90 protein-coding genes, 1 tRNA gene and 3 pseudogenes (1 of these 94 cut by a window edge) are annotated in these 83,442 nt (G+C 67.7%); 58 read left to right on the top strand and 36 right to left on the bottom strand.

The window, feature by feature from the left end; all coding sequences use genetic code 11:
- Window positions 1–94: 94 nt before the first annotated feature.
- Window positions 95–271 (top strand): annotated as a pseudogene (locus tag ACFPOB_RS25365) (DUF736 domain-containing protein); the annotation flags it as partial.
- Between the two features lie 42 nt (window positions 272–313).
- On the opposite strand, the gene ACFPOB_RS25360 reads toward ACFPOB_RS25365, so the two are convergent.
- Complete coding sequence (locus ACFPOB_RS25360; protein ID WP_377801118.1) at window positions 314–559, bottom strand: helix-turn-helix domain-containing protein; 246 nt, start codon at window positions 557–559, stop codon at window positions 314–316.
- A 168-nt stretch (window positions 560–727) separates the two neighbouring features.
- Here ACFPOB_RS25360 and ACFPOB_RS25355 point away from each other — a divergent pair, with 168 nt between their 5' ends.
- The 24 genes from ACFPOB_RS25355 to ACFPOB_RS25240 all read left to right on the top strand — a co-directional run bounded on the left by ACFPOB_RS25355 (window position 728) and on the right by ACFPOB_RS25240 (window position 20,365).
- Window positions 728–1,024, top strand: a complete 297-nt coding sequence (locus ACFPOB_RS25355) for a DNA -binding domain-containing protein (RefSeq protein ID WP_377801116.1) — start codon at window positions 728–730, stop codon at window positions 1,022–1,024.
- An 85-nt stretch (window positions 1,025–1,109) separates the two neighbouring features.
- Complete coding sequence (locus ACFPOB_RS25350) at window positions 1,110–1,478, top strand: transcriptional regulator domain-containing protein (protein WP_377801115.1); 369 nt, start codon at window positions 1,110–1,112, stop codon at window positions 1,476–1,478.
- A complete protein-coding gene (locus tag ACFPOB_RS25345) occupies window positions 1,411–1,917 on the top strand; it encodes a DUF2285 domain-containing protein (protein WP_377801126.1) in 507 nt (168 codons plus the stop codon). Before ACFPOB_RS25350 ends, ACFPOB_RS25345 begins: the two co-directional genes overlap by 68 nt.
- 129 nt (window positions 1,918–2,046) lie before the next feature.
- Window positions 2,047–2,331 (top strand): helix-turn-helix transcriptional regulator, encoded by a 285-nt coding sequence (locus ACFPOB_RS25340; protein WP_377801114.1) that lies wholly within the window; start codon window positions 2,047–2,049, stop codon window positions 2,329–2,331.
- Window positions 2,332–2,346: 15 nt separating this feature from the next.
- Window positions 2,347–3,444 (top strand): replication initiator protein A, encoded by a 1,098-nt coding sequence (locus ACFPOB_RS25335; RefSeq protein WP_377801113.1) that lies wholly within the window; start codon window positions 2,347–2,349, stop codon window positions 3,442–3,444.
- The gene (gene parA, locus ACFPOB_RS25330) at window positions 3,441–4,079 is read left to right on the top strand and encodes a ParA family partition ATPase (RefSeq protein WP_377801112.1); all 639 of its coding nucleotides are present in this window, start codon (window positions 3,441–3,443) and stop codon (window positions 4,077–4,079) included. The genes ACFPOB_RS25335 and parA overlap by 4 nt, the downstream gene beginning before the upstream one ends.
- On the top strand, window positions 4,076–4,318 hold the full coding sequence (locus tag ACFPOB_RS25325; protein WP_377801111.1) for a ribbon-helix-helix protein: 243 nt from the start codon (window positions 4,076–4,078) through the stop codon (window positions 4,316–4,318). The genes parA and ACFPOB_RS25325 overlap by 4 nt, the downstream gene beginning before the upstream one ends.
- Window positions 4,315–4,779, top strand: coding sequence for a DUF2840 domain-containing protein (locus ACFPOB_RS25320; RefSeq protein WP_377801110.1), 465 nt, complete (start codon window positions 4,315–4,317; stop codon window positions 4,777–4,779). Before ACFPOB_RS25325 ends, ACFPOB_RS25320 begins: the two co-directional genes overlap by 4 nt.
- Complete coding sequence (locus ACFPOB_RS25315; RefSeq protein WP_465248453.1) at window positions 4,776–5,282, top strand: S26 family signal peptidase; 507 nt, start codon at window positions 4,776–4,778, stop codon at window positions 5,280–5,282. Before ACFPOB_RS25320 ends, ACFPOB_RS25315 begins: the two co-directional genes overlap by 4 nt.
- Entirely contained in the window at window positions 5,282–6,139 is an 858-nt protein-coding gene (locus ACFPOB_RS25310) for a lytic transglycosylase domain-containing protein (protein WP_377801109.1), read from the top strand. Before ACFPOB_RS25315 ends, ACFPOB_RS25310 begins: the two co-directional genes overlap by 1 nt.
- A gap of 246 nt (window positions 6,140–6,385) precedes the next feature.
- Window positions 6,386–8,140 (top strand): relaxase/mobilization nuclease domain-containing protein, encoded by a 1,755-nt coding sequence (locus ACFPOB_RS25305; protein WP_377801108.1) that lies wholly within the window; start codon window positions 6,386–6,388, stop codon window positions 8,138–8,140.
- A gap of 108 nt (window positions 8,141–8,248) precedes the next feature.
- Window positions 8,249–10,255 (top strand): conjugal transfer protein TraG, encoded by a 2,007-nt coding sequence (locus ACFPOB_RS25300; RefSeq protein ID WP_377801107.1) that lies wholly within the window; start codon window positions 8,249–8,251, stop codon window positions 10,253–10,255.
- Window positions 10,252–10,692 carry a CopG family transcriptional regulator gene (locus ACFPOB_RS25295; protein WP_377801106.1) on the top strand — a complete coding sequence of 147 codons (441 nt, stop codon included), beginning with the start codon at window positions 10,252–10,254 and terminating at the stop codon, window positions 10,690–10,692. Before ACFPOB_RS25300 ends, ACFPOB_RS25295 begins: the two co-directional genes overlap by 4 nt.
- A 180-nt stretch (window positions 10,693–10,872) precedes the next feature.
- Window positions 10,873–11,793 carry a P-type conjugative transfer ATPase TrbB gene (gene trbB / locus ACFPOB_RS25290; RefSeq protein ID WP_377801105.1) on the top strand — a complete coding sequence of 307 codons (921 nt, stop codon included), beginning with the start codon at window positions 10,873–10,875 and terminating at the stop codon, window positions 11,791–11,793.
- A gap of 8 nt (window positions 11,794–11,801) precedes the next feature.
- On the top strand, window positions 11,802–12,107 hold the full coding sequence (locus tag ACFPOB_RS25285) for a TrbC/VirB2 family type IV secretion system protein (RefSeq protein WP_465248454.1): 306 nt from the start codon (window positions 11,802–11,804) through the stop codon (window positions 12,105–12,107).
- Entirely contained in the window at window positions 12,107–12,379 is a 273-nt protein-coding gene (locus ACFPOB_RS25280) for a VirB3 family type IV secretion system protein (RefSeq protein ID WP_377801103.1), read from the top strand. The genes ACFPOB_RS25285 and ACFPOB_RS25280 overlap by 1 nt, the downstream gene beginning before the upstream one ends.
- Before the next feature lie 10 nt (window positions 12,380–12,389).
- Window positions 12,390–14,831, top strand: a complete 2,442-nt coding sequence (gene trbE, locus ACFPOB_RS25275) for a conjugal transfer protein TrbE (RefSeq protein ID WP_377801102.1) — start codon at window positions 12,390–12,392, stop codon at window positions 14,829–14,831.
- Complete coding sequence (gene trbJ, locus ACFPOB_RS25270; RefSeq protein ID WP_377801101.1) at window positions 14,828–15,571, top strand: P-type conjugative transfer protein TrbJ; 744 nt, start codon at window positions 14,828–14,830, stop codon at window positions 15,569–15,571. The genes trbE and trbJ overlap by 4 nt, the downstream gene beginning before the upstream one ends.
- An 11-nt stretch (window positions 15,572–15,582) precedes the next feature.
- On the top strand, window positions 15,583–15,906 hold the full coding sequence (gene trbK-alt, locus ACFPOB_RS25265; RefSeq protein ID WP_377801100.1) for a putative entry exclusion protein TrbK-alt: 324 nt from the start codon (window positions 15,583–15,585) through the stop codon (window positions 15,904–15,906).
- Window positions 15,903–17,198, top strand: coding sequence for a P-type conjugative transfer protein TrbL (trbL, locus tag ACFPOB_RS25260; RefSeq protein ID WP_377801099.1), 1,296 nt, complete (start codon window positions 15,903–15,905; stop codon window positions 17,196–17,198). The genes trbK-alt and trbL overlap by 4 nt, the downstream gene beginning before the upstream one ends.
- A complete protein-coding gene (trbF, locus tag ACFPOB_RS25255; protein WP_377801098.1) occupies window positions 17,199–17,882 on the top strand; it encodes a conjugal transfer protein TrbF in 684 nt (227 codons plus the stop codon).
- Complete coding sequence (gene trbG / locus ACFPOB_RS25250; protein WP_377801096.1) at window positions 17,882–18,886, top strand: P-type conjugative transfer protein TrbG; 1,005 nt, start codon at window positions 17,882–17,884, stop codon at window positions 18,884–18,886. Before trbF ends, trbG begins: the two co-directional genes overlap by 1 nt.
- A complete protein-coding gene (locus ACFPOB_RS25245) occupies window positions 18,883–20,136 on the top strand; it encodes a TraB/TrbI/VirB10 family type IV secretion system protein (RefSeq protein WP_377801095.1) in 1,254 nt (417 codons plus the stop codon). The genes trbG and ACFPOB_RS25245 overlap by 4 nt, the downstream gene beginning before the upstream one ends.
- Before the next feature lie 10 nt (window positions 20,137–20,146).
- A complete protein-coding gene (locus tag ACFPOB_RS25240) occupies window positions 20,147–20,365 on the top strand; it encodes a DUF2274 domain-containing protein (protein WP_377801094.1) in 219 nt (72 codons plus the stop codon).
- On the opposite strand, the gene ACFPOB_RS25235 is transcribed toward ACFPOB_RS25240, so the two are convergent.
- From ACFPOB_RS25235 to ACFPOB_RS25190, 10 genes are all read right to left on the bottom strand, one after another.
- Window positions 20,316–21,233 carry a LysR family transcriptional regulator gene (locus tag ACFPOB_RS25235; RefSeq protein WP_377801093.1) on the bottom strand — a complete coding sequence of 306 codons (918 nt, stop codon included), beginning with the start codon at window positions 21,231–21,233 and terminating at the stop codon, window positions 20,316–20,318. The two genes, ACFPOB_RS25240 and ACFPOB_RS25235, sit on opposite strands and share 50 nt — an antisense overlap.
- A 134-nt stretch (window positions 21,234–21,367) precedes the next feature.
- Window positions 21,368–21,997 (bottom strand): sensor histidine kinase, encoded by a 630-nt coding sequence (locus tag ACFPOB_RS25230; RefSeq protein WP_377801092.1) that lies wholly within the window; start codon window positions 21,995–21,997, stop codon window positions 21,368–21,370.
- A gap of 334 nt (window positions 21,998–22,331) precedes the next feature.
- Window positions 22,332–23,225 (bottom strand): AraC family transcriptional regulator, encoded by an 894-nt coding sequence (locus ACFPOB_RS25225; RefSeq protein ID WP_377801091.1) that lies wholly within the window; start codon window positions 23,223–23,225, stop codon window positions 22,332–22,334.
- On the bottom strand, window positions 23,222–24,082 hold the full coding sequence (locus ACFPOB_RS25220) for an AraC family transcriptional regulator (RefSeq protein ID WP_377801090.1): 861 nt from the start codon (window positions 24,080–24,082) through the stop codon (window positions 23,222–23,224). Before ACFPOB_RS25220 ends, ACFPOB_RS25225 begins: the two co-directional genes overlap by 4 nt.
- 26 nt (window positions 24,083–24,108) lie before the next feature.
- Window positions 24,109–25,008, bottom strand: coding sequence for a helix-turn-helix domain-containing protein (locus ACFPOB_RS25215; protein WP_377801089.1), 900 nt, complete (start codon window positions 25,006–25,008; stop codon window positions 24,109–24,111).
- Window positions 25,005–25,265 (bottom strand): helix-turn-helix transcriptional regulator, encoded by a 261-nt coding sequence (locus ACFPOB_RS25210; protein WP_377801124.1) that lies wholly within the window; start codon window positions 25,263–25,265, stop codon window positions 25,005–25,007. Before ACFPOB_RS25210 ends, ACFPOB_RS25215 begins: the two co-directional genes overlap by 4 nt.
- 33 nt (window positions 25,266–25,298) lie before the next feature.
- A complete protein-coding gene (locus ACFPOB_RS25205; RefSeq protein ID WP_377801088.1) occupies window positions 25,299–25,904 on the bottom strand; it encodes a hypothetical protein in 606 nt (201 codons plus the stop codon).
- Window positions 25,901–26,803 carry a helix-turn-helix domain-containing protein gene (locus tag ACFPOB_RS25200; protein WP_377801087.1) on the bottom strand — a complete coding sequence of 301 codons (903 nt, stop codon included), beginning with the start codon at window positions 26,801–26,803 and terminating at the stop codon, window positions 25,901–25,903. Before ACFPOB_RS25200 ends, ACFPOB_RS25205 begins: the two co-directional genes overlap by 4 nt.
- A complete protein-coding gene (locus tag ACFPOB_RS25195) occupies window positions 26,800–27,021 on the bottom strand; it encodes a helix-turn-helix domain-containing protein (protein WP_377801123.1) in 222 nt (73 codons plus the stop codon). The genes ACFPOB_RS25200 and ACFPOB_RS25195 overlap by 4 nt, the downstream gene beginning before the upstream one ends.
- A gap of 2 nt (window positions 27,022–27,023) precedes the next feature.
- Window positions 27,024–27,407, bottom strand: a complete 384-nt coding sequence (locus ACFPOB_RS25190; protein WP_377801128.1) for a hypothetical protein — start codon at window positions 27,405–27,407, stop codon at window positions 27,024–27,026.
- Here ACFPOB_RS25190 and ACFPOB_RS25185 point away from each other — a divergent pair.
- From ACFPOB_RS25185 to ACFPOB_RS25120, 14 genes are all read left to right on the top strand, one after another.
- Window positions 27,400–27,606, top strand: coding sequence for a hypothetical protein (locus tag ACFPOB_RS25185; RefSeq protein ID WP_377801086.1), 207 nt, complete (start codon window positions 27,400–27,402; stop codon window positions 27,604–27,606). The genes ACFPOB_RS25190 and ACFPOB_RS25185 overlap by 8 nt on opposite strands.
- A gap of 108 nt (window positions 27,607–27,714) precedes the next feature.
- Window positions 27,715–28,725, top strand: a complete 1,011-nt coding sequence (locus tag ACFPOB_RS25180) for an alpha/beta hydrolase (RefSeq protein WP_377801085.1) — start codon at window positions 27,715–27,717, stop codon at window positions 28,723–28,725.
- Window positions 28,725–29,210 carry a DNA starvation/stationary phase protection protein Dps gene (gene dps / locus ACFPOB_RS25175; protein WP_377801084.1) on the top strand — a complete coding sequence of 162 codons (486 nt, stop codon included), beginning with the start codon at window positions 28,725–28,727 and terminating at the stop codon, window positions 29,208–29,210. Before ACFPOB_RS25180 ends, dps begins: the two co-directional genes overlap by 1 nt.
- A complete protein-coding gene (locus tag ACFPOB_RS25170) occupies window positions 29,207–29,368 on the top strand; it encodes a hypothetical protein (RefSeq protein ID WP_377801083.1) in 162 nt (53 codons plus the stop codon). Before dps ends, ACFPOB_RS25170 begins: the two co-directional genes overlap by 4 nt.
- 8 nt (window positions 29,369–29,376) lie before the next feature.
- Window positions 29,377–30,054: an isochorismatase family protein gene (locus ACFPOB_RS25165; protein WP_377801122.1), complete on the top strand. Its 678-nt coding sequence runs from the start codon at window positions 29,377–29,379 to the stop codon at window positions 30,052–30,054.
- A 150-nt stretch (window positions 30,055–30,204) separates the two neighbouring features.
- On the top strand, window positions 30,205–30,468 hold the full coding sequence (locus ACFPOB_RS25160; protein WP_377801082.1) for a XapX domain-containing protein: 264 nt from the start codon (window positions 30,205–30,207) through the stop codon (window positions 30,466–30,468).
- Between the two features lie 71 nt (window positions 30,469–30,539).
- Window positions 30,540–32,441: an amidohydrolase gene (locus ACFPOB_RS25155; protein WP_377801081.1), complete on the top strand. Its 1,902-nt coding sequence runs from the start codon at window positions 30,540–30,542 to the stop codon at window positions 32,439–32,441.
- Window position 32,442: 1 nt separating this feature from the next.
- A complete protein-coding gene (locus ACFPOB_RS25150; protein WP_377801080.1) occupies window positions 32,443–32,898 on the top strand; it encodes a DoxX family protein in 456 nt (151 codons plus the stop codon).
- Window positions 32,895–33,068: a hypothetical protein gene (locus tag ACFPOB_RS25145; RefSeq protein ID WP_377801079.1), complete on the top strand. Its 174-nt coding sequence runs from the start codon at window positions 32,895–32,897 to the stop codon at window positions 33,066–33,068. The genes ACFPOB_RS25150 and ACFPOB_RS25145 overlap by 4 nt, the downstream gene beginning before the upstream one ends.
- Before the next feature lies 1 nt (window position 33,069).
- On the top strand, window positions 33,070–34,467 hold the full coding sequence (locus tag ACFPOB_RS25140) for a cytochrome ubiquinol oxidase subunit I (protein ID WP_377801078.1): 1,398 nt from the start codon (window positions 33,070–33,072) through the stop codon (window positions 34,465–34,467).
- Window positions 34,468–34,472: 5 nt separating this feature from the next.
- On the top strand, window positions 34,473–35,465 hold the full coding sequence (gene cydB / locus ACFPOB_RS25135) for a cytochrome d ubiquinol oxidase subunit II (protein WP_377801077.1): 993 nt from the start codon (window positions 34,473–34,475) through the stop codon (window positions 35,463–35,465).
- Window positions 35,466–35,571: 106 nt separating this feature from the next.
- Window positions 35,572–36,555 (top strand): SLAC1 anion channel family protein, encoded by a 984-nt coding sequence (locus ACFPOB_RS25130; RefSeq protein WP_377801075.1) that lies wholly within the window; start codon window positions 35,572–35,574, stop codon window positions 36,553–36,555.
- A complete protein-coding gene (locus ACFPOB_RS25125; protein WP_377801074.1) occupies window positions 36,552–37,934 on the top strand; it encodes an alginate export family protein in 1,383 nt (460 codons plus the stop codon). The genes ACFPOB_RS25130 and ACFPOB_RS25125 overlap by 4 nt, the downstream gene beginning before the upstream one ends.
- Complete coding sequence (locus ACFPOB_RS25120) at window positions 37,903–39,543, top strand: MFS transporter (RefSeq protein WP_377801073.1); 1,641 nt, start codon at window positions 37,903–37,905, stop codon at window positions 39,541–39,543. The genes ACFPOB_RS25125 and ACFPOB_RS25120 overlap by 32 nt, the downstream gene beginning before the upstream one ends.
- Window positions 39,544–39,614: 71 nt before the next feature.
- Here ACFPOB_RS25120 and ACFPOB_RS25115 read toward each other — a convergent pair whose 3' ends face one another.
- Entirely contained in the window at window positions 39,615–40,094 is a 480-nt protein-coding gene (locus tag ACFPOB_RS25115; RefSeq protein ID WP_377801072.1) for an Lrp/AsnC family transcriptional regulator, read from the bottom strand.
- A gap of 86 nt (window positions 40,095–40,180) precedes the next feature.
- On the opposite strand from ACFPOB_RS25115, the gene ACFPOB_RS25110 reads away from it, so the two are divergent.
- From ACFPOB_RS25110 to ACFPOB_RS25095, 4 genes and pseudogenes are all read left to right on the top strand, one after another.
- Window positions 40,181–41,134, top strand: a complete 954-nt coding sequence (locus ACFPOB_RS25110; RefSeq protein WP_377801071.1) for a threonine ammonia-lyase — start codon at window positions 40,181–40,183, stop codon at window positions 41,132–41,134.
- Window positions 41,122–41,670, top strand: coding sequence for a GNAT family N-acetyltransferase (locus tag ACFPOB_RS25105; RefSeq protein ID WP_377801070.1), 549 nt, complete (start codon window positions 41,122–41,124; stop codon window positions 41,668–41,670). The genes ACFPOB_RS25110 and ACFPOB_RS25105 overlap by 13 nt, the downstream gene beginning before the upstream one ends.
- Before the next feature lie 757 nt (window positions 41,671–42,427).
- On the top strand, window positions 42,428–42,658 hold the full coding sequence (locus tag ACFPOB_RS25100) for a helix-turn-helix transcriptional regulator (RefSeq protein ID WP_377801069.1): 231 nt from the start codon (window positions 42,428–42,430) through the stop codon (window positions 42,656–42,658).
- Between the two features lie 96 nt (window positions 42,659–42,754).
- Window positions 42,755–42,928, top strand: a pseudogene (locus ACFPOB_RS25095) (JAB domain-containing protein); the annotation flags it as partial.
- A 121-nt stretch (window positions 42,929–43,049) separates the two neighbouring features.
- Here ACFPOB_RS25095 and ACFPOB_RS25090 read toward each other — a convergent pair.
- Together ACFPOB_RS25090 and ACFPOB_RS25085 are read right to left on the bottom strand one after the other, a co-directional pair.
- A complete protein-coding gene (locus ACFPOB_RS25090) occupies window positions 43,050–44,057 on the bottom strand; it encodes a hypothetical protein (RefSeq protein WP_377801068.1) in 1,008 nt (335 codons plus the stop codon).
- Window positions 44,050–45,066 carry a Rossmann-fold NAD(P)-binding domain-containing protein gene (locus ACFPOB_RS25085; RefSeq protein WP_377801067.1) on the bottom strand — a complete coding sequence of 339 codons (1,017 nt, stop codon included), beginning with the start codon at window positions 45,064–45,066 and terminating at the stop codon, window positions 44,050–44,052. Before ACFPOB_RS25085 ends, ACFPOB_RS25090 begins: the two co-directional genes overlap by 8 nt.
- 125 nt (window positions 45,067–45,191) lie before the next feature.
- Here ACFPOB_RS25085 and ACFPOB_RS25080 point away from each other — a divergent pair, with 125 nt between their 5' ends.
- The 4 genes from ACFPOB_RS25080 to ACFPOB_RS25065 all read left to right on the top strand — a co-directional run bounded on the left by ACFPOB_RS25080 (window position 45,192) and on the right by ACFPOB_RS25065 (window position 49,196).
- Window positions 45,192–45,812, top strand: a complete 621-nt coding sequence (locus ACFPOB_RS25080; RefSeq protein ID WP_377801066.1) for a TetR/AcrR family transcriptional regulator — start codon at window positions 45,192–45,194, stop codon at window positions 45,810–45,812.
- A 107-nt stretch (window positions 45,813–45,919) separates the two neighbouring features.
- Window positions 45,920–47,335, top strand: coding sequence for a circularly permuted type 2 ATP-grasp protein (locus tag ACFPOB_RS25075; protein ID WP_377801065.1), 1,416 nt, complete (start codon window positions 45,920–45,922; stop codon window positions 47,333–47,335).
- A gap of 52 nt (window positions 47,336–47,387) precedes the next feature.
- The gene (locus tag ACFPOB_RS25070) at window positions 47,388–48,329 is read left to right on the top strand and encodes an alpha-E domain-containing protein (RefSeq protein WP_377801064.1); all 942 of its coding nucleotides are present in this window, start codon (window positions 47,388–47,390) and stop codon (window positions 48,327–48,329) included.
- Between the two features lie 39 nt (window positions 48,330–48,368).
- The gene (locus tag ACFPOB_RS25065; protein ID WP_377801063.1) at window positions 48,369–49,196 is read left to right on the top strand and encodes a transglutaminase family protein; all 828 of its coding nucleotides are present in this window, start codon (window positions 48,369–48,371) and stop codon (window positions 49,194–49,196) included.
- A gap of 105 nt (window positions 49,197–49,301) precedes the next feature.
- Here the strand turns inward: ACFPOB_RS25065 and ACFPOB_RS25060 are convergent, their stop codons facing one another.
- From ACFPOB_RS25060 to lysM, 6 genes are all read right to left on the bottom strand, one after another.
- On the bottom strand, window positions 49,302–50,255 hold the full coding sequence (locus ACFPOB_RS25060; RefSeq protein WP_377801062.1) for a YiiG family protein: 954 nt from the start codon (window positions 50,253–50,255) through the stop codon (window positions 49,302–49,304).
- Between the two features lie 245 nt (window positions 50,256–50,500).
- Window positions 50,501–50,815, bottom strand: a complete 315-nt coding sequence (locus ACFPOB_RS25055; protein ID WP_377801061.1) for a rhodanese-like domain-containing protein — start codon at window positions 50,813–50,815, stop codon at window positions 50,501–50,503.
- 22 nt (window positions 50,816–50,837) lie between these two features.
- Window positions 50,838–52,157 (bottom strand): TRAP transporter large permease, encoded by a 1,320-nt coding sequence (locus ACFPOB_RS25050; protein ID WP_377801060.1) that lies wholly within the window; start codon window positions 52,155–52,157, stop codon window positions 50,838–50,840.
- Entirely contained in the window at window positions 52,154–52,657 is a 504-nt protein-coding gene (locus tag ACFPOB_RS25045; RefSeq protein WP_377801059.1) for a TRAP transporter small permease, read from the bottom strand. The genes ACFPOB_RS25050 and ACFPOB_RS25045 overlap by 4 nt, the downstream gene beginning before the upstream one ends.
- A 7-nt stretch (window positions 52,658–52,664) precedes the next feature.
- Window positions 52,665–53,717 (bottom strand): TRAP transporter substrate-binding protein, encoded by a 1,053-nt coding sequence (locus ACFPOB_RS25040; protein ID WP_377801058.1) that lies wholly within the window; start codon window positions 53,715–53,717, stop codon window positions 52,665–52,667.
- A gap of 225 nt (window positions 53,718–53,942) precedes the next feature.
- Complete coding sequence (lysM, locus tag ACFPOB_RS25035; protein ID WP_377801057.1) at window positions 53,943–54,386, bottom strand: peptidoglycan-binding protein LysM; 444 nt, start codon at window positions 54,384–54,386, stop codon at window positions 53,943–53,945.
- Between the two features lie 256 nt (window positions 54,387–54,642).
- On the opposite strand from lysM, the gene ACFPOB_RS25030 reads away from it, so the two are divergent.
- A complete protein-coding gene (locus ACFPOB_RS25030) occupies window positions 54,643–55,077 on the top strand; it encodes a GlcG/HbpS family heme-binding protein (RefSeq protein WP_377801056.1) in 435 nt (144 codons plus the stop codon).
- A gap of 126 nt (window positions 55,078–55,203) precedes the next feature.
- Window positions 55,204–56,274: an NAD(P)/FAD-dependent oxidoreductase gene (locus ACFPOB_RS25025; protein ID WP_377801055.1), complete on the top strand. Its 1,071-nt coding sequence runs from the start codon at window positions 55,204–55,206 to the stop codon at window positions 56,272–56,274.
- Between the two features lie 125 nt (window positions 56,275–56,399).
- Here the strand turns inward: ACFPOB_RS25025 and ACFPOB_RS25020 are convergent, their stop codons facing one another.
- Window positions 56,400–58,865 (bottom strand): hypothetical protein, encoded by a 2,466-nt coding sequence (locus tag ACFPOB_RS25020; protein ID WP_377801121.1) that lies wholly within the window; start codon window positions 58,863–58,865, stop codon window positions 56,400–56,402.
- A 335-nt stretch (window positions 58,866–59,200) separates the two neighbouring features.
- Window positions 59,201–60,433 (bottom strand): urate hydroxylase PuuD, encoded by a 1,233-nt coding sequence (locus ACFPOB_RS25015; protein WP_377801120.1) that lies wholly within the window; start codon window positions 60,431–60,433, stop codon window positions 59,201–59,203.
- 341 nt (window positions 60,434–60,774) lie between these two features.
- Here ACFPOB_RS25015 and uraH point away from each other — a divergent pair, with 341 nt between their 5' ends.
- Together uraH and puuE are read left to right on the top strand one after the other, a co-directional pair.
- Window positions 60,775–61,128, top strand: a complete 354-nt coding sequence (uraH, locus tag ACFPOB_RS25010; RefSeq protein ID WP_377801054.1) for a hydroxyisourate hydrolase — start codon at window positions 60,775–60,777, stop codon at window positions 61,126–61,128.
- A 72-nt stretch (window positions 61,129–61,200) separates the two neighbouring features.
- Window positions 61,201–62,622: an allantoinase PuuE gene (puuE, locus tag ACFPOB_RS25005; protein WP_377801053.1), complete on the top strand. Its 1,422-nt coding sequence runs from the start codon at window positions 61,201–61,203 to the stop codon at window positions 62,620–62,622.
- Here puuE and ACFPOB_RS25000 read toward each other — a convergent pair.
- The 4 genes from ACFPOB_RS25000 to ACFPOB_RS24985 are packed head-to-tail and all read right to left on the bottom strand — an operon-like array spanning window position 62,619 to window position 66,588.
- Window positions 62,619–63,017: a VOC family protein gene (locus tag ACFPOB_RS25000; RefSeq protein WP_377801052.1), complete on the bottom strand. Its 399-nt coding sequence runs from the start codon at window positions 63,015–63,017 to the stop codon at window positions 62,619–62,621. The genes puuE and ACFPOB_RS25000 overlap by 4 nt on opposite strands.
- A 56-nt stretch (window positions 63,018–63,073) precedes the next feature.
- A complete protein-coding gene (locus tag ACFPOB_RS24995) occupies window positions 63,074–63,841 on the bottom strand; it encodes an SDR family NAD(P)-dependent oxidoreductase (protein ID WP_377801051.1) in 768 nt (255 codons plus the stop codon).
- Window positions 63,842–63,886: 45 nt separating this feature from the next.
- Window positions 63,887–65,335, bottom strand: coding sequence for a UdgX family uracil-DNA binding protein (locus tag ACFPOB_RS24990; RefSeq protein ID WP_377801050.1), 1,449 nt, complete (start codon window positions 65,333–65,335; stop codon window positions 63,887–63,889).
- On the bottom strand, window positions 65,335–66,588 hold the full coding sequence (locus ACFPOB_RS24985) for a putative DNA modification/repair radical SAM protein (RefSeq protein ID WP_377801049.1): 1,254 nt from the start codon (window positions 66,586–66,588) through the stop codon (window positions 65,335–65,337). Before ACFPOB_RS24985 ends, ACFPOB_RS24990 begins: the two co-directional genes overlap by 1 nt.
- Before the next feature lie 148 nt (window positions 66,589–66,736).
- Here ACFPOB_RS24985 and ACFPOB_RS24980 point away from each other — a divergent pair, with 148 nt between their 5' ends.
- Complete coding sequence (locus tag ACFPOB_RS24980) at window positions 66,737–66,919, top strand: hypothetical protein (RefSeq protein WP_377801048.1); 183 nt, start codon at window positions 66,737–66,739, stop codon at window positions 66,917–66,919.
- 10 nt (window positions 66,920–66,929) lie between these two features.
- On the opposite strand, the gene ACFPOB_RS24975 is transcribed toward ACFPOB_RS24980, so the two are convergent.
- Complete coding sequence (locus ACFPOB_RS24975) at window positions 66,930–68,375, bottom strand: SNF2-related protein (RefSeq protein WP_377801047.1); 1,446 nt, start codon at window positions 68,373–68,375, stop codon at window positions 66,930–66,932.
- The gene (locus tag ACFPOB_RS24970) at window positions 68,372–69,328 is read right to left on the bottom strand and encodes a LysR family transcriptional regulator (protein ID WP_377801046.1); all 957 of its coding nucleotides are present in this window, start codon (window positions 69,326–69,328) and stop codon (window positions 68,372–68,374) included. Before ACFPOB_RS24970 ends, ACFPOB_RS24975 begins: the two co-directional genes overlap by 4 nt.
- A gap of 153 nt (window positions 69,329–69,481) precedes the next feature.
- Here ACFPOB_RS24970 and ACFPOB_RS24965 point away from each other — a divergent pair, with 153 nt between their 5' ends.
- From ACFPOB_RS24965 to ACFPOB_RS24950, 4 genes are all read left to right on the top strand, one after another.
- Window positions 69,482–71,008, top strand: a complete 1,527-nt coding sequence (locus ACFPOB_RS24965; protein ID WP_377801045.1) for an ABC transporter substrate-binding protein — start codon at window positions 69,482–69,484, stop codon at window positions 71,006–71,008.
- A gap of 137 nt (window positions 71,009–71,145) precedes the next feature.
- The gene (locus tag ACFPOB_RS24960; RefSeq protein WP_377801044.1) at window positions 71,146–72,063 is read left to right on the top strand and encodes an ABC transporter permease; all 918 of its coding nucleotides are present in this window, start codon (window positions 71,146–71,148) and stop codon (window positions 72,061–72,063) included.
- Between the two features lies 1 nt (window position 72,064).
- Window positions 72,065–72,961 carry an ABC transporter permease gene (locus ACFPOB_RS24955; RefSeq protein ID WP_377801043.1) on the top strand — a complete coding sequence of 299 codons (897 nt, stop codon included), beginning with the start codon at window positions 72,065–72,067 and terminating at the stop codon, window positions 72,959–72,961.
- A gap of 165 nt (window positions 72,962–73,126) precedes the next feature.
- A complete protein-coding gene (locus ACFPOB_RS24950; RefSeq protein ID WP_377801042.1) occupies window positions 73,127–74,518 on the top strand; it encodes a M20 family metallopeptidase in 1,392 nt (463 codons plus the stop codon).
- Between the two features lie 6 nt (window positions 74,519–74,524).
- Here ACFPOB_RS24950 and ACFPOB_RS24945 read toward each other — a convergent pair whose 3' ends face one another.
- Window positions 74,525–74,776, bottom strand: coding sequence for a hypothetical protein (locus ACFPOB_RS24945; protein WP_377801041.1), 252 nt, complete (start codon window positions 74,774–74,776; stop codon window positions 74,525–74,527).
- A gap of 110 nt (window positions 74,777–74,886) precedes the next feature.
- Between ACFPOB_RS24945 and ACFPOB_RS24940 the strand changes: the two genes are divergently transcribed.
- Window positions 74,887–75,195 (top strand): hypothetical protein, encoded by a 309-nt coding sequence (locus tag ACFPOB_RS24940; RefSeq protein WP_377801040.1) that lies wholly within the window; start codon window positions 74,887–74,889, stop codon window positions 75,193–75,195.
- A gap of 22 nt (window positions 75,196–75,217) precedes the next feature.
- Here the strand turns inward: ACFPOB_RS24940 and ACFPOB_RS24935 are convergent, their stop codons facing one another.
- Entirely contained in the window at window positions 75,218–77,611 is a 2,394-nt protein-coding gene (locus ACFPOB_RS24935; protein ID WP_377801039.1) for a DNA translocase FtsK, read from the bottom strand.
- 239 nt (window positions 77,612–77,850) lie between these two features.
- Window positions 77,851–78,265 (bottom strand): annotated as a pseudogene (locus ACFPOB_RS24930) (MarR family transcriptional regulator); the annotation flags it as partial.
- An 87-nt stretch (window positions 78,266–78,352) separates the two neighbouring features.
- Here ACFPOB_RS24930 and ACFPOB_RS24925 point away from each other — a divergent pair.
- A complete protein-coding gene (locus ACFPOB_RS24925; protein ID WP_175506967.1) occupies window positions 78,353–78,859 on the top strand; it encodes a cupin domain-containing protein in 507 nt (168 codons plus the stop codon).
- A 46-nt stretch (window positions 78,860–78,905) separates the two neighbouring features.
- On the opposite strand, the gene ACFPOB_RS24920 is transcribed toward ACFPOB_RS24925, so the two are convergent.
- The 5 genes from ACFPOB_RS24920 to ACFPOB_RS24900 form a co-directional block, all read right to left on the bottom strand.
- Complete coding sequence (locus ACFPOB_RS24920; RefSeq protein ID WP_377801037.1) at window positions 78,906–79,832, bottom strand: lipid kinase; 927 nt, start codon at window positions 79,830–79,832, stop codon at window positions 78,906–78,908.
- A gap of 203 nt (window positions 79,833–80,035) precedes the next feature.
- Window positions 80,036–80,111, bottom strand: a tRNA-Lys gene (locus ACFPOB_RS24915).
- A gap of 192 nt (window positions 80,112–80,303) precedes the next feature.
- Window positions 80,304–81,581, bottom strand: coding sequence for a solute carrier family 23 protein (locus ACFPOB_RS24910; RefSeq protein WP_377801036.1), 1,278 nt, complete (start codon window positions 81,579–81,581; stop codon window positions 80,304–80,306).
- 205 nt (window positions 81,582–81,786) lie between these two features.
- On the bottom strand, window positions 81,787–83,157 hold the full coding sequence (locus ACFPOB_RS24905) for a methyl-accepting chemotaxis protein (RefSeq protein WP_377801035.1): 1,371 nt from the start codon (window positions 83,155–83,157) through the stop codon (window positions 81,787–81,789).
- Between the two features lie 65 nt (window positions 83,158–83,222).
- Window positions 83,223–83,442, bottom strand: partial view of a tetratricopeptide repeat protein gene (locus ACFPOB_RS24900; protein ID WP_377801034.1) — the final stretch only. Its footprint extends 2,000 nt past the window's final position; only the last 220 of its 2,220 coding nucleotides appear in the window; the start codon falls outside the window, past its right edge — the gene reads right to left on this strand; its stop codon occupies window positions 83,223–83,225.

The following is an 83,442-nucleotide window of genomic DNA, read 5'->3' as shown; positions in this document are numbered from 1 at the left end:
GCGACAATAACCCCGCAAAACCGCGGCTGCCAGCCAACGACTCCACATAATCCCGCGCTACGCATAATCCGTCTTATGCGGTGCACCGCATAACGCCGAGATCGGCGCCGCCTGGGAGAAGCGCTCGAACGAGGGCCGCGACTATCTCGGCCTCAAACTCGACGACCCGAGCTTCACCGCTCCGATCTACGCCAACCTCTTCGACGACGAGGACGGCAAGGGCTACAGCCTCATCTGGTCGCGCCCGAACGGCCGCCGCAACGGCGAGTGAGCCGAGCCGAGACGCCCCGCCCGGACCACCCGGGCGGGGCGCTCACCCGCGTTCGTTATCTCCCGCCTCTTCGGAGACGTTTGTCTCGTCCAGCAACGCCGCGGCGCGGACGCCCAGCGCCTCGCTCACGTGCCAGAGCGTCACGATCGTCACGTTCTGCTGCGCCCGCTCCATGGTGGACACATGCGCCCTGTCGACACCGATCCTGACGGCCAGCGCCGCCTGGCTGAGCCCGGCCGCCTCCCTGTAGCGCCTGACGTTCGCGGCGAAGACCTTGCGGATATCCATCCGCATTGTGTCCGCCGTTCGCGTATTTTAGTGCGACGCGTTATAATACTCGGCATTCGACGCTGATCCGGCACGTCGTGCCGTAGCACAGCGCGGAAGGTTGTGGCGGACGGGCGTCGTTCTGATAGACCACTCGTTAACCATGCTCGATTGCGAAGGGGTCAGGCGTTGGGAGCACACGCCATGGCGACACGGCGACCGCCGCCGCTGCAGGACGAACCGCCGGCGGCCGACCAGGTGACCGACTATGATCTCGGTCACTCAACCACTTACCTTCGGCTGCTCGACGCCCACGCCGATGGCGCAGACTGGCAGGAAGCCGCGCAGCTCATCCTCGGACTCGACCCATCCGCCGATGCCGAGCGCGCGCGCCGTATCCACGACTCGCACCTCGCTCGAGCGCAGTGGATGACCCGGAGCGGCTATCGCGACCTGCTCCGCCGCGCCGACGACGCCGATCGGTGATGCTAGAGCGGCATCGCTTGATCTAACCCGCGGACTCGACGCGGCCGAGCTTCGCCGGAATCAATCGGCATCATGCACGCGGAGCGTGCGGGGGATCGCTCCCGTGGCGGCTCGAAGGAGTCCGTCCGTGTCGAGTAGAGATTGGCGCTCGGAGAGCGCCTATGAGGAACTGAACACCGCGTCCCTGCGGGACCTCGCGTGGGAGTATCTGCGGCGCAATCCGGACTATGTCCGCGATCACGCCGAAGCCATGGCGGCGCGGTCGGACGCTGCCGCCGCAGCCACCGCTCAGACCTGGGGGTTGCGATTTCGTCGCCGATCCGCGCCGTCCCGCAAGCAACGCCGACGTGTTCTGGTCCGTCCGGTCGATCCAGGTGATCGCGGCGATGAGGACCCCGGCGGGTCTGACGAACGACGCTGGACCACCGCTGGGCTGGCCGTCGCCGCAGGCTGATCACGCCGCGTCTGACGGCCGACATCTGCTGCTTCGCGGCGCCAGCGGCCCCGACGTTCAGATGACCGTCCTGGACGGCTCCGGCCCAAATCTGCCCTTGGCCGCACTCATCCCATTCGACGCCGACTTGCCCGCGCGCGTCGCCGCCCTGCTTGACGCTTGGCACGCCCTCTCGGGCCGGCCTCGCGGCCAAAACCCGCTCACAGCCCAGCGCCGCCGACGCCTGATCCTGGGCTTGCGCGCGCTCGACGGCCGCGCCGCGGGCGCGAGCTACCGGGCGCTCGCGGCCGGGCTCTTCGGCGTGGACCGCGTGCCGTCGGGCGCGGCCTGGAAGAGCCATGACCTTCGCAGCCGCACGCTCCGTCTCGTCGCCGACGCGACGGCGCTGATGCGCGGCGGATACCGCGCGCTCGCCGGCTTGCCGCCGCAGTTCGCCTGACCCGCGCCGGGGGTCCGTATCCGAGGCCTTCGTCTTCGAACTCCCCCTACGCCAGCGCGCTTCGCCAGCTTGGTTCCGTGACGGCCGCCGACCCCCGGCAGCCGCAGATCGCGTCACGGAGGCCCGCTCATGTCCGCTGTCCCCGCCAATCTCCCGCCCCGCTATCTCCGTACCCCCGAGGCTGCCCGCTTCCTGGGTCTCTCCGGCCGTACGCTCGAGAAGCACCGCACCTACGGCACCGGCCCGCGCTACTCAAAGCTCGGCGGACGCGTCGTCTACAAAGTCGAGGACCTGCAAGCCTGGGTCGATCGCGGCGCCAAGGCGTCGACCTCCGACGACACCGGCGATGTCGTGCTGCCCGCCAAGCGCCACACAGCCGTCTCACCGGCCTATGCCGGCCAGGCCCGCCGCTGAGCCCGGGCCGCCGTCATGGCGCGCAGCCGCTTCCAGACCAGCGAGCGGGCGACGCTCGACCCGTTCGAAGCGCTCGAAGGCGCGGTGCCCCCGCGCGACCAGCGCGACCTCATGGAGCGGCCCTTCTTCAGCCTCGCCAAGGCCAAGCGCACCCAGCCGATCCTCTACAAAGCCGGAGATACGGAAGTGCAGGTCTACGCCGTTCCGGAACACGGCCTCGCCACCATCTGGGACGCCGACATCCTGATCTGGGCGGGCTCCCACATCGTCGAGGCGCTCGACCGCGGCCTCACCCCGTCCCGCTTCTTCCGCTTCACGCCCTACCAACTGCTGACCGCGGTCGGACGCGCCACCGGCAACCGCGAGTATCAGCTGCTGAAAGGCGCACTGACGCGCCTTCAGTCGACCGTGGTGCGCACTACCATCCGCCAGGGCGAGCACTGGCGTCGCCAGCAATTCTCTTGGATCAACGAGTGGGAGGAGCTTTCGACGGCCTCGGGCCGGTCGCTCGGCCTCGAGCTCGTGCTCCCCGACTGGTTTTACCAGGGCGTCCTCGACCGGCGCCTCGTCCTCACGATCGACCCCGCTTACTTCGCGCTCACCGGCGGGATCGAGCGCTGGCTGTACCGCGTCGCCCGCAAGCACGCCGGCCGCCAGGCCGAGGGCTGGCGCTTCGAGCTCCGTCACCTGCACGCCAAGAGCGGCAGCCTCGCCCGCTTCTCGGATTTCGCCCTCGACCTGCGCCGGCTCGTCCAGCGCCAGCCGCTGCCCGGCTACCGGCTGGAGATCGAGCGCGTCTACGACCTCGCCGGGTTCGCCGGCGAGTTCATCGTGATGCGTCCGGCCGATGCAGAAGGGCCTGTGGATAACCGCTCGCCCGCTCATCCCGACTATCGGGATTTCGGGCGCACACCTATCGGGATTTCGGGCGCACCAGAATCGGGACTTCGGGCGCAAGCCGTAAATACGGACGACAGATTCAGCGAAGTTTTTCAGCAGCTTCCGCTCGCGCTCGAACCGCTTAACTCCTCTAACGAATCTAACTTGAAAGAAGCGCGTGCGGGCGCGCGCGAGTCCGCAGCCGTTGCAACCCGTCGCGGAGCGCGGCGGTGATCGTCGCGCTCCTCAACCAGAAGGGCGGCGTCGGCAAGACGACGCTGGCACTGCATCTCGCAGGCCAGTGGGCCGCCAAGGGTGCGCGCGTGCTCGTCGTCGACGCCGACCCTCAAGGGTCCGCGCTCGACTGGTCCGAGCAGCGCGGCCGGGAGGGGCTGGCGCGGCTGTTCGGCGTCGTCGGGCTCCCCCGCGACATGCTCCACCGCGAATTGCCCGAGGTGGCGCGCGGCTACGACCGCGTCGTCATCGACGGCCCGCCGCGCGTCGCCGGCATCGCGCGTTCCGCGCTCATCGCCGCCGACCTCGTCCTCATCCCCGCTACGCCCTCGCCGTTCGACGGCTGGGCCTCGGCCGAGATGCTCCGGCAGCTGGACGAGGCGCGTGTCTACCGGCCCGGCCTGCCCGCGCGTCTGCTCCTCAACCGCGTCTCGTCGCGCACAATCATCGCCCGCGAGACCGCGGACGCGCTCGCCGACCACGACCCTCCGGCGCTCAGCAACCGGATCGGCCAGCGCATCGCCTTCGCCGACACGGCGCGCTCGGGTCGGCTCGTCCACGAAGTTCCGGCCGGCGCCATCGCGGCGCAGGAGATCGCTGCGGTCGCCGCCGAGATCGACGGGCTGTCGACATGAAGGGGCCGTCAAACAAGCGCGGGTTCGCTGTCCGGCCGACCACGCCTGACGACTGGGTGCGTGCGCCCGAGGCGACACCCAAGCTCCCCGACCCCTACACCGCGCGGCTGACGATCGACGTCACGCCGGTGCTGCGCGGCCGGATCAAGATCACCGCCTTCGAGCGCGGGCTCACCGTAGCCGAGATGCTCCGAGCCCTTCTTGAGCGCGAATATGGCGACGCGGGAGGTGCGCCATGACCTGGCACACGCGCGTCGAGCTCCTGCACCTGGAGGGCCGGATCGAGCGCTGGATCCGCTTCGGCCGGCCTGTCGAGGAAGAGATCCTCGACCGCCGCCGTCGTGCTCTGTGGTTCGCGCCCGACGCCGTGTTCGCCTTCGTCCGATGGGCGGCTAACGACTACGGCACCGCCGTTTCGCGCATCGACATCCTGCGCGCCGTCGCCGCCGGCGAGCCGCTCACCACCGTGCCCGGCGTGACGCCCGGCGGCGAGGTGCTGCTGCGCCTGTCCGGCTGGCCGAAGGTCGAGCGCGTGCTCCACGCCATCGACCAGGTCGAGGCGCTCGGGATCGATCCGGCCGACGCCTGTCCGGATCACTGGCGGCATGTCCACAGCCGCCTGTCCGCGAACGACGAGCCGCGTGCCTATGCGCACGAGCGTCACCGCGCCTGGACCCTCAGACGGGAGATGACCGCATGATGAAGACCATGGTCGCGACGCTCGTCGCGTCGTCCGCGCTCGGCTTGAGCGCGCTGTTGCCGCCGCCGCCCAGGCTCGTGTGGAACGCTTCCGAGAGCGTGCCGATCGGCCTCTACGCGATCAGCTCGCCGGCCGCGCTAAAGGTCACCGACCTCGTGCTCGCCCGGCCGCCCGAGCCGCTCGCGAGCTTCCTCGCCGATGGCGGCTACCTGGCCTCTGGCGTGCCGCTCCTGAAGCGGATCGCTGCACTGCCGGGCCAGCGGGTCTGCCGTGACCGTCTCACCATCACGATCGACGGCGCGCCGCAGGCAGAAGCTCGCGAGCGCGACCGGCTCGGCCGGGCGCTGCCCGTCTGGAGCGGCTGCCGCGTGATCGCTGACGGCGAGGTGTTCCTGCTCAATTGGGACAATCCGGCGTCGCTCGACGGCCGCTATTTCGGCCCGATCCCCGCCGCCAGCATCGTCGGCCGAGCGTCGCCGGTGTGGGTCCGGGAGGAAGGCTGATGCTGCGCCTCTCTTCCTCTTCCCGGTCCCTTCTCGCCGCGTTCGCTCTGCTCGCAGCGTGCAGCGATGGTGTCGCCGCACAGGTCCAGCCCCGGCAGCCCGGAAGCGCTGCCGCCGTCCCTGATCCGGTGTCCGCCGCGATCGCCGAGGCGTCGCGGCGGTTCGGCGTGCCCGAGCATTGGATCCGCGCGGTGATGCGCGTCGAGAGCGCCGGGCGGGTAGATGCCGTGTCGCATGCCGGTGCGATGGGCCTCATGCAGGTGATGCCCGGCACCTACGCCGAGCTGCGTGCTCGCTACGGCCTCGGCGCCGATCCGTTTGCCGTCCGCGACAACGTCATGGCCGGCACGGCGTACCTTCGCGAGATGTTTGACCGCTACGGCACGACCGGCATGCTCGCGGCCTACAATGCGGGGCCGGGACGCTGGGAAGCGCATCTCGCCGGCGTCCGGCCGTTGCCTGCGGAAACGGTTGGCTACCTCGCGCGGCTCGGTCCAGTGCTGAACATTGGCGACGTGCCGAGCGTGTCAGTCGCACGGGCACCGACAGCCGCATCGCCCTTCTCGGCTCCGATCTTCGTCGCCTGGAGCGCGGGTGCGGTGACGCCAGAGCGGACGTCCGACGCTCGCTCGCTACGCCAAGTCGACGCCGCGAACACGACGGTGGTTCCCCCGACCGGCCGACTGTTCGTCGCTCGCCAGCCTGTCGTGGCCCTGGCGCCGGAGCCGAACTCGGTCAGCCCGATCGAGGCGCGGCCAACGTCCAACGACGTGACCAACGACGACACGTCGGAGCCGCAGTCGGACCACGGCAACGGCCTCTTCGTGCCTCGAACCAGGGAACCCAGCGGAGGATGAGCATCAGAGTGGACGATCGCAGCGTGGCGTGTGCCGGCGTGCTCCAGGGAGGAGTACTAGGAATCCGGTATGAGAACGACCGCAGAGGGCAAGATGAAAGCCCTGCCTGCGGCTCGGGGCTATGCGGTTGTGGGGCCTGCGCTTTTTCGTCTGGCACGCGCCACACGTGGCTGGCGCTTTAGCCGTGAACACCCTGCTTTTCCTCAATTTGCACGTCTGGCACGCGTCGGGCGGGCCTCTCCGGCCATGAGCGCCCGCGACGACGACCTGCGCATCCGCCCGGGCCGCATCCGCAGCGGCGGCCAGAACGCGGGCAAGGCCAAGAGCTTCGTCGGGCAGGTGATGCGGGCCGCGAAGAAGGCGGGGCATTCAGGCCGGCGCTTCACCGCCTCTGGCGGCGGTCGCTCCACCTTCGGCCGCGGCCGCGTCGCGGCGGTCGCGGCCACCCTGCGCAGCCCGTCGCGCCGCGTGCTGGTGAAGACCCGCATCGCGCGTCACCGGGGCGCGGCGTTCCGGTCCGCGCCGCTCGCCACCCACGTCCGCTACCTGCAGCGCGATGGCGTCAGCCGCGACGGCTCGAGCGGCGCGCTGTTCGACGCCGAGCGCAATGGCGTGGACGGCAATGCGTTTGCCGACCGTTGCGAAGGCGACCGCCACCATTTCCGCTTCATCGTCTCGCCCGAGGACGCCGAGCGCATGCAGGATCTGCGCGCCTTCACCCGCGACCTCATGAGCGACGCGGAGCGCGACCTCGGGACCAGGCTCGACTGGGTCGCGGTCGAGCACCACAACACCGACAACCCGCACGTCCACATCCTCGTCCGCGGCCGCACGGAGACTGGCGACGATCTCGTCATCAGCCGCGACTACCTCACCCGGGGTTTGCGCGGCCGGGCCGAGCAGCTCGTCTCGCTCGAGCTCGGCCCGCGCACGGAGCAGGAGATTGGCGCGGCGCTCGCCCGCGAGGTGTCGGCCGAGCGCTGGACGGGTCTGGACCACGCGCTCCGGAGCCAAGCCGACCGGGACGGCGGCGTGGTGGATCTCCGGCCCGGTAGTCCGGCCGACGCCGACCCGTCTCTCCGCGGCCTGATGATCGGCCGTGCCCAGCATCTCGAACGGCTCGGCGTGGCGAGCCCGACCGGGCCCGCCCAATGGTCGCTTGCGCCCGGCGCGGAGAATACGCTCCGCGCGCTCGGCGAGCGCGGCGACGTCATCCGCACCGTGCACCGGGCGCTGGCGCGCGGCGGCCGCGAGCCAGCTGTCGCTGACTTCGCCATCCATGGCGAGGTCGCGCAGCCGGGCGTGCTCGGCCGGCTCGCCGACCGCGGCCTGCACGATGAGCTCTCCGGCTCGGCCTACGTCGTGATCGAGGGCGTCGATGGACGCAGCCATCACCTTCGGTTCGCCAGCCTGGAGGCGACCGGCGATGCCGAGCCTGGCGCCATCGTCGAGGCGCGCAGCTTCGAGGGCGCTGACGGCAAGCGACGGCTCACCCTGTCGGTCCGATCAGACCTGTCGCTCACCGAGCAAGTGACGGCGGCCGGCGCGACCTGGCTCGACCGCCAGCTTGTCGCCCGTGAGCCCGCGCCGCTGGCCGGGAGCGGCTTCGGAGCGGAAGTACAGTCCGCGCTTGAGGCTAGGGCGGAGCACCTCGCGGGCGAGGGTCTAGCTCGGCGCCAAGGCCAGCGCATGGTGATGGCGCGCGACCTCCTCGACACGCTGCAGCGGCGCGAGCTTGACGCCGCCGCGAGCCGCTTGTCGGCCGAGACCGGCCTGCCGCACCGCCCAGGCGCGGCCGGCGATCACGTCGGGGGCATCTATCGTCAGCGCATCACGCTCTCCTCGGGCCGGTTCGCGATGATCGACAACGGGCTCGGCTTCGAGCTCGTGCCCTGGAAGCCGGCGCTCGAACGCCAGCTTGGCCAGCAGGTCCAGGGCGTCATGCTGCCGGGCAGCGGTGTCGACTGGAGCCATGGGCGCACGCGCGGCCTCACCTTATGACCCGCCGATCTGCGCGAGCGTCTATCCGCCGTCCCTACGCCTCGCTGACAGCTCTTGCGCGGGCGGGTCGCCCGCGCGTGGGTTGCCGCTCCAATCAACGGAGCATCTGTGTCGGCTACGCGCATCCTTTGGGGTCAGATCCTCGTCGTGTTCGCGATCGTGCTCGCGACGACTTGGGGCGCGACGCAATGGACGGCGTGGCGGCTCGGCTACCAGGCCCAGCTCGGCGCGCCCTGGTTCGTCGTCGGCGATCAGCCCGTCTACGCACCGCCCGCCTTCTTCTGGTGGTGGTACTGGTTCGAGGCCTACGCGCCCGAGGTCTTCGACGAGGGCGGGATCATCGCCGCGTCCGGCGGGTTCGCCGCCATCGCGGTCGCGATCGGCATGTCGGTGTGGCGGGCCCGGGAAGCGAAGAACGTCACCACCTATGGCTCAGCGCGTTGGGCGACCCGGCGCGAGGTCGAGGCCGCGGGCCTGCTCGGCCCCGACGGCGTGCTGCTCGGTCGGCTCGGGCGCGACTATCTGCGCCACGACGGACCCGAGCACGTCCTGTGCTTCGCGCCGACGCGCTCGGGCAAGGGCGTCGGCCTTGTCGTGCCGACGCTCCTCACCTGGCCGGGCTCGTGCATCGTCCACGACATCAAGGGCGAGAACTGGGGCCTGACCGCCGGCTGGCGCGCGCGGTTCGGGCGCGTGCTGCTGTTCGACCCGACCAACGCCCAGAGCCACGCCTACAACCCGCTGCTCGAGGTGCGCCGCGGGCCTTGGGAGGTGCGCGACGTCCAGAACATCGCCGACATCCTAGTCGATCCCGAAGGCGCGCTCGAGAAGCGGAACCACTGGGAGAAGACCAGCCACGCGCTGCTGGTCGGAGCCATCCTCCACGTCCTCTACGCCGAAGCCGACAAGACCCTCGCCGGCGTCGCCAACTTCCTCTCCGATCCCAAGCGCCCGATCGCGACGACGCTGACCGCCATGATGACGACGGCGCATCTCGGCGACCGGCCGCACCCGGTGATCGCCAGCGCCGCGCGCGAGCTCCTGAACAAGTCTGAGAACGAGCGCTCCGGCGTGCTCTCCACCGCCATGTCGTTCCTCGGCCTCTATCGGGACCCGGTGGTCGCGGCGGTTACAGCCCGGTGCGACTGGCGCATAGACGACCTCGTCGAGGGCGCCCGGCCGGCGAGCCTCTATCTCGTCGTGCCGCCCTCCGACATCTCGCGGACCAAGCCGCTCGTCCGGCTGATCCTGAACCAGGTCGGCCGCCGCCTGACCGAGGACCTGGAGAGCCGCACCAAGCGGCATCGGCTCCTCCTCATGCTCGACGAGTTCCCGGCGCTTGGCCGGCTCGACTTCTTCGAGTCGGCGCTCGCCTTCATGGCGGGCTACGGGCTGAAAAGCTTCCTCATCGCCCAGTCGCTCAATCAGATCGAAAAGGCCTACGGCCCGAACAACGCCATCCTCGACAACTGCCACGTCCGGGTCGCCTTCAGCACCAACGACGAGCGCACCGCCAAGCGCGTGTCGGACACGCTCGGCACCGCCACCGAGTTGCGCGACGCCCGCAACTACGCCGGGCACCGGCTCTCGCCCTGGCTCGGCCACCTGATGGTGTCGCGCCAGGAGACGGCCCGGCCGCTGCTCACCCCCGGCGAAGTCATGCAGCTGCCCCCGACTGATGAGCTGGTGCTCGTGTCCGGCGTGCACCCGATCCGGGCGACCAAGGCCCGCTACTACGCCGACGGCAGACTGAAGGCGCGCGTCCTCGCGGCGCCGGGCCTGTCCGAGGATGATCGGCTTGGCCTCAACGCCGGGCCGTGTCAGCGCCGCGGTCGGGACGACTGGACGAGCCTGCCCGTGCCGACGCTCGTGGCGGGCGCCCCGCGCTCGAAGACGAGCGACACAGAGGATCCGGCGAACGCCGGCGTCAGGCGTGAGCCTATGCTGCCGGAGCACGAAGCCGTCGTGCCCGAAGATCCGACGCCGGCAGACGAGTTCGCGGCGCTTATCGACGAGCCGGACGACGAGGCGGTGCGCGCCAAGGCGCTGCAGGACCGCTCGTTCGGTTTGGCTCGGCAGGCGGCGCTCGATCCTGACGACGGAGTCGACCTGTGAAGCGGCCCGCCCGCGTCAAGGTCACGTTCCGTTTGTCCAGCGAGGTGAGTAGCCAGCTTGCCGACTACGCTCGGCGCAAGCGCGTCAGCCAGGGCAGCGTTGTCGAGGCGGCGCTCGCTTCGCACCTATCGCCCGACGGCGCTGACAGGCTGGAGGCAGCGCTGTCGCGCAGACTCGACCGGCTCTCGCGTCAGAACGACCAGCTCCAGCGTCACCTGACCATCTCGAACGAAACGCTGGCGCTGTTCATCCGCTTCTGGCTGACAGCGACCCCGCCTTTGCCGGACAGCCACCAGGCGGCGGCCCAGGCGAAAGGCCGGGAGCGGTTCGAGGCCTTTGTCGAGACGCTCGGGCGACGGCTCGCGAAGGGACGCACCTTCGCCGACGAGGTCGTGCGGGACCTGCCCGGCGACGATGGTGGAGCCGATCCGGCCTAAGTCCCTGCCTCTCTACGCCAGCGCTCTACTACGCCCTCGCGCTTGTTGAACGGGCCCCGATCGGCCGCTTTGTAATCGACCCCGTTGCTTCAGCCGCCCTCGTCCCGGGCGGCGCAGACGGGGCCGATCATCGTGACCACCATCGCCTTCAGGTCTGAGTCCCACGTCCGCAGCAGTCGCATGCTGCGCACCGCACTCGGGCCGGCGATCGCCGGCTTCCTCGACGACCCGGCCGTGGTCGAGGTCATGCTGAATCCCGACGGCCGCCTCTGGCTGGACCGGCTGTCCGGCGGCCTGGAGGACACCGGCTCCCGGCTGTCCACCGCCGACGGCGAGCGGATCGTCCGCCTCGTCGCTCACCACGTCGGCGCCGAGGTCCACGCCGGCGCTCCCCGCGTCTCAGCCGAGCTCCCCGACAGCGGTGAACGTTTCGAGGGACTGCTGCCGCCGGTCGTGGCGGCGCCCAGCTTCGCCATCCGCAAGCCCGCGGTCGCCGTGTTCACGCTCGGCGACTATGTCGAAGCGGGCATCATGTCGGCTGTTCAGGCCGAGGCGCTCCGTGCCGCTGTGCACGCGCGCCAAAACATCCTGGTCGCCGGCGGCACCTCGACGGGCAAGACGACGCTGGTCAATGCTGTCCTCGCCGAGGTGGCGACGACCGGCGACCGCGTGGTGCTGATCGAGGACACGCGCGAGCTCCAGTGCGCCGCGCCCAATCTCGTCTCACTCCGCACCAAGGACGGCGCGGCGACGCTCACTGATCTCGTTCGCTCGGCGCTGCGCCTGCGGCCCGACCGCATCCCGATCGGCGAGGTACGTGGCGGCGAGGCGCTCGACCTGATCAAGGCCTGGGGCACCGGCCACCCCGGCGGCGTCGGCACGCTTCACGCCGGGACCGCGCTCGGCGCGCTCCGGCGCCTCGAGCAGCTCGTGCAGGAAGCCGTCGTCACCGTGCCCCGGGCGCTGATCGCCGAGACGATCGACCTCATCGCCGTGCTCACCGGTCGCGGCTCGGCGCGCCGCCTGACCGAACTCGCCCGTGTCGAGGGGCTCACCCCCGCCGGCGACTACCAGCTCATCCCCGCAGGAGACCCGTCGTGACCAAGACCTTGTCCCGCCTTTGCGCCAGCGCCAGCGTGCTCGCTCTGACCGTGCTCGCCGCCCCGGCACATGCCGCCGGCTCGAACATGCCCTGGGAGGCGCCGCTCCAGTCCATACTGGAGTCGATCCAGGGTCCGGTCGCCAAGATCATCGCGGTGATGATCATCATCGTCACCGGCCTGACGCTCGCCTTCGGCGACACGTCGGGTGGCGCGCGCCGCATGATCCAGATCGTGTTCGGCCTGTCGATCGCCTTCGCGGCCTCGTCCTTCTTCCTGTCGTTCTTCTCGTTCGGCGGCGGGGCGCTGGTCTGATGCTCGGCGGCGACGTGCCCGCGCTCGGCTTCTACGCGCCCGTTCGGCGCTCGCTGACTGAGCCGATCCTGCTCGGGGGCGCGCCGCGGGCGCTCGCCATCATCAACGGCACGCTCGCCGCAGCACTCGGCCTCGGGCTCCGCCTCTGGCTTGCCGGCCTCCTGATCTGGCTCGTCGGCCACCTGGCGGCGGTCTGGGCGGCCAAGCGCGACCCGGCTTTCGTCGACGTCGTGCGCCGCCACCTCCGCTATCCCACCCATCTCGGCGCGTGAGGGCGGACCCGTGCTGAACCTTGCCGAATACCGCTCCCGCTCGCAGCGCCTCGCCGACTTCCTGCCCTGGGCGGCGCTCGTCGCCGAGGGCGTGATCCTCAACAAGGACGGCTCGCTCCAGCGCACCGCGCGCTTCCGCGGCCCCGACCTCGACAGCGCGACGCCGGCCGAGCTGGTCGGGACGACCTCGCGGCTCAACAACGCGCTCCGCCGTCTCGGCTCCGGCTGGTCGATCTTCGTCGAGGCGCAGCGCCTGCCCGCGGGTGCCTATTCGACCTCGCGCTTTCCCGACCCCGTCTCCGCGCTCGTCGACGCCGAGCGCCGCGCGCAGTTCGAGGAGGCCGGCGCGCACTTCGAGAGCGCCTACTACCTGACGCTCCTCTGGCTGCCGCCGGCGGAGGACGCCTCGCGCGCTGAGGCCTGGCTCTACGAGGGCCGCGACGGGCGCGGGGTGGACGGGCACGAGCTCCTCGCGGCCTTCGTCGACCGCACCGACCGCGTGCTCCACCTCGTGGAGGGCTTCATGCCCGAGGCGCGCTGGCTGGATGACGTCGAGACGCTCACCTACCTTCACGCCACCGTCTCGACGCGCCGCCACCGCGTGCGCGTGCCCGAGACACCGATGCACTTGGACGCGATCCTCGCCGACGAGCCGCTCGTAGGTGGACTCGAACCTCAGATCGGCTCCGCGCATCTGCGCACACTGACGGTGATGGGCTTCCCGTCCCAGACTTGGCCGGGGCTGCTCGACGACCTGAACCGCCTCGCCTTCGAGTATCGCTGGGTCACCCGTGCCGTGCTGCTCGACAAGACCGACGCCGCGCGCGTGCTCGGGCGCATCCGCCGCCAGTGGTTCGCCAAGCGCAAGTCGATCGCCGCGATTTTGAAGGAGGTGATGACGAACGAGGCGTCGGCGCTCCTCGACAACGACGCTTCGAACAAGGCCGCGGATGCGGACCTCGCGCTCCAGGAGCTTGGGAGCGATCTCGTGGGCACCGCCTACGTCACCGCAACTGTGTCGGTCTGGCACGAAGACGCCCGCGTCGCCGAGGAGCGGCTGCGCCTTGTCGAGAAGGTCATCCAGGGCCGCGACTTCACCTGCATGGTCGAGCGGGTGAACGCGGTCGAGGCCTGGCTCGGAAGCCTGCCCGGCCATGTCTACGCCAACGTCCGGCAGCCGCCGCTGTCGACGCTCAACCTCGCCCACATGATGCCGTTCTCGGCCGTGTGGGCGGGTCCGGAACGGGACGAGCATCTGCAAGCGCCCCCCTTGCTGCTCGGCAAGACCGAGGGCTCCACCCCGTTCCGGTTCTCCCTTCACGTCGGCGATGTCGGCCACACGCTGGTGGTCGGCCCGACCGGCGCGGGCAAGTCGGTGCTGCTCGCGCTCATGGCGCTGCAGTTCCGCCGCTACGAGGGCGCGCAGGTGTTCGCCTTCGACTTCGGCGGCTCGATCCGGGCGGCCGCGCTCGCCATGGGCGGCGACTGGCACGACCTCGGCGGCTCGCTGACCGACGACGTCGCCGAGCCCGTGGCGCTGCAGCCCTTGGCCGGCATCGACCAGGCCGACGAGCGCGCCTGGGCGGCCGAGTGGGTCGCCGCCATCCTCGCCCGCGAGGGCGTGACCGTGACGCCCGAGGTCAAGGAGCATCTGTGGTCGGCGCTCGCCAGTCTCGCGTCGGCGCCGGCCGCAGAACGCACGCTCACCGGCCTCTCGGTGCTGCTCCAGTCGCAGACCCTGAAACAGGCGCTCAAGCCCTACTGCGTCGGCGGGCCCTGGGGCCGGCTGCTCGACGCCGAGGGCGAGCGGATCGGCGAAGCCGAGGTCCAGGCCTATGAGACCGAGGGGCTGATCGGCACCGGGGCCGCGGCCGCGGTGCTCGCCTACCTGTTCCACCGTATCGAAGACCGCCTCGACGGCCGCCCGACCCTGCTCATCGTCGACGAGGGCTGGCTCGCGCTCGACGACGGCGGCTTCGCCGGCCAGCTGCGCGAGTGGCTGAAGACGCTGCGCAAGAAGAACGCGTCCGTCGTCTTCGCCACGCAAAGCCTCGCGGACATCGACGGCTCGACGATCGCGCCGGCGATCATCGAGAGCTGCCCGACGCGCATCTTCCTCGCGAACGAGCGCGCCCTCGAGCCGCAGATCGCGCGTGTCTACGAGCGGTTCGGGCTCAACGACCGCCAGATCGAGATCCTGAGCCGGGCTACTCCGAAGCGCGACTATTACTGCCAGAGCCGCCGCGGGAACCGGCTGTTCGAGCTGGGCCTCGGCGAGGTCGCGCTCGCCTTCACCGCTGCGTCCGCGAAGTCGGACCAGGCGCTGATCGCCCGTCTGCTCGCCGAACACGGACGCGAAGGCTTCGCCTGCGCCTGGCTCGAGGCGCGCGGCGTCGCCTGGGCGACCGACCTCCTCAACGCCCCTCAACCCCAGCCGGAGATCGTCCCATGAAGACTCGTGCCCGTTCCATCCTCACCGTCGGCGTTGCCGCGTTTGCGCTGTTCTCGGCGACCGCGCCGAGCCAGGCCCAGATCACCGTCTGGGATCCGACCAACCACGTCCAGAACGTGCTGCAGGCCGCCCGCGCGCTCCAGCAGATCAACAACCAGATCACCTCGCTTCAGAACGAGGCGCAGGGGCTGATCAACCAGGCGCGCAACCTCGCCAGCCTGCCCTACTCCTCCCTGCAGCAGCTCCAGCAGTCGGTGCAGCGGACGCAGCAGCTGCTCGGCCAGGCGCAGCGCATCGCCTATGACGTCCAGCAGATCGACCGCGCCTTCACGACGACCTACGGCGCGGCGAACCCCACCGCCTCGCAGGCGGAGATGATCGCGGGCGCGCGAGAACGCTGGCAGACCTCGGTCGCCGCTCTCCAGGACGCGCTCAAGGTGCAGGCCGGTGTGGTCGGCAACATCGACACCAACCGCGCCCAGATGTCGGCGCTGATCGGGTCGAGCCAGTCGGCGACCGGCGCGCTCCAGGCCGCGCAGGCGGGCAACCAGTTGCTCGCGCTCCAGGCGCAGCAGCTCGCCGATCTGACCGCCGCCGTCGCGGCGCAGGGCCGGGCCGCTAGCCTGGAGGCGGCGCAGCGCGCGGCGGCGCAGGACCAGGGGCGCGAGCAGCTCCGCCGCTTCCTGACGCCGGGCCAGGGTTACCAACCCTCGACCGTCACCATGTTCCACAACCGCTGAGGCATGACGTGATGCGCCGGCGGATCGTGACCCAGGAAGAGCTCGACCGGCCGAAGGTCCGCCGTGTCATCATCATCCTCGCCATCGCCACGGTCCTGTCCGGCATCGCGGCGGTGGTGGTTGGCCCGGACGGAGAGGACGCTGCCCCCCGCGCTCGGCCCGCCCTCAGCCAGCCTGTGGACCCGCTCCGCGCCGAGCTGCTGCGCTGCAACGGACTCGGCCAGGCGGCGCTCGACGACCCGGCCTGTCGCTCCGCCTGGGCCGAGAACCGCCGCCGCTTCTTCAGCCCCGGCGAGCGCCGTCCGGCCGACGCCTCGCAGGAGACCCGGTCATGAACGGCATGGGCGTCATCGACCGCTTCCTGGAGGTCTTCACCCGCTACATCGACAGCGGGTTCGGCCTGCTGAACGGCGAGGTCGCCTTCCTCGCCTCGACGCTGATCGTCATCGACGTGACGCTCGCCGCGCTCTTCTGGGCCTGGGGCGTCGACGAAGACATCCTCGCGCGACTCGTCAAGAAGACGCTGTTCGTCGGCGCTTTCGCCTTCCTGATCTCCAACTGGAACAACCTTTCGCGCATCATTTTCGAGAGCTTCGCGGGACTGGGCCTCCAGGCATCGGGCACCGGCATGTCGGCCGCCGACTTCCTGCGCCCCGGCCGGATCGCCCAGACCGGCCTCGAAGCCGGGCGGCCGATCCTTGATTCCATCTCCGGGCTGATGGGGTTCGTCTCCTTCTTCGAGAACTTCATCCAGATCGCGATCCTGCTCTTCGCCTGGGCGATCGTGCTGCTCTCCTTCTTCATCCTGGCGATCCAGCTCTTCATCTCGCTGATCGAGTTCAAGCTCGCGACGCTCTGCGGCTTCGTGCTCGTGCCCTTCGGCCTTTTCAACAAGACCGCCTTCATGGCCGAGCGCGTGCTCGGCCTCGTCATCTCCTCGGGCGTCAAGGTGCTGGTTCTCGCCGTCATCGTCGGCATCGGCTCGACGCTGTTCGGCGAGTTCACCCGCGGCTTCACCGGCCAGCCGACCATCGAGGACGCGATGGCGCTGGTGCTCGCCGCGTTATCGCTGCTGGGCTTGGGCATCTTCGCGCCCGGCATCGCCAACGGCATCGTCTCGGGTGGCCCGCAGCTCGGCGCGGGCGCCGCGGTCGGCACGGGCCTCGCGGCCGGCGGTGCGGTCATGGCCGGCGCCGCTGCAACCGGCATTGCCGCGCGCGGTGTCGCCGGTGCTGCCGTCGCCGGCACGCGCGGGGCGGCGAGCGTCGCTGGTGGCGCGTCCACCGCCTACAAGCTCGGTAGCGAGGCGAGCGGCGGTAGCGTCGCGGGCGGCCTGTCCGGCGTCGCCCGGGCTGGAGCCTCGGCCGCCGCCAGCCCGCTCCGCCGTGCCGGCGAGAGCCTGCGCCAGGACTTCCAGCGCGGCGGTCAGGCCGTATCCGGCGCGAGTGCCGCTTCCGCCACCGCCGCCAACGACAGCTCAGCCGCGCCGACCGGCGAGCCTGCCTGGGCGCGCGCCATGCGCCGCCGGCAAGCCGCCGCTCACGGCGTCCAGACCACCGCCCACGCGCTCCGCTCCGGCGACGGTGGCGGTGCGGGATCCTCCGTCAGTGTCCGGGAAGGGGAATAGATGTTCTTCAAGCGCGCCTCCAACCGCTACGGCCGAACGCCCGAGCCCGAGACGCCCTATCAGCGGGCCGCCCAGGTCTGGGATGACCGGATCGGCTCAGCCCGCGTCCAGGCCCGGAACTGGCGCCTGATGGCGTTCGGGTCGCTGTTCCTGTCCGGCGGCCTCGCGGCCGGCCTCGTCTGGGTGACCGCGTCCGGCACCATCGTGCCCTGGGTGGTGCAAGTCGACCGCTTGGGCCAAGTGCAGGCCGTGGCGCCTGCCGACGCCGAATACCGCCCGACCGATCCGCAGATCGCGTGGCATCTGGCGCGGTGGATCGAGCAGACGCGCGGGGTGCCCGCCGACCCGATCGTGCTGCGGCAGAACTGGCTTCGCGCCTACGACTACACCACTGACCGCGGCGCGCTGGCGCTGAACGATTATGCCCGCACCAACGACCCGTTCGCGCTGCTCGGCAAGGAGCAGCGCGCGATCGAGGTCTCGTCCGTCATCCGCGCCTCGCCCGACAGCTTCCGCGTCGCCTGGACCGAGCGCCGCTACGTCGACGGCGCGCTCGCCGCGACCGAACGCTGGACCGCCATCCTGACGATCGCCGTCCAGAGCCCTCGCGATGCCGAGCGGCTGCGGAAGAACCCGCTCGGCATCTACATCCACGCCCTCAACTGGTCCAAGGAGCTCGGCTGATGCGCCTGACGTCCCTCACCCTGGCGCTGCTCGGCTCTGTGTCGCTGTCCGCCTGCGCCACCTCCGACTGGACGCCGCCGGAGATCAGCTACGACGAGGCCGCCACGCCGCAGCCCGCCGTGCTCGCGGCCGAGCCGCCCCGGCCCGTCGAGATCGTGCAGGTCCCGACACCGCTGCCGCTTCCCGGCCAACTCCAGCGCGTGCCGCCAGCGCGCGCGCAAACGCCCGAGCCGACGGACCCGCGCGCGCGGGTAGAGGCGGCGAACAGCGCCGCGCGCGTCCAGCCGTTCCGCTCCGGCTACTTCAACGCCGTCCAGGTCTACCCCTACTCGGAGGGCGCTCTCTACCAAGTCTATGCGGCGCCCGGGCAGGTCACCGACATCGCGCTCCAGCCCGGCGAGCAGCTGGTCGGCGCGGGACCGGTCGCGGCGGGCGACACGGTGCGCTGGATCATCGGCGACACGACGAGCGGCTCGGGCCCGAACACCCGCGTCCACATCCTGGTGAAGCCGGTCCGTCCCGACCTGCAGACCAACCTCGTCATCAACACCGACCGGCGCACCTACCACCTCGAGCTGCGCTCGGCCGAGCGGACCTACATGGCGTCGGTCTCCTGGTCTTATCCGCAGGACGCGCTGATCGCCTTGCGTCGCCAGAATGCCGCGGCCGAAGCCGCGCAGCCGGTCGCGAGCTCGACGCTTCCCGCGATCGAGAACCTGAACTTCCGCTACGCGATCGAAGGCGATCGGCCCGCCTGGCGGCCAGTGCGCGCCTTCGACGACGGACGGCAGGTCTATATCGAGTTCCCGTCCGGCATCGGCCAGGGCGAGATGCCGCCGCTCTGGATCATCGGGGCGCAAGGGTCGGCCGAGCTCGTCAATTATCGCGTCCGCGGCCGCTACATGGTGGTCGACCGGCTGTTCGGCGGCGCCGAGCTCCGCCTCGGCGGCGACCGCCAGCGCCGCGTGCGCATCGTCCGCACCGACGGGCGGCCCGCGTCATGAGCGATGTCCGGGACGAGAAGGGCTCAGCCGAGGCGCCCCGCCCGGAGCGGGAGATCGCGGCCGAGCTGAGACTCAGGCCCGAGCGTCCGCGTGTCGTTCGGCTGTCGCGGCGCGTTCTCGGGCTGCTCGCGGGTGCCTCCGCCGTTGCGATCGGGGGCGCGCTGATCTGGGCGTTGCAGACGAGCCGGCCCGACGCGCCGGCCGAGCTCTACAACACCGAGAACCGCTCGACCGCTGACGGCTTGGAGCGCCTGCCGCGCGACTATGCCGGCGTGCCGCGCCAGATCCCGCAGCTCGGGCCGCCGCTGCCGGGTGATCTTGGCCGCCCCATGCTCAACGCCGGCGTCCAGCCGCCGCCCGTGCCGGGCGCACCAGCCCAGCCTGCACCCGCCCAGGTCGACCCGGAGGCACAGCGCCTGGCGCAGGAACGCCAGCGGATCGCGCAGGAGATGGAGGCGGCGCGCGCCAGCCGCCTGTTCGCGGCCGAGACCCGGACAAGCGTCGCGAGTGGGCCAGCTGGCACCGCTGATCCGCTTGCCGCCGCGCCGGCCAACCCGTTCGGCTTGGCGGGGCTGAACCAGCCCCAGCTCCAGCCGCAGCCAACCGAGAACGATCGGCGACTCGCCTTTTTGAACGGGTCCACCGATCGCCGCACGGTGAGCGCCGACCGGGTGCAGGCGCCCGCCAGTCCCCATGTCGTACAAGCCGGGGCCGTCATCGCGGCTGCGTTGATCACCGGCCTGCGCTCCGATCTGCCGGGCCAAGTCACCGCACAAGTGACCGAGCACGTCTATGACGGCCCGACCGGACGCTTGCTCCTCATCCCGCAGGGGTCGCGGCTGATTGGGCAATACGACGCGCAGGTCTCGTTCGGGCAGAGCCGGGCGCTGCTCATCTGGACCCGGCTGATTATGCCGAACGGCCGCTCGATCGTGCTGGAGCGCCAGCCTGGGGCCGACGCCGCTGGCTTCGCTGGGTTAGAGGACGGCGTCGACAACCGTTGGGGCCAGATCTTCCGCGCCGCCGCGATCTCGACCCTGCTAGCCGTGGGCACGGAAGCCGGTGCAGGCGACGAGGAGAGCGAGCTCGTCCGTGCGATCCGTCAGGGCAGCTCGGACAGTATCAGCCAGACCGGCCGCCAACTCGTCGGGCGGTCGTTGAACGTGCAGCCGACACTGACCGTGCGGCCCGGCTTCCCGGTCCGGGTCATCCTGACTCGCGATCTCGTGCTCGAACCCTGGCGCGGTTGAGGAGGCGACCTTGACGAAGCTGAAGCTCGGAGCACTGGTCGACGAGAAGCCGGTGCGCCTGACCTTGGAGTTGCCGGCCGGCGTCCATCGTGATCTCGTTACCTATGCTGAAATCCTCAGCCGCGAGACCGGTCAGCCGAATGAGCCAGCAAAGCTAATCGCGCCGATGCTCGCACGCTTCATGGCGACTGATCGGGCATTCGCGAAGGCGCGGCGGCGCCATTCCTGAGCTGCATTCTAGCTAGGCTGAGGAAGCGTCTGAGCGCCGGGTTGTCGTTCTCGGCAAGCCAAAGCGCACTGTAAGGAATGCTTTCGCCCTCGACCGGAAGAAAGGCGACATTGGGATATTCCACCTCCGCCTCTGCGCCGGTCGCGAAGGTCAGTCCAAATCCGAGCCCGACCATGGAAAACAGCACACCACGCGATACATCAAAGAACTCTACGCGGGGGCTGACCGCAAGATTGGACAGGTGACGCAGGATCCAGTCGCGTACTTGGGGTCCGAAGCCACAACGGGACACAATGTAGTCCCGGGATGCCAAGTCCCTGATCGGCACCGGAACCGCGAACTGCCCAGCGAGCTTCTTCGGAACGACGATGTTGACCTGGTCGCGCCAGAGGACTTCGACCTCGCATCCTCCGTTCCAGTCGGCCCCGGCGACGATCGCTAAGTCGAGAGCACGGCCGACGACATTGGCGAGGCTTTCGTGCGGAGACGACTCGGCAATCAGCAAGTGGACGCCTGCATGCTGCTCTCGCCAAGCTTCCATCAGGTTCCGCATGGGCCCACCGAACAGCGTCGGCCCGACTCCGATCCTCAGCTTTCCGTTCTGTCCCACGCCGGCGCTCGCGGCGTGCGCGACCGCCACGTCAAGGCTAGCCAGCACCGCACGGACATCTTGTTTGAAGCGGTCCCCGGCTCGCGTAAGGCGAACGCCACCACGGTGCCGCTCGAACAACGACACGCCCAGTTCATCCTCGAGGTTCCTCACGCGGCGGCTGAGCGCAGACTGCTCGATGCCGAGATACTCGGCGGCTCGCCGGAAACCCCCTGCCTCTGACACCGCCACGAATGTTCTCAGATCCTTGAGATCCATACCTGCCCGCTCGAACGAGCGTTGCAAGCTAATCAGAAGGGCGATGTCGGTCCGAGATCGGTCGATGCCGAGCGACGCTCGCTTAAGGTCAGAAGCAGCGGCAGCGGTCTCTCTCCGCACAACCAGCTGCGCCTTCAGTGAGCTTCGCCGGGCGGTGATCGCAGGGTGGGGATCGTCAGGGACACGACCGCTCCCTGCTTTCGATCCGAGCATACGTCGATCTGCCCGCCGAGACTAAGCGCCAGACGCCGGGCCAGTCTCAGGCCGCCGCCGGCGATAAGCCGAGGCGCTGTGTCCAGACCGATGCCGTCGTCGCCAACCTCGAAGACGATGCATTCCGGGCGGTCGTACATCCTCACCCAGACCTCACCACCGCGTTTTCGAAACGCGTGCTTGGCCGCGTTGTAGATCAGGTCGGTGACGATCAGTCCGATGTCACGCACGACGTACGGTGGCGCGGCAACGACCCCGTCCGGGCAGGTGACCCTGATCTGGAGGCGATCGAAATACGCCGCCGACAGGCCGGAGGTGAGCGACCGCAGATGGTCGGAAAGGTCCACCACCGCGCCGGTGCGATCGAGTTCGTACAGCTGGCGATACAGCAGGGCGAGAGCCATCACCGCGCCCGCGACGTCATCGAGGGCCTCGTCGGCTGTGATCGTCCCGAGCCGACGCCGCTGATGATCGATGACCGCGCATATCAACGCGAGATCATTGGCCACCCGGTGTCGCATTTCGGAAACGAGGTCGTCTGCGCCAGCCATTCAGATGCCCCGACTGACGAGCAGCAGTGCCCAGGTTCGCGTGATGGGCGGGGTGAAAGCCTTGAGGGCGACGTCGGCGGTTCTGGCGCGTAGAGATCTGGATCCTTGGAGCTCCGTCGCCTGGGCGCTGTACCTTTGTGCCAAGTCCCCAGCCATGGCGAAGGAGACCGGCAGCGCTGATTGGAGATGAGGCCGTCGCATCGTCTTCGCCCGTTGAGATTGGCGAAGCCGAGTGTAAGGCTGCGCACGGGGCGGTGCTTCCACCGGCTTCTTCAAGATTCCGCAGTGTTACGATCTCGCGCCACGGCGAGCGGGATAGTCGCTCGCCGGGCGATCAGCTCAGCCGGTCCCGGCGCCACGCGCTTGGGCTCACGCCGACGTGCTTGCGGAATATCGTCGCGAAGTGCGCGGACGAAGCGAAGCCGCACGCGAGCGCCACCTCGGTCACGCTCATCCCTGGGTCAAGCAGCAGGGCTTTCGCCCGCTCGACACGGCGTAGCGCCAGCCATCGGCGCGGGGGGAGTCCGGTGCTGATGCGGAAAGCTGTGCAGAAGTAGTTGGTGGAGAGGTCGACGAGCCTAGCGAGGTCACCGAGGCTCGTGTCGGCATCGATCCGATCTTCGAGATACTCGACGACCCGGCGCAACTTCCAGGCGGCGAGCTCGCCGCGTGGCTGAGGCGGCAGTGCCTGACCAGACGTGCAAAGCAGCGCCAGCGCGATGGTCTCGATCGCGCTGTCGGCGTAGAGCGTGCCATGTGGGGATCCGTTCGCCGCTTCTTGCCAAAGGTCGACAAGGAGGTGTCGGACCGGATCGTGAAACAGCAGGCGGCCGTGCAACGCCCCGAAGTCGCATGCCCACTCGCGACCGGTGCGTGCCTCGATCGCCGCCCGAACACGCTCGCGGGGCAGGAACGCGGCGATCCCGTGCAGTTCCCCGTCGACCTCGTAGGAAAGGTCGGTCCGCGACGGAGCTAGGGCGAGAGCACGAGGCCTGCTCCTGCACTCGAAGACCGTTCCATGGTCGACGCGCGCCGCGACCGACCTGTTGGTCGCTTCAAGGACTTGCAATGTGAACTCGTCGGCGCTCGGACGCCGGTACAGGCCGCGGGGTTGCCCGATCCTGACAATCGCGATGCCGTCGGTTCCGGCCGTGCGGACTTCCTTTGGGATCTCGCGGTAGTCCTCGCTCTGGAGGAACCAATCGAGGTGGGAGGACTGTGCGCTCACGACAGCCGCTCCCGTCGCCACGCGCTCGGGGACGCGCCGACGTGCTTGCGGAAGGTGGTGGCGAAGTGGGCGGACGAAGAGAAGCCGCAGGCGAGCGCTACCTCGGTCACGCTGAGAAGAGGATCCAGCAGCATCGCCTTGGCGCGTTCGACGCGGCGCCGCGTCAACCAGCGATGCGGTGGAACGCCCGTGCTTCGTCTGAACGCCGTGCAGAAGTGGTTGCTGGAGAAACCCACGACGGAGGCGAGCTCGGACAGGCTGGTGTCCTGGTCGATCCGGTCCTCCAGATATTCGAGCACGCGACGCAGCGCCCAAGGCGCCAGCCCGCCTTCGGGAGCGGGGGCGAGTTGCACGCCCGAGGCGCTAAGGAGGCCGAGCACGATGGTCTCGACAGCGCTGTCCGCGTAGAGCGCACCGTGCGGAGAACCGCGCGACGCCTCCACCCAAAGGTCGCGCAAGAGATGCCGCACAGCGTCGTGCCGGAAGAGCTTGGCGTGCAGCCCGCCGAAGTCGTCCTGCCATCGGCGAGCGGAACGCGCCTCGATAACGCTACGGATCCGATCACGTCCAAGGAAGACGACCATGATGGCGAGATCGCCGTCGACGCTATAGCCGAGGTCGGCCCTCGACGGCGCCAGGCACAAAGCACCGGGCCGCGTTCGGCAGTCGAACTTCGTTCCGTGGTCGACGCGCGCCCGGTGCGGCCTGTTATCGTCAGCGACGAGTTGTAGAGTGAACTCGTCGGCGGCTGGTCGCGTGTAGAACCCTTCGGGCTGTCGCAACCGGATGATCCCCACGCCGTCGGTCCCTGCCGTCCGGAGCTCCTTCGGCACGTGGCGATAGGCGTCGTCGTTCATGTACCAATCGAGATGCGACGGGCCGCTCACGACAGCCGCTCCCGCCGCCATGCGCTCGGGCTCACGCCGACGTGCTTGCGGAATGTCGTCGCGAAGTGGGCCGAAGAGGCGAAGCCGCAGGCCAAGGCGACCTCGGTGACGGTGAAGCGCGCGTCCGCGAGCATCACTCGCGCTTTCTCAACCCGTCTCGCCACGAGCCAGCGATGCGGCGGACGACCGGCGCTTCGCCGAAACGCAACGCAGAAGTGGTTCGGCGACAGGCCGACCAACTCAGCCAGTTCAGCAAGCGACCGATCGGCCGCAAGATCGGCGTCGAGGAACTCCGTCACACGCCGCAGTTGCCAAGGGGACAGCCCGTGGCTCCGCGCCGCCATCCTGCCATCGCGGAGGCGAAGCAGGGCGGAGGTCAGCTGAAGGAGTGCGCCGTCGACCCAGAGCGCGCCGTGCGGACTGCCCGCCGCGCCTTCGGCCCAGACCCGGTCCAGCAAGCGCGTGATCTCCGCATCGCGCTGAACGCCCTCATGAACGCGACCGAAATCACCATCGGCGGGCAACTTCGACTGGTCCTGCGCGAGCCCGCGCAGCGCCGCATACGGGAGGCCGAGCGCCTGACACGTATGGTCGCCGTGCACTTGGATCCGACTGCCGGCGCCGGGCGCAATGAGAATGAAATCATGGGCGGACTGCGACGCTGAAAACCTGCCCGCTCCGAGATCAGCGGCGATGCTCACGCGCCCATGCGTGACTCGCGCAACGACCAAATCGGGCGTGGGTGCGTCGGACCAGTCACCCGCTTCCTGATCGGTGAGCAGCATGACGGCGCCCGTGTGACCGGCCGGACGGACTTCGCGCACGGCATGGCCGTAAACCTCTGCGTAGAATGCACCGAAGCTGTCGTACTCGACCTTCGGCACCGGCGCGCTCACGACAGCCGCTCCCGCCGCCAGGCGCTCGGGCTCGCGCCGACGTGCTTGCGGAAGGTCGTGGCGAAGTTAGCCGAGGAGGAGAAGCCGCAGGCCAGGGCGACCTCGGTGACGGTAAAGCGCGGGTCGACCAGCATTCCCCTTGCCCTATCGATGCGGCGACGTACGAGCCAGTGATGCGGCGGCTCGCCCATGCTTACGCGGAACGCGGTGCAGAAGTGGTTGGGCGACAGTCCGACAAGCGCCGCGAGTTCTTCCAGCGTCGTGCCGACGGTGAGACTAGCTTCGAGAAACTAGGTTACACGTCGCAGCCGCCACGCGGACAGGCCGGAGCGCGCCGCTTCCTTCCCACCGTCGCGGAGACGCAGCAGCGCGGCGACGAGCTGCAGCAGTGCGCCGTCGGCCCATAGCGCGCCGTGAGGGTTGCCGCAGGCAGCTTCAATCCAGAGCCGGTCGAGCAGCCGCGTGACTTCCACGTCACGCTGTAGCCCTGTGTGCAAGCGGCCAAAGTCCCCGTCCGCCGGCAAGCCCGGGTGCTCGCCGGCCAGCTTCCGGAGCGCGGCGTACGGAACACCCAGCCCCAAACATTGATGGTCGGCGTGCATTTCGATCTGCGTGCCCGCCTCGGGAGCGATCACGATGAAGTCCCGGCCGTTCATCGCTCCCGAGAAGCGACCGGCCCCCAAATCCATGACGGACCCTACGCGCCCCTTAGGGAGAGCCGCGATGACCAGGTCCGGAGTCGGCGCGTCCGAACAGTCGCCCGCTGTCTGTTCGGCGAGCAGCATGATCGCGCCCGTATTCCCCGCCGGTCGCATCTCGCGCAAAGCATGGCCGTACACGTCTGTGTAAAAGCTTTGGTAGCTTTCGTAGCCGCATTCGCGCGTGCGGCTGGTCACGACAGCCGCTCCCGCCGCCAGGCGCTCGGGCTCACGCCGACATGCTTGCGGAACGTCGTCGCAAAATGCGCGGAAGAGTTGAAGCCGCAGGCCAAGGCGATTTCGGTGATTGGTAGCTTGGGGTTGATCAACATGCTCTGGGCGTGTTCGACCCGGCGGCGAAGCCGGTACCGGTGCGGCGGCTCGCCGAAGCTTCGTGAGAAGGCGGTACAGAAGTGGTTCGGCGAGAGCCCAACCGTGTCGGCGAGCTTGATGAGCGGCAGGTCGTCCGCCAGCGCGCTTTCGATGATCTCTGCCGCCCGCCGCGCCTGCCACGGGGAAAGGCCCCGTCGCGGCACGTTCTTGTATGCCCCTTTCAGGCGTAGCAGGTGTGCTACAAGCTGGAGCACAGCCGCGTCGGTAAACAGCGAGCCGAAGCCGTTCCCCTCCCGCGACTCGCGCCAAAGCTCGTCGAGCAGAGCGCAAAAGCGCCGATCGTCGATAAGGCCCGCGTGAACACGTCCAAAGTCGCCGTCGTCAGGAAGCCGAACGCATTCCGTGTTGATCGCCTGCATCAGCGATCCATAGGGCACTGCCAAAATGCGGCAGACGTGCCGGTCCTCCATCTGGATCGACGTGCGGATGTGAGGCGCGACGACGACTGCGTTTCCGGGCCGATACACGCCCCCGAAACGGCCCGCGCCGAGATCTATGGAGTAGCCCGTCCCAGGTGACGGCAGCCAAGCCGTCACCAGTTCGGGCGTTGGCGCATCCGACCAGTCACCCCTTGTCTGGTGGCTTTCGATGAGCGTGACGCCGAGCGCGCCGACCTTGCGGTTTTCTCGAACATGTTGCCCGTACACATCGGCGTAGAAATCCGCATGGCTGGCATACCCGCTTTGCCAATCGCGCCCGCTCACGACTGCCGCTCCTGTCTCCAGACACTCGGAGAGACGTTGACTTGGTTGCGGAACATCGTCGCGAAGTGGGCCGAGGATGCGAAGCTGCTTTCCAACGCAACCTCGGTCGAGCTGACCCACGGGCTGAGCAACATCGCCTCGGCGTGTTTGACGCGGCGCTGAGTCTGCCAGCGATGTGCCGGGAGGTTCCTGCGCGGCCTCGAAACCCCCGGCCAGATGCTCAGTTGGTGCGACCCGCGCCGCTTCGACGGGGTGGAGCGCTGCGAGGAAACAGTGGGCTGACGTCGCAGTAGAAGCGTACGTCCAATGCGAGCGGGCGACCTCCGGTGCGAAAAACGATCGCGCACGGGATCACCAGAGCTGATGCGCCGCGGTCGCGGTGCATTTCCGTTTCGATCCACGTCGCATCCCGCACCTCCCACACGTCGCGGTAACCGCCGAACGAGTCTACTCTCGCCAAGAGCCGCTTCAACTCCTTCAACGCCGGCTCTAGGCAAAGCGCCGGGCGGCGATTGCCGATCCTGAGATGTACTCCCGGGTCGAACAGCCCCCGCCAAGTCTCGCCGCTCATCGGTCCCGCTGCAAAGAGCGTCTCGATGAGCAAGTTCGTCATCCGGCCCCGCCTAGATGCGCATGCATGGCATCGCGCCATGACACAGGCATGTCATATACTTCGGTTCGCGCGCGTACTCTTTCTCGATCTTACGGCGCTTTCGCTTTCCTACGATCACGGCGAGCAGGCCGACGATGTGATCGTAAGATCGCGCAAGTCGCCGGAACGGCCTGAAAGCCTGACGGGGTGAACTTTCGTAACGTCGGCCTATCCAAAACGGGGGGGTCGCGCGATGCGTGTCTGCTTCAAGCCAACTCATAGAGCCGCCCTCCTAGCCGCCATGCTTGGAGGTGCTCTGTTGACCCAATCCGCGAGCGCGCAGACGCCCGTCTTCGTCGATCAGGTTTCACGAGAAGCGATCGACCCCCGGCTCAATCCTGTCGCTCGCGAGATCGCTGTCGGCGCAGCTCGTGGACCGGGGCTGCCGGCCGCGTTTCCGGCGAAGCGCGCCGCCTTCGACCAGGTGTTTCGAGACCTGGCGGGTCCGCCGGTCGACGTCGCGAACGTGCAGGACGCCCGTGTGCGGCGACCGGACGGCGGAGAGGTGCCCGTCCGCATCTACCGGCCCGCCTCCGGCACGCTGCCGGTGCTCGTCTGGACGCATGGGGGCGGCTTCGAGAAGGGCGGCCTAGACAGCCATGACGCGCCGCTCCGGCGTCTGGCGAACGCCTGCGGTTGCGCCGTGGTGTCCGTCGGCTATCGCCTCGCCCCGGAGCACCGGTTTCCGGCCCAAACCGACGACGCTTACGCCGTTCTGACATGGGCCGCCCGCGAGGCGGCTGCGCAGCGTTTCGACGGCGGCCGGATCGCGGTCGGCGGCGACTCGGTCGGCGGCAACCTGGCCTCGGTGTCGGCCATTCGCGCCCGTGACGAGGGCGGGCCGAGCATCGCGCTTCAGGTTCTTTTCTACCCGGTGACCGACGTCACCCTGTCTTCCGACAGCTGGCGACGCTTCGCTAACGGCCCGTGGCTTAGCCGCGCCTATGAGGAGAACGCGCTCCAGCGCCAGTATCTGCCGGCCGGCCATGACCAGCGCGACCCTCGCGTCTCGCCGCTCTACGCCGACCCGCGCGGCCTGCCGCCCGCCTTCGTCGCCGACGCCGAGTTCGACGGCTACCGCGACGAGGGCCAGGCCTATGCAAGGCGGCTGAACGAGGCGGGGGCGTCGGTCACGGCCCGCATCTATCCGGGCATGATCCACGACTTCTTCCTGATGACCGGCCGCCTGCCCGCGGCGCGTCAGCTCGTCGACGACGCCGGATACGAGCTCCGCCGCGCCTTCGGCACGCTTCCCACGGGAGAGCGCTGATGCGCGCCACCCGGAACACGCTGCACGAGGACATCCGGGGCAAGTCCGTCATGCTGCTCGGCACGGGCCTCGTCCATGCGCTAGATCTGGAGCGGCAGGCGAAGCAGGCCCATTGGAATGTGCGAGGGCCGGACTTCATCGCCCTTCACGAGCTCTTCGACGATCTCGCCGAAGCGGCCGAAGACTGGGGTGACCTGCTCGCGGAGCGCGCCGTCGCCTTAGGAGGTGTCGCGGACGGGCGGGTCGCGATTATCGCGAACCGGACGACGCTCCCCGAGTACCCGATCGGCGCCGCGCTCGGCCCAGATCATCTTCGAGCGCTGTCGATCGCCCTCTCGACCTGGGGCGAGCTGGCGCGGGACGCCATCGATCAGGCGACCGCCTTCGGCGACGCCGACACCGCGGACGTCTTCACCGAGGTCTCTCGCGGCATCGATCAGAAGCTCTGGATGATTGAGGCGCACCTCCCGGAGGCGGAAGCATGAACCGCGTGCCGGAACCGCCGCCGCCGACGGACCGCCTCGAAGAGGCTCTGCTCGAATCCTTTCCCGCGAGCGACCCGCCGGCTCTGAGCCGGCCATCGCAACCCGAAAAGGCGCCGTCCGAGGTCGCGCCGATCAACCCGTCAGACAAGGAGGACTGAACATGTCGATCACCGCAAAACCGGAGCCCGGCAGAGGCCTGCTCAACCCGCACGACCACACCCTGATCCTGATCGATCACCAGTCTCAGATGGCGTTCGCGACCAAGTCGATCGACGCGGTGACGCTCCGCAACAACGCGGCGCTCGTCGCCAACGCCGCGCGCGTCTTCGGCGTCTCCACCATTCTGACGACCGTGGCCGAGAAGTCGTTCTCGGGCCCGATCTTTCACGAGATCAAGGACGCCCTGCCGGGCGTCGAGGTCACAGATCGAACCACGATGAACACGTGGGAGGACCCTGCGATCGCTGTTCGGGTCAACGCGATCGGCCAGGGCCGGGTCGTTCTGGCGGGTCTCTGGACGGGCGTCTGCATCGTCGGACCTGCACTGTCGGCACTCGATCAGGGGTTCGAGGTCTACGTCATCGCAGACGCAAGCGGAGACGTCTCGGACGAGGCGCATCAGCGCGCCATGGAGCGGATGATCCAGGCCGGGGCGCGGCCCATGACCTCGCTGCAGTATCTGCTTGAGCTTCAGCGCGACTGGGCGCGGAGCGCCACCTACGACCCTGTCGTCAACGTCGCCAAGGAACTTGGCGGCTCTTACGGCCTGGGTCTGATCTACGCCAAGACCATGCTCGGAGAGCATGCGTCCGAGGCCGGAGCGCACGCCGCGGCGGCCGAGTAAAGCCACTGGGCCGCTGGGCCGCTGGGCGTTCGCGGGTCTCGCCTCCCAGCCCGCACCGCCGCCCCAAGCGGCCTTTGCGGGCCGGTTCTGCACGCTACGGACCGGCTCGCCTCTTTCTCAGACCCGAACGTCGACAGGAGCGCCCGAGCGATGAAGCCCTATCTGATCGCCCTCGCCGTGGGACTCCTGGTCGGCGTCATCTACGGCTTGCTGAACGTCCGCTCGCCCGCTCCGCCCGTGATCGCGCTCGTGGGTTTGCTGGGGATCCTCGTCGGCGAGCAGCTGCCGCCCCTTGCCAAACGCATTCTCGCGGGCACGCCCGTCACGCTTTCGTCGCTGCGCGAGCACCATGCGCACCACCTGTTCGGGCCTCTGCCTCGGGCCAAAGCGCCGACGCGGGAGGACCGCGTCTGACCTTCACCCGCCGCGAAACCAGCTCGGGCCTGACCGCGCTCGGCCTCGCTGCTCTGACCAGGAGTTCCGCCATGGCGACCCATACCCCCGCCGCCCCGTCGACCGCAGACCTGATCCTGACGTCGGGGAAGTTCTCGACGCTCGACCGGTCTAATCCCAATCCGGAGGCCGTCGCGATCGCGGAGGGCCGCTTTCTCGCCGTCGGCGATCTAGCTGAAGTGATGCAGCTCAAAGGACCCGGAACTCAGATCATCGACTGCGACGGGCGGCGCGTCATTCCGGGTCTTTGCGACAACCATCTTCACATCATCCGGGGCGGGCTGAACTTCAACATGGAGCTGCGCTGGGACGGCGTGCCGAGCCTCGCCGACGCGATGCGCATGTTGAAGGAGCAGGTCGCCCGCACGCCCGCGCCCCAATGGGTGCGCGTCGTCGGCGGCTTCACCGAGCACCAGTTCGCCGAAAAGCGGCTGCCGACGCTGGACGAGATCAACGCCGTCGCGCCGGACACGCCCGTCTTCATCCTTCACCTCTATGATCGCGCGCTCCTGAACGGCGCCGCGCTGCGGGCGGTCGGATACACCAAGGACACTCCAAATCCGCCCGGCGGCGAGATCCTGCACGACACGGCCGGCAACCCCACCGGCCTGCTGCTCGCCAAGCCGAACGCCGGCATCCTCTATTCGACGCTGGCCAAAGGACCACGGCTTCCGCTCGAGTACCAAGTCAACTCGACCCGCCACTTCATGCGCGATCTGAATCGATTGGGCGTGACGTCCGCCATAGATGCCGGCGGCGGCTACCAGAACTACCCGGAGGACTACGAGGTCATCCAGCGGCTGCATGACGACGGCCTCTTAACCGTGCGCATCGCCTACAACCTGTTCACCCAGAAGCCGAAGGAGGAGAAGGACGATTTCCTCAAGTGGACGGCCGGGAACAAGTATCATCAAGGCGACGATTATTTCCGGCTGAACGGCGGCGGCGAGATGCTCGTCTTCTCCGCCGCCGACTTCGAGGACTTCCGCATCGAGCGGCCCGACATGCCGCCGAACATGGAGGACGACCTCGAAGGCGTGGTGCGCATCCTCGCCCAGAACCGCTGGCCGTGGCGGCTGCACGCGACCTACGACGAGACGATCTCGCGCGCGCTCGACGTGTTCGAGAAGGTCAACGAGGACGTCCCGCTCGAAGGCCTTCACTGGTTCTTTGACCATGCGGAGACCATCACGCCGCGCAACATCGACCGGGTCGCGCGGCTCGGCGGCGGCATCGCCGTCCAGCACCGCATGGCGTACCAGGGCGAGTACTTCGTTGAGCGCTACGGCGCCAAGGCCGCCGAGGCGACCCCGCCGTTCAAGCGCATCCTCGACGCGGGCGTGAAGACCTCCGCCGGGACCGATGCCACACGCGTCGCCTCGTACGATCCCTGGGTCAGTCTGTCTTGGCTCACCACGGGCAGGACGCTCGGCGGAGCAAAACTCTACCCACAAGCAAACCTCCTCGACCGCGAGACCGCGCTGCGCATGTGGACGGAAAACACGACCTGGTTCTCGAACGAGGAAGGGGTGAAGGGCGCAATCAAGGTCGGCCAACTCGCTGATGTTGCGGTCCTCTCTTCTGATTACATGAGCGTGCCGGGCGACGAGATCCGGCAGATCACCTCGGTGCTGACGCTCGTCGGCGGGAAGCCGGTCTACGGGGCGGGCGACTACGCCGACCTCGCGCCGCCGCCGCCCCCCGCTATGCCCGAGTGGTCGCCGGTCCGCGCCTTCGGCGGCTACCAGAAGCAGGTCCGATCGGGAGGCGCCGAAGCTCAGGCCGCTGAAAGGGTCGCCGCATCAGCCTGCGGCTGCGGGACAGAATGCGCCGTTCATGGCCACGCTCACGCGCGTGCTTGGAACGCGAACCTCCCGACCTCGGACGCACGCTCGTTCTGGGGCGCTCTCGGCTGCATGTGCTGGGCGGTGTGACATGAACCGGGGTTCTCACCCGCGTCCGAGCGAGACCGTGCCTCCCGTGATCGCGTCGGCGCTGACCAATCCTGGCGTCCTTGTCTTCGCACGGGTGATGCTGACGTTACCCTACTGGGTCGCGGGCATTCTGAAGCTTCTCGACTTCGCCGGAACCGAAGCGACGATGGCGCGCGTCGGCCTTTATCCCACCTCGATCTTCGCCGCGCTGACCATCCTCGTCGAGATCGGCGCTTCGCTGCTGGTCATCCTTAATCGCTGGACCTGGGCCGCAGCCGGCGCGCTTGGCGTGTTTACCGTCTGGGCGACCTTTCTCGCTCATCGCTTCTGGGACTTCGCCGAGCCTCAGAGAGGGGAGCAGCTCAACACCTTCCTTGAGCATGCCTCGCTCGCATCAGGCTTCATCCTGGTCGCGGCCGTCAGCATCTTGCTCCGCAGCCGGGAGGGCCGGCGATGAACCCTCACCGCCTGGCAGTCGTACTCGCCGCCACTGCTGCTGCAGTCGTCGGCGTCGGGTTCTTCAACACCATCATCGGCGTTTTTGGGCCGACAGCCGCCATGATCGCGCTCGGTCTCTTCGTCGCGCTTGCGACGCAGGTCGCGCGGCGTCGTCAGCCGGAAGATTGAGATGGACCTCGATCCCGTCATCCTCGCCCGAGTCCAGTTCGCCTTCACGGTGACCTTTCACATCATCTTCCCAACGATCTCGATCGGGCTGGCCTTGTTCCTCACCATCACTGAGGCGCTGTGGCTGAGGACGCGCGACGAACTTTACCTTCAGATTTACAAGTTCTGGCTGAACATCTTCGCCATGAGCTTCGGCGTCGGCGTCGTGACCGGCATCGTGCTCTCTTTCGAGTTCGGCCTCAGTTTCGCAAAGTTCGCGCAGATCGCCGGACCCGTCATCGGTCCGATGATCGGGCTCGAGGTGCTCACCGCCTTTTTCCTCGAAGCCGGCTTCCTCGGAATCATGCTGTTCGGCATGAACCGGGTCGGGCCGAAGCTCCACTTCCTCGCCACCTGCATGGTCGCCTTCGGCACCATGCTGTCGGCGTCGTGGATCATGTCTGCGAACTCTTGGATGCAGACGCCGGACGGGGTCGCCTGGGAGAACGGCCGCCTGGTCGTGACCAACTGGTGGCGCGTCATCGTCAACCCGAGCTGGCTCTACCGGCTGCCGCACATGCTGACGGCCGCCTATCTGACCGGCTCGTTCCTCGTTGCAGGCGTCGCCGCCTACTATCTGCTGAGGGGTCGCCACATCGCCTTCGCGCGACGCAACCTGTCGATGGCGATGACCTTCGCCTGCGTGCTGATCGCCGCGCAAATATTCATCGGCGACCTGCTCTACGGCAAGATGCTTGAGCATCAGCCGGCGAAGATGCAGGCTGCCGAGGGCTTTTGGGACAGGCAGTCGGAGAGCCCCGCGCCCTACCTCTGGTTCATCATCCCGGATCAGGAGAACCAGCGGAACATCGTCGAGATCGGCACGCCGTATCTCGGCTCGGTCTGGCTGACCCACAGCCTCGACGGCCGCGTCGCCGGTCTCTCCAACACGCCCCGTGAAAACCAGCCCCGCATGGCCTGGGTTTTCTACGGGTTCCGAACGATGTTCGTGATCGCCATCGCGATGTTCACGCTCGCCGTGGTTTCGCTTTGGCTGCGTTACCGCGGAAAGCTCTTCACCACACGCTGGTTCCTGCGCGCCCTCGTGGTCATGACGCCGTCCGGCGTACTCGCCACCCTCGGCGGCTGGTACACGGCTGAGATCGGACGGCAGCCGTTCGTCATCTACGGCATGCTCCGGACAGCCGACGCGGTGTCGCCGATCCCTGCGCAGACGCTGCTGACCACGCTGATCGCCTTCGTCTGCGTCTATTCGGTGTTCTTCGCCGCCTTCCTCGTCTTCACGCTTCGCATCATCCGCAACGGCCCGGCCGAATTGCCGGAGCACGCCGTGGTGTCAGGCCTGCAGCCCGCCCCGTTCGCAGCGGCCGGACGATCCGGCCTCAGTCCGGCGGAGTAAGGACCATGGACCTGGCGCTCCTCTCGGCCTTCTTCCTCGCCTTCGCGCTGACGCTCTACGTCCTCCTGGACGGCTTCGATCTGGGTGTCGGCGCGCTGCTGCTCCTCCCTCGCGACGAGGCGCTCCGCGACCACATGGTCGACGCGATCGCACCGACCTGGGACGGCAACGAGACTTGGCTCATCATGGCCGGCGTCACGCTGCTCGCCGCCTTTCCCATCGCCTACGGGATCCTGCTGCCTGCGTTCTACCTGCCGCTGATCGCGATGCTGCTGGCGCTCGGCCTACGCGGCGTCTCCTTCGAGTTTCGACAGCACACGACCTCGGCCCGCCCACGCTGGGACGCGATCTTCTGCGGCGGTTCGGTGGTCGCGGCGCTCTGCCAAGGCGCGATCGTCGGCGGTCTCATCCAAGGTATCGCCGTCGAGGGAGAGGCCTTCGCCGGGCGGCCGCTCGACTTCGCGACCCCGTTCGCCTTGCTGACGGCGCTCACCCTCCTCGCCGGATATGCGAGCCTGGGAGCAGGGTGGTTGCGCCTGAAGGGACAGCCGCCCGCCCGCTTGTTGAGCCGACGCCTCGCCTGGTTTCCCCTGGTCTTCGCCGCCTTAGGTGGGCTCACCTGCGTCAGCGCCGCCGCCGTTCAGCCCCGCGTCGCCGCCGCGTGGTCGGTGCAGCCGCTACCGCTCGCCTTTGTCTCGGTCACATTCCTCGTCCTCGCGGTCTGGCTGCACCGTCGCTTGTCGAGCGAAGGCCATGATGCGGCTCCGTTTGTGATCGGCGTCGCCATGTTCGGGTGCGGCGTCGCAGGCCTCGGCTTGGCGATCTTTCCAGACGTCGTCCCTTTCAGATTGAGCCTATGGGACGCGGCGTCAGGAACGGCGAGCCACGCCTTCCTGCTGATCGGCGCGGCGGTGGTCACACCCATCGTGCTCGCCTACTCGGCGTTCGCCTACTGGGTGTTCCGCGGCCGGACACCGGATGCGGGGTGGGAGGCATGAAGGTCCCTCGCTCGCAACTCGCTTGGTTCGCCGGCATCTACGCCGCGGGGGTCGGCGGCCTCGCGCTGCTGTCCTTCGTCCTGCGCGCGATCCTGGGGCTGTTCCAATGACGGATGCAGCCGTGCAGCGCAGGGTCGACTCCGGCCCGTCGCTCGCGCGCGCGCCGGTTTCGTTGTTCGCGATCGTCATGGGGTTGGGCGGCCTCGCGCTGGCCTGGCGCAAGGCGCACGTGGTGTTCGCCGCTCCCGCGGCAGTCGGCGAGACGCTTTTCGCCCTCGCTGCAGCCGTCTTCGTCGCCGTAACAGGTATCCAACTTGTGCGCGCTCTCCTGCACAGTTCCGCGCTTGTGGAAGAATTCCGCCACCCGGTCAGCGTCAACTTCATTCCAGCGTTGTCCGTGTCGCTGGCGCTGCTTTCGGCGGGTCTCGCACCTTACGACCTCGCAGCCGCTGGCACGCTATGGCTGCTCGCCGCGCTCATCCACCTCAGCCTCGCCTTCCTGATCCTGCGCCGCTGGTTCGGCGGCAGCATGCGGACCGAGCAGGCCAGCCCAGCCTGGTTCATACCTGTCGTCGGCACGATGCTGATGCCGGTCGTCGGCATGCCGCTCGGCCACCTGCATCTCAGTTGGTTCCTGTTCTCGGTCGGCTTCGTGTTCTGGCTGATCCTGGCGCCCTTGATGACCCATCGGCTGTTCTTCGCCGAACCTCTGGCGGAGCGTGCCGTCCCGAGCCTCTTCATCCTCCTCGCGCCCCCGGCCGTGGGTGGGCTCGCGGTCTTGGCTCTCGATCACGGCCAGGCGAGTCCGTTCAGCCATGTGCTGTTCTGCTTCGCGGCCTTCATCGCGCTGCTCGTCGCGTCGATGCTCGGCCGCATCTTCAGGACTCATTTCGCGATCGGTTGGTGGGCGCTGACCTTCCCCTCCGCCGCGTTCGCGTCCCTGGCGCTCTCCTATGTCACGCTCGTCCCAGGCGTCGAAACGCTGATCGTTGCCGGGCTTGCGCTGGCGTTCGCCACCCTGATCGTCGCTGCGCTCGCGGTGATTACGCTCCGCGCACTTCTGCGGGGCGAGCTGGTGCCGCCGCCATGAGGACGCTGCTCGCCTGTGCTGTCGCCCTCTGGGTCCTCGGGAGCGGGCAGGCCCTCGCCGCCTGCGGGCGGTTCGGAACCACGCACCGTTACGACGACGACTTCAGCTGCTTGAACGATCCCGCCAAGCGCACCGGGCCGCTCGACAGCTTGAAACTGATCCCGCTCGCGCCGGACCCTTCGGTCACGTTGACGATCGGTGGCGAGTTGCGCGAGCGCTACGAAACCGTGCGCAACCCTGACCTCGGCACCTCGGGGGTGACCAAGGACGACGTCTTCCTGCACCGCCTGCTTCTCAATGCCGACCTTCGGCTCGGACCGAATGTCCGCTTCTTCGGTCAGCTCGGAAACCATCTCGCAACCGAGCGGCGAACCGGCGCAGCCCCCACTGACGAGAACCGGCTCGACCTGCAGCAAGGCTTTGTCGACCTGTCCGCTCCGCTCGGGAACGGCGAGTTCACAGTGCGAGCGGGCCGGCAGGAGATCGCTTTCGGTTCGCAGCGTCTGACCACGGTCCGCGAGGGGCCGAACGTGCGACTAAGCTTCGACGGGGTGCGCACCTTCTGGACGCGGGACAGCATCCGGATCGACGCGTTCGCGGTCCGGCCGGTCCGACTGTCTACGGAGGCGTTCGACGACGATCCCGATCCAGGTCAGGCCTTCTGGGGCGTTTACGGCGCCGGCAAACTGCCGGCTTGGACCGCTTCGGGACTCGATCTCTACTATCTCGGGCTGGACCGCGAGACGGCGCGCTTCGATCGAGCCCGAGCGGACGAGCGTCGCCATACGCTCGGCGCGCGGTTGTTCGGGCGTAGCGGCGCCTGGGATTGGGATCTCGAGGCCGCTTACCAGTTCGGCCGCTTCGGCACGCGCGATATCCGCGCCTGGACGGTCGCTTCGACGGTCGGTGTAACGCTGGCCGACCTTCCGTGGACGCCACGGCTCGGTCTTTCGGCCGACGTCGCCAGCGGCGACAGGAACCCGAACGACCGCGTGCTCGGGACGTTCAACGCGCTCTACCCGCGAGCGCCTTACTTCACCGAAGCCGCGATCAACGCGCCAGCCAATCTGATGGACTTGCACCCGTTCATCGAAGTGAAGCCGCACGCAGCGCTGACGCTTCGCGCGGGCGTCGACTTCATGTGGCGGCACAGCCGGACCGACGCCTTCTACAGTCAGCCGATCGCCCCGCTGATCCCCGGTGATGCTTCCTCTGACCGCTACATCGGAAGTCAGGCGGAAGTCAGGGCGACCTGGACCGTGAACCCCAACCTCAGCCTCAACGCCGCCTACGTCCACTTCCGGGCTGGCGACTTCATCCGCGCCGGCGGGGGCAAGGACCAGGACTATGGCGCGATCTGGACGACCTTCCGATTCTAGGGCGCCCGCAGACGGCGGAGCGTTCGCCCCGCTCCGTCATCGCGTGTTCGCAGTGTTGTGGACGGCGACGCTCGTCGGAAATGTCGGCCTGTGGATGCGGGACACGACTTCCGCGTGGCTGATGACCAGCTTGTCGGCGAGCCCGACGCAGGTGGCGTTCATCCAGGCGGCTTCGACGTTGCCGATCTTCCTGTTCTCTCTACCAGCCGGCGCGCTCGCGGACATCGTGGACCGCAAGCGACTGCTGATCTTGGTCCAGTTCGGACTAGGGTTGCTGAGTGTCGCCCTGGCGATCGGGAGCGCGCTCAGCCTGCTCACGCCTGTTTCCCTGCTCCTGTTCACAGCGGCAGCCGGCGTCGGCAGCGCGTTCGCGAATCCCGTGTGGCAGGCGATCGTGCCCGAGCTTGTGCCGCGCAGCGAGCTACGTCCGGCGGTGGCGCTGAACGGGGTGGCCGTGAACGTTTCCCGCGCGATCGGGCCAGCCCTCGGCGGGTTAATCGTTGCGCTCTCAAGCCCTGCGATCGCCTATGCGGTCGACGTCGCGACTTACGCGATCGTCATCGCCGCACTCGTCTGGTGGCCGAGAACCACCACGTCCAAGCGGCAGCCCGAAGCGTTTACCGGAGCGCTGCGGGCCGGTTGGCGCTACGCACTCCGTAGTCCGCCGCTTCAGCGGACCGTAGTCCGCGCGATCTGCTTTTTCCTCTTCGCCAGCGCCTACTGGGCACTCTTGCCGCTCGTCGCCAAAAATGAACTGAACGGTGGTCCCAGCACCTACGGCCTGCTCCTTGGCGCGCTCGGCTCGGGCGCCGTCACTGGAGCGTTGCTCCTCCAGCCCGTCCGGAAGCGGCTGAACAACGATAGCTTGGTGCTCGTCGGCACGCTCGTCACAGCCGCGACGACCGCCGCGCTCGGACTGGTCTCCTCGCTCACCGAGGCCTTGCCCGTGTTGCTCGTCGCCGGCTTCGCCTGGATCTGCGTACTTTCGTCAATCAACACGACGACGCAGGCCGTGCTGCCCGATTGGGTTCGCGCCCGTGGCCTCGCGGTTTACCTGATGGCGTTCTTCGGATCGCTCTCACTGGGTAGCGTAGTCTGGGGACGCATCGCCGAGGCGAGTTCGGTCGATCAGGCGCTGATCATCGCAGGCTCGGCGGGGGCCCTCGTCGGTGTTTACGCCGCCCGTTGGAAGCTGCCGTCCACAGAGGTCGATCTGACCCCGTCGGGACACTGGCCCCAACCGATCGTGACGTCTCCCGATGACGGGCGTGACGGACCCGCTCTCATCACCGTCGACTACCGAATAGACATCCGTGACCGGGAGCCGTTTCTCGAAGCGATCGAGGCGCTCGGGGATATCCGCCGGCGCGATGGCGCGATCCAGTGGGCGGTCATGTTCGACTCGGCCAATCCCAATCGCGCGCTCGAATGGTTTGTCACGCCGTCGTGGGCCGAACATGTCCGGCAGCATGATCGGGTTTCAGTAGCGGATGCCGCGGTTCAGGAACGTGTCAAAGCCTTCCACCGGGGCGCTGATCCACCTCGCGTCGCCCATTTCCTGACGGCCTCGCGAACCAAACAGCCCTCTCTGACGACAGAGGCGGAATGACCACGTAAGCGGAGGGCGGCGGTCGGGGTGTTTGGTGATTGCCCGAGAAGCAGACCAGACGCGCATTGCTTTCAGGGCTCAAGCCCGACCGGCACCCGGAGCGAGCGCTTCAGCGTTTTTAAGGCGACGCTCGTCGTGAACTTCCGCACGTTGCGATTGGCCGTCATCATCGCCTGGGACCAGGCATCGAACGCCTCGACGCTCGCCGCCTGCACCACAAGCAGGTAGTCCGCGTCTCCGGTGACCTGCCACGCGCTCTGCACATGGGCGTCGGCCCTGATCCAGTCGTGCAAGGCCGGCAGCCGCTCAGGCCGGTCGTGGTCGAGCTCGAGCTCGACGAGAAACGTCGTCGGATAGCCGCACCGGCCGGGATCGAGCACCGCCACCTCAGCGGTGATCGTGCCATCGGCGCGGAACCCGCGAAGGCGGCGCTGCGCGGTGGACGCCGACATGCCCGCGCCCTCGGCCAGCGACTCGACGCTCGCCGTCGCATCCCGCTGAACGAGATCGAGCAAACGGCGCTCCGAGCTTCTGAGGTCTGATTTCGTCATGTCCGGCCCTATAGCAGATATGAACGGGTCAGAAATCGCGCCGATCCGAACGACACACGTCATCGCGCCGGGCTAGTCTGCTTCGCATGCTGCAACCCGCGACCCTCACCTCCGACGAGATCGCTCAAGCGCAGCGGGAGATCGACCCGGTCTTCCTGGCCACGCCGCAGGTCGACTGGCCCGGGCTCGATCGAGCGCTCGGCTGCTCGCTCACGCTGAAGATCGAGACCCTAAATCCGATCCGGAGCTTTAAGGGACGGGGCGCTTCCCTGCTCGTCCGGCGCCACGGCGCGCGAGGACCGCTCGTCAGCGCGAGCGCGGGCAATTGGGGCCAGGGCCTCGCCTACGCCTGCGGGCGCTCGAAGGTCCCGCTCACGATCTTCGCGTCGGTCGGCGCGAACCGCCTGAAGGTGGCGCGGATGCGTGAACTCGGCGCGACCGTGCACCTCCACGGCGACGACTTCGACGCCGCCAAGGCGGAGGCCGAGGCGTTCGCGGCGGCGGCCAGCTTGCGCTTCGTGGCCGACGGACGCGACCGCGAGGCGGCGCTCGGCGCGGGGACGATCGCCGCCGAACTGACAAGCGCAGCCCCCTTCGACGCCGTCCTCGTGCCGCTGGGAAACGGAGCTCTCCTGACCGGTATGGGAACGTGGATCAAGCAGCGTCACCCGACGACGCGCGTCGTCGGCGTTCATGCGCTCGGCGCGGACGCCATGGCCGCGTCCTGGCGGGCCGGCAGGCCGATCGTCCGCGCCTGCGTCGACACGATCGCGGACGGGATCGCCGTCCGCGTGCCCGAGCCATACGCGCTCAAAGACATGGTGGGCGTCGTCGACGACGTGGTGGGCGTCGATGATGAGGCGATCGTCTCCGCGATGCGGCTCTTGCTCGAGCACGCCGGCCAGCTCGCCGAGCCCGCGGGCGCCGCGGGCGTCGCAGCGCTGGTCGCCCACCCCGAACGCTGGCGCGGCGCCCGGGTCGCGGTTCCGCTCTGCGGAAACAACCTAACGATGGAGCAGATCGCGGCATGGCTGAGCTGAACGTGACGCTCCGCGCCGGCGCGCGGGACGACGTCGAGGCGGTCAAGCGCCTCCTCGATCGATCTTGGCTGACGACCTGGGCGCCCGAGCTGCCGCTCGCCGCAGTCGCGCGCTTCGCCGCCCAGGACGGCGCGCGCGCCTATGTCGAGGCGATGGTCGAAAGCTTCGAACTCGCAGTCGCACCGGACGGTCGGATCGTGGGCATGCTCCATCTGCACGGCGACGAGCTGTCGGCGATGCACGTCGACCCCGCCTTCCAGGGTCTCGGCGTCGGCCGCGTCCTGCTCGACCGCGCCGAGGCGGCGCTCCTGGACCGGAGCGCCCAGCCGAGGCTCGAGGTCGACCTCTCCAACACGCGGGCGCTCGCGATCTACCGCCGCCGCGGATGGCGCGAGGTGCGGCGCTTCGTGGGCGACGAATGCGGCGCGCCGGTCGAGATCGCGGAACTCGTGCTGGTGGCCGGAACTCGGGTCATATCGAGCGGCAAAGCCAACTCGTCCGACCCTCCCGGCAACGCCAGCACCGAACGGCCTTGAACCCCTCCGATTGTGACGGCCCTGCCTCTGAACAACACGCCGCCCGAACACTTCGAAACAATCGTTTGGCGGCGTGTGCCATGATGACGGTCTCCATGGCGCGGCAGATATCGTTGGCCGCTATTGTCATGCCCAATCGCCACTCGGTGGCGGATGGGAAAGGCCGCGTTGATCTCAAGTCGTGGGCAGTGCGAGGCGGCTCGTCGAGGAGCAGAAGGGCGCTCACCTTGTCGCGCCCCAACTTCTCCTACTCCGGCACCGCGGAGCCGAGGTTCGCGCAGGTCGCGCACGCCAAGAGGATCGTGCAGGTCTTCTCGGCCGGTCGGCTCGTGAGAGAGCACGACGCCTTTAAGGCAGGTGGAACGAGCTTTGGTGCGGGCGGTCGGACTCGAACCGACACGTATTGCTACGGCGGATTTTGAATCAGGCTCGTCTACGCCACGCTATCCGGCGGGAACGGCAGGACCCGCGAAGCATAAGTCGTCCCACCATCGCATCGCACCTAAGCAGCACCTGGACTGCGCGCGTAAGTTGCTCCTAATAATCAACTTCTGGCAGGCAGGCTCAGCGTTCGCCGCACCTGCTCGGCACCTAGGTAGGCCGCGCGCGCCTGCAGCCTGCCCATAAGCCAGCCGCCGACCCCGCCCTTTCACCGCCGACGCCCTGTCGCTCCGCGCCGACGGGCCGGCACCCCTTCCCGTGATCGAGCGGGACGGCAATCCTCCCAGCACGACCTTACGTGACCGGGAGTGCTGCCATGCAAGAGGAGACGTTCCTGACCGCCGAAGAAGTATCGAAACGCTACCGCGGCGAGATCAGCGTCGGCACGCTTCGGAACTGGCGCGCGATGCGAGTGGGGCCCGCATTCGTGAAGATCGGTAAGGCGGTGCTCTACCCGGTTGACCAACTGGAGGCTTGGGATCAGAAGAACCTCGTGGCCTGTCGTGCCTCGCCGAGCGCGATCCGGACGGAGCAGGATCGGGCGTGATCATCACGTGGGCTCACGGCTTTCCGACCTCATATGCCGCTCTCAGCACCCAGTATTCGCGCCAAAAAGTCGTTCTTTTACAGTGGCTTAGCTGAGTCGATCTGCCTGCTGCACAACCACCCGTCCGGCGATCCGACCCCGTCCGGCGCCGACATGCGCATGACCCGCGAGCTCGTCGATATCGCCAAGCCCCTTGGCATCGCCATCCACGACCACATCATCGTCGGCCGCGACGGCCATGCCAGCTTCAAGGGCCTGGGGCTGATCTGAGAGCAGCCTGAGGGACAAGCCCCGTCATGCTCGCTCTTGTGCGAGCATCCGCCTCATGCACACCGCCCCGTCCGAAGAAGACGTGGATGGCCGGGACAAGCCCGACCACGACGGCGGGGGCTCAGACCTCCCGCATGGTGATGCCGAACTTCGCCAGCCGCCGCATCAGGTGGCCCGTATCGACCAGCGTCTCCGGCAGATGCAGCCCCGAGATCGGGCGTGGCTTGCCGGCGAGGCCGAACAAGCCCTCGATCACGACCGCTATGCCCTTGGCGCTCAGAGCGGCGTAGCCGTCTGGATCGACCAGTTCCCAGCGGAAGCGCCCTTCGCGACCGTTCTTGCGTTGACCCGCAATCTCGATGATCACCTCATGCGAAGGTCCCTCGCCGCGCAGGGTGCTCGCCGTCTGCCCTTCGGCGAAGTCGACGCGCACGCTCCTGGCCTCGCTCGCCGACAGGCTGAAGACGTCGACCAGGCCGACGGTCGTGCCCTGATGCAGGCGGCCATCGACGCCGGTGTAGCTGCGCTGCGTCAGCGGCGCGGAGATCCAGCGCCACAGCCCCTCCGACTTGACCAGCGGCGCCGGGCCGATCGCGCCGATCCGGTCCATGTCCTGCTGCGAGGCGAGGCCCAGCGGATCGGCCGGATCGAAGACGAGGCCGACCTCGATCGCATCGACGCGCTCGAAATCGGAGGCGGCATGCAGCGCGGCGAGCGCCGGCACCGAGCCCATGCTGTGACCACGCAGGACGACCGGCGCGGCATCAGGGCGGCGGATGAAGCCGGCGATGGCGGGACCAACCTCGAAGACGCCGTCCGATAGCGCGACATAGGCCGCGCCTTGGGCTGCCGCCCAGTTCTGCGTGCGCAGCGAGAGATCGCGCACCGCCGTCAGCACGACCGCCGGCTTGAGATCGGTTGGTAAGCCGAGGTCGTCGCGCTCGAGATCGAGCGGGGCGCTGGTTGCGCGGCCGAGCTCTGCCGCCAGCGCCTTGGCCTTCGCAGTATCGCATCCGGCAATCACCAGCGGCAGGTCGGGATGAAGCTGGCGCAGCGCGCGGCCCGTACGCGAGCCGACGCTGCCATAGCCGCCCAGAATCAGGACAGGACCGAAAACCGGATCAGCCATTGGCGTTGGCCTCCGTGAAGACCGCGCCGAATTCCTTCATCCGGGCGATGTAATAGGCGGGCTCGATGATGCTGTCGGGGAAGTAGAGGCCGGGCTTCAGCGCCTCGCCGCCGGAGAGACCGAGCGCCCGCTCGGTCGCGAGCGCCACGCCGAGCGCCGTCAGCGGCGCCTGACCCTGGGGGTGCACGATCTCGTAGCTCCGCTTGGCGCGCTTGCCAGAGCGCAGCACGCCTTCGATCGCGATCACGCTCTCGGTCGAGAACGGCTCGCCGGCCCGGCGGCTGGCCGAAACGTCGAAGGCGAGATCGAAGCGGATATCCTTCGCGTCGGTCGCGGTGGCGAGGCTGAGTACATCGAGCGGATCATAGGCCGTGGCCGGCAGCTCGACGCCGTCGACGCTGCGATAGCGCGCCTTGGCCTCCTCGCCCGCGATCCAGGCGAATCGGCCAGCCTTCAGCGTCAACGTCGCCGAGCCCGACTGCGTGATGCGTTCGTAATCGGCCAGCGCCGCCTGCCCGCCCATGTCATGCTCGTCGAGCAGCACGCCGACGTGGATATTGTCGATCGAGCTGAAGGCCCTGGCGTAGTCGAGCACCGGAAACAGCGCTGCGCCGGCGAGCCACTGGCTGGCGAGCACGACCGGCGCGGCCTGGGGCGCATGGATGAAGCGCGCAGCCTCGATGCCGATCTCGAAGGCTCCGCTGGAGACGCTGAGATGCGGGATGCCATGGCGCTGGGCGAAGCGCAGCGCATGGCTCCAGTCGTCCTTGACGAAGACGATCACGGCGCTGAAACGCGCGGTCTCGGGCAAGCCGAGATCGGGCTTCGACAGGTCGGCGGCGAGCGCTTCGACACCGAGCTTGCCCGCGACGGCCTGTGCCTTGGCGAGGTCGCGACCGGCGATCGTGAGAGGCAGGTTCGGATGCAGGCGGCGGATCATCGCGGCGGCCTGCGAGCCGACGACGCCGGAGCCGCCGATGATGAGAACGGGATGCTGTATGCTGGACATCTGATGGTCTCCATGACGGAGCCAGCCGCGAGAGGCTTGGCATTCCTACTAAAAGTAACTTACTATAAGTAGAAATGGGATTTCCCTCTTGTCAAGCGGGCCTTCGCCGGGATTCTTGAATCGCCATGCCACAGACCTTCGCCGTCGCCTCAAGCCGCAAGCTGCCGAAGCAGGAACGCCGTGAGCAGTTGCTCGCCTGCGCACAGGAGATGGTCCGCGAAGAGGGCACGGAAGCGCTGACCCTGGCGCGCGTCGCCGAACGCGCCGGCGTCACCAAGCCGGTGGCCTACGATCATTTCGGCACCCGCGAGGCGCTGATGGTCGAGCTCTTCCGGCGCATCGACGACCGGCAGACCGCTTTGCTCGTCGAGACGCTGAAGACGACAGCAGGCCGGCTCGACGCCATCGCCGCGACGATCGCGGCGGCCTATATGAGCTGCGCCCTGGAGGTCGGCACAGAGTGGTACGCGCTCTCGGCCGCATTGAGAGGCAGCGAGACGATGGAGGCGGTGCAGCGCGAGCTCACCGCCCGCTATGTCGGGATCTGGCAGGGCGCTTTTGCCCGGTGTGCACGCCACCTTCCCGCTGACGAGCTGCAGCTGCGCTGCGTCGGCATCCTCGGCGCAGGCGAAGCGATCTCGATCGAGCTGCTACGCGGCCATGTTACCGAAGCACGGGCCGTCACGACGTTGGCAACCCTGATCGCTGCGACCATCGGCGCGCCGGCCGCTGCTGCGGCGAGCTGATCTCTGCCCAAGAAAGAGGCAAGTCTAGCCAAAGTGCTTGGCAAAGAACCCCTTTCCGAACGCGAGCGAATGAGCATAGGCTACCCGAAACAGGGGAAGACGGCTGCATGGTCGCATTCGACGAGATGACAGGGGGAGAAGGTGGCCTACGGGCTGCCTATGGCGAACTGGATCGCTGGTTGAAGGAGGCGCCGCCCGAAATGCTGGCGTTGCGCCGCTCGCAGGCCGAGCTGTTCTTTCGTCGGATCGGCATCACCTTTGCCGTCTATGGCGACGAGGAATCGACCGAGCGCCTGATCCCCTTCGACATCATCCCGCGCGTCCTGACGAAGCCGGAATGGACCAGGCTGGAAAAGGGCCTGCGCCAGCGCGTCACCGCGCTCAACATGTTCCTGGCCGACGTCTACGGCAAGAAGGAGTGCCTGAAGGCCGGGATCATCCCGCCCGAGCTGGTCTATCGCAACGCCTGCTACCAGCTCGAGATGGTCGATTTCCAGGTGCCGCACGGCATCTACTGCCATATTGCCGGCATCGACATCGTCCGCGTCGACGCCGACACCTTCTATGTGCTCGAAGACAATGCCCGCACGCCCTCCGGCGTCTCCTACATGATGGAGAACCGCGAAGTGATGCTGCGCCTCTTCCCTGAGCTCTTCGCCACGCATCGCGTCGCGCCGGTCGACAACTATCCCGACCAGCTGCTGGCAACCTTGCGCTCGGTCGCGCCGCGCACGGCTTCCTCAGACCCGACGATCTGCCTGCTGACGCCCGGCCAGTATAATTCGGCCTTCTACGAGCACTCTTTCCTGGCCGACAAGCTCGGCGTCGAACTGGTCGAGGGCTCCGACCTGCTGGTCAAGGACGACGTCGTCTACATGCGCACGACGCAGGGGCCCAAGCGGGTCGACGTGATCTACCGCCGCATCGACGACGACTTCATCGACCCGCTGGTGTTCCGCAGCGACTCGGTGCTGGGCGTGCCCGGCATCATCGGCGCCTACAAGGCCGGCAACGTCACCCTCGCCAATGCGGTCGGCACCGGCGTCGCCGACGACAAGGCGGTCTACAGCTACATGCCGGAGATCGTGAAGTTCTTCACTGGCGAGGAGCCGATCCTGAAGAACGTGCCGACCTATCGCTGCCGCGAGCGCGAGGCCAACGCCTATGTGCTCGACAATCTCGACAAGCTCGTCGTCAAGGAGGTCAACGGCTCCGGCGGCTACGGCATGCTGGTCGGCCCGCATGCCAGCAAGCAGCAGATCGAGACCTTCCGCAAGAAGCTGAAGGCGCAGCCCGAGGGCTTCATCGCCCAGCCGACGCTGGCGCTCTCGACCTGCCCGACCTTCGTCGCCTCGGGCGTGGCGCCGCGCCATGTCGATCTGCGCCCCTATGTGCTGTCGGGAGCCAATGGCATTTCCTGCGTCCCGGGCGGGCTGACCCGCGTCGCGCTCAAGGAGGGCTCGCTCGTGGTCAATTCCAGCCAGGGCGGCGGCACCAAGGACACCTGGGTGCTCGACGCATGACGAAGCCCGTTTCCGCCTTCGCTAGCTTCACCCCGGAATCCCGGATCTGAGCATGCTTTCCCGTACCGCCGACAGCCTCTACTGGGTCTCGCGCTATGTCGAGCGTGCCGAGTATCTCGCCCGCATCCTCGACGCCACCACCCGCCTGACCAACCTGCCCTCCGCCTATGGCGGCGCCGGCACCGAATGGCAAAGCGCGGTCGCCACCGCGGGCTGCGAGGACACCTTCGCCAAGGCCTATGGCGAGGCGAACGAGCGCAATGTCTGCGACTTCCTCAGCTTCAATCCTGACAATCCCTCCTCGATCCGCAATTGCTTCGCCCTCGCCCGCTCCAATGCCCGCGCGGTGCGCACCGCATTGACCTCGGAGATGTGGGACGCGCTCAACGGCGCCTGGCTCGAATTGCAGCGCTTCGAGCGCAAGCGCATGGACCGCGAGGAGTTCGCCCGATTCCTCGACTGGGTGAAGAACGTCTCGCTGACCTTCGACGGCTCGGCCTACCGGACCATGCTGCGCGATGACGGCTACTGGTTCTCGCGACTCGGCGTCAATGTCGAGCGCGCAGACAACACCGCCCGCATCCTCGACGTGAAGTATCATGTGCTGCTGCCCGAGACCGAGCAGGTCGGCGGCTCGCTCGACTATTTCCAGTGGACCACGATGCTGCGCGAGGTCTCGGCGCTCACGGCGTATCACTGGGTCTATCGCCAGGCGGTGAAGCCGGTTCTGATCGCCGACCTGCTCATCCTCAACCGGCGCATGCCGCGCTCGCTGGCGAGCTGCTACGAGAACATCTCGCGCTTCCTAGACCAGATCGGCGACGCCTATAACCGGCATGGGCCGGCCCAGCGCCAGGCGCGCAAGACCCTGACCCAGCTCGCCAACACGCCGATCGAGGCCGTGTTCCAGCGCGGGCTGCACGAGTTCATCGAGGACTTCATCACCGAGAACAACCGCCTCGGAAACGTCATTGTCGAACAATACCTGCAATAAGGACTTCCCTTCCGCTCCCGAATTTGGACTCTTCGCCGCATGCGGATCCGGATTTCCCACAGCATCGCCTATTCCTATGCCGAGCCGGTGCGCCAGCTCAGGCAGGTCCTGCGACTGACACCGCGCGACCATGACGGCCAGCACGTGATGTCATGGCGCATTGCGCCCAGTATCGATGGGCGCCTGCATGCCGGACAGGACTCTTTCGGCAACGTCACTCACGACTTCTCCGCCGAAGGATCGATCGAGAACTATACGATCGAGATCAACGGCCTCGTCGAAACCGTCGATCTCGCCGGCGTCGTCCGCGGCGTCACCGAAAAAGTGCCCCCCGACGTGTTCATGCGCGATACGCGGCTGACGCAGGCGAACGAGCCTCTGCGAGCACTGGCCGACAAGGCGGCCAGCCGCGACGGCAGCGACCTGACCAGGCTGCATGCGCTGATGGAGACGATCAAGGCCGATATCCGCTGTGTGCCGACCGCCGACCATCTCGGCATTGGCGCCGCCGCTTGTGCCGAAGCCGGCGAGGGCATTCCGCAGGACGTCGCCCATGTCTTCATGACGTGCGCCCGTCTGCTAGGTGCTCCCGCGCGCTACGTCTCTGGCTATGTCGCCGCCTCCAACACCCTGCCCCATGGCGACGGCGCCCATGCCTGGGCCGAGGCCTATTTGCCCGATTATGGCTGGATCGGCTTCGACGCCGCCAACGGACTCTGCCCGATCGACACGCATGTGCGCGTCGCCGCCGGTCTCGACTATGCCGACGCCGCCCCGGTCCGCGGCTCCCGCACCGGCGGCCAGGGCGAAAGCCTTCTCGTCGAGGTCAGCGCCCAGGCGGCGGCACCGCGCTTTCAGGGGCAATAGCGGCGCAGGGCACGCGCGCCGGCTTTCCATCATTTTCCCCCGTCATTCCGGCCGCAGCGAAGCGTAGCGCGGGAATGACGGAGTCAGTCGGCGGCGCATGAACGTTCAGCGGATCATGCGCGCAGCGCTGTCGGCCATGCTCACCATCATGTTGTAGCTGGAGACGATGCGGTTGGCATCGTTGGCTGCACCCTTGCGGACATCTCCCTTCGATTTGCCGAGCTTCTCGCGGAAATCGCGCAGATTGCCGAGCCAGGAGCTGGCGGAGGAATCGATCATCGGCACGCCGGACGGGTTGCTGTCCTTAAAGCGGTCCATCTCCTTGATCGCGCCGGAATAGCCGGCCAGCGCCGTGTCGAAAGCGGCCAGGTCGACGATCGGCTTCTCGTTGCTCGGCATCACGTCCATCACGGCGCGCGCATTGATCATGATGTTGCGAAGCTGCCAGCGGGCCTGCCGGCCCTCGCTCGCCTCGATCGCCGCGAGCTCGCGCGCGTCGATGCCCTTCTTGTAGCCGTTGAGCTGGTTGCCGAAGACGGTCCGCTCACGCAGGAAGGCCTCCGCTGCCGGCACCATCTTGGCGTGCAGCTCGCGGCCCTCGGCGGCGTTGTCCTCGCGATAGTCCTTGCGCTCGTAATAGCGCTCGGCCCGGGTGATCAGCGGCGCCAGCTCCTGATAGGCGGCGATGTAGCGCTTCACGGCGGCGTCGAGCTCGGGCTGCGCCGGCGGCTGGCCGGCGGCGGCTTCCGCCTTGGCGATCTCGTCTTTGACGTCATAGAGGCTGTAGAGCCCGTAGGAGATGTAGCGCTCCTTGCCGGTCGGGCCCTTCTTCATGTCGACCCAGCTCTTGTAGCGATCCCAGGACTCGATCGCCCTGATCGTCCGGTTCGAGAGCGAGGTATAGGCATTCGACTTGGCGATCGCCGCCTGCAGCTCGGGATCCTGCGCCGGCTTCTTCGCTGCGGTCTGCGGGGCGGCCTGCGCGAAGGCGAGCGGGGCTGCGGACACGGAGCAGAGCAGGGCTGCGAGGGTGAGGCTCAGGAGGCGTGAGGCCTGCATCAGAGTACCTTTGGTCGACCGCGGCCGGATCTGGGGCCGCGCCCTGTTATCGACGCTGGCGCCGCGAGCTGCAACCGAAAGGCGATACGGATCACCTTAGTAACCGCCCCGCCAAACACAGCTCTCATCCTGAGGAGCGCCGCAGGCGCGTCTCGAAGGATGGTCCAGCTGGTTCTGGAGCCTCCTGAAGCATCCTTCGAGACGCGCTCCTGCGGAGCGCTCCTCAGGATGAGGCTCGGGGAGTTTCAGCGCTCGACCGGCTCGCCGCGCATGGCCCAGTCCTTGAAGCCGCCGATATAGTGGCTGTCGATGTCGAGTCCGGCGGCCTGCGCGAATTCCAGCGCCCGCAGCGAGCGCACCCCGGCGGCGCAGGAGAGCACGACGCGCTTGCCCGGCTCGTTCGGCAGGTCGGCGGGATCGAACTGCGACAGCGGCCGCGACACCGAGCCCGGAATGCGCCCGGCCGCGAATTCATGCGGCTCGCGCACGTCGACCAGCAGGATCGAGCCGTCGGCGAGGCCCGCCTTGACGGCATCGATGTCGAGGTCGTGTACGATCATGCTGCAGCTCTCTTGGTGTCGCTCAGTTCAGGAGCCTCACCAGATAGAGGCTGAGCGCCGGGAATGCCACGCAGATGGCGAGCCTGATCACATCGGCGCCGACGAAGGGCAGGACGCCGCGATAGATCCGCGTCACCGGCACGTCGCGCGCCAGCGAGGCAACGACGAAGACGTTGAGCCCGATCGGCGGGCAGGTCATGCCGATGCCGACCACGATCAGCACCAGGATGCCGAACCAGATCGCGATGTCGTCGGTCGGCATGCCGAAATCGAGCGCGGTCACGATCGGGAAGAACACCGGCAGCGTCAGCAGGATCATGGCGAGCTCGTCCATGACGCCGCCGAGCACGATGTAGAACAAGAGCAGACCGACCAGCACCGTATAGGGCGCCCAGCCGGAGGCCGCGATCATCTCCGCCGCCGCGGTCGGCACCTGCGTCAGCGCCAGGAAGGCGTTGAACACCTCCGCGCCGAGCAGGATGGCGAAGATCATCGCCGAGGTCTCGGCCGTCTGCAGGATCGCCTGCTTGATCTCGGCAAGGCCGAGCGTGCGCCGGAACAGGCCGATCGCCAGCATGATGAAGGCGCCGACCGACGCGCCTTCTGTCGGCGTGAAGACGCCGCCATAGATGCCGCCGACCACGATGACTGCGACCGTCAGCGCAGGAATGACGCCGAGCAGCAGCGGCCAGCGCGCGCGCCAGGGCGTGCGCTCATGGGCCGGCGCGAGCGTGCCGTCGAGCCGCGACATGATCCAGATGGTGATGCAGTAGAACGCTGCCGCCATCAGGCCGGGGATCAGCGCCGCCTGGAACAGCTTGGCGATGTTCTGCTCGGTCGAGATCGCATAGACGACGAGGATGACAGAGGGCGGGATCAGGATGCCGAGGGTGCCGCCGACCGCGGTGACGCCGCAGGCGAAGCCGGGATCGTAGCGATAGCCCCGCAATTGCGGCAGCGCGGCGCGGGCGAAGGTCGCGGTGGTCGCGACCGAGGAGCCGCAGATCGCGCCGAAGCCGGTGCAGGCGCCGATCATCGCCATGCCGAGGCCGCCGCGGCGATGGCCGATGAAGGCCGAGGCCGCCTTGAACAGGTCGCCGGCCAGTCCGGAGCGCTCGGCGAAGGCGCCCATCAGCACGAAGAGCGGGATCACCGACAGCGTGTAGTTGGCGAAGATCTGGTAGGGCGTGGTGCGGATGTAGTTGAGGAAGGGCTCGAGCCCGTTGAGCTGGATATAGCCGGCGCTGCCGACGACCAGCATGGCGAGGCCGATCGGCAGGCGCAGCGCCATCAGCGCCAGCATGACGGCAAAGCCGGTAATCGCGAGGGAGGCGCCGCTCATCGGGGCTGCCTCATGAGGCGGCTGGCGCTGACGAAGGCCGCGAGCGAAACGAAGCCGGCGAGTACCGCGCACAGCGCGATCGGCAGATAGCTCGGCAGCTGCAGCACCATGGTGTTCTCGCCGCTGGCGAATGCCGAGCGCGCGCCGACGCCGAGCCGCCAGGCGATCAGCGCCATGGCGAGGCCGTAGACCACGTCCCAGAGCGCATCGATCCCGTCGCGCCAGCGCTGCGGCAGCTTCAGCGTGAAGGTGTCGACGAAGATGTTGCCGCGCTTCAGCTGGCAAAGCGGCAGAAAGCAGAAGGCGGCGACCGCGGTCGCCATCTGCACCAGCTCGAAATCGCCGGGCACGCCGGCCGCGCCGACGAGATCGCTGCGCAAGGTCACGCTGACCACGACCATGGTCGCGAGCGCGATCAGCAGCACGCCGCCGATGAGCGCGACCGCCTCCGCCACCGCGTCGATACGCGATGGCGGCCTCTCACCTGCCCTGTCTGTCATCAGGCGCTCAGGCGGCGTTCTGATGCTTGGTCAGCGCGGCGCGGGCGGCGGCGAGCAGCTTCTCGCCGTCGAGCCCCTTGTCCTTGGCGGTCTTGAGCCAGCCCTCGATCACTGGCTCGGTCGTCTTGCGCCAGCGATCAGCCTCGGCCTGTTCGATCGTGACGATGTTGTTGCCACGCTTCTTGACCATCTCGGAGACGACTACGGCCTGCTCGTCCCAGACCTTGCCGGCCATCGCCGAGGCGACCGCGCCCGAATTCTTGTCGATGATCGCCTTGAGATCCGGAGCGAGGCTGTCGTACTTGGCCTTGTTCATGGCGAGCACGAAGGTCGCGACATAGAGGGTCGGCGAGCCCGGGATCTCGGTGTGGTTCTTGACCAGTTCCTGCACCTTGATCGAGGGCACGACCTCCCACGGAACGACGCAGCCGTCGATCACGCGCTGCGCCAGCGATTCCGGCACCTGCGGGATCGGCATGCCGATGGCATTGACGCCGAGCGCGCGCAGCGCCTCGCCGGCGAGGCGGGTCGGGAAGCGCAGCTTCAGCCCCTTCAGGTCGTCCATCGTCTTGACCGGCTTGTTGGCGTGGATCAGCCCGTGATCATGCGCCCAGAAGCAGATCGGATGGATGTCCTTGAATTCGTCCTTGAGGTGCTCCTTGGCATAGTCGGTCAGCGCCAGCGAGTTCACCAGCGCCCGCTTGTTGGCGACGAAGGGCAGTTCGAACGCCTCGATGCCGGTGAAGCGGCCGGGCGTGTTGCCCGGCAAGGTCCAGACGATGTCGACCACGCCGTCGCGGGCCTGGTCGAAGAGCTGCGGCGGGGTGCCGCCGAGCTGCATCGACGGGAAGATGTCGATCTTGATCCGGCCGTTCGATTCGGCGCCGACCTTGTCGGCCCAGGGCTTCAGGAACTTGGAATGCCCGTTCGCCACCGGCGGCAGGAAATGGTGCATGCGCAGCGTCACTTCCTGGGCATTGGCGCGGGTCGTGCGCAGCACGGCCGGCGCGGCCACGGCCGAGCCGGCGAGCGTCAGGAATCTGCGGCGGTCGAAAGTCATGAGGTCCCCTCCCCGGGAATAATGGTCGTCTCGTTCACCCTGCCGCGGGCCTGGCCGGCAAAAAGCCGGCTGACCCGTCTCGCGAAGACGCAAGATGGCTCAAACCGGCTCCGAAGCAAACAGGCCGGAAGTCATGCGTCCTCCCGGCCTTATAGTTTCATTCGCAACTAATTCGCAAGCCCGCCGATTCAGGCCCGGCGGCCGCTCGCGCGAGCGTGATCAGGATCAGGCCAGCGGCGGGATGCGCAGCACCCAGCCCGGCTGGATCAGGTCGGGGTCCTTCACCGGCGGCGTGTTGGCCTTGACGATCTCGGTGTACTTGGCGCCCTTGCCCTTGCCGTAATGCTCCTCGGCGATCTTCCAGAGCGTATCGCCCTTCTTGACCGTATAGAACACGGCGGCAGCGGCCTCCTTGTTGACGATCAGCTCCGATTCGACCGAACCCACGCCGGCGGTGTTGCCGATCGCCAGGATGATCTTCTCGGCCTCCTCGGTGGTCATCGCCTTGCCGGAGACCTTCACCTTGTCGCCGGACACGTCGATCTTGACGTCCGAGGGCAGGCCATGGCCCGCCAGTTCCTTCTGCAACTGATCAGCTGTTGCCGCATTGGCCGAGCTCGATCCGAAGATCTTGGTGCCGGCTTCCTTGATGAAACTGAACAGACCCATAGCGTGTTCTCCTCATGCGCTGGCCGCCCCGCCAGGATTGGCCGAACGATCGGGCTTCGCGCAACTCGACAGGCTTGGAGCATGTTCTGGTCGCAAAAGTGGCGATCACCTTGCGGAACACACCTTTCAGCGCGAAAGCCATGAAGCCCGCTCGGGGCGACAACTGCAAGACGAAAGGTGAGCTCTGCCCTTCCCTCGCGTCGCCGGCACTGGCAGAACGGGGTAGAACGATGCCGACACTTGCGAAAGGCCCCCGATGATCGCTCTCACCCTCGCCCAGGCCAGCCTGATCGTCGACGGCGCGCTGAAATATGCGCATGAGAACGGCCTGAAGCCGCTCGCCATCGCCGTGCTCGACGCGCGCGGCGCGCAGAAGTTCTTCCTCGCCCAGGACGGCACCAGCCTGAAGCGCGGCGAGATCGCGCTCGGCAAGGCCAATGGTGCGATCGCGCTCGGTGTCGGCCCGCGCACGCTCAACAAGATGGCGCTGGAGCGTCCGCACTTCATCAACGGCGTCGCCCTTTCGGTCGGCGGCCCGGTCGTGCCGGTCCCCGGTGGTGCGCTCGTTCGCGATGCCGATGGCCACTTGATCGGCGTCGTCGGCATCTCCGGCGACACCTCGGACAATGACGAGGCAGCTGCGGTCGCCGGCATCGAGGCAGCCGGTCTCACCGCCGAAACCGGCGGCTGAATTCTGGTATCCTCGCATGCGGCCCGGCCCGCCCGGCCTTGCGCCATGTCGCATTGCAAGGCCGGCGGATTTCCGGCATCGGGTGCGTGACCGGCGGCCCTTGAAGCCGCATCAGGAACCACAACGATGAATATCGCAGCCGCCATCGAGGGCGAGACTGTCCAGACCGACGTTTTGATCATCGGGGCCGGGCCATGCGGCCTGTTCGCCGTGTTCGAGCTCGGCCTGCTCGACATCAAGGCCCATCTCGTCGACATCCTGCCGAAGGTCGGCGGCCAATGCGCCGAGCTCTATCCGGAGAAGCCGATCTACGATATTCCCGGCTTCCCGCTCGTCACCGGCCAGGGGCTGGTCGACAATCTGATGGAGCAGATCAAGCCCTTCGGCGCGACCTTCCATCTCAACCAGATGGTCGAGGGGGTCGAGGTGTTGGGCACGCCGGAGGCCCCGCGCTTCCGCCTGCGCACCGATGCCGGCACGGTGTTCGAGGCGAAGACGATCCTGATCGCCGCCGGCGGCGGCTCGTTCCTGCCCAAGAAGCCGCCGATCCCAGGCATCGAGGCCTATGAGGGCCGCTCCGACGGCGGCGGCGTGCATTATGCGGTGCGCAAGATGGAAGTCTTCCGTGACCGCGAGATCCTGATCGTCGGCGGCGGCGATTCGGCGCTCGACTGGACGCTGAACCTGCAGCCGATCGCCAGGCGGGTGACGCTGATGCACCGGCGCGACGATTTCCGCGCCGCGCCGCATTCGGTCGAGCAGATGCGCGCCCTCGTCGCCTCCGGTGCGATGGATCTGCGGCTCGGTCAGGTCATGGGCCTCAAGGGCGAGGGCAACGAGCTGCACGGCGCGATCTGCCGCGACAATGCCGGCGCCGAGTTCGAGATCGCCTGCAATACGATGCTCCCCTTCTTCGGGCTGACCATGAAGCTCGGGCCGATCGCCGACTGGGGCCTGAATCTCCACGAGAACCTGATCCCGGTCGACACCGAGAAGTTCGAGACGAACGTGCCCGGCATCTTCGCCGTCGGCGACATCAACACCTATCCGGGCAAGCTGAAGCTGATCCTGTCCGGCTTCCACGAAGCGGCGCTCGCCGCCCAGAAGGTTCACCGCTACGTCTATCCGGACAAGCGGTTGACCTTCCAGTACACGACCTCGTCGAGCGCCCTGCAGAAGAAGCTCGGCGTGGTTTGAGCCCTAAGCGTCATTCTCGGGCGAAGCGAAGCGCAGGCCCGAGAATCTCATGACGAGAAGACGCTATTGGAGTCTCTTCCGGCCTGAGATGCTCGGCTCAAGGCCGAGCATGACGTTGCTTGCCCCTAACGCACCGCCGACATCGCCGACGACGGCGGCAGCATGTCGTGCGCGGCCAGGTCGCGCGCCGGGCGTGTGACCGGCTCGGCCGGCACCGGCTGGATCCGCGTCGCCGGCGAGCCGGACGGGCCGCTATGCGTCGGCGCTTCCGCGACCACGCCCTCTTCCTCCGGCGGAGTCACGCGGTCGCGAAGTTCGGCGATCGCGCCGTCGAGCGGATGGAAGCTGAAGCGGATCTTGTGCGTGCCGGCCGGAACCTGCACGGCGCGGAACAGGACATTCGCCCTGAGGATATCGATCTCCTGCCCGTCGAGCTCGGCCTTCCACCAAGGGTGCCAGATGTCGTTCAGCACGACGAAGCCAGGCTGGGCGGTTGTCACCTCGATCTCGACCACCGTGTTGCGGTAGCGCTTGAGCTTGACCTCGGCATTGCTCGCGACCGGTCCCTCGGGCACGCCGGGCTCCGGCTCCTGGTCGAGCAGCACGACGCGCTGCGGATCGGCCTCGGGCCACTTTCCGGCCGACTTCATCCCCTCGAAATCGGCGAGCTGCCAGCCGCCGACGAACATCACGCGCGGCAGCGCCCGCGGGTTCTCGTAGATGTAGCCGTCCTTGGTGTAGGCGACGAGCTTGAGGTCGCCGGCGCGCAGCGAGCGGTCCACCTGGCCGATTGGCACCCGCGTCGCGATGTAGCGCAGGCCGAGGAAATCGGCGAGGCGGCAGCGATAGGACGGGAACAGCGGCGTGAACACGCGCTGGTCGGGTCCTGCGATCGTGTCGCGCGTGCCCACGGCGTCCGAGAAATCCGCCAGCCGCAGCGGATTGTAGCCGAGCGTATGGTCGAAGCCGTGGATCATGCCGGCATTCGGCCATTCGAAGCCCATGCCGAGCAGCTCGACCCGGTCGCGGCGGGCCGAATCCGGCGGCTGCGTCGTGAGCTTCTTCAGCACCGCGACGGTCTCGTTCTTGGTCTCCGGCCGCAGCACGTCATAGAGCTCCGGCGCCAGCGCCGTCGATTCGTTCGGGCCGTTATTGGCGGCGAGATCGGCGGCGACGACGCCGGTGACGATCAGGCTCGCCGCCAGCGGGGCCGCAGCGCCGCGCCAGCGCGTCAATGCGACGAGGAGCGCCATGGCCGTGGCGAACCAGGCCAGCGCGCTGGCACCCGGCAGGACGGCGTCGCCGAGATGCCCCGCCTGACGCGCCACCAGCAGCGCCACGACGAGAAGACCTGCCAGCGCCGCCGCGCCGATCCCAAGTTCGCGCCAGAGCAGCCGGCGCTGCTCCTCGCGCAGGATGCGGTGCAGCAGATAGCCCGACAGAACGGCGGCGAGCCCGCCGATCAGGAAGGTCGCGTCGGCCGGGCGGCGGAACGCCTTCACGCCCGGCAGGTAGTCATAGGCCAGGTGGAAGAACGGCGTGTAGCGCCCGAGCGCGAACAGCACCATCAGCACGAACAGGATGGTGTAGGGCCGGATCGCCTTGTCCCAGAGCCAGCCTCGCGTTAGACCCGGCACGATCAACAGCAGGAAAGGCAGCGCGCCGACATAGACCTGCCCCATGTTCTGCGACAGGAAGAGCTCCTTGGCATTCCATTGCGGACTGTACGGACCCCAGAAGTCGATGGCCGGATCGCGCGCGCCGAACAGGTCGCCGACGAAGGCGGTCAGCAGGGAGGCCGGGTGCAGCGAGCCCCTGCCCGCCTCGATGAGATCGATGGCCGGCCGCGTCGTCGCCTCGGCGAAGAGCCAGGTCCAGAGCAGCGGCACGGCGATGGTGACGAGGCCGGCAAAGCACGCGGCCGCGATCGGCGCCATGCTCTCGCGGACGCCCGCCCAGCCCTCCGAGAGCCAATGGGCGACGACCATGCCGATCAGGATATAGGCGCCGAGCAGCGCGACCTGGTCGGGCTCGAGCACCATCATGCCGGCGGAAAAGCCGGCGAGCAGCCCATAGCGCAGCGAGGCGCGCTGCAGCATCCGCGCCGTCAGCCAGAACGACAGCCCGAAGAAGGCGAAGCTGGCGATCTGCCCGACATGCTGGACGCGCCAGGCGGCGGAGGCGCCGAAGGCGAAGACCAGCGCCGCGAGCAGCGCGCCGGCCGGATGCCAGTTGCGGTCGCGGAAGAACATCAGCATGGCGAGCCCGCCGACCAGCAGATGCGCCAGCACATAGGCATCGACCGCGCGGAAGCTCGGCGAGGGATTGAACAGCGCCAGCAGGATGGCCGGCGAGAAGATCAGCGATTGCGGATCGGCGACCTGCGGCGAGCCGGCGAAGACGTTGTGCGTCCAGAACGGCGACTGGCCCGAGTGCAGCGCCTGCGCCAGGAACTGGATTTGCGCCTGGAAATGCGCCTTGGCGTCGAACGGAATCGTCACCGCCCCCGAAAGCCAGGGCCAGCACAGCGCCACCCAGGCGCAACAGAACAGCACGGCCGCCAGCCAATAGCTGGAGCCCGATCTCCACACGGCTTTCAACTGGACCCCCAAGGCCCCCGGCGCGCCCGGCGCGCATGATCACGCGCCGATCACGCCGATGTGATCAGGATCGACGATGAAGGTTCCGCGATGAACCGAAACTGAATGAAACTGAACGCTGTCGATCGGGCGCGCGGCTGTGGCGCGACAGCGTCACCATGCCGCGCTGGCCGGCGATCCCTCCCGCAGCCCTCATCCTGAGGAGCAGCCGAAGGCTGCGTCTCGAAGGATGCTTCAGGAGGTTCCGGAACCAGCTCGAGCATCCTTGAGACGGCCGCTGATGCGGCCTCCTCAGGATGAGGACTTTGGGTGGACCCAAACGAACCTCAGCGCTTCTGCGCCACCCAGGCGGCGAGCACGCTACGCTCGTCCGCGGTCATGCCCGAGAGGTTGTTCGGCGGCATGGCGTGGGTCAGTACCGCCTGTACGCCGATGGCGCGGCGCTGGCGGGCGATCAATTCTGGCTCGTGCAGGAAGACGCCCTTGGGCGCGATCTGCAGGCCAGGCCAGGACGGCTCCGGTGCATGGCACATGGCGCAGCGGCCGGTGACGATGTTGGCGACCTCCGGCGACGGCGGCACGAGGCCGGCGAGCATCACCGGCTTCACCGAATCGAGCGGCTTCAGCCCGAGCCGCTCGCGCCCGCCGGGCGAGGACGCCATCGCCACCCAGAAGGCGAGCCAGAGGGCGAGCGCTGCCACCGCCCAGGTCCACCAGGGCGACTTGGCATGGTCGGCATGGCGGACATTGTAGAAGTGCCGGATCAATGCGCCGGCGACGATGATCAGCGCCACCAAGGCCGGGATCACTGCCGAATTGGCGTAGGTCACCGGGTAGTGGTTCGCCAGCATCAGGAACAGCACCGGCAGGGTGATGTAGTTGTTGTGCAGCGAGCGCTGCTTGGCCTGTTTGCCGTATTTCGGATCGGGCACCTCGCCGGCGACCATCGCGGCGATGGTCTTGCGCTGGCCCGGCATGATCACGAAGAAGACGTTGGCCGACATGATCGTCGCCATCAGCGCGCCGGTATGGATCAGCGCGCCGCGGCCGGAGAAGACCGAGGCGAAGGCCCAGCTGGCGGCAACCACATAGCCGAAACCGAGCAGGCCGAGCACGACGTCATCCTTGCCGAGCGGCGACTTGCAGAGCAGATCGTAGAACAGCCAGCCGCCGGCCAAAGCGGCGATGCCGATCGCGCCTGCTGCGACAGGTGACAGCGCCATCACCGCCGGGTCGATCAGGTAGAGTTCGGACTGGGCGTAATAGACCCAGACCAGGAGGAAGAAGCCGGAGATCCAGGTCCAGTAGGCCTGCCATTTGTGCCAGGTCAGCTCCTTCGGCAGCACCTCCGGCGCAACCAGATATTTGCGCATCGCATAGAAGCCGCCGCCATGGACCTGCCAGGCCAGGAACTGCGTCGGCTGGCCGGATTCGGTTTTCGGGGCATCGGGCGCCGCCCTGAGCGAAGCGTCGAGATGGATGAAGAAGAAGGACGAACCGATCCAGGCGATCGCCGCGATCACATGCAGCCAGCGCAGGAGCTGGCTGCCCCACTCCATCAGATAGGCGTCAAGCACGGCTGGGCTCCAGGTGGAGAAATGCCGGTGCAATCGAAGCCGCAACCTGTCCTCTCTCCCCTTGTGGGGGAGAGTTAGAGAGGGGGGTATGCCACCCGCGACGGAGGTCCCGCTTGGCGCGGAGAGGACTGCGGGTGCGATCCCCCCCTCCCAACCCTCCCCCACAAGGGGGGAGGGCTTGCCACGCGGTTCTCGCGCGCTTCCTCATTTGACAGGGCGGAATCCGGGAGGGAACTTGCATCGCAGGCCAGACTAGGTTCACGGCCTTGGAAGGCAAGCGGCATTCCGACCGGCGAACACAGCAAAACGGGAAGGGATCAGGCATGGGGCGTCTGTCGACGCATGTGCTCGACACGGTCAACGGCAGGCCGGCCGCGGGCGTCGCGATCGCGCTCGATGCAGTGCTGCCCGACGGCAGCCGCAGTCGCGTCACCGACACGGTGACCAATGCCGACGGCCGCACCGATGCGCCGCTGCTCAGCGGCGTGCTGCCGGTCGGCAGCTACGAACTGACCTTCGCGATCGGCGACTATTTCCGGCATCTCGGGGCGAAACTGCCCGAGCCGGCCTTCCTCGATCTCGTGCCCATCCGCTTCGCCATCGCCGAGCCGGACGGTGATTATCATGTGCCCCTGCTCGCTTCGCCCTGGAGCTATTCGACCTATCGTGGCAGCTGAGGCGGATAGATTCTGTTTTCAATAGCTTGGCGGCCGCGCTTGAATCACGCTGGCATGGACTTGAATCACCTCATGAGCACCTCGTATCCCCGCGATCTCGTCGGCTATGGCCGCAATCCGCCGCATCCGCATTGGCCGGGGCAAGCCCGCATCGCCGTGCAGTTCGTGGTGAATTACGAGGAAGGCGGCGAGAACAACATCCTGCATGGCGACGCCGCCTCGGAGGCCTTCCTCTCTGAGATCGTCGGCGCCGCGCCCTGGCCCGGCCAGCGCCACATGAACATGGAGTCGATCTACGAATACGGCTCGCGCGCCGGCTATTGGCGGCTGTGGCGGATGTTCACTGAACGCGACATGCCGGTCACGGTCTTCGCCGTCGCATCGGCCCTGCAGCGCTATCCGCAGATCATCGCATCGATGCAGGAGGCCGGCTGGGAGATCGCCACCCACGGCCTGAAATGGATCGACTATCGCGACGCGCCCGCCGAGCTCGAGCGCGAGCACATCCTGGAAGCGATCCGCATCCAGACCGAGCTCGCCGGGGAACGCCCGCTCGGCTGCTACCAGGGCCGCACCTCGGTCAACACCATTCCTCTGACCATGGCGGAAGGCGGCTTCCTCTACACCGCCGACGTCTATGCCGACGAACTGCCCTACTGGCTGAAGGGCCCGCACGGCCCGCAGCTCGCCGTGCCCTATACGCTCGACGCCAACGACATGCGCTTCGCGACGCCGCAGGGCTTCAACAGCGGCGACCAGTTCTTCGCCTATCTGAAGGATAGCTTCGATACGCTCTATGGCGAGGGCGAGACGGCCCCGAAGATGATGTCGGTCGGCCTGCATTGCCGTCTCGTCGGCCGGCCTGGCCGCGCCGCGGCGCTCGCCCGCTTCCTCGATTACGTCCAGAGCCATGAGCGCGTCTGGGTCACGACCCGGCTCGACATCGCCCGCCACTGGGTCAGGACGCATCCGCCGGAAGGCGGCTACCAGCCCTCGCGCCTGCCCCGAGCGTTGTTTGTCGAGGTCTATGGCCGCGTCTTCGAGCATTCGCCCTGGATCGCCGAGCAGACCCACGCCGCCGGGCTCTCACCGGCGCAGGACAACGCTGAAGGCCTACACGGCGCGATGGTCGCGGTGATGCGCAAGGCCCCGCGCGAACGTCAGAAGGCCTTGCTCGACGCCCATCCCGACCTCGCCGGCAAGATCGCCGCGGCCGGCGCGCTGACGCCGGAATCGGCCAGCGAGCAGGGCTCTGCCGGGCTCGACCGGCTGACCTCGGACGAGCGCGCCCGCTTCACAGCGCTGAACGAGGCCTACAAGGCCCGCTTCGGCATCCCCTTCATTCTCGCGGTCAAGGGGCTGAGCAAGGCCGACATCCTTGCTTCCTTCGAGCAGCGACTGACCAGCACGCCGGAACAGGAATTCGCCACCGCTCTCGCCCAGGTTGAGAAGATCGCCTTGATCCGGCTGAAGGAGCTGCTGCCTGCCGGCTAGAGCGCGTTCGTCTTCGTCCGCCCTGCCGGATCGACCATCCGTGCCAGCCACCACGTCGTCCCGGTGGGGTCCTTGACCCCGCCGCGGCGATCGCCGTCGCCCTTCTCCTCCGGCGCCTGGATCAGCGTGCCGCCGGCTGCGACGGCCTTGGCGATCAAAGCGTCGGGGTCGGCGACATAGACGTGGACATGGGATTCCGGCCCGCCCGGCGCCTGCCCGAGCATCACGATCGAATCGTCGATCCTGAACTCGGCATGCATGATCCCGCCATCCTCGCGCCGGGCGATGAAGCTGGGATCGGCGCCGAACACCGCCTTGGCGAAAGCGAGCGCCTGCTCGGCGTCGGCGACCATGAGATAGGGCGAGACGGCGTTGTGCCCTTCCGGCTTATGCATGGGTTCCTCCTGTTTCCAAACAGGCAACTAGCCCAGCCGTCGGCTGTTCCGGCTGCCTACAACCCGCTGACCAGATGCCCGCCATCGACCGCGACGACCGCGCCGGTCATGTAGCGCCCGGCCTCCGAGCAGAGCAGCAGCAGCGGCCCGTCGAGATCGTCGAGCTCGCCGGCCCGGCGCATCGGGATGCGCTTCTTCAGCGCCTCCCCGGCCTCCCCTGCGAAGAACGCGCGATTGATGTCGGTGACGATGTAGCCCGGCGCCAGCGCATTGACCCTGATCGCGTGCCGCGCCCATTCCAGCGCCAGCGCCTTGGTCATCTGGATCAGCCCGGCCTTGGAGATCGCATAGGGCGCGACCTTGCCGGCGACCCGCTCGCCGAGGATCGAGGCGATGTTGACGATCGCCCCGCCATTCGCCTGCCCGGCCATGATTTTCGCCGCCGCCTGCGCCGCGAAGAAGCAGCCCTTCAGATTGACGTCGATCTGACTGTCCCACTGCGTCTCGCTGACCGAGAGCGCAGCTTCCGTCTCGCCGACGCCGGCATTGTTGACGAGCACGTCGAGCCCGCCGAGCAGCTTGGAAGCCTCGGTGACACCCGCCTCGATCGCTGCGACCGAGCTGACGTCGAGCGCCAACGGAACGACCTTACCTGGCAAGCCCTCGCACTCGCGCGCCAACTCCTGAAGCCGCTCGGTCCGGCGCCCCGCGGCGGCGACCAGCGCCCCCTTGCCTGCGAGCAACCGGGCGAAATGCGCGCCGAGCCCGGAGGAGGCGCCCGTCACCAGAACCCGCTTGCCCTTGAGATCCTCGAACATCGGCATGCCCTTCCAAACGCGGCGGCAGCGGACACTGCGCGCCAGCCCGGGTCAAGCCGCTCTCGGCAGGCGCAGGCCCGGCACGAGACTGCCGACATGCTTGAGATCGGCGATGAAGCGCTTCGTTTCGCTCTCCTTCGCCTCCTCGTCCGGCAGCCGCAGCAAATAGGATGGATGGACGGTCGCCAGCAGCGGCGTCCCGTCAGGCAGGGCAAGCTCGCGCCCCCGCGCCGCCGCCAGCGGGCCGGCATGGCCGGTCAGCGCCTTAAGCGCGGTCGCGCCCAGCGCCACCACCAATTGCGGCTTGATGAAGCCAAGCTCGAGATCGAGCCAGAAGCGGCAGGCCTTGACCTCGCCGGCGTTGGGCTTCTCGTGGATGCGCCTTTTGCCGCGCAGCTGGAATTTGAAATGCTTCACCGCATTGGTGACATAGGCGCGACTGCGATCGAGCCCGGCATCCGCCATCGCCCGGTCAAAGACCTTGCCGGCCGGGCCGACGAAGGGCTTGCCGGCGAGGTCCTCCTGGTCGCCGGGCTGCTCACCGACGAAGACGACCGGCGCGCTGCGCGGCCCCTCGCCGAAGACAGTCTGCGTCGCATCGCACCAGAGGTCGCAGCGCCGGCAGGAGCGCGCAGCCACGGCAGCGTCCTCCCAGCTCTCGATCGCGGAAAAATCGGAGGTGGCCGGTTCGGAAGCCGCCATAGGCCGGCGCTTCTGCGGTGAGGTCGGAGCGCTCATGATCATCTCCTGCGTTCGCCGGGCAGCATCGGCGATCAGGGGAGCAATCAGCTCGGCCTCCGGCAGATTCCGCCAATATTTCACCGGCATCTCGGCCTTCATCGCCTTCGGTTTCAAGCGGGCCGGGTTGAAGATGCTGGCGTAATAGGTCCGCCACCACTCCTCCATCGCATCGCTGGTCGGCGCCTGCGCCCGCGTCGCCGCCTCGCCGAGCTTGAGTTCGCGCCCGTCCCAGAGCAGCGTCCCGCGCGGCGTCAGGATCGTCCAGCGCATCGTGGTGAAGCGCTCGACAAAGAAGGGCGCGACCTTCTCCAGGATGTGGTGCTCGGGCTCGAACCAGGCGACGAAGGCCTCGCCGCCCTCCCCGTCATCGACCTCGCGGAAGCGTACGAAGGCGGTCATCTTGTGCATGTCGCGCCGAACCGAGCGCGCCAGAGCCTCGGCGCGGTGGACGTCGTGGTCGGAGGCGATCTGTAGCAGTTCGCGCTCCTCCTGCAGGCGCCAGAGCAGGCGGTAGAGCAGGTCGAAGCGCGTCGGATCGCTATGGCAGATCACCTGCTGCGCCAGCCCGACAAAGGCGCGCGGCACGCTGAGCGCCCTGCCCTCGCCGCCTTCGACCACATCCTCGCCGAACAGGCCGGTATCATGATCGCCGACGCGCCAGTCGATCGCAGAGGGCGCGACCAGCGCTTGCGCGAAGCGCCGCGCAAAGCCGCGCCAGCCTTCGAAATCGGCGGGATGGGAGAGGCGCGCGACGTACATCAGAGCAGCGCCAATTGCTGCGGCTTCGGCGCGAGTTGCGCCTTCAGCCTTTCGCCGTCGAGCGCCGCGCCCGGCCGCCAGTCGCTGGTGACGATGAACTGCCGGAGCACGCGCAGCGAGCGCACCAGCCGCCCGACATCCTCCAGCCTCAAGCTCCGGAAGCGGCGCATGGCGAGGATGCGGTCGACGCTGCGGGTGCCGAGGCCGGGAATGCGCAGCATGAGTTCCCGGTCGGCTCGGTTGACATCGACCGGAAAGCGGCCGCGATGGCGCAGGGCCCAGGCGAGCTTGGGATCGACGGAAAGGTCGAGCATGCCCCCCGGCGCCGCATCCATGATCTCGTCGACCTCGAAGCCGTAGAAGCGCGTCAGCCAGTCGGCCTGGTAAAGCCGGTGCTCGCGCATCAGCGGCGGCTCCGATAGCGGCAACTGCTTCGACGAATCGGGGATCGGGCTAAAGGCGGAGTAGTAGACCCGGCGCAGGCCATAAGCGCCGTAGAGCTGGGCGCTGCGCTGCAGGATGGTGGCGTCGCTGGCATCGTCGGCGCCGACGATCATCTGCGTGCTCTGCCCGGCCGGCGAGAACGCCGGCGCCCGTTTCGAGCGCTCGCGCTCGGCCGCAGCCTCGTCGATCCTGAGCTTGAGGCCGCCCATGGCGCTGCGGATGTCGAGCGGCTGCTTTTCCGGCGCGAAGCGCTTCAGCGAGGTCTCGCTCGGCAGTTCGACATTGATCGAGACCCGGTCGGCGAACAGCGCGGCGCGGTCGATCAGTTCCTGGCTCGCGCTCGGGATCAGCTTGAGATGGATGTAGCCGCGGAAGTCATGCTCCAGCCGCAGGCTCTCGGCGACACGCACCAGCTCGGCCATGGTGTAGTCCGGCGAGCGGATGATGCCGGAGGAGAGGAAAAGGCCCTCGATATAGTTGCGCTTGTAGAAGTTCAGGGTCAGCGCCACGACCTCCTCGACCGAGAAGCGCGCCCGCCGGACATTGCTCGAACTGCGGTTGATGCAGAAGACGCAGTCGTAGGAGCAGAAATTCGTCAGCAGGATCTTCAGCAGCGAAATGCAGCGCCCGTCCGGCGCATAGGAATGGCAGATGCCCGAGCCCGTGGTGGAGCCGACGCCCTTGCCGCCGACCGAATTGCGCCCGGCCGTGCCTGACGATGCGCAGGAGGCATCATACTTCGCAGCGTCGCTGAGGATCTCCAGCTTCTGAAGCGTGGTGAGCTGTGCCAAGCTCGCCTCCTTGTTCATGATATGTTCTACACTGGACCAAACGCCTCCAAGCCGCCAGAGGTTCCAGGTTGCATGATCGTCGCACCCCACGCAGCGCGACGGATCGGAACCTGCCTGCCGCCGCCGCGTTCTCTGCCCCAGAACCAATCTGGACGGGGGATTTCCCATGTTTCGCATTCTCTTGGTGATCGTGGTCATCGCGATCGGCTACGACGCCATCGTCCATCAGGGCGCCTATTCGCGCGACCTCTGGTACAAGGCGGTCGGCGCGAGCGAGCGCGTCGTCGACGAGGCCAAGCGCGTCGGCCAGCGTGCGCCGGACGAGCCGCCGCGCTCGCAGATGAACTGATCGGCGAGCATTAGGCCGTCTCCCTTGCCAGCGCCGCCCGCTCGACCTCGCCGGCGATATCATCGAGCATCGCCGTCTCGTCGCCGGCCAGGCCCTCCATCGCCGCCATGCGGGCGAGCACGGTCGCGGCGACCTTCTCCTCCACCGTGTCCTCGGCATAGGCGTAGAAGATCGTCGCGTGCTGGCCGTCGCGATGGCAACGGCCCTCGATCTGCTGCAACTGGATCGCGCTGTGGCGGAGGTCATGGACGACCAGCGCCCGCTCGCGCTCGCCGCCCGGCATTTCGGCCCGGTGCAGCGAGATCGACTCGGTCACGGTGAAGACGACGGCGTCGAGCTTGCCGGTCTGGAAGGCGATCCGCGTCGCCTCGTTGGCTTCGCCCGAATGCTCGCCGGTGATCGAACCGACGCGCCAGCCCTTGCCTGACAGCTTCTCCGCCAGCATCGCCCCGGTTTCGAGGAAGGCGACGGATATCGCCACCTGCTCGTCATTCTCCAGCAGGTCCTGGCAGAATTCGGCCGTGCCGGCGGTGCGCAGCAGGCTGGCCTTCTGGCGGAAGCGCAGATCGGCGGCCCAGCCGGCGGGCTTGCGGGTCGAACCTCCCGCTAACCCAAGCTCGCGCCGGAACTCGCGCCAGGTCGCGTCGTAGAGCTTGCGTTCTGCCGTATCGAGCGCGACGGGGGCGAGCTCGCGCTGCACCTCCGGCCAGCCGGCGATCTCCTCCGGCCGGCGGCGCAGGCCGATCGCATTACGGCCGCGATAGAGCAGGTCCGCCATCACCTTGCGGTCGCTCTTGTTCGGCTCCCAGCTCCAGTTCTTCCAGCGCCCCTTGGCCTTGCCGATCTTCAGCCGCTTCATCAGCGCCCGGAAACCGTCGAGATCGGCGCCGGGCGCGCCCGTCGCCTCGGCGAGCAATCGCGCAAGATAGGACAGTTCGTGCGGCGCCTGCCCGGCCGTAGCGCTCATATAGATCGTGAACTGCGCGGCAGCCGCCATCTGCCGGCAGACCAGCCCCTGCTGCGAGTTCGGGTTGCGGATGCGATGGGCCTCGTCGATCACCACCAGCGGCCAGACCCGCTTCGGCGTGCCGTGCTTGGCGAGCTCGTTATTCTTCGCCCGCGTCGAGCGCTTGTTCGAAGCTGGCGGCGGCGCCAGCAGCGACTTGGTCCGCTCGAAATTCATCAAGGTGAGCTTTTTCGCCGGCAGCCCGGCATGGGCGATGGTACGCCGCCATTGCGGGATCGCGCCCTTCGGGCAGATCACCAGCACTTCCTGCTCCGGCATCGCCGAGATGGCGAGCCAGGCCGAGAGCGTCTTGCCGAGGCCCGTGAGGTCACCGAGCAGGAAGCCCGGCTTGCCCGCCGCGCGCGCCGCCAGGATCGCGTCGCGCGCCACAAGCTGGTGCGGGTGCGGCACCATGATCTCGGGCACATCGCCTTTCGCCGAAACGCTCATGCCTGCCGGGCCTCCGGAACCGCAGCCCGCTCGGTCGCCATGGTAGCGAGCGTATCGGCCTGCTGCAGTTCCTCGATCAGCGCACTCATGAAATTGGTCACCACCTTGGGCAGTGCCCGGCCCGACATGCTCTGGATCTGCAGGCTGCGCGGCGGCAGGTCGCCATCCTTCAACGGCAGCGCCACCACCGAGCCGTCGCGGATCGAGGCGCCGAACGAGATCGAGCTCGCGAACATCACGGCGCCGCCGAGTTTGCAGAAATGGCGCAGGCTCGCGACATTGGTCGAGGTCAGCACGGCATCGACGGTCAGCCCGCGCGCCGAGAAATAGATGTCGACGATCTTGCGCACCGTCGCCTCGCTGTCGAGCACCGCGACCGGGTGGACGAAGATGTCCTCGATCCTGATCGATTCCTTGCCCGCCAGCGGGTGATGCGGCGCGACGAAGGCATAGGTCCGCGCCGCGCATTGCCAGTTGATGGTGACGCCGCGCTCCTGCTGCAGCACGAAGGTCAGCCCGAGGTCGATCGCCCCGGTGCGGACATGCTCGGTGACGACCTGCGGCGACATCACCTTGACGTCGAAGGCGACGTCCGGGTGCTGCTGGCGAAAGGCGTAGATCACCTCCGGAATGAAGCTGACGGCGAAGCCCTCGGTGACGCCGAGCCGGATCAGGCCCTTGCTGGCACCGCGCAACTCGCGGATCTCGCTGACGACCTGCTCGCTCTCCAGCTCGAGCCGCTGCGCGTAGGCCGCCAGCGTCTGGCCGGCCTGGGTCAGGATCATGCCGTGCGAGCGCCGCTCGAACAGCGCGGCATCCAGTTCCTTTTCGAGATTGGCGATCTGGCGGCTGACGGCCGAGCCGGCAACGCGCAGGCGCTGTGCCGCCGCGCTGATCGACCCGGTCCGCACCACCGCCAGGAAATATCGCAAGGCCGGAGTCTGCATGAGCATGCAGTAGCTGCCCCTTGCCGTCTCGGCAACGATCCTTTCGATTCATTCTTATGGCGGCAAGCACGAAGCTGTGCAGAGTTTGTGTCGTCGGCGTGACGGTAGCCCGAGGCTGCCCGCCGAACGAGACAAGCGACAACGCTGCGAGGGGACAACATGCGCTTCTTCGACAAGGCCTCAACGGCCCTGGCCGCAACCATTCTGGCTGCGACCGCCTTTACGACGCCCGCCTTGGCCCAGAAGGCCGCCAGCACCGTCCGCTTCGCCTATGACCAGGCGCCGGAAAGCGTCGATCCGTTCTTCAACAATGTCCGCATCGGCGTGATCATCGGCGCCAATGTCTGGGACACGCTGATCTACCGCGACCCCGCCACCAACGAGTACAGGGGCCAGCTCGCCAAGAGCTGGAAGCAGGTCGACGACAAGACCATCGAGTTCGAGCTGCGCGAGGGCGTGAAGTTCCACAATGGCGAGGAGTTCGACGCCGACGACGTCGTCTATACGCTGAACTTCATCTCCAAGCCCGAGAACAAGGTCGTCACCCAGGGCAATGTCAACTGGATCGCCAAGGCTGAGAAGCTCGACAAGTACAAGGTCCGGCTGACGACCAAGGAGATCTTCCCGGCCGCGATCGAGTATCTCGCCGGCCCGGTCGTGATCCATCCGAACGAGTATTACGAGAAGGTCGGCCCCAAGGGCCAGAACGAGAAGCCGGTCGGCTCGGGCCCCTACAAGGTCTCGAACTATGTGCCGGGCAAGTCGATCACGCTCGAGCTCAACAAGGACTATTTCAAGGCTTCGCCGAAGCCGCAGCCCAAGATCGGCAAGATCGACATTCGTTTCATCCCGGATCGCCAGACCCAGATGGCCGAGATGCTCTCGGGCGGCGCCGACCTGATCATGCACGTGCCGAAGGATCAGGCAGACCAGCTCCAGACGGTCCCGACGCTGCAGGTCGTCTCCGGCGAGACGATGCGCATCGTCTTCATGCAGATGAACATCCTCGACGGCACGCCGGCCCCCGCCCTCAAGGACGAGCGCGTGCGCAAGGCGATCATCCACGCCATCGACCGCGAGGCGATGGTCAAGAACATCGTCGGCACCGGCTCGCGCGTCATCAACACGATCTGCTTCCCCTCGCAGTTCGGCTGCACCGACGAGGGCGCGGCGCGCTATCCCTATGACCCGGCCAAGGCCAAGGCGCTGCTGGCGGAAGCCGGCCATCCCAGCCTGACCATGGACATCGTCGCTTATCGCGAGCGCAACCAGACCGAGGCGCTGATCGGCTATCTCCAGGCCGTCGGCATCAAGACCAATCTGCGCTTCCTGCAATACGCCGCGATGCGCGAGCAGATCGCCACCGGCAAGGCGATGCTGACGCACCAGACCTGGGGCTCGTTCTCGGTCAACGACGTCTCGGCGGCGACGCCGAACTACTTCGCCTTCCGCAGCGAGGACATCACCCGCGATCCGCAGGTCCGCGACCTCTTGGAGAAGGGCAACAACTCGGTCGATCCGGCGGTGCGCAAGGAGGCCTACAAGGCCGGCCTGAAGATCATCGCCGACAAGGCCTATGCCGTGCCGCTCTATTCGCTGCCGGTCTACTACGTCGCCAACAAGGACCTGAACTTCAAGGCCTATCCGGACGAGCTCGTCCGCTTCTGGGAGATGGGCTGGAAGTGACGCGCAAGCGTCATTCTCGGGCGAAGCGAAGCGCAGACCCGAGAATCTCCTGAAAGAGATGGTCGGCTCAAGGCCGACCATGACGCGCCGGGCTCATAACCCGGCGCGGACATCACCTTCACAATTGGAAGCAAGCCATGCTCGGCTTCATCGTCAAACGGCTCGGCCTGGCGCTGCTCGTCGCGCTCGCGGTCTCGGCCATCGCCTTCTTCCTGCTGCGCCTGTCCGGCGACATCGCGGTCGCGATCGCCGGCGAGGGCGCGCAGCAGGCCGATCTCGACGTGATCCGCAAGACCTACGGGCTCGATCGGCCGCTCGTCGTCCAGTATCTCGACTGGCTGCTCAAGACGCTCTCCGGCGATTTCGGCACCTCGATCTATTTCAAGACCGACGTCGCCACGCTGGTCTTCGCCAAATTGCCGGTGACGCTGATCCTCGGCCTCTCCTCGCTCGCCTTCGCCTTGGCGATCTCGATCCCGCTCGGCGTGCTCGCCGCGATCTATTCCAACAGCTGGATCGACCGGCTGGCGCTGGCCATCGCCGTCTTCGGCCAGGCGATGCCGAACTTCTTCTTCGCGCTGATCCTGGTCATGCTGTTCTCGATCACGCTGCGCTGGCTGCCGGTCTCCGGCTCGGGAACCTGGCTGCACTACGTCATGCCGACGATTGCGCTCGGCTATTATACCGCGCCCGCCTTCATGCGCCTGATCCGCGCCGGCATGATCGAGGTGCTCTCGGCCGACTATATCCGCACCGCCCGCGCCAAGGGGCTCTCGCCCTATGCCGTCGTCATCACCCACGCGCTGCGCAACGCGGCGGTGCCGGTGGTGGCGCTGACGGCGGTGCAGCTCGGTTTCCTGCTCGGTGGCTCGGTGGTGATCGAGACGATCTTCGCACTCGATGGCCTCGGCTACCTCGCCTATCAGAGCATCACCTACAAGGATTTCCCGGTCATGCAGGTCATCGTCCTGCTGCTCTCGGTCGTCTACGTCCTGCTGACGCTGCTGGCCGACGTCGCCAATGCCTGGCTCGATCCGCGCATCCGGGTATCCTGACATGAGCGATGCGACCTCCCTCCCCCTCGCCTCCAGCGATGTCACCGGCGGGCGCCGCCTGCTGCGCCGGGCGCTGGCCCAGAAATCCTTCCTGTTCGGCTTCGGCCTGCTGGTGCTCTTCATCGTGCTGGCGCTGCTCGCTCCTGTGCTGGCGCCGCATGATCCCTATCTGCAGAACCTGACGGCCCGGAACGTCCCACCGTTCTGGTACGACAAGGGCAACTGGCTCCACCCGCTCGGCACCGACCCGCTCGGGCGCGACTATCTCTCGCGCCTGCTCTACGGCGCCCGCATCTCGCTGATCATCGGCATCAGCGTCGTCGCCATCGCCGGGCTGATCGGCACGACCATGGGCCTGCTCGCCGGCTATTTCGGCGGCCGCATCGACATGGCCGTGACCTTCATGGTCACCACCCGCCTCGCCATGCCGGTGATCCTGGTGGCGCTCGCCGTCGTCGCCATCATCGGCTCCTCTCTCTGGATCGTCATCCTGGTGCTCGGGCTCCTGAAATGGGACCGCTTCGCCGTGGTGATGCGCAGCGCGACGCAGCAGGTCCGCTCGCTCGACTACATCACGGCGGCGCAGGCCTCCGGGGCGAGCACGACCCGGATCATCCTGCGCGAGGTCCTGCCCAACATCGCCCCGCATCTGATCGTGGTCGCGACGCTGGAGGCGGCGAGCGCCATCCTGCTTGAAGCCGCGCTCTCCTTCCTCGGCCTCGGCGTGCAGCCGCCGCTGCCCTCCTGGGGCCTGATGGTCTCCGAGGCCAAGGCCTACATGTTCTTCTCGTTCTGGCTGATCGCCCTGCCCGGCACCGCGCTCGCTTTGCTGATCTTCGCGATCAACCTCGCGGGCGACGGCCTGCGCGACGTGATCTCGCCCGAAAAGCGCAACTGATGCACCCCGCAGCCCTCATCCTGAGGAGCCGCAAAGCGGCGTCTCGAAGGATGTTTCAGGAAGCTCCGGAACCATCTGGAGCATCCTTCGAGACGCGGACCGACGTCCGCTCCTCAGGATGAGGGCTGAGAGTTAGGCCATTCAAATCCAGAGGGAGAACGCTCCATGACCCGCGCCAAGGCCATCGCCCATGCGCTCGACTATTTCGACTCCGGCAGCTTCAAGAGCGACCTGTCGCGGCTCATCGCCATGCCGACCGAGAGCCAGAACCCCGAGCGCGCCCCGGTGCTCACCGAGTATCTGGAAAAGGAGATGCAGCCGCTGCTGGAGAGCCTCGGCTTCTCCTGCCGGACGTTGAACCACCCAAAAGCCAAGGGTCCCTTCCTCTTCGCCGAGCGTATCGAGGCCGAGGGCCTGCCGACTATCTTCGGCTACGGCCATGGCGACGTCATCCGCGGCCTCGACGCACAGTGGGCCGAAGGGCTCTCGCCCTGGACGCTGACCGAGCGCGGCGACCGCTGGTATGGCCGCGGTGTCGTCGACAACAAGGGCCAGCACCTGATCAACATCAGCGCGCTGAAATCAGTGCTGGAGACGCGCGGCGGCACGCTCGGCTTCAACGTGAAGTATCTGATCGAGATGGGCGAGGAATGCGGCTCGCCCGGCCTTCGCGAGCTCTGCACCGAGCAGAAGGAGCTGTTCAAGTCGGACGTGCTGATCGCTTCCGACGGACCGCGACTCAATGCCGAGCGCCCGACCATCTTTTTGGGCGCCCGCGGCGGCGTCACCTTCGACCTCACCATCAACGCCCGCGAGGGCGGCCACCACTCTGGCAACTGGGGCGGCATCCTTTCCGACCCGGCGATCCAGCTCGCCCACGCCATCGCCTCGATCACCTCGCCCACGGGGCAGATCCGCATCCATGAATGGGTGCCGAAGGAGCTGCCGGCGGCCGTGCGCAAGGCTCTCTCCGATTGCGAGATCGACGGCGGACCCGATGGCCCGACCATCGATCCCGAATGGGGCGAGCCCGGCCTGTCGCCGGCCGAGCAGGTCTTCGGCTGGTGCTCCTTCGACGTGCTGGCGATGAAGTCGGGCGTCCCGGAGACCCCGGTCAACGCCGTGCCGCCGAGCGCCTGGGCCCGCTGTGCGCTGCGCTTCGTCGTCGGCATCGATCCGGACGACGTCATCCCGGCGCTGCAGCGCCACCTCAAGCGCCATGGCTTCGGCATGGTCGAAGTCACCAAGGCGCGCGACGCAGTCTTCAATGCGACGCGGCTCGATCCCGATGATCCGTGGGTCGAATGGGCTCTGGCCTCGCTGCAGAAGAGCACTGGCAAGAAGCCGGCTTTGCTGCCCAATCTCGGCGGCGGCCTGCCCAACGACATCTTCGCGGATATCGTCGGCATGCGCACGATCTGGGTGCCGCATTCCTATCCCGGCTGCTCGCAGCACGCCCCGAACGAGCATGTCCCGGTCGCAATCCCGCGCGAGGCGCTCGGCCTGATGGCCGGGCTCTATTGGGATCTCGGCGAGAGCGACCGCCCGGCGCTCTGAGCTAGGCTAGCGCCCCCGCTCCTGCGGCTCGCGCGGATCGCGGGCCGGAGGCAGGTCGATCGGCGATGCCGGAGGGCCTTCGGGCGGCGCATTCGGCGGCAATTCCGGCGGCGGATCGTTCGGAATGCCGTTCGGCTCGGCGTCCGGCGGATTCTCGATCGGCGGTGCCGGCGCGACCTCGCCCGGGTTCATCGGTGGCAGTTCCGGTGGCGGCGTCGGGCTGGTCGGAGCACCGCCGGCATTACGGGTCGTGGTCATGAAGCACTCCTGAGCATTGGTCTTTAAACGCTCGCGCCTCGCGAAGGTTCGCGGAACAATGCCGCGGCTCGCAGCTTGGTTCAGCAGGCCCCAAGCAACGGAGCGAAGCCATGCCGGATGGAAAGCCACGCGAAAATCCCGCTCTGCTCGACGAGCGCATCGAGACCGATCCGGTCCGGCCCGAGGATGCTTCGGTTCGGCCCGACCAGGATGCGCCGATCAGTGATCGCCGCCGCGCCAGCGACCAGAGCAATGTCCACGACGCCGGCAGCGACGCCAACGACACGCTGGATGGATTGACCGAGCAGGAAGAGGCTGTCCGCCACGCCGCCGAGGACATCCCGACGGGCCAGGACCCGGCCGGCAAGACCGAGTCGACGCCCGTCTTCGATCGTGGGGCAACGCCGCCGAAGGTTTGACGAGGAAGCCTCGCGCCTCGGGCTAGTCCTCTTCTTCCCTGGCTCTACCTGTCTCGACGAGGATCTCGCGTTTTCCGGCGTGGTTGGCGGGGCCGACGATGCCCTCGTTCTCCATCCGCTCCATGATCGAGGCAGCGCGGTTGTAGCCGATCTGCAGCCGGCGCTGGATATAGGAGGTCGAGGCCTTCTTGTCGCGCAGGACCACCGCGACCGCCTGCTCGTAGGGGTCATCGCTCTCAGCTTGGCCCATGCCGGTCTTGTCGAAGACCGCGCCGTCCTCGTCCTCGGCTCCGCCGGCCTCGTCCTCGGCCGTGACCGCGTCGAGATAGTCCGGCCGCCCCTGCGTCTTCAGATGCGCGACCACCTTCTCGACCTCGGCGTCCGAGACGAACGGGCCGTGCACGCGGGTGATCCGCCCGCCGCCGGCCATGTAGAGCATGTCGCCCTGGCCGAGCAGCTGCTCGGCGCCCATCTCGCCAAGGATGGTGCGCGAGTCGATCTTGCTGGTGACCTGGAAGGAGATCCGCGTCGGGAAGTTCGCCTTGATCGTGCCGGTGATGACGTCGACCGAGGGCCGCTGCGTCGCCAGCACGACATGGATGCCGGCGGCACGGGCCATCTGGGCGAGACGCTGGATCGTGCCCTCGATCTCCTTGCCGGCGACCATCATCAGGTCGGCCATCTCGTCGACGATCACGACGATATAGGGCAGAGGCGACAGGTCCATCGCCTCCTCCTCATAGATCGCCTCGCCCGAATGCTTGTCGAAGCCGGTCTGGACCGTGCGGGTGATGACCTCGCCGGCCGCGGCCGCCTCCGCCACGCGCAGATTGAAGCCGTCGATGTTGCGCACACCGAGCTTCGACATCTTCTTGTAGCGCTCCTCCATCTCGCGCACCGCCCATTTCAGCGCGACCACCGCCTTCTTCGGGTCGGTGACGACGGGGGTGAGCAGATGCGGGATGCCGTCATAGACGGAGAGCTCGAGCATCTTGGGATCGACCATGATCAGCCGGCACTCCTCCGGCTTCAGCCGGTAGAGGATCGACAGGATCATGGTGTTGATCGCCACCGACTTGCCCGAGCCGGTGGTGCCGGCGACGAGCAGATGCGGCATGCGGGCAAGGTCGGCGATCACCGGCTCGCCGCCGATGGTCTTGCCGAGGCACAGCGCCAGCTTGTGCTTGGTGCCCTCGAAGTCCTGGGAGGCCAGCAGCTCGCGCAGGAAGACGGTCTCGCGCTTGGCGTTGGGCAGCTCGATGCCGATCGCGTTCTTGCCCTGCACCACCGCCACGCGCGCCGACACCGCGCTCATCGAGCGCGCAATGTCGTCCGCGAGCGAGATCACGCGGGAGGACTTCGTGCCGGGAGCGGGCTCAAGCTCGTAGAGAGTGACGACCGGGCCGGGGCAGGCCTGCACCACCTCGCCGCGAACGTTGAAGTCCTCCAGAATCCCCTCGAGCAGGCCGGAATTCTGCTGGATGATCTCGATCGGGATCGCGGTCGCGATCTGCGGCGGCTCGGCCAGGAACTCGATCGGCGGCAATTCGAAGCCCATCGACGCCATCGGCTTGGAAACCGGCAGGGCCGCGCGCAGCTTCGGCGCCGCAGGCACGACCGATACCTTCGGCTGTGCGGTCGCGGGCGCAACCTCCGCCTCGGCCACCTTCGGCACAGGTACAGCGGCCGGGGCGGCAGCGGGAGCGAGCTGGCCCATGATCCTGCGGCGCGGAGCCGGAGCCTTCGGCGCGGGTGCCGGTGCGGTCGATTCCGCTACGGCCGGCAGGGGAACGGGTGCAATGACCTGCAGAGCCGGCGGCGTCAGGCTCAGCTCGAAACGATAAGGTTGCGTCCAGCCGAACGTCATCGTCGCCGGCGCAGCCGCCAGAACCGGGGCAGGCGCCGGATGCAGCTGCTCGGCCGCTGCCACCGGTGCGATGGGCCGAGCCGTTTCCAGAGGCGCCCTCGCCGCGAGGATCGGTGGCGCGCTCTCGAACGCGGCGTCGTCCTCGTGCTCGGCATCGGGGATGAACTCCCAGAACGCCGCATCGGACAGGAAAGCGAAGGGCGTCGTGACGGCCTCGGCGGGGTTCTCCTCCGGCAGCAGCGAATCGAGGTCCGGCGCCATCAGCGCATCCTCGCCCTCCCCCGCCATCTCAGCCTCGGCTTGTGTCGCCAATGCGGGCACCGGGGCCTCCGGCGATCCGCCGCCCCAGACCTGCTGCAGCATGCGCTGAGGGGTGCGCCAATAGCGGACGCGGCCGGGATCGACGGGAGTTTCCGGCTCGGGCTCGGGCAGCGGGACAACCGCCTCGACGGCAGCGCGCTCGACATCCTGCCGGCGGATCTTGTCGGGGGTGCGCCCGTAGCGGACGAGCCCCGGCAAGGCCTGGCTCTCGGACGTGCGGTGCTCCATCGAAGCTGGCGCCGGAATATCAGCAAAATCAGATAGTTGGTCCGAGATACGAGCCGCGGGAGAGACGCTGTTCGCTTGGAGATTGCGATGGATTCGACGCATGGATCAACGCTGGCCCGACACTCACTCGACTGGGTATCGAGAGGTACCGGCGCAGGGTTAACAGCCCCTGAATTCAACCCGTCCTTTGCGCCCGCCGACGCCTTGCATCGACAGTATCATCACCCTGCCCCAAGCTCCTATTCCGCAGCCTTCGCGACAACCATCTTCGCCGCCTGCCCGCGCGCCGTCTTGAGCAGGTCGTTGCGCAGCCTGACCACCGCCTTCTGCACCACCGGAAAATCCTCGCCGAGCCCGGCCGCCGCCACCAGATTCATCGGCAGCGCCTTCTCGCACAGCTTGCGCCCTTCCGGCGTCAAGCTGACGCGGACCTGGCGCTCATCCGCCGGATCGCGCCGGCGGCGGATATAGCGGTGCTTCGAGCTTCTTCAGGATGGGAGTTAGCGTGTTCGACTCCAGGAACAGTTTCTCGCCCAGGCTGCCGACGCTCTGATTGTCTTCCTCCCAGAGCGCGACGATCGCGATGTACTGAGTGTAGGTCAGCCCGAGCTCGTCGAGAATCGGCTTGTAGGCGCGGCCATAGGCCAGATTGGCTTGCAGATGCCGACAATTCTAGGGAAATCCCGAGGCCCGCCTTTACTGCTCCTCCCTATGATCCCGCGCGATATTAGGGAGGAATTGATGGCCTTGAAGATGATGCTTGCCGGCGCCGCCGCTATGATGTTGCGGCAGCTTCCGCTGGCCGCCCCGGTCGAGCAGGCGCCGCTGGTGGCCCGCGGCATGGACGACCTGCCGTTGGAACCCTCCCCGATCGAGCCGTCCTGGATCATTTCCGGCGAGCCGTTCGCGCGCGTCGGCCTGCATTCGCGTGCCGGCGACGATGCCGCCACCACCGCGATGTGGGACTGCACTGCCGGCGAGTTCCGCTGGTACTTCGACTGGGACGAGACCGTCGTGATCCTCGAGGGCGAGGTCCATGTCACGGCGCAGGACGGCTCGCAGCGCACGCTACGGCAGGGCGACATCGCCTATTTCGCCGGCAAGACCTGGGCGACCTGGCGGATCGACAATTACGTCCGCAAGATCGCCTTCTGCCGCAAGCGCTTCCCCGCGCCGATCGCCCTGGCCTATCAGCTGCGCAACCTGCTACGCGGCGACAAGGGATCGTCAGGCGGCCTCGCAGCCTGACAGCAGAGCCACCAGGCCCCTCGATTCCGGCGGCAAGGACGCCCGCTCAGCGGTGGTAGAATGGATGCATCGGCAGGGCTCGCCCGGGCGCAGCCGGCGCGAAGATCGTGATCGCCTTCGGGTGAACCTTGAAATGCGCCGGCGTCGCGGTGACGATCTCGCCATCGGTATTGACCGGCATCGGCCGCTTCGTCTCGATGTCGAATTCGACACAGCGGGCCGTGCGGACCTCCTGCCAGGCGCCATGCGTGCCTGAGCGGAACGAGCGCAGCATCAGCGCCAGCTTCCAGAGGTTCTTCATCTCGAGGCTGTAGAGATCGAGATGCCCGTCATCGATCTCGGCGCTCTCCTCCACGACATTGCCGCCGCCATAGTGGCGACCGTTACCGACCGCGATCTGGTAGGTCTCGACGGCGGTCGTCCGTCCCTTCTCCTTGATCGTCGCGCCGAAATGCGAAGCGCGGGTCAGGACCTTGAGCGCCGCCACGGCATAGCCGAGGCGACCGAAGCGCTTCTTCAGCCCGGGATCCAGGCTTTGCGCGAGATCGCTGCTCAGCCCGATGCTCGCGACGTTGAAGAAGGCGTGGCCGTTGACCGTTCCGACATCGACCGGGCGGGTCTCGCCCCGCGCGATCACGTCGGCGGCGCCGGCCAGGTCCATCGGGATGTCGAGCGTCCGGGCGAGGTCGTTGGCCGTTCCCATCGGGATGATGCCGAGCGGCAGGCCGCTTTCCATCGCGGCGAGCGCCGACGACGAGACCGAGCCGTCGCCGCCGCAGACGATGACGAGATCGGCGATGTGCCGCAGGCGGACGATGTCGCGCGCGATCTCGGGCAGGGCCTCGAAGGTCTCGACGGTGACGTCGAGCCCGCCCGCCTCGAGCCGCTGCAGGACGGGCTCCAGCGATTCCTCGCCGCGGCGCGCCTTGGGGTTGCGCAGCAGCAAAGCGCGCTTGCGGGTGGCTTGGTTCATAGGGCCCCAGATCTGCAGGTCATGGGCAAGGCAGTTGGGAAAGCGCCGCGCCGATTTCAACCGCCGAGCCCGCTGCCGCCGAGGCCAAACCGATTCCGCTGGTCGGAACGGTGTGCGACCATGCGACGGGCGAACCCGATCTGCCGGCCCGGTCGCGCTCAACCGTTCCAGCCGCAAGGCCCGATGACTTCAAGGAGTTTCCGTGGTGGGTGATGTAGGGCTCGAACCTACGACCCGCTGATTAAGAGTCAGCTGCTCTACCAACTGAGCTAATCACCCATACGCCACGAAGACGTCGTCGGCGAGGCGTGGACCGCGTCCCGACGGGCGGCGATGTAGCAAACACCCCCGCCCCTGTCCACCCGTTTACGACAGAAATATGCAAACTGGTTGCGGACATGCTCGGCCGTCCTCGCGCCAAAGCCAGGAAAGACCTGCCGCTGCGGGCACGGCAGGCCATTTTCGCGAGTTTCAGGCGGCTTGGCGGCGATTGAGCAGGTGGTAGAGCGCGATCGCGGCGAAGGTCGCCGTGCCGATGCCGCCGAGCTCATAGCCGAAGATCGGCAGTTTCAGATCGCCGGCGCCGAGAATCAGGGCGGTCGCGACCGTCAGCAGATTCTTCGGCTCGGAAAAGTCGACCTTGTTCTCGACCCAGATCCGGCCGGCGGTCGCGGCAATCAGGCCGAAGACGACGACGGCAAGACCGCCCAGCACAGCGACCGGGATCGTGCCGATCACCGCGCCGAACTTCGGGGAGAAGCCGAGCAGGATCGCGATCACGCCGGCGGCGACGAAGACCAGCGTCGAATAGACCCGCGTCACCGCCATCACGCCCATGTTCTCGGCATAGGTGGTGACGCCAGTGCCGCCGCCCGAGCCGGCGATCATGGTGCCGACGCCGTCGGCGAAGAAGCCGCGGCCGATCAGCCCGTCGAGATTGCGCCCGGTCATCACCGAGATGCCCTTGATATGCCCGAGATTCTCCGCGACCAGGATGATCGCGACCGGCACGATCAGCGCGATCGCCTTGGCCTCGAACACCGGCGCGACGAAGTTCGGCAGGCCGAACCAGGCGGCCGCCGCGACCTTGCCGAAATCGACCGGCGGCGCGCCGAAGCTCGTCGCTGTCGCGGCGTAGAGGATATAGGCGGCAAGCCCGCCGATCAGCACCGGCAGGCGCTGGACCAGGCCGCGGCCATAGACGGCGATCAGCGCCACGGCGACGACCGTGAACAGCGCGATCCATTTGGTGTAGGCGCTGGCCGAGATCATGTTCATCGCGACCGCGGTCAGGTTGAGGCCGATCGCGGCGACGACGGCGCCGGTCACGACCGGCGGCAGCAGGGTCTCGATCCAGCGCGTGCCGACACCCTGCACGATCAGGCCGATCAGGGCATAGACCGCGCCGCAGGCGATGATGCCGCCGAGCGCGACCGGCAAATTGGCGTTGGGGCCGGTGCCGGCATAGCCGGTCGCGGCGATGACGACGCCGATGAAGGCGAAGGAGGAGCCGAGATAGCTCGGTAGCCGTCCGCCGGTGATGACGAAGAACAGCAGCGTCGCGATGCCGGAGAAGAAGATCGCGACGTTGGGGTCGAAGCCCATCAGGATCGGCGCCAGCACGGTCGCGCCGAACATGGCGACGACGTGCTGCAGGCCGGCGATGATCGTCTGCCCGGTCGGCAGGCGTTCGTCCGGCATCACGTCGCCGGAGGTCTTCAGCGTCCAGTTCGGAAAATAGCCAGCCATCTCGCCGCTCCCAGCCAACGCGCATGCGCGCACCGAGCCCGTCCGCTCGCCCTGCCGAGCGGCAGAACGGTCTCGGTCCTACATTGGAGACGGATTCACCGACCAGGCTGAAACAGCCTGATCGGATCCGGCTCTGATTTAATAGTGGCAAGAATCGGGCCTGCGCCAAGCGAACGACGAGCGTCGTCCACCGTAAAACGGCGATTCAGGCGGTGAGACGGTCGGAAACCGATTTGACGAAGCGGTTGAGGTTCTCAGCCAGGCCAGCAGCGACAGTGCCGACGGCGGCCGAGCGCTGATTCATCTCGCCGACCGATGCCCCGACCCGCTCCATGGCGCTGAGCGCCTCGGCTGCGAGGGTCAGCGCCGCCTCGATCTCGTCCGTGGTCGCCTGCGCATCCCGGGCGATGCCTTCGCTGACCGAAAATTGCTCCGTCACCGCACCGGCGACCGCCGACATGTTCCCTGCCATGCCGGAGACCGACTGGTCGATCCGCGCCATCGCATCGACGCAACGCGCGGTCGCCTGGCGAATCGCCTCGATCCGGCTGCCGATCGCCTCCGTCGCCCCGCTGGTCTGGGCGGACAGTGATTTCACCTCGCTCGCCACCACGGCAAAGCCACGCCCGGCCTCGCCGGCCCGCGCCGCCTCGATGGTGGCATTGAGTGCGAGCAGATTGGTTTGCGCCGCGATCTCCGAGATCAGGCCTACGACCGAGCCGACCTCGGAGACGAGCGCGGCCAGACTCTCGATCGTCCCTCGTGCCTCTCCCGCCACCGTGACCGTCTCGGCCGCGATCTCGGCGCTCTCCTGTGTCCGCCGGTCGATCTCGCCGATCGATTGGCGCAGCTGCCCGATCGAATCGACCGTCTGGGCAGCGCGCTCGCGCACCTTGTTCCAGCTTTGCCGGCTGGCCTCAGTGGTTTCGCCCGCCCGGCGCGACGCCGTCGCCGAACTGGCGGCGACCCGGCTGAGCGTCGCCGCGGCCTCCTCCGTCTCGCTCGAGACCTGCTCGACCTGCTGGCGGAAATCGTCGGCGAGCGCGGCGATGTCCGTGACATAGCGCGTCGTCTGCTCGGCCCGCATCGCATGAATGTCGCCGAGCGCGTTGACGAGATCGACGATCAGGAACTCCGCCAGCTTGACGCAATCGCGCGCCGTCTGCCGCGGGGAGAAGCGGTGCCGCCTGGCGATTTCGGGAAACAGCGAGCGCATCGCCGTCATCGCCAGAACCGCATGCGTGCGCGGGCCGAAGGGCGAGGCGGTCTCGGCCTGCACGGCCCGCCGCAGCGACGCCGCATAGGCGTCGTCGAACGTTGCCGCGAACAGGGAGCGGGCGTGCTGCGCCATCTCGCTGCGCAGGTTCGGCCCGTGCGCCCGCGAAGCTGCTCCCATGGTCGGATGCGCATCGAGCCGCTCGAAATGCAGCGCCACCGCTGCGTCGATCGCAGCGTCCAGCGTCGGAGCGAGCTCCCTGGCGAGCCGGAGCGTCGCATCGTCGACGCCGAAGATGGCGAGACGCGAATTTGGCGCGGCGGGCGCGAACGGGGACTCTCTTTGCGTCTGGTCGGCCATTGTGCGGGCTCGTTTCCAATGCCCACGCTGCCCGCAAAATGGTTAAGGAAGGGCCAAATCGCTCTTCAGGGAGCCATGCCGATGGCGCGGTAGCGCTCCCCGGCCTTCGCATCGAGCGCCTGCGCCCTGGCGAAATCGGCCGCCGCCTCGGCCGCGTCGCCGCGGCGCTGATGCGCCAAGGCGCGGCCATACCAGGCCTGGCCGAGACGGGCGTCGAGCGACAGTGCCCGGTCGAAATCGGCGATCGCCGCATCGGTCTGCCCGAGCGCCGTCCGCAAGGCGGCG

This window comes from Allobosea eneae, from assembly GCF_042657265.1.
Lineage (GTDB): Bacteria > Pseudomonadota > Alphaproteobacteria > Rhizobiales > Beijerinckiaceae > Allobosea > Allobosea eneae.
The sequence above is the reverse complement of the archived record's forward strand: the minus strand, read 5'-3'. Positions and strand labels throughout refer to the sequence as shown.

Excerpts from the sequence above, each read along its gene's own strand:
- ACFPOB_RS25080 (WP_377801066.1), top strand. The coding sequence starts at position 45,192 with ATGCCACAGACCTTCGCCGTCGCCTCAAGCCGCAAGCTGCCGAAGCAG.
- ACFPOB_RS25345 (WP_377801126.1), top strand. The coding sequence starts at position 1,411 with ATGAGGACCCCGGCGGGTCTGACGAACGACGCTGGACCACCGCTGGGC.
- ACFPOB_RS24985 (WP_377801049.1), bottom strand. The coding sequence starts at position 66,588 with ATGAACAAGGAGGCGAGCTTGGCACAGCTCACCACGCTTCAGAAGCTG.
- ACFPOB_RS25310 (WP_377801109.1), top strand. The coding sequence starts at position 5,282 with ATGCTGCGCCTCTCTTCCTCTTCCCGGTCCCTTCTCGCCGCGTTCGCT.
- ACFPOB_RS25110 (WP_377801071.1), top strand. The coding sequence starts at position 40,181 with ATGCTGCAACCCGCGACCCTCACCTCCGACGAGATCGCTCAAGCGCAG.
- ACFPOB_RS25050 (WP_377801060.1), bottom strand. The coding sequence starts at position 52,157 with ATGAGCGGCGCCTCCCTCGCGATTACCGGCTTTGCCGTCATGCTGGCG.
- ACFPOB_RS24960 (WP_377801044.1), top strand. The coding sequence starts at position 71,146 with ATGCTCGGCTTCATCGTCAAACGGCTCGGCCTGGCGCTGCTCGTCGCG.
- trbK-alt (WP_377801100.1), top strand. The coding sequence starts at position 15,583 with ATGCGCCGGCGGATCGTGACCCAGGAAGAGCTCGACCGGCCGAAGGTC.
- ACFPOB_RS25315 (WP_465248453.1), top strand. The coding sequence starts at position 4,776 with ATGATGAAGACCATGGTCGCGACGCTCGTCGCGTCGTCCGCGCTCGGC.
- uraH (WP_377801054.1), top strand. The coding sequence starts at position 60,775 with ATGGGGCGTCTGTCGACGCATGTGCTCGACACGGTCAACGGCAGGCCG.
- ACFPOB_RS25170 (WP_377801083.1), top strand. The coding sequence starts at position 29,207 with ATGAACCGCGTGCCGGAACCGCCGCCGCCGACGGACCGCCTCGAAGAG.
- ACFPOB_RS25040 (WP_377801058.1), bottom strand. The coding sequence starts at position 53,717 with ATGACTTTCGACCGCCGCAGATTCCTGACGCTCGCCGGCTCGGCCGTG.
- ACFPOB_RS25025 (WP_377801055.1), top strand. The coding sequence starts at position 55,204 with ATGAATATCGCAGCCGCCATCGAGGGCGAGACTGTCCAGACCGACGTT.
- ACFPOB_RS25100 (WP_377801069.1), top strand. The coding sequence starts at position 42,428 with ATGCAAGAGGAGACGTTCCTGACCGCCGAAGAAGTATCGAAACGCTAC.
- ACFPOB_RS24905 (WP_377801035.1), bottom strand. The coding sequence starts at position 83,157 with ATGGCCGACCAGACGCAAAGAGAGTCCCCGTTCGCGCCCGCCGCGCCA.
- ACFPOB_RS24935 (WP_377801039.1), bottom strand. The coding sequence starts at position 77,611 with ATGGAGCACCGCACGTCCGAGAGCCAGGCCTTGCCGGGGCTCGTCCGC.
- lysM (WP_377801057.1), bottom strand. The coding sequence starts at position 54,386 with ATGGGTCTGTTCAGTTTCATCAAGGAAGCCGGCACCAAGATCTTCGGA.
- ACFPOB_RS25155 (WP_377801081.1), top strand. The coding sequence starts at position 30,540 with ATGGCGACCCATACCCCCGCCGCCCCGTCGACCGCAGACCTGATCCTG.
- ACFPOB_RS25230 (WP_377801092.1), bottom strand. The coding sequence starts at position 21,997 with ATGGCTGGCGCAGACGACCTCGTTTCCGAAATGCGACACCGGGTGGCC.
- ACFPOB_RS25070 (WP_377801064.1), top strand. The coding sequence starts at position 47,388 with ATGCTTTCCCGTACCGCCGACAGCCTCTACTGGGTCTCGCGCTATGTC.
- ACFPOB_RS25085 (WP_377801067.1), bottom strand. The coding sequence starts at position 45,066 with ATGTCCAGCATACAGCATCCCGTTCTCATCATCGGCGGCTCCGGCGTC.
- ACFPOB_RS24925 (WP_175506967.1), top strand. The coding sequence starts at position 78,353 with ATGGCCTTGAAGATGATGCTTGCCGGCGCCGCCGCTATGATGTTGCGG.
- ACFPOB_RS25320 (WP_377801110.1), top strand. The coding sequence starts at position 4,315 with ATGACCTGGCACACGCGCGTCGAGCTCCTGCACCTGGAGGGCCGGATC.
- ACFPOB_RS25340 (WP_377801114.1), top strand. The coding sequence starts at position 2,047 with ATGTCCGCTGTCCCCGCCAATCTCCCGCCCCGCTATCTCCGTACCCCC.
- dps (WP_377801084.1), top strand. The coding sequence starts at position 28,725 with ATGCGCGCCACCCGGAACACGCTGCACGAGGACATCCGGGGCAAGTCC.
- ACFPOB_RS25060 (WP_377801062.1), bottom strand. The coding sequence starts at position 50,255 with ATGCAGGCCTCACGCCTCCTGAGCCTCACCCTCGCAGCCCTGCTCTGC.
- ACFPOB_RS25235 (WP_377801093.1), bottom strand. The coding sequence starts at position 21,233 with ATGGATCTCAAGGATCTGAGAACATTCGTGGCGGTGTCAGAGGCAGGG.
- ACFPOB_RS25145 (WP_377801079.1), top strand. The coding sequence starts at position 32,895 with ATGAACCCTCACCGCCTGGCAGTCGTACTCGCCGCCACTGCTGCTGCA.
- ACFPOB_RS25150 (WP_377801080.1), top strand. The coding sequence starts at position 32,443 with ATGAACCGGGGTTCTCACCCGCGTCCGAGCGAGACCGTGCCTCCCGTG.
- ACFPOB_RS24950 (WP_377801042.1), top strand. The coding sequence starts at position 73,127 with ATGACCCGCGCCAAGGCCATCGCCCATGCGCTCGACTATTTCGACTCC.
- ACFPOB_RS24995 (WP_377801051.1), bottom strand. The coding sequence starts at position 63,841 with ATGCCGATGTTCGAGGATCTCAAGGGCAAGCGGGTTCTGGTGACGGGC.
- ACFPOB_RS25220 (WP_377801090.1), bottom strand. The coding sequence starts at position 24,082 with ATGAACGACGACGCCTATCGCCACGTGCCGAAGGAGCTCCGGACGGCA.
- ACFPOB_RS25075 (WP_377801065.1), top strand. The coding sequence starts at position 45,920 with ATGGTCGCATTCGACGAGATGACAGGGGGAGAAGGTGGCCTACGGGCT.
- ACFPOB_RS25000 (WP_377801052.1), bottom strand. The coding sequence starts at position 63,017 with ATGCATAAGCCGGAAGGGCACAACGCCGTCTCGCCCTATCTCATGGTC.
- ACFPOB_RS24970 (WP_377801046.1), bottom strand. The coding sequence starts at position 69,328 with ATGCTCATGCAGACTCCGGCCTTGCGATATTTCCTGGCGGTGGTGCGG.
- ACFPOB_RS24920 (WP_377801037.1), bottom strand. The coding sequence starts at position 79,832 with ATGAACCAAGCCACCCGCAAGCGCGCTTTGCTGCTGCGCAACCCCAAG.
- ACFPOB_RS25185 (WP_377801086.1), top strand. The coding sequence starts at position 27,400 with ATGAGCAAGTTCGTCATCCGGCCCCGCCTAGATGCGCATGCATGGCAT.
- ACFPOB_RS25125 (WP_377801074.1), top strand. The coding sequence starts at position 36,552 with ATGAGGACGCTGCTCGCCTGTGCTGTCGCCCTCTGGGTCCTCGGGAGC.
- ACFPOB_RS25065 (WP_377801063.1), top strand. The coding sequence starts at position 48,369 with ATGCGGATCCGGATTTCCCACAGCATCGCCTATTCCTATGCCGAGCCG.
- trbL (WP_377801099.1), top strand. The coding sequence starts at position 15,903 with ATGAACGGCATGGGCGTCATCGACCGCTTCCTGGAGGTCTTCACCCGC.
- puuE (WP_377801053.1), top strand. The coding sequence starts at position 61,201 with ATGAGCACCTCGTATCCCCGCGATCTCGTCGGCTATGGCCGCAATCCG.
- ACFPOB_RS25280 (WP_377801103.1), top strand. The coding sequence starts at position 12,107 with ATGCTCGGCGGCGACGTGCCCGCGCTCGGCTTCTACGCGCCCGTTCGG.
- trbJ (WP_377801101.1), top strand. The coding sequence starts at position 14,828 with ATGAAGACTCGTGCCCGTTCCATCCTCACCGTCGGCGTTGCCGCGTTT.
- ACFPOB_RS24975 (WP_377801047.1), bottom strand. The coding sequence starts at position 68,375 with ATGAGCGTTTCGGCGAAAGGCGATGTGCCCGAGATCATGGTGCCGCAC.
- ACFPOB_RS25120 (WP_377801073.1), top strand. The coding sequence starts at position 37,903 with ATGGCGCGATCTGGACGACCTTCCGATTCTAGGGCGCCCGCAGACGGC.
- ACFPOB_RS24910 (WP_377801036.1), bottom strand. The coding sequence starts at position 81,581 with ATGGCTGGCTATTTTCCGAACTGGACGCTGAAGACCTCCGGCGACGTG.
- ACFPOB_RS25030 (WP_377801056.1), top strand. The coding sequence starts at position 54,643 with ATGATCGCTCTCACCCTCGCCCAGGCCAGCCTGATCGTCGACGGCGCG.
- ACFPOB_RS25055 (WP_377801061.1), bottom strand. The coding sequence starts at position 50,815 with ATGATCGTACACGACCTCGACATCGATGCCGTCAAGGCGGGCCTCGCC.
- ACFPOB_RS24955 (WP_377801043.1), top strand. The coding sequence starts at position 72,065 with ATGAGCGATGCGACCTCCCTCCCCCTCGCCTCCAGCGATGTCACCGGC.
- ACFPOB_RS24945 (WP_377801041.1), bottom strand. The coding sequence starts at position 74,776 with ATGACCACGACCCGTAATGCCGGCGGTGCTCCGACCAGCCCGACGCCG.
- ACFPOB_RS25015 (WP_377801120.1), bottom strand. The coding sequence starts at position 60,433 with ATGGAGTGGGGCAGCCAGCTCCTGCGCTGGCTGCATGTGATCGCGGCG.
- ACFPOB_RS25360 (WP_377801118.1), bottom strand. The coding sequence starts at position 559 with ATGGATATCCGCAAGGTCTTCGCCGCGAACGTCAGGCGCTACAGGGAG.
- trbB (WP_377801105.1), top strand. The coding sequence starts at position 10,873 with ATGCTGCGCACCGCACTCGGGCCGGCGATCGCCGGCTTCCTCGACGAC.
- ACFPOB_RS25335 (WP_377801113.1), top strand. The coding sequence starts at position 2,347 with ATGGCGCGCAGCCGCTTCCAGACCAGCGAGCGGGCGACGCTCGACCCG.
- trbF (WP_377801098.1), top strand. The coding sequence starts at position 17,199 with ATGTTCTTCAAGCGCGCCTCCAACCGCTACGGCCGAACGCCCGAGCCC.
- cydB (WP_377801077.1), top strand. The coding sequence starts at position 34,473 with ATGGACCTGGCGCTCCTCTCGGCCTTCTTCCTCGCCTTCGCGCTGACG.
- ACFPOB_RS24940 (WP_377801040.1), top strand. The coding sequence starts at position 74,887 with ATGCCGGATGGAAAGCCACGCGAAAATCCCGCTCTGCTCGACGAGCGC.
- ACFPOB_RS25105 (WP_377801070.1), top strand. The coding sequence starts at position 41,122 with ATGGCTGAGCTGAACGTGACGCTCCGCGCCGGCGCGCGGGACGACGTC.
- ACFPOB_RS24990 (WP_377801050.1), bottom strand. The coding sequence starts at position 65,335 with ATGTACGTCGCGCGCCTCTCCCATCCCGCCGATTTCGAAGGCTGGCGC.
- ACFPOB_RS25115 (WP_377801072.1), bottom strand. The coding sequence starts at position 40,094 with ATGACGAAATCAGACCTCAGAAGCTCGGAGCGCCGTTTGCTCGATCTC.
- trbG (WP_377801096.1), top strand. The coding sequence starts at position 17,882 with ATGCGCCTGACGTCCCTCACCCTGGCGCTGCTCGGCTCTGTGTCGCTG.
- ACFPOB_RS25245 (WP_377801095.1), top strand. The coding sequence starts at position 18,883 with ATGAGCGATGTCCGGGACGAGAAGGGCTCAGCCGAGGCGCCCCGCCCG.
- ACFPOB_RS25160 (WP_377801082.1), top strand. The coding sequence starts at position 30,205 with ATGAAGCCCTATCTGATCGCCCTCGCCGTGGGACTCCTGGTCGGCGTC.
- ACFPOB_RS25045 (WP_377801059.1), bottom strand. The coding sequence starts at position 52,657 with ATGACAGACAGGGCAGGTGAGAGGCCGCCATCGCGTATCGACGCGGTG.
- ACFPOB_RS25305 (WP_377801108.1), top strand. The coding sequence starts at position 6,386 with ATGAGCGCCCGCGACGACGACCTGCGCATCCGCCCGGGCCGCATCCGC.
- ACFPOB_RS24965 (WP_377801045.1), top strand. The coding sequence starts at position 69,482 with ATGCGCTTCTTCGACAAGGCCTCAACGGCCCTGGCCGCAACCATTCTG.
- ACFPOB_RS25130 (WP_377801075.1), top strand. The coding sequence starts at position 35,572 with ATGACGGATGCAGCCGTGCAGCGCAGGGTCGACTCCGGCCCGTCGCTC.
- ACFPOB_RS24980 (WP_377801048.1), top strand. The coding sequence starts at position 66,737 with ATGTTTCGCATTCTCTTGGTGATCGTGGTCATCGCGATCGGCTACGAC.
- ACFPOB_RS25325 (WP_377801111.1), top strand. The coding sequence starts at position 4,076 with ATGAAGGGGCCGTCAAACAAGCGCGGGTTCGCTGTCCGGCCGACCACG.
- ACFPOB_RS25140 (WP_377801078.1), top strand. The coding sequence starts at position 33,070 with ATGGACCTCGATCCCGTCATCCTCGCCCGAGTCCAGTTCGCCTTCACG.
- ACFPOB_RS25090 (WP_377801068.1), bottom strand. The coding sequence starts at position 44,057 with ATGGCTGATCCGGTTTTCGGTCCTGTCCTGATTCTGGGCGGCTATGGC.